The 115,343-nt window shown below is 42.2% G+C and carries 109 protein-coding genes and 1 pseudogene (1 of these 110 running past the window's edge); 63 read left to right on the forward strand and 47 right to left on the reverse strand.

Annotated features, from left to right (window positions below; translation table 11 throughout):
* Positions 1 to 155 precede the first annotated feature (155 nt).
* Positions 156 to 2,864, forward strand: a complete 2,709-nt coding sequence (locus V7K97_RS08545) for a CBS domain-containing protein (RefSeq protein WP_334800710.1) — start codon at positions 156 to 158, stop codon at positions 2,862 to 2,864.
* A gap of 12 nt (positions 2,865 to 2,876) precedes the next feature.
* Here the strand turns inward: V7K97_RS08545 and V7K97_RS08550 are convergent, their stop codons facing one another.
* The 4 genes from V7K97_RS08550 to V7K97_RS08565 form a co-directional block, all read right to left on the reverse strand.
* Entirely contained in the window at positions 2,877 to 3,746 is an 870-nt protein-coding gene (locus V7K97_RS08550) for a Uma2 family endonuclease (protein ID WP_334800439.1), read from the reverse strand.
* Positions 3,747 to 3,940: 194 nt separating this feature from the next.
* The gene (locus V7K97_RS08555) at positions 3,941 to 4,240 is read right to left on the reverse strand and encodes a hypothetical protein (RefSeq protein WP_334800440.1); all 300 of its coding nucleotides are present in this window, start codon (positions 4,238 to 4,240) and stop codon (positions 3,941 to 3,943) included.
* A gap of 329 nt (positions 4,241 to 4,569) precedes the next feature.
* On the reverse strand, positions 4,570 to 5,949 hold the full coding sequence (locus tag V7K97_RS08560) for a folate/biopterin family MFS transporter (protein ID WP_334800441.1): 1,380 nt from the start codon (positions 5,947 to 5,949) through the stop codon (positions 4,570 to 4,572).
* Between the two features lie 333 nt (positions 5,950 to 6,282).
* Positions 6,283 to 7,083: an Npun_F0296 family exosortase-dependent surface protein gene (locus V7K97_RS08565; protein WP_334800442.1), complete on the reverse strand. Its 801-nt coding sequence runs from the start codon at positions 7,081 to 7,083 to the stop codon at positions 6,283 to 6,285.
* A gap of 648 nt (positions 7,084 to 7,731) precedes the next feature.
* On the opposite strand from V7K97_RS08565, the gene V7K97_RS08570 reads away from it, so the two are divergent.
* The 4 genes from V7K97_RS08570 to V7K97_RS08585 all read left to right on the forward strand — a co-directional run bounded on the left by V7K97_RS08570 (position 7,732) and on the right by V7K97_RS08585 (position 13,842).
* Positions 7,732 to 8,979: an anhydro-N-acetylmuramic acid kinase gene (locus V7K97_RS08570; RefSeq protein WP_334800443.1), complete on the forward strand. Its 1,248-nt coding sequence runs from the start codon at positions 7,732 to 7,734 to the stop codon at positions 8,977 to 8,979.
* 237 nt (positions 8,980 to 9,216) lie between these two features.
* The gene (locus V7K97_RS08575) at positions 9,217 to 9,663 is read left to right on the forward strand and encodes a hypothetical protein (RefSeq protein WP_334800444.1); all 447 of its coding nucleotides are present in this window, start codon (positions 9,217 to 9,219) and stop codon (positions 9,661 to 9,663) included.
* Between the two features lie 561 nt (positions 9,664 to 10,224).
* The gene (locus tag V7K97_RS08580; RefSeq protein WP_334800445.1) at positions 10,225 to 11,238 is read left to right on the forward strand and encodes a glycosyltransferase family 2 protein; all 1,014 of its coding nucleotides are present in this window, start codon (positions 10,225 to 10,227) and stop codon (positions 11,236 to 11,238) included.
* Between the two features lie 1,050 nt (positions 11,239 to 12,288).
* A complete protein-coding gene (locus tag V7K97_RS08585) occupies positions 12,289 to 13,842 on the forward strand; it encodes a serine/threonine-protein kinase (protein WP_334800446.1) in 1,554 nt (517 codons plus the stop codon).
* 474 nt (positions 13,843 to 14,316) lie between these two features.
* Here the strand turns inward: V7K97_RS08585 and V7K97_RS08590 are convergent, their stop codons facing one another.
* The 8 genes from V7K97_RS08590 to kdpA form a co-directional block, all read right to left on the reverse strand.
* The gene (locus V7K97_RS08590; protein ID WP_094348015.1) at positions 14,317 to 14,514 is read right to left on the reverse strand and encodes an NblA/ycf18 family protein; all 198 of its coding nucleotides are present in this window, start codon (positions 14,512 to 14,514) and stop codon (positions 14,317 to 14,319) included.
* A 728-nt stretch (positions 14,515 to 15,242) separates the two neighbouring features.
* Positions 15,243 to 15,980, reverse strand: coding sequence for a Stp1/IreP family PP2C-type Ser/Thr phosphatase (locus V7K97_RS08595; protein WP_334800448.1), 738 nt, complete (start codon positions 15,978 to 15,980; stop codon positions 15,243 to 15,245).
* 16 nt (positions 15,981 to 15,996) lie between these two features.
* A complete protein-coding gene (locus tag V7K97_RS08600; RefSeq protein ID WP_334800711.1) occupies positions 15,997 to 17,682 on the reverse strand; it encodes an ABC1 kinase family protein in 1,686 nt (561 codons plus the stop codon).
* Between the two features lie 137 nt (positions 17,683 to 17,819).
* Positions 17,820 to 18,146 carry a DUF6825 family protein gene (locus V7K97_RS08605; RefSeq protein WP_334800449.1) on the reverse strand — a complete coding sequence of 109 codons (327 nt, stop codon included), beginning with the start codon at positions 18,144 to 18,146 and terminating at the stop codon, positions 17,820 to 17,822.
* A 115-nt stretch (positions 18,147 to 18,261) separates the two neighbouring features.
* On the reverse strand, positions 18,262 to 19,416 hold the full coding sequence (locus V7K97_RS08610) for a universal stress protein (protein WP_334800451.1): 1,155 nt from the start codon (positions 19,414 to 19,416) through the stop codon (positions 18,262 to 18,264).
* Positions 19,417 to 19,682: 266 nt separating this feature from the next.
* Complete coding sequence (kdpC, locus tag V7K97_RS08615; RefSeq protein WP_334800452.1) at positions 19,683 to 20,285, reverse strand: K(+)-transporting ATPase subunit C; 603 nt, start codon at positions 20,283 to 20,285, stop codon at positions 19,683 to 19,685.
* Positions 20,286 to 20,730: 445 nt separating this feature from the next.
* Positions 20,731 to 22,836, reverse strand: a complete 2,106-nt coding sequence (kdpB, locus tag V7K97_RS08620) for a potassium-transporting ATPase subunit KdpB (protein WP_334800454.1) — start codon at positions 22,834 to 22,836, stop codon at positions 20,731 to 20,733.
* Between the two features lie 410 nt (positions 22,837 to 23,246).
* Positions 23,247 to 24,932 (reverse strand): potassium-transporting ATPase subunit KdpA, encoded by a 1,686-nt coding sequence (gene kdpA / locus V7K97_RS08625; RefSeq protein WP_334800455.1) that lies wholly within the window; start codon positions 24,930 to 24,932, stop codon positions 23,247 to 23,249.
* 470 nt (positions 24,933 to 25,402) lie between these two features.
* Here kdpA and V7K97_RS08630 point away from each other — a divergent pair, with 470 nt between their 5' ends.
* From V7K97_RS08630 to V7K97_RS08680, 11 genes are all read left to right on the forward strand, one after another.
* Positions 25,403 to 26,500, forward strand: coding sequence for a sensor histidine kinase (locus tag V7K97_RS08630; protein ID WP_334800712.1), 1,098 nt, complete (start codon positions 25,403 to 25,405; stop codon positions 26,498 to 26,500).
* Between the two features lie 182 nt (positions 26,501 to 26,682).
* Positions 26,683 to 27,357 carry a response regulator transcription factor gene (locus tag V7K97_RS08635; RefSeq protein ID WP_334800456.1) on the forward strand — a complete coding sequence of 225 codons (675 nt, stop codon included), beginning with the start codon at positions 26,683 to 26,685 and terminating at the stop codon, positions 27,355 to 27,357.
* A 299-nt stretch (positions 27,358 to 27,656) separates the two neighbouring features.
* On the forward strand, positions 27,657 to 27,905 hold the full coding sequence (locus V7K97_RS08640) for a hypothetical protein (protein ID WP_334800457.1): 249 nt from the start codon (positions 27,657 to 27,659) through the stop codon (positions 27,903 to 27,905).
* On the forward strand, positions 27,902 to 28,213 hold the full coding sequence (locus V7K97_RS08645) for a hypothetical protein (RefSeq protein ID WP_334800458.1): 312 nt from the start codon (positions 27,902 to 27,904) through the stop codon (positions 28,211 to 28,213). Before V7K97_RS08640 ends, V7K97_RS08645 begins: the two co-directional genes overlap by 4 nt.
* The gene (locus V7K97_RS08650) at positions 28,210 to 28,524 is read left to right on the forward strand and encodes a transposase (protein ID WP_334800459.1); all 315 of its coding nucleotides are present in this window, start codon (positions 28,210 to 28,212) and stop codon (positions 28,522 to 28,524) included. The genes V7K97_RS08645 and V7K97_RS08650 overlap by 4 nt, the downstream gene beginning before the upstream one ends.
* Positions 28,525 to 28,821: 297 nt before the next feature.
* Positions 28,822 to 29,235, forward strand: coding sequence for a QcrA and Rieske domain-containing protein (locus V7K97_RS08655; protein ID WP_334800460.1), 414 nt, complete (start codon positions 28,822 to 28,824; stop codon positions 29,233 to 29,235).
* A 106-nt stretch (positions 29,236 to 29,341) separates the two neighbouring features.
* Positions 29,342 to 30,154, forward strand: coding sequence for a HEAT repeat domain-containing protein (locus tag V7K97_RS08660; protein WP_334800462.1), 813 nt, complete (start codon positions 29,342 to 29,344; stop codon positions 30,152 to 30,154).
* A gap of 855 nt (positions 30,155 to 31,009) precedes the next feature.
* Positions 31,010 to 31,828 (forward strand): hypothetical protein, encoded by an 819-nt coding sequence (locus tag V7K97_RS08665; protein WP_334800463.1) that lies wholly within the window; start codon positions 31,010 to 31,012, stop codon positions 31,826 to 31,828.
* A gap of 336 nt (positions 31,829 to 32,164) precedes the next feature.
* On the forward strand, positions 32,165 to 32,467 hold the full coding sequence (locus tag V7K97_RS08670; protein WP_334800464.1) for a type II toxin-antitoxin system Phd/YefM family antitoxin: 303 nt from the start codon (positions 32,165 to 32,167) through the stop codon (positions 32,465 to 32,467).
* A complete protein-coding gene (locus V7K97_RS08675; RefSeq protein WP_442936861.1) occupies positions 32,442 to 32,642 on the forward strand; it encodes a type II toxin-antitoxin system YoeB family toxin in 201 nt (66 codons plus the stop codon). The genes V7K97_RS08670 and V7K97_RS08675 overlap by 26 nt, the downstream gene beginning before the upstream one ends.
* Positions 32,643 to 32,871: 229 nt before the next feature.
* Entirely contained in the window at positions 32,872 to 33,093 is a 222-nt protein-coding gene (locus V7K97_RS08680) for a hypothetical protein (protein WP_334800725.1), read from the forward strand.
* A gap of 178 nt (positions 33,094 to 33,271) precedes the next feature.
* Here the strand turns inward: V7K97_RS08680 and V7K97_RS08685 are convergent, their stop codons facing one another.
* Together V7K97_RS08685 and V7K97_RS08690 are read right to left on the reverse strand one after the other, a co-directional pair.
* Positions 33,272 to 34,753 carry a site-2 protease family protein gene (locus tag V7K97_RS08685; protein ID WP_334800465.1) on the reverse strand — a complete coding sequence of 494 codons (1,482 nt, stop codon included), beginning with the start codon at positions 34,751 to 34,753 and terminating at the stop codon, positions 33,272 to 33,274.
* Between the two features lie 330 nt (positions 34,754 to 35,083).
* The gene (locus V7K97_RS08690) at positions 35,084 to 35,362 is read right to left on the reverse strand and encodes a hypothetical protein (protein ID WP_334800466.1); all 279 of its coding nucleotides are present in this window, start codon (positions 35,360 to 35,362) and stop codon (positions 35,084 to 35,086) included.
* A gap of 329 nt (positions 35,363 to 35,691) precedes the next feature.
* Here V7K97_RS08690 and V7K97_RS08695 point away from each other — a divergent pair, with 329 nt between their 5' ends.
* The 7 genes from V7K97_RS08695 (at position 35,692) to V7K97_RS08725 (ending at position 41,473) form a co-directional block, all read left to right on the forward strand.
* Complete coding sequence (locus V7K97_RS08695) at positions 35,692 to 36,672, forward strand: cation diffusion facilitator family transporter (RefSeq protein WP_334800467.1); 981 nt, start codon at positions 35,692 to 35,694, stop codon at positions 36,670 to 36,672.
* A 494-nt stretch (positions 36,673 to 37,166) separates the two neighbouring features.
* Positions 37,167 to 37,745: a Uma2 family endonuclease gene (locus V7K97_RS08700; protein ID WP_334800468.1), complete on the forward strand. Its 579-nt coding sequence runs from the start codon at positions 37,167 to 37,169 to the stop codon at positions 37,743 to 37,745.
* Positions 37,746 to 37,923: 178 nt separating this feature from the next.
* Positions 37,924 to 38,226, forward strand: coding sequence for a hypothetical protein (locus tag V7K97_RS08705; protein WP_334800469.1), 303 nt, complete (start codon positions 37,924 to 37,926; stop codon positions 38,224 to 38,226).
* Between the two features lie 148 nt (positions 38,227 to 38,374).
* Positions 38,375 to 38,980, forward strand: coding sequence for an alpha/beta hydrolase (locus V7K97_RS08710; RefSeq protein WP_442936862.1), 606 nt, complete (start codon positions 38,375 to 38,377; stop codon positions 38,978 to 38,980).
* A 155-nt stretch (positions 38,981 to 39,135) separates the two neighbouring features.
* Positions 39,136 to 39,348, forward strand: coding sequence for a protein IsiD (gene isiD, locus V7K97_RS08715; protein ID WP_179064795.1), 213 nt, complete (start codon positions 39,136 to 39,138; stop codon positions 39,346 to 39,348).
* A gap of 140 nt (positions 39,349 to 39,488) precedes the next feature.
* Positions 39,489 to 40,697 (forward strand): bifunctional phosphopantothenoylcysteine decarboxylase/phosphopantothenate--cysteine ligase CoaBC, encoded by a 1,209-nt coding sequence (gene coaBC, locus V7K97_RS08720; RefSeq protein ID WP_334800471.1) that lies wholly within the window; start codon positions 39,489 to 39,491, stop codon positions 40,695 to 40,697.
* 5 nt (positions 40,698 to 40,702) lie between these two features.
* Complete coding sequence (locus tag V7K97_RS08725) at positions 40,703 to 41,473, forward strand: lipoate--protein ligase family protein (RefSeq protein WP_334800473.1); 771 nt, start codon at positions 40,703 to 40,705, stop codon at positions 41,471 to 41,473.
* 1,081 nt (positions 41,474 to 42,554) lie between these two features.
* Here V7K97_RS08725 and dnaN read toward each other — a convergent pair.
* The 4 genes from dnaN to dnaA all read right to left on the reverse strand — a co-directional run bounded on the left by dnaN (position 42,555) and on the right by dnaA (position 45,802).
* Positions 42,555 to 43,718, reverse strand: a complete 1,164-nt coding sequence (gene dnaN / locus V7K97_RS08730; protein ID WP_334800474.1) for a DNA polymerase III subunit beta — start codon at positions 43,716 to 43,718, stop codon at positions 42,555 to 42,557.
* Positions 43,715 to 43,867, reverse strand: coding sequence for a hypothetical protein (locus tag V7K97_RS08735; RefSeq protein WP_334800475.1), 153 nt, complete (start codon positions 43,865 to 43,867; stop codon positions 43,715 to 43,717). Before V7K97_RS08735 ends, dnaN begins: the two co-directional genes overlap by 4 nt.
* A 72-nt stretch (positions 43,868 to 43,939) precedes the next feature.
* Positions 43,940 to 44,137: a hypothetical protein gene (locus V7K97_RS08740; protein ID WP_334800476.1), complete on the reverse strand. Its 198-nt coding sequence runs from the start codon at positions 44,135 to 44,137 to the stop codon at positions 43,940 to 43,942.
* A 282-nt stretch (positions 44,138 to 44,419) separates the two neighbouring features.
* The gene (gene dnaA, locus V7K97_RS08745; RefSeq protein ID WP_334800477.1) at positions 44,420 to 45,802 is read right to left on the reverse strand and encodes a chromosomal replication initiator protein DnaA; all 1,383 of its coding nucleotides are present in this window, start codon (positions 45,800 to 45,802) and stop codon (positions 44,420 to 44,422) included.
* Positions 45,803 to 46,146: 344 nt separating this feature from the next.
* Between dnaA and V7K97_RS08750 the strand changes: the two genes are divergently transcribed.
* Positions 46,147 to 47,406 (forward strand): HhoA/HhoB/HtrA family serine endopeptidase, encoded by a 1,260-nt coding sequence (locus tag V7K97_RS08750; protein WP_334800478.1) that lies wholly within the window; start codon positions 46,147 to 46,149, stop codon positions 47,404 to 47,406.
* A gap of 45 nt (positions 47,407 to 47,451) precedes the next feature.
* Positions 47,452 to 47,982, forward strand: a complete 531-nt coding sequence (def, locus tag V7K97_RS08755) for a peptide deformylase (RefSeq protein WP_334800479.1) — start codon at positions 47,452 to 47,454, stop codon at positions 47,980 to 47,982.
* A 267-nt stretch (positions 47,983 to 48,249) separates the two neighbouring features.
* Here the strand turns inward: def and petL are convergent, their stop codons facing one another.
* Entirely contained in the window at positions 48,250 to 48,345 is a 96-nt protein-coding gene (gene petL, locus V7K97_RS08760; RefSeq protein ID WP_094332720.1) for a cytochrome b6-f complex subunit PetL, read from the reverse strand.
* Between the two features lie 167 nt (positions 48,346 to 48,512).
* On the opposite strand from petL, the gene aroB reads away from it, so the two are divergent.
* Positions 48,513 to 49,646 carry a 3-dehydroquinate synthase gene (aroB, locus tag V7K97_RS08765; protein WP_334800480.1) on the forward strand — a complete coding sequence of 378 codons (1,134 nt, stop codon included), beginning with the start codon at positions 48,513 to 48,515 and terminating at the stop codon, positions 49,644 to 49,646.
* 101 nt (positions 49,647 to 49,747) lie between these two features.
* A complete protein-coding gene (locus tag V7K97_RS08770; protein ID WP_334800481.1) occupies positions 49,748 to 50,326 on the forward strand; it encodes a Uma2 family endonuclease in 579 nt (192 codons plus the stop codon).
* 159 nt (positions 50,327 to 50,485) lie between these two features.
* Here V7K97_RS08770 and V7K97_RS08775 read toward each other — a convergent pair whose 3' ends face one another.
* Positions 50,486 to 50,695 carry a hypothetical protein gene (locus V7K97_RS08775; protein ID WP_334800482.1) on the reverse strand — a complete coding sequence of 70 codons (210 nt, stop codon included), beginning with the start codon at positions 50,693 to 50,695 and terminating at the stop codon, positions 50,486 to 50,488.
* Between the two features lie 426 nt (positions 50,696 to 51,121).
* Here V7K97_RS08775 and trxA point away from each other — a divergent pair, with 426 nt between their 5' ends.
* Positions 51,122 to 51,460 (forward strand): thioredoxin, encoded by a 339-nt coding sequence (gene trxA / locus V7K97_RS08780; protein WP_334800483.1) that lies wholly within the window; start codon positions 51,122 to 51,124, stop codon positions 51,458 to 51,460.
* Between the two features lie 166 nt (positions 51,461 to 51,626).
* On the opposite strand, the gene V7K97_RS08785 is transcribed toward trxA, so the two are convergent.
* The gene (locus V7K97_RS08785; RefSeq protein WP_334800484.1) at positions 51,627 to 52,550 is read right to left on the reverse strand and encodes a nucleoside hydrolase; all 924 of its coding nucleotides are present in this window, start codon (positions 52,548 to 52,550) and stop codon (positions 51,627 to 51,629) included.
* A gap of 16 nt (positions 52,551 to 52,566) precedes the next feature.
* On the opposite strand from V7K97_RS08785, the gene V7K97_RS08790 reads away from it, so the two are divergent.
* Positions 52,567 to 53,019 carry a nucleoside deaminase gene (locus V7K97_RS08790; RefSeq protein WP_334800485.1) on the forward strand — a complete coding sequence of 151 codons (453 nt, stop codon included), beginning with the start codon at positions 52,567 to 52,569 and terminating at the stop codon, positions 53,017 to 53,019.
* Between the two features lie 36 nt (positions 53,020 to 53,055).
* Here V7K97_RS08790 and rbsK read toward each other — a convergent pair whose 3' ends face one another.
* Positions 53,056 to 53,991: a ribokinase gene (gene rbsK / locus V7K97_RS08795; protein WP_334800486.1), complete on the reverse strand. Its 936-nt coding sequence runs from the start codon at positions 53,989 to 53,991 to the stop codon at positions 53,056 to 53,058.
* Positions 53,992 to 54,233: 242 nt separating this feature from the next.
* On the opposite strand from rbsK, the gene V7K97_RS08800 reads away from it, so the two are divergent.
* Positions 54,234 to 54,497 carry a helix-turn-helix domain-containing protein gene (locus V7K97_RS08800; protein ID WP_334800487.1) on the forward strand — a complete coding sequence of 88 codons (264 nt, stop codon included), beginning with the start codon at positions 54,234 to 54,236 and terminating at the stop codon, positions 54,495 to 54,497.
* A 294-nt stretch (positions 54,498 to 54,791) separates the two neighbouring features.
* On the forward strand, positions 54,792 to 55,061 hold the full coding sequence (locus V7K97_RS08805) for a hypothetical protein (protein ID WP_334800488.1): 270 nt from the start codon (positions 54,792 to 54,794) through the stop codon (positions 55,059 to 55,061).
* Positions 55,062 to 55,104: 43 nt separating this feature from the next.
* On the opposite strand, the gene V7K97_RS08810 is transcribed toward V7K97_RS08805, so the two are convergent.
* The 3 genes from V7K97_RS08810 to V7K97_RS08820 form a co-directional block, all read right to left on the reverse strand.
* Positions 55,105 to 55,752, reverse strand: coding sequence for a hypothetical protein (locus tag V7K97_RS08810; RefSeq protein ID WP_334800489.1), 648 nt, complete (start codon positions 55,750 to 55,752; stop codon positions 55,105 to 55,107).
* Positions 55,753 to 55,988: 236 nt separating this feature from the next.
* On the reverse strand, positions 55,989 to 57,077 hold the full coding sequence (locus V7K97_RS08815) for a DNA-methyltransferase (protein ID WP_334800490.1): 1,089 nt from the start codon (positions 57,075 to 57,077) through the stop codon (positions 55,989 to 55,991).
* 4 nt (positions 57,078 to 57,081) lie between these two features.
* Positions 57,082 to 58,269 (reverse strand): cysteine desulfurase family protein, encoded by a 1,188-nt coding sequence (locus V7K97_RS08820; protein WP_334800714.1) that lies wholly within the window; start codon positions 58,267 to 58,269, stop codon positions 57,082 to 57,084.
* Between the two features lie 349 nt (positions 58,270 to 58,618).
* Between V7K97_RS08820 and V7K97_RS08825 the strand changes: the two genes are divergently transcribed.
* Complete coding sequence (locus V7K97_RS08825; RefSeq protein ID WP_334800491.1) at positions 58,619 to 60,250, forward strand: DUF655 domain-containing protein; 1,632 nt, start codon at positions 58,619 to 58,621, stop codon at positions 60,248 to 60,250.
* A gap of 392 nt (positions 60,251 to 60,642) precedes the next feature.
* Here the strand turns inward: V7K97_RS08825 and V7K97_RS08830 are convergent, their stop codons facing one another.
* Both V7K97_RS08830 and V7K97_RS08835 read right to left on the reverse strand, forming a co-directional pair.
* Positions 60,643 to 61,719, reverse strand: coding sequence for a glycosyltransferase family 4 protein (locus tag V7K97_RS08830; RefSeq protein WP_334800492.1), 1,077 nt, complete (start codon positions 61,717 to 61,719; stop codon positions 60,643 to 60,645).
* Between the two features lie 804 nt (positions 61,720 to 62,523).
* Positions 62,524 to 63,159: a restriction endonuclease subunit R gene (locus V7K97_RS08835; RefSeq protein ID WP_334800493.1), complete on the reverse strand. Its 636-nt coding sequence runs from the start codon at positions 63,157 to 63,159 to the stop codon at positions 62,524 to 62,526.
* Positions 63,160 to 63,360: 201 nt separating this feature from the next.
* Here V7K97_RS08835 and V7K97_RS08840 point away from each other — a divergent pair, with 201 nt between their 5' ends.
* The 4 genes and pseudogenes from V7K97_RS08840 to V7K97_RS31975 all read left to right on the forward strand — a co-directional run.
* Positions 63,361 to 64,170 (forward strand): ABC transporter permease, encoded by an 810-nt coding sequence (locus V7K97_RS08840; protein WP_334800494.1) that lies wholly within the window; start codon positions 63,361 to 63,363, stop codon positions 64,168 to 64,170.
* Between the two features lie 314 nt (positions 64,171 to 64,484).
* A complete protein-coding gene (locus V7K97_RS08845; protein ID WP_334800495.1) occupies positions 64,485 to 66,323 on the forward strand; it encodes a bifunctional serine/threonine-protein kinase/formylglycine-generating enzyme family protein in 1,839 nt (612 codons plus the stop codon).
* Positions 66,324 to 66,350: 27 nt separating this feature from the next.
* Positions 66,351 to 66,812, forward strand: a complete 462-nt coding sequence (locus V7K97_RS08850) for a hypothetical protein (RefSeq protein WP_334800496.1) — start codon at positions 66,351 to 66,353, stop codon at positions 66,810 to 66,812.
* A 29-nt stretch (positions 66,813 to 66,841) separates the two neighbouring features.
* Positions 66,842 to 67,156 (forward strand): annotated as a pseudogene (locus V7K97_RS31975) (zinc ribbon domain-containing protein); the annotation flags it as partial.
* A gap of 97 nt (positions 67,157 to 67,253) precedes the next feature.
* Here the strand turns inward: V7K97_RS31975 and V7K97_RS08860 are convergent.
* The 3 genes from V7K97_RS08860 to V7K97_RS08870 form a co-directional block, all read right to left on the reverse strand.
* The gene (locus V7K97_RS08860) at positions 67,254 to 67,550 is read right to left on the reverse strand and encodes a hypothetical protein (protein WP_334800499.1); all 297 of its coding nucleotides are present in this window, start codon (positions 67,548 to 67,550) and stop codon (positions 67,254 to 67,256) included.
* A gap of 243 nt (positions 67,551 to 67,793) precedes the next feature.
* Positions 67,794 to 69,533: a PAS domain-containing sensor histidine kinase gene (locus V7K97_RS08865; protein WP_334800716.1), complete on the reverse strand. Its 1,740-nt coding sequence runs from the start codon at positions 69,531 to 69,533 to the stop codon at positions 67,794 to 67,796.
* A 272-nt stretch (positions 69,534 to 69,805) separates the two neighbouring features.
* Positions 69,806 to 72,511, reverse strand: a complete 2,706-nt coding sequence (locus V7K97_RS08870) for a sensor histidine kinase (RefSeq protein WP_442938902.1) — start codon at positions 72,509 to 72,511, stop codon at positions 69,806 to 69,808.
* Positions 72,512 to 72,836: 325 nt separating this feature from the next.
* On the opposite strand from V7K97_RS08870, the gene V7K97_RS08875 reads away from it, so the two are divergent.
* From V7K97_RS08875 to V7K97_RS08885, 3 genes are all read left to right on the forward strand, one after another.
* Entirely contained in the window at positions 72,837 to 73,424 is a 588-nt protein-coding gene (locus V7K97_RS08875; RefSeq protein ID WP_334800501.1) for a Uma2 family endonuclease, read from the forward strand.
* A 340-nt stretch (positions 73,425 to 73,764) separates the two neighbouring features.
* Positions 73,765 to 74,850, forward strand: coding sequence for a bifunctional DNA-binding transcriptional regulator/O6-methylguanine-DNA methyltransferase Ada (ada, locus tag V7K97_RS08880; protein WP_334800502.1), 1,086 nt, complete (start codon positions 73,765 to 73,767; stop codon positions 74,848 to 74,850).
* Entirely contained in the window at positions 74,834 to 75,496 is a 663-nt protein-coding gene (locus V7K97_RS08885; RefSeq protein WP_334800503.1) for a DNA-3-methyladenine glycosylase family protein, read from the forward strand. Before ada ends, V7K97_RS08885 begins: the two co-directional genes overlap by 17 nt.
* Here the strand turns inward: V7K97_RS08885 and dapF are convergent.
* Complete coding sequence (gene dapF / locus V7K97_RS08890; RefSeq protein WP_334800504.1) at positions 75,480 to 76,319, reverse strand: diaminopimelate epimerase; 840 nt, start codon at positions 76,317 to 76,319, stop codon at positions 75,480 to 75,482. The two genes, V7K97_RS08885 and dapF, sit on opposite strands and share 17 nt — an antisense overlap.
* Positions 76,320 to 76,388: 69 nt before the next feature.
* Here dapF and V7K97_RS08895 point away from each other — a divergent pair, with 69 nt between their 5' ends.
* The 4 genes from V7K97_RS08895 (at position 76,389) to V7K97_RS08910 (ending at position 79,873) form a co-directional block, all read left to right on the forward strand.
* Entirely contained in the window at positions 76,389 to 76,607 is a 219-nt protein-coding gene (locus V7K97_RS08895; protein WP_334800505.1) for an Hfq-related RNA-binding protein, read from the forward strand.
* Between the two features lie 163 nt (positions 76,608 to 76,770).
* Positions 76,771 to 76,899, forward strand: coding sequence for a hypothetical protein (locus tag V7K97_RS08900; RefSeq protein ID WP_334800506.1), 129 nt, complete (start codon positions 76,771 to 76,773; stop codon positions 76,897 to 76,899).
* A gap of 205 nt (positions 76,900 to 77,104) precedes the next feature.
* Positions 77,105 to 78,085 carry an ABC transporter substrate-binding protein gene (locus V7K97_RS08905; RefSeq protein ID WP_334800507.1) on the forward strand — a complete coding sequence of 327 codons (981 nt, stop codon included), beginning with the start codon at positions 77,105 to 77,107 and terminating at the stop codon, positions 78,083 to 78,085.
* Positions 78,086 to 78,094: 9 nt separating this feature from the next.
* Entirely contained in the window at positions 78,095 to 79,873 is a 1,779-nt protein-coding gene (locus V7K97_RS08910; RefSeq protein ID WP_334800509.1) for a diguanylate cyclase domain-containing protein, read from the forward strand.
* A gap of 464 nt (positions 79,874 to 80,337) precedes the next feature.
* On the opposite strand, the gene V7K97_RS08915 is transcribed toward V7K97_RS08910, so the two are convergent.
* Positions 80,338 to 82,650 (reverse strand): cation:proton antiporter domain-containing protein, encoded by a 2,313-nt coding sequence (locus V7K97_RS08915; RefSeq protein WP_334800510.1) that lies wholly within the window; start codon positions 82,648 to 82,650, stop codon positions 80,338 to 80,340.
* A 93-nt stretch (positions 82,651 to 82,743) separates the two neighbouring features.
* Complete coding sequence (locus tag V7K97_RS08920) at positions 82,744 to 83,721, reverse strand: SDR family NAD(P)-dependent oxidoreductase (RefSeq protein ID WP_334800511.1); 978 nt, start codon at positions 83,719 to 83,721, stop codon at positions 82,744 to 82,746.
* A gap of 253 nt (positions 83,722 to 83,974) precedes the next feature.
* On the opposite strand from V7K97_RS08920, the gene V7K97_RS08925 reads away from it, so the two are divergent.
* Complete coding sequence (locus tag V7K97_RS08925; protein ID WP_334800512.1) at positions 83,975 to 86,560, forward strand: GAF domain-containing protein; 2,586 nt, start codon at positions 83,975 to 83,977, stop codon at positions 86,558 to 86,560.
* A gap of 377 nt (positions 86,561 to 86,937) precedes the next feature.
* On the opposite strand, the gene V7K97_RS08930 is transcribed toward V7K97_RS08925, so the two are convergent.
* Positions 86,938 to 87,246 carry a DUF3067 family protein gene (locus tag V7K97_RS08930; RefSeq protein ID WP_334800513.1) on the reverse strand — a complete coding sequence of 103 codons (309 nt, stop codon included), beginning with the start codon at positions 87,244 to 87,246 and terminating at the stop codon, positions 86,938 to 86,940.
* 229 nt (positions 87,247 to 87,475) lie between these two features.
* Here V7K97_RS08930 and petC point away from each other — a divergent pair, with 229 nt between their 5' ends.
* From petC to V7K97_RS08965, 7 genes are all read left to right on the forward strand, one after another.
* Positions 87,476 to 88,015 (forward strand): cytochrome b6-f complex iron-sulfur subunit, encoded by a 540-nt coding sequence (petC, locus tag V7K97_RS08935; protein WP_334800514.1) that lies wholly within the window; start codon positions 87,476 to 87,478, stop codon positions 88,013 to 88,015.
* A gap of 305 nt (positions 88,016 to 88,320) precedes the next feature.
* Positions 88,321 to 89,322, forward strand: coding sequence for a cytochrome f (gene petA, locus V7K97_RS08940; RefSeq protein WP_334800718.1), 1,002 nt, complete (start codon positions 88,321 to 88,323; stop codon positions 89,320 to 89,322).
* Between the two features lie 125 nt (positions 89,323 to 89,447).
* Complete coding sequence (locus tag V7K97_RS08945) at positions 89,448 to 90,515, forward strand: SDR family oxidoreductase (RefSeq protein WP_334800515.1); 1,068 nt, start codon at positions 89,448 to 89,450, stop codon at positions 90,513 to 90,515.
* 309 nt (positions 90,516 to 90,824) lie between these two features.
* Positions 90,825 to 91,181 carry a DUF6717 family protein gene (locus tag V7K97_RS08950; RefSeq protein WP_334800516.1) on the forward strand — a complete coding sequence of 119 codons (357 nt, stop codon included), beginning with the start codon at positions 90,825 to 90,827 and terminating at the stop codon, positions 91,179 to 91,181.
* Between the two features lie 426 nt (positions 91,182 to 91,607).
* Positions 91,608 to 91,778, forward strand: coding sequence for a hypothetical protein (locus V7K97_RS08955; protein ID WP_334800517.1), 171 nt, complete (start codon positions 91,608 to 91,610; stop codon positions 91,776 to 91,778).
* Between the two features lie 46 nt (positions 91,779 to 91,824).
* The gene (locus tag V7K97_RS08960; RefSeq protein WP_334800518.1) at positions 91,825 to 92,511 is read left to right on the forward strand and encodes an SAM-dependent methyltransferase; all 687 of its coding nucleotides are present in this window, start codon (positions 91,825 to 91,827) and stop codon (positions 92,509 to 92,511) included.
* Positions 92,512 to 92,698: 187 nt separating this feature from the next.
* A complete protein-coding gene (locus V7K97_RS08965) occupies positions 92,699 to 93,385 on the forward strand; it encodes a Uma2 family endonuclease (protein WP_334800519.1) in 687 nt (228 codons plus the stop codon).
* Positions 93,386 to 93,422: 37 nt separating this feature from the next.
* On the opposite strand, the gene V7K97_RS08970 is transcribed toward V7K97_RS08965, so the two are convergent.
* Genes V7K97_RS08970 through V7K97_RS08980 form a run of 3 tightly spaced genes read right to left on the reverse strand, consistent with a single transcriptional unit; the run spans position 93,423 to position 98,570 of the window.
* Positions 93,423 to 94,862: a hybrid sensor histidine kinase/response regulator gene (locus tag V7K97_RS08970; RefSeq protein WP_334800520.1), complete on the reverse strand. Its 1,440-nt coding sequence runs from the start codon at positions 94,860 to 94,862 to the stop codon at positions 93,423 to 93,425.
* A complete protein-coding gene (locus V7K97_RS08975) occupies positions 94,859 to 97,588 on the reverse strand; it encodes a response regulator (protein WP_334800521.1) in 2,730 nt (909 codons plus the stop codon). Before V7K97_RS08975 ends, V7K97_RS08970 begins: the two co-directional genes overlap by 4 nt.
* Positions 97,589 to 97,595: 7 nt before the next feature.
* Positions 97,596 to 98,570, reverse strand: a complete 975-nt coding sequence (locus tag V7K97_RS08980) for a phosphate/phosphite/phosphonate ABC transporter substrate-binding protein (RefSeq protein WP_334800522.1) — start codon at positions 98,568 to 98,570, stop codon at positions 97,596 to 97,598.
* A 585-nt stretch (positions 98,571 to 99,155) separates the two neighbouring features.
* Between V7K97_RS08980 and V7K97_RS08985 the strand changes: the two genes are divergently transcribed.
* The gene (locus tag V7K97_RS08985; protein WP_334800523.1) at positions 99,156 to 99,794 is read left to right on the forward strand and encodes a histidine phosphatase family protein; all 639 of its coding nucleotides are present in this window, start codon (positions 99,156 to 99,158) and stop codon (positions 99,792 to 99,794) included.
* A 175-nt stretch (positions 99,795 to 99,969) separates the two neighbouring features.
* Here the strand turns inward: V7K97_RS08985 and V7K97_RS08990 are convergent, their stop codons facing one another.
* The gene (locus tag V7K97_RS08990) at positions 99,970 to 100,137 is read right to left on the reverse strand and encodes a hypothetical protein (protein WP_334800525.1); all 168 of its coding nucleotides are present in this window, start codon (positions 100,135 to 100,137) and stop codon (positions 99,970 to 99,972) included.
* A 340-nt stretch (positions 100,138 to 100,477) separates the two neighbouring features.
* On the opposite strand from V7K97_RS08990, the gene V7K97_RS08995 reads away from it, so the two are divergent.
* On the forward strand, positions 100,478 to 101,029 hold the full coding sequence (locus tag V7K97_RS08995) for a cytochrome b (protein ID WP_334800526.1): 552 nt from the start codon (positions 100,478 to 100,480) through the stop codon (positions 101,027 to 101,029).
* 285 nt (positions 101,030 to 101,314) lie between these two features.
* On the opposite strand, the gene V7K97_RS09000 is transcribed toward V7K97_RS08995, so the two are convergent.
* A complete protein-coding gene (locus V7K97_RS09000; RefSeq protein ID WP_334800527.1) occupies positions 101,315 to 102,079 on the reverse strand; it encodes a DeoR/GlpR family DNA-binding transcription regulator in 765 nt (254 codons plus the stop codon).
* A 277-nt stretch (positions 102,080 to 102,356) separates the two neighbouring features.
* Here V7K97_RS09000 and V7K97_RS09005 point away from each other — a divergent pair, with 277 nt between their 5' ends.
* The 3 genes from V7K97_RS09005 to V7K97_RS09015 all read left to right on the forward strand — a co-directional run bounded on the left by V7K97_RS09005 (position 102,357) and on the right by V7K97_RS09015 (position 105,645).
* Positions 102,357 to 104,270 carry a transketolase C-terminal domain-containing protein gene (locus tag V7K97_RS09005; RefSeq protein WP_334800529.1) on the forward strand — a complete coding sequence of 638 codons (1,914 nt, stop codon included), beginning with the start codon at positions 102,357 to 102,359 and terminating at the stop codon, positions 104,268 to 104,270.
* Between the two features lie 340 nt (positions 104,271 to 104,610).
* Complete coding sequence (locus tag V7K97_RS09010) at positions 104,611 to 104,799, forward strand: hypothetical protein (RefSeq protein WP_334800531.1); 189 nt, start codon at positions 104,611 to 104,613, stop codon at positions 104,797 to 104,799.
* Between the two features lie 456 nt (positions 104,800 to 105,255).
* The gene (locus V7K97_RS09015) at positions 105,256 to 105,645 is read left to right on the forward strand and encodes a hypothetical protein (RefSeq protein ID WP_334800532.1); all 390 of its coding nucleotides are present in this window, start codon (positions 105,256 to 105,258) and stop codon (positions 105,643 to 105,645) included.
* Positions 105,646 to 105,920: 275 nt separating this feature from the next.
* On the opposite strand, the gene V7K97_RS09020 is transcribed toward V7K97_RS09015, so the two are convergent.
* A complete protein-coding gene (locus V7K97_RS09020; RefSeq protein ID WP_334800533.1) occupies positions 105,921 to 106,637 on the reverse strand; it encodes a PEP-CTERM sorting domain-containing protein in 717 nt (238 codons plus the stop codon).
* 454 nt (positions 106,638 to 107,091) lie between these two features.
* Between V7K97_RS09020 and V7K97_RS09025 the strand changes: the two genes are divergently transcribed.
* Together V7K97_RS09025 and V7K97_RS09030 are read left to right on the forward strand one after the other, a co-directional pair.
* Positions 107,092 to 107,235: a hypothetical protein gene (locus tag V7K97_RS09025; protein WP_334800534.1), complete on the forward strand. Its 144-nt coding sequence runs from the start codon at positions 107,092 to 107,094 to the stop codon at positions 107,233 to 107,235.
* A gap of 245 nt (positions 107,236 to 107,480) precedes the next feature.
* Entirely contained in the window at positions 107,481 to 108,185 is a 705-nt protein-coding gene (locus V7K97_RS09030) for a mobilization protein (protein ID WP_334800535.1), read from the forward strand.
* Positions 108,186 to 108,232: 47 nt separating this feature from the next.
* Here the strand turns inward: V7K97_RS09030 and V7K97_RS09035 are convergent, their stop codons facing one another.
* Complete coding sequence (locus V7K97_RS09035) at positions 108,233 to 108,367, reverse strand: hypothetical protein (RefSeq protein WP_334800537.1); 135 nt, start codon at positions 108,365 to 108,367, stop codon at positions 108,233 to 108,235.
* Between the two features lie 119 nt (positions 108,368 to 108,486).
* Here V7K97_RS09035 and V7K97_RS09040 point away from each other — a divergent pair, with 119 nt between their 5' ends.
* Positions 108,487 to 109,596 carry a DNA-methyltransferase gene (locus V7K97_RS09040; protein ID WP_334800538.1) on the forward strand — a complete coding sequence of 370 codons (1,110 nt, stop codon included), beginning with the start codon at positions 108,487 to 108,489 and terminating at the stop codon, positions 109,594 to 109,596.
* 11 nt (positions 109,597 to 109,607) lie between these two features.
* Here the strand turns inward: V7K97_RS09040 and V7K97_RS09045 are convergent, their stop codons facing one another.
* From V7K97_RS09045 to V7K97_RS09055, 3 genes are all read right to left on the reverse strand, one after another.
* Positions 109,608 to 109,865 carry a hypothetical protein gene (locus V7K97_RS09045; protein WP_334800539.1) on the reverse strand — a complete coding sequence of 86 codons (258 nt, stop codon included), beginning with the start codon at positions 109,863 to 109,865 and terminating at the stop codon, positions 109,608 to 109,610.
* Entirely contained in the window at positions 109,849 to 110,181 is a 333-nt protein-coding gene (locus tag V7K97_RS09050; RefSeq protein ID WP_334800540.1) for a hypothetical protein, read from the reverse strand. Before V7K97_RS09050 ends, V7K97_RS09045 begins: the two co-directional genes overlap by 17 nt.
* A gap of 98 nt (positions 110,182 to 110,279) precedes the next feature.
* Entirely contained in the window at positions 110,280 to 110,528 is a 249-nt protein-coding gene (locus V7K97_RS09055; RefSeq protein WP_334800541.1) for a helix-turn-helix domain-containing protein, read from the reverse strand.
* 262 nt (positions 110,529 to 110,790) lie between these two features.
* Between V7K97_RS09055 and V7K97_RS09060 the strand changes: the two genes are divergently transcribed.
* The 4 genes from V7K97_RS09060 (at position 110,791) to cobJ (ending at position 114,059) form a co-directional block, all read left to right on the forward strand.
* Positions 110,791 to 110,922: a type II toxin-antitoxin system HicB family antitoxin gene (locus V7K97_RS09060; RefSeq protein WP_334800542.1), complete on the forward strand. Its 132-nt coding sequence runs from the start codon at positions 110,791 to 110,793 to the stop codon at positions 110,920 to 110,922.
* Positions 110,923 to 111,056: 134 nt separating this feature from the next.
* Complete coding sequence (locus V7K97_RS09065; RefSeq protein WP_334800543.1) at positions 111,057 to 111,797, forward strand: DNA methyltransferase; 741 nt, start codon at positions 111,057 to 111,059, stop codon at positions 111,795 to 111,797.
* Positions 111,775 to 112,266, forward strand: coding sequence for a hypothetical protein (locus V7K97_RS09070; protein ID WP_334800544.1), 492 nt, complete (start codon positions 111,775 to 111,777; stop codon positions 112,264 to 112,266). The genes V7K97_RS09065 and V7K97_RS09070 overlap by 23 nt, the downstream gene beginning before the upstream one ends.
* Before the next feature lie 62 nt (positions 112,267 to 112,328).
* Positions 112,329 to 114,059, forward strand: coding sequence for a precorrin-3B C(17)-methyltransferase (cobJ, locus tag V7K97_RS09075; protein WP_334800720.1), 1,731 nt, complete (start codon positions 112,329 to 112,331; stop codon positions 114,057 to 114,059).
* Positions 114,060 to 114,226: 167 nt separating this feature from the next.
* On the opposite strand, the gene V7K97_RS09080 is transcribed toward cobJ, so the two are convergent.
* The 3 genes from V7K97_RS09080 to V7K97_RS09090 all read right to left on the reverse strand — a co-directional run.
* Complete coding sequence (locus tag V7K97_RS09080; RefSeq protein WP_334800545.1) at positions 114,227 to 114,568, reverse strand: cupin domain-containing protein; 342 nt, start codon at positions 114,566 to 114,568, stop codon at positions 114,227 to 114,229.
* Between the two features lie 106 nt (positions 114,569 to 114,674).
* Positions 114,675 to 115,055, reverse strand: a complete 381-nt coding sequence (locus V7K97_RS09085) for a hypothetical protein (protein WP_334800546.1) — start codon at positions 115,053 to 115,055, stop codon at positions 114,675 to 114,677.
* 147 nt (positions 115,056 to 115,202) lie between these two features.
* Positions 115,203 to 115,343: the final stretch of a DJ-1/PfpI/YhbO family deglycase/protease gene (locus tag V7K97_RS09090; protein WP_334800547.1), read on the reverse strand. It continues 957 nt past the right edge of the window; only the last 141 of its 1,098 coding nucleotides appear in the window; its start codon lies off the right edge, out of view — the gene reads right to left on this strand; the stop codon is at positions 115,203 to 115,205.

Here is a 115,343-nt window from a genome sequence, read left to right on the forward strand (position 1 = left end):
CGCCTCTGGACTGTTGTAGCCGACTACCTTGGATGAAGGAGGAAGAAATCTCTATTCTCAGCTTTGGCTAAGTTTAGGTAAGTATTTTGAAGCAGCGCTAAGTACCGATGACCAATGACCAATGACTAATGACTAATGACTAATGACTAATGACTATGGATTTAATTCTTTGCCACACAACAGCAGATTTTGATGCATTAGGAGCTGCGGTAGGATTAACGCGCCTACTACCGGGAAGCAAGATTGTCCTAACTGGCGGCTCTCATCCTGCTGTCCGGGATTTTTTAGCATTGCATCGGGATGAATATTCGTTGATTGAACGCCGTTCGGTGAATTCAGAAACAATTCGTTCTCTAACGGTTGTGGATACGCAACAGCGCGATCGCTTGGGTAAAGCTGCCCAGTGGTTAGATTTGCCCAATCTAAGAGAGATTATAGTTTACGATCATCACTTAGGACAAGAATCAGATATTTCTGCCACGCGATCGCATATTTCCTCAGTAGGAGCCACCACAACTTTAATCGTCGAGCAATTGCAACAACAGCAAATTTCTCTCACTCCTGCCGAAGCAACAGTGATGGCTTTGGGTATCCACGTTGACACTGGCTCCTTGACCTTTGACCAATCTACACCACGGGATGCCCTGGCTTTGGCTTGGTTGATGCAACAAGGTACCAGTTTATCAGTAATTTCTAACTACCGTGACCCTGGCTTGTCTTTGCAATTGCAGCAGCTATTAACTGAGGCGCTGGAAAATTTAGAATATCTCTGTCTACATGGATATACAGTTGCTTGGGTAACTCTGAAAACTGAGGCTTTTGTGCCGGGGTTATCGAGTTTGGCTTCAGAACTTGTGGAATTAACCGAAATTGATGCCCTAATTTTAGCTAATGAGTATCTAGGTAAAGGGGATTCACGCTTAACTGTCATTGGGCGATCGCAAATTCCCAAAACAAATCTTAACCGATTATTCCAACTTCTAGGTGGTGGCGGTCATTCACAAGCTGCATCGCTGAACCTACGCAAAGTAAATTCACAAGCTATATTAAAACAACTTATTGACGGGATAAAAGCACAAATTCCCCATCCTCCCACTGCTAGGAATTTGATGTCTTCTCCTGTCCGCACAATTCTACCTGAAACCACAATTGCCGAAGCCCAGCGCATCTTACTACGCTATGGACAATCTGGTTTATCTGTAGTTAATACCCAAGGGCAACTAGTAGGTATTATTTCGCGGCGGGATATTGATATCGCCTTGCACCACGGCTTTAGTCATGCGCCAGTTAAGGGCTACATGACGACGAATCTCAAAACGATTACACCGAATACGACACTGCCACAAATTGAGTCGTTGATGGTAACTTATGATATCGGACGCTTACCAGTATTGGAGAATGAGCAGTTAGTGGGCATTGTCAGCCGTACTGATGTCTTGCGGGAATTACATCAAAACAGTGCTGAATTGGTAGTGCTGAGTTCTGAGTCTCAATCATTACTCATAAATCAGCATTTAGGACTCAGTACGGAGTTGCAAAATAAACTTGCTCCTCGATTGTGGCAATTACTCACCACAGCATCCCAAGAGGCAGAAAAACGGGGTTGGCATCTTTATCTAGTGGGCGGTGCGGTGCGGGATTTGCTATTAGCGAAAGAAGCATCGGCCACTTTAATGATTAAAGATATTGACCTCGTAGTTGATGGCTTTCATAAATCAGCAGATGTCGGTGCTGGTGTAGAATTAGCAAAGGCACTCCAACAAATTTACCCGACGGCTCGCTTAGAAATTCACGGGGCTTTTCAAACTGCGGCTTTGTTGTGGCACAAAGACCCAGAATTAGATTCTCTATGGGTAGATATTGCCACCGCTAGAACAGAATTCTATCCTTATCCAGCAGCAAATCCAGAAGTTGAGGCGAGTTCTATTCGGCAAGACTTATATCGCCGAGATTTTACTATTAATGCCCTCGCCTTACGCCTCACTAATGCCCGTGCTGGTGAATTACTCGATTTCTTTGGTGGATTACTAGATTTACAAGCTAAACAAATTCGGGTTTTACACGCCAACAGCTTTATCGAAGATCCCACCCGCATTTATCGCGGTGTGCGCTTTGCCGTGCGCTTCGGATTTCACATTGAACCGCAAACTGAAGAGTTTATCCGCTATGCCATCAACAGTGGTGTTTACGATCGCACTGCTCAAGAGAATAGTAGAACTCCAGCCCTGCAAACTCGACTGAAAACAGAATTAAAACACATCCTAGAAGCCCCCTACTGGAAATCAGCTTTACAGTTACTCGATAACTTAGGGGCATTGCAATGCATTCATGCTACCCTCAAGCTAGATGTGGAACTATTGCGACAATTACATTTGCTAGAACGCTGTTTGCGACGATTTGACCTGCAATCAACCCTCATCCATTGGGAAATACGTTTAGAAACGTTAATCGCCCACCTAGCACCACAATATCGGGCGAAAGTAGCAAAAAATCTGCAACTGCCAGAGGATAGTATTGAACGCTTGCAAAACTTTGCTTCTGCCCAAACCGATGTGATGGAATCTTTGCCTAAGTCTCAGCGTCCCAGTCAAGTAGTGCAGTTGTTGCGAGAGTATGATTTACCAATGCTGATTTTAATCGCTGTCCAAAGTCCGCGAGAGATTAGGCATCAGATTTGGGAATATTTTACTGTTTGGGCGAATGTGCAGCCACTATTGAATGGCAATGATTTAAAGAAACTTGCTTACAAACCGGGGCCCCAGTATCGACAAATATTAGATAATGTACTTGCTGCTAGCTTGGATGGAGTGATTAAAGATAGAACTGAGGCTGAGGAGTTTTTAGCACAACACTATCCTAAATGAATTAGCCCTAGTCTAAATTGTATCTGGATCGATGTTTAACTCGCGCAGTTTGACTGCTAAACGTTCTGCTTTTTGTTCTGCTTGTTCTGCTTTTTGTTCTGCTTGTTCTGCTTTTTGTGCTGCTTGTTCTGCTTTTTGTGCTGCTTGTTCTGCTGCTTGTGCTGCTTGTTCTGCCTTTTGTTCTGCTTGTTCTGCCTTTTGTGCTGCTTGTTCTGCCTTTTGTGCTGCTTGTTCTGCCTGTTGTTCTGCTTGTTCTGCCTGTTGTTCTGCTTGTTCTGCCGTTTCTTCAGGTGTTGGTACTAGTTGCCCATCTCGTGTAAAAAACCGCAATAATCCCTGATAAATTCCTAGATATAACCCTAGCTGATGACTCCACAAATGTCCTTGTTCACTTGCTTGTAGAGGTTGATATTCTCCATCTACTAAATGAAATCCCGCAAATTCTAAAGTGTAAGGGTCAAACCAAAAATAATCCGGTGTGCGGAAGGTATCTTGATAAATTTCTTTTTTTAAACCTCTGTCAGTATTCGCTGTTGAGCCAGACAGAATTTCTAGAATTACATTTGGATATTTGCCATCTTCTTCCCAGACTACCCAACTTTTACGGGTTTTGCGTTCCGTTCCCAGCACTACAAAAAAGTCTGGCCCCCGGAAGTTTTCTGATTTGCGTTGGCGTGGACTGTAATAGATAGTCAGGTTTCCCGCCGCATAGAAATCATTTCTATCTCGCCACAGCCATTTTAGGCATTTGAGTAAGAGCATGATTTGCTCTAGATGTAGTTCGCTTTCCAAAGGAGGCTCATCACTATATAGATCACCTGGGGGAAATATAACATCTTGACAGATGCCTTTTTCAGAATCTAATTCTTGAGCTATGGTCATAGAATGGATACGGCATCAAGTAGTTATGGATTTATTTTAGCAGTTTTGTAATTAGCGATCGCACTACATTAACGCTTTGTAAAAACAGGCGATCGCAATCTTAAGTTAGGCAGAAAAAAAGAGAGTGCGATCTTCTCTTTGTCACAAACAAGACTAGATCCCCGACTTCTTAAAGAAGTCGGGGATCTGTTTCATTACGGTTTGATTAAAGATTCTTCAGACTGGCGATATTTAGTGATTAACTTACGTGTTTTTAGAGGTGAATAAAGCAGCATGGAAAGTGTGGGTAAACTGGTTCCTGTTAGTGATAACAAAATAAATGGATTTAGAAAGCCTGCTATTATCCCAGTTCCGGGGCTAGCTCCAAATAATAATGTTAGTAGTATTATTACAGATGTAAATGAGTCTTCAGCGGAATTCATAGCGTCACCCATAGCCCCAACAACAGGGCTACCCACAATAATATACACAGCCCCACCCACAATAATACCCATAGCCCCACCCACAGCCTTACCCGCAAAGAAACTTTCAAAGTCCCTCTCCCATATCTGGGAGAGGGATTTAGGGTGAGGGCGAAAACTACGGTTCTCAACTTAGATGAGGTTTAATCAATATTTTTAAGACATAATCGCAGAACTTCTGCATAAATTTGGTTATTGGTCAGCGATCAATAACAAAGGACAAAGTTTTTAGCACAATACTAAGTAAGTCGGCGTTAAAAAATCAACCTATGTAACGAAGTGTAAAATCAGAAAAGAGCTTATAAATGAATCGTTTTTAAATCAGATAATTGCCCTAAAAGCAACCCCATATCACCCGGATTTCATTCAGTCATCAAATCTGGCAAAAATGGTTGTTCCCCATCTTTGGGTGTCTCAGCTTGCTCATCAGCAGCAGGTAGCCAGTTGATAAATGGTAGAGGTAACAACGTGCTGAGGTTAGTAATTACCACCAATAGCCAAAGTGACTCAAAGTTCGTTGCGGTGATTCCCAGCCAATAGGTGATTAATGCCCCGAATGCATGGGAAACCGTTCCTGCTGAATTAAATATTGACATTAACAAAGCAAATAATGTTGCTTCCACACCAGAGGGACAAAGCCTTGCTGCTAGCACCATCACTTGCATAAAGGCAATCTTCCCCATCACAGTCAGAATCAGGCTATCACCCAAACTAAACCAGTGGTCATCTATACCCAACCGCCGGTTTGTGTGAGTCACTAACAACAGCATCGTCATTCCCAAAATTGACGAAAGCACAGTACTCCAAGCAAAAATCACGCGAAAAGGGATGCTTTTGAGGAAACGTTGGAAAATCCAAACACCTGCTAAAGAAGCGAAACTTGTCACCAAATGCACCCGCCCCAAAAATTCTGGTTCAAAGTGTAGTTCGTTGGTAGAGAAGTAGAAAAAGGCTGATTCAGCATTTGGGGTAGCTTGCCAGATGAAAATAAACGCCGTTGGTAGCCAAATTGTTTTTTGGGTAATGGCTTGGCGTAGCTGCTTCAGTTGATGTTTGATTGGTAAGGGGTTGGTGTGATTACTATCTTCAGCATCTTTGCTAACGGGAGACTCAGCAATTAACCAAGCTACTCCTGAGACAATGAGAGGGAATAAGGCGGTAATTCCAAAGACAGTACGGGTAGTAAAGTATTGGAGCAGCAGACCGCTAAAGTATGCTGTTATTAAACCTCCAATCGCAGAAGCACCCCAACACAGAGATTGTAGTGAACCTGCTTTTGCTTGGGATTCGCCTCTGGCGCGTTCCACAACTAGCGAGTCAACTATGACATCACTCATGGCAACGGAGAGAGAACCAAAGGCGATCGCTAAGGTAGCTGCCCAGCTAGTATGAACTATTGTGGCCAGACTCACCCAAGAAGCACATCCCAGTATCCCGGATAAAATCAAGTAAGGACGCCGACGATAGCCAAATATAGGCAAGCCATCAGAGATAAAACCAAACACCGGCTTAATCATCCAAGGTAGGAAGACAATTCCCAACAGCGCCGATACCTGGACAGGACTCAACAACAGTTCATCTTTGAGGAAAAAGCTCACCGCTAGACGCGATAACCCTAAAATTCCTTGAACAAAGTAAACGGTGAGAATTGCAATCAACTCCGCATTGGGTTCATTACCCAAGAAGAGTTTTTGTGTTAATGAGTCTTTGATCTTGGACAAGCCAGATGATAGAAGCACCATTCGATAAATATTTTTTAAGTTTTATCTACTTTTCTATCATATCGATTCTTAAAACCTGGGCTTTGTTTGTGTGCCCGTAAACTCCGCAAATTCCATTCGTCATTGCTCAAGTTGATACCGATAAGCATTGCTGTACCCCTACCAACGTCTTTGTATAACAATCCTAAATCAAAGGATTAGGGCGAACCTACCGGAAGTAAGCTCGCCCTAACTTGTATTTAATATTGAGTTGTCGTCGGAAGTTTTGAAATCCTGCTTACAGCAGGCTGCGCGAACGCGGAGTCTAGTTTTGTAGCCGAGTCAGAAGGGAGACTTCCTGGCTTAGGCATCTACTTATGACAATTGCAAAACTGAATTTTTCTTGACTCGACGAGTCAGAACTGAAGTAGCACCTACAAAACCAATCACCAAAACTCCTAATACAGAAGAAGACTCAGGAACTGCTTTAATAACTACATTACCAGTGATACTATTGTAGCCGGTGGCGACTGTGTGATTATCTGATTCAAAACCACTTCCGCCAACATTAGTGAATTGAACCTGATCAAAAGTTCCGCCAACATCGTAGAAGTTGATGAATGCAAAGGCTTCTCCAGAATCCTGGTTTTGGAATGTTGAATTAGGATTACCGTAGTAGCCAGAATTATTTGATAACCCCGCGATATAGCTAACCACTTGAGCTGTGGTCATGGTTTCTACAACTTTACCTTGTGAAAGAAATGTCAGTTCGTTGTTAGAATCTCCAGCAGACCACCAAAGTCCAAAGTAACTTTGTGGGGTTGTTAAATCGAGGGTGGAAACCGTTTGTTGACTACCGTTGTTCGTATCTACATCAAAATATTTACCCGATCCACCAGCACCACCATATAGGTTTGCATTGTTGATTAGACCGTTATTATAAGAACCAACATTTGTTGTTCCATCCTTCCATTGAAAGCCTGTTGCACTGTAACCTGTTGTTTGTGAATCAAAAGTGTCTACATGGGCATTAACAAGATTGGATAATTGTGCATTTTGTACGCCTGCGTTTTCTATTGATATCGCAAAAGACGCAGCCATTACAGGACGGGTAAAAGTAGCTAAGGACAAAACAACACCAGAAGCGATCGCAGACTTAATTAGAAGATTTTTCATTTGACAATCCCTTTTCGTTTTTTAAGCTCTTGTATTCATAGCCTCATTGTGCGATGTGCTTCTAGATTCCAACATCAGAGGGATTACTACTTTTTTAATTTGACTATACCCAGATGAAAATACAGGTTCTTGGACTTTATTTACAGGGTAATCACTGATATTTTGTTCTGTAATATCTATAGCTTTATGTAGAAGATACAAAGTTGTCAGTGCTAAATTGTAAACAAGCTTCATTTATAAAAAGTGCCATTTTGTGATTCGCAAGCAGTTTATATTCTTAGGGTTCTAGATCAAGAAGGCATGAGGCATTGTGCGATGCCAAACCATTGAAAATCAGTACTTATCCCTTGGCTGAATAGTTTTTCAAGCTCAATGATCGAGATTACCTTGGTTCTTCTTTCAGGTAATTACATAACCTGCATTTTGCTGTGTGATTAACTTCACAATCTGTTTATGGCAACCGATTGCATCAATTTTCACAATATATCCAGATATAGCAGTTCCCAGTTGAGTGAGGTACAACAACCCCACCCCCAACCCCCTCCCCGCTCTTCGAGAGGGGGCTTAAGATGTACCTCATCTGATTAGGAAGCGCTATAGTAACATGAATTAAACTACCTCTTGCAATCAACAAAAGAATCTTTATCAATGCATCCGACTGAAGAAGTTGCTGTTCCTACTCGCGTTATTGGTTTAATTAGTGGCACATCCGTAGATGGTATAGACGCTGCGTTGGTAGAGATTTCCGGTACAGAATTGGATCTCAAAGTTGAGTTGCTAGCTGGGGCAACATATCCTTATCCAGCTGAACTCAGAGAAAAAATATTGGCAGTTGGTGCAGGTGTTGCCATCTCAATGGCAGAATTGGCAGAAATAGATGATGCGATCGCCATTGTCTTTGCTCAAGCCGCCCAAAATATTCAAATTGGTCATCAGCCGGCCACTCTCATTGGCTCCCACGGTCAGACAGTTTATCATCGACCACCTGCGGATAGGGGAATGGGGAAGAAAACCACTCCCCACTCCCCACTCCCTAATACAGACGCGATTAATCGCGTCTCTCCTCACTCCCCACTTGGTTACAGCCTGCAACTAGGGCACGGTGCATTAATTGCCCATCTTACGGGCATTACAACTGTGAGTAACTTCCGCGTTGCTGATATCGCTATTGGTGGTCATGGTGCGCCTCTGGTGCCCAGAGTAGATGCCTATTTACTCAGTCATCCCCAAGAGGGGCGTTGTATTCAAAATATTGGTGGTATTGGCAATGTTGCTTATATTCCGCCTCGGACTGACAACTGGCTCTCAAAAATTCGCGCTTGGGATACTGGCCCAGGAAATAGTCTGTTGGATCTGGCGGTGGAGCATTTAAGCGATGGTGCGAAAACTTACGATGAAGATGGCAATTGGGCAGCCAGTGGTACTCCTTGCTATCCATTGGTGGAACAATGGCTCAAGCAAGACTACTTTCATCTACCGCCACCCAAATCCACTGGACGAGAGTTATTTGGTGTGACTTACCTGCATGAGTGTTTAAAAGATGCCCAAGTATACCAACTCAATGCTGCCGACGTACTGGCAACTCTTACAGAACTTACAGTTGCTTCAATTGTTCATAGTTACCGCGCTTTTTTGCCGGAAATGCCACAGAGGGTACTATTATGTGGCGGTGGTAGTCGCAATCTCTATTTGAAACAAAGATTACAGATGTTGTTGGCATCAATACCAATTTGGACTACAGATGAAGTCGGCTTGAGTGCAGATTTTAAAGAAGCGATCGCCTTTGCGGTTTTAGCCTACTGGCGAAATTTGGACATTCCTGGCAACCTACCTACTGCCACTGGGGCACCTCAAGAAGTGCTTTTGGGAGAAATTTACCAAGGTCATTTTCATTGAAAGCGACGGGAAACTCCATCCCAAGAGTGTCTGTAGAGGGATAGTCGCCCCGTCACTTGGGGCATTGGCCAAACAGGTAACTTTTTCCCCATGCCCAAAAATTCCATCCCGCAAGTGGCGTGGAGTTTTTTATTCTTCACTCAGCACTGGCTCAACGCCCCGCTATCGCTAACGCAACTCAAGCCCTGCTATAACTGTAGTCTTCGCAGTACTCGATCAAGGTAGGGTATATAAAAGGTGGCTCATACTTTTTTATTGGAACCAGGACGCTGGATAATACAAGGAAATTGGCTGGAACGCAATGGTATGCCAATCAGCGTCAAGGGTATGACCTTGGTAGCTTGGAATCGAGATAACTGGTTCACTATGGCTACAAAACTCATATTCCCAGGTAGCGATCGCTCCGAAATCTCTCTACAATATAAAGGGCGGCTGCATGAGGGAGAGCGACAGTATACTTTTTTACTACAACATAATCTTTTAGGACAGGTTGAAGGTGAAGGCTGGATTGGTCTAGATACTATTGTGCAGCGTTACTGGGTACTAAGCGATCGTCAGCGTCGTAGTGGCTTTGAAACCCTGCATCGGATTTCGGAAGACACATACTACCTCAGTAGTGGCATCTTGGCTGGTCATTTTTTAACTAACACAATGGAAGCTAGCCTAGAACGTCAGTCAACCTAAGGGCAGTAATTCAGGAGGCAGGAGGAACCCACGTTTTTAAACGTGGGATTGAAGTAAGGACGCTTTATACCTCGCGCTGCGCGTCTCGGTATAATTCTTTTTATGAACTGGGCAAAAGATGAAAGAAACTTTAGTTTCAATTGATACTCCTAACCTCCTGCCCTCTGCCTTTTTTGTAACTAGTACATCACGGCAAAGATAGAGCAACCATCGCTGCCTAACAAAAAGTATTGCAGACTACAAAAGCTGACAGCATCAGTTTGTGATATTATGTAATGTCTCATACCCGACCTTAACGAGTAATTGTTTATTTGACCTAACTACGAAGTTGTAAGTAAGTAGACAAGAATACATCAAACTATGTTGCACAATGTAAATTTCTTTAAATAGGCTTTTAGTAAGGGATTCAGCCCTATTTTTAAGGCTAAATCCCTGACTACAAACCTTGATTTATTCGCATCTATACTAAATGTATAGTAATGTATAGTAAAAAGGGAATTCTTAAATTCTCAGCATGATTTTAGCCTTTTTACCTAACCGTGTAGTCAGGAGTTCAGTTTTGTGAATCCTAAAGTCTCAGTCATTATCCCTGCTTACAATACTGAAGCTTATATTGCCAAAGCAATAGAGTCAGTCTTAGAGCAAACCCTCACTGATATTGAAGTTATCATAGTCGATGATGGTTCAAGTGATAAAACTGTAGAAGTCGCTAAAAGTTTTACTGACCAACGTCTCAAAGTGATAGTTAATCAACAAAACCTTGGGGTTTCTGCTGCGCGTAATCGTGCCCTCAAAGCAGCCCAAGGAGAATGGATTGCTGTTCTTGATTCAGATGACTGGTATGCTCCTGAAAGATTAGAAAAGCTGGTGTTGCTGGCAGAAGAGAAAAATGCAGATATGATTGCTGACGATCTTCATTTAATTCAAGATGGTGCAACATCTCCTTGGAGTACATTGATTCAAGAAAGTGGAGAAAATATAGATAAAACTTTCCAAATTGATATCATTCATTTTGTAGAAACTGATGTCTATGGACAAGTAGGGTTACATCTTGGTTTAAGCAAGCCTATATTCAAACGAGAATTTCTGGTGAAGCACGGAATTGAGTACGATGAAACCGTAAGGACAGGTGAAGACTTTTGGCTTGATCTGAAATGCTTAATTAATGGCGCTCGCTTTTTTCTTGTGCCAGAACCCTATTATTTCTACCGCTCACGTACCACTTCTATTCTACATCAAAGCAAATTGTTAATTCTAAATCAATACTGCATAGCTACTAATTCTTTCATGCAACAAGAAGTTGTCAAAAAAAATCCAGCTTTAATGCATGCTTTGTCTTACAATCTTGCAGCCTTTAAGAAGAATCTAGCTTACTTTCAAGTTGTAGTGCCTATAAAGCAAGGAAAATGGTTCATAGCATTAACAGAAGCAAGGAAGAACCCGCACTTTTTTCCTTATTTTATTTCCCGATTTAACAAAATTATCGAACGTCGAATCCAATACTATATAATGGGTAATAAATCAGCTTTTGATATGTCTTATAACCTACAGATCAACCGAAAAACTACCAATTAGTATTATAGGAATCAGATTTGAATAACGATCTGCATAGTGAGACTAAAATCTTTGTTCAGCAAGGCTTTTATCTTAAAATTTTTCGTTGATAAAGTCCGATTGCTAGAAAATATATTTATCAATAAATAATAGATTCGTTATGAGTCAGGAGGAGGCAGAAGGTTAAACAACTGGAAGCATCCCAATTTTGCAAGAACATATTTGTCATTGCGTACTCCTTCGGAGAACCAATTGGCGTAGCCTCTCCAAAAGTTGGGTACGAAGCGACAGCGTAGTGTTCGCAATGACAATTTATAACCTGAGTTTGATATAACTTGCACATTTGGGATGCTCCCAAACAACTGGCCAGTTAAAGGGTATCTGTCATTATCCCTACTTACAAAACAAAGGCAGAGGACAGCCTTGCTGGAGGTACGAGGAAAGTACTAATTTAAAAAAGCTTTAGTTAGGGGTCATTGACCACTAAAATAACAGTTATAAATCCTAATAAGTTAGAGCATTATTTACGAGACATAAGGGCTTGGATCTGATAAAACCTGCCCAGCACCGCTTCATGTCGCCGCATCAGGCTTGATTGATATTCAAAATTCTGCACTCATTACTCAGTTATCAGAACTTTGTAGTGAGTGTGGTACTACCTGATTAAGGTTTTTGCCAGATCCTAGAGTTATCTATTTAGTCAAAATTGGGCAAACTAAAATTACACCATAATTAAAGTGCAAAATGGTACAAAGCGTCATTATAAATATACCCTTTCTACTTGTTTGATTTAGGATGTTGCACCAGTTGTAATAACCGTCTCGGTTCCAAACTGGCAGATAATGGTTTCAATCCTCTTTTAGAAGACTGAAAAAAGCTAGTACAGCACCACCTAAATAGAGCAACGATTGGAAATCGCACAAAAGCCTACTCTGTAAGCTTCTTGCCCTCCAACTTCTGCCTTGCGGTACAAGCCGAGAAAGTTATTTATGGGCGCAATAATTCAGATATCAGTTTGAATGCACTTTTCCTCCCAAACACTTACAACCTGCTTTTGGAGTTGAATTTTCTATGTCAGACCCAAACATTGGTCGCTTACTCAGCAAACGCTACCAACTCCAGGAGTTAATCGGTACTGGAGCAATGGGTCGGGTTTATCGTGCTAAAGATACTTTATTGGGGGGTGTACCTGTTGCGGTTAAGTTTCTCGCTCTATCAATCCAAAATGAAAAGATGCAATTGCAAGACCGCTTTGAGCGAGAAGCAAAAACCTGTGCTTTACTAGGGCAAAAAAGCATTCACATTGTCCGAGTTATGGACTATGGCGTAGATGACAATAACACCCCGTTCTACGTCATGGAATACCTACAAGGAGAAAGCCTGAACAATATTATTCGCAAGCAACGACTGCCTTTACCAAGATTCCTGAGTATGGCGCGTCAACTCAGTCTGGGGTTACAGTGCGCTCATAATGGCATTCCAGTTGAGGGCACTATTTGCCCAATTATCCATCGTGATGTCAAGCCAAGCAATATGCTGGTAATTCAAGATCCCAGTTTCGGAGAATTGGTCAAGGTTCTAGATTTTGGGATTGCTAAGTTATTACAGTCAGATGGCGACCATACAAAATTCTATTTGGGGACATTGGCTTATTCTTCTCCCGAACAGATGGAGGGTAAAGAATTAGACAATCGTGCTGATATTTATAGTTTGGGTGTCATGATGTTTGAGATGCTCACAGGCAAAATGCCACTGGTGGCACCAACTCATTCTTTTGGAGCGTGGTATAAAACACATCACTATCAAAAACCACGCTCTTTTGCTGAGGTTGCGCCCGGATTAGAACTACCAAAAGAAATCGAAAATTTGGTGATGAGTTGTCTAGCTAAATTACCACGCGATCGCCCCCAAAGTATCACTGAAATCCTCAGAGTTTTAGGATCTCTAGAAAAACCTGAGCATACACGTAAAATTCAGCAAGACAGCCATGCCCTAGTTCCTACTAATATAGTGAGCAATGAGCTTGAACAAAAGACTAAAGCCGATTTGCGGGTATCATGGTCTAACGATGAAATCGCTCGTGCCATTTCCTGGCCTAAAAATAAACCAATTGCTGATATTGTTTTTCCCCAGCCCATTCATACCAATGGGGAGGTTTTACCAGCTCTGTGGGTGATGCTACCCCAAGAAGAAATTCAAAAGCGCTTACTCTGTACCCGCTATAACCAATTTTTGTTCATCTCTATTCCCCATCCCATGCTGCTATGGATTACTGTCATCTACAACCGTAAGTATGGCGCGAAATGGTTGCCTTATTACCTTGACCTAAAAACTAGTCCTGGTCAGGAAATTGCCCGGTTACTACAGCACACAGGTTACTACCGCCTGTTATTCTTTGCCCGAGAAACACCAAATCGCTGTACCCATATCTTACTTTCTAGCGTCGCTTCTGCCCAACGCCAACGACTACAAGAGTGGGTCGCAATGAGCAACACCTTAATGTCCTCTGCCGACCCACAAATCAGTAAAAGTTTACTCAAAAACGAGTACGAAAAGATTAAGCCCCAAATTATCACAAAACTGAAAAGTATTGATACAGATTCTCCTTATGATCTTTCCAACTAACAATAATTTCTTAATGTTACGTATTTTTAGATGTAAGTAAGGGGTAGTCACTCCCAGAATGTAAACTTTTATAAACAAAATATATATAAATATGTAAGTTCTAGTTATATGTATAAAGAGTGGAATCACTAAGCAGTCAAAGCAATCTGATCTAAATTATCTCTGAATCTTCCTGTGTATATGTTCCAGGAGATGATGAAATTACGCAGGTGTGATTCTCGGACTAGACGAAACAAAAAGAAGTTTGGCCAAAGCTAAACAAGGAATTTAGCTTACCATGCTAAAGTTATGTCTAGACTCAAACAAGTATGCCCTAGACAATGTTTACTTATTCTTAGTTAATTTCGTGAATTGAACTTTTGTACCGATATTGTGGAATTAGTTATCGAAGTTGACGCCCCTGCATCCCCAGCTCTTTTCCTCCTTGGAACCAAGCAAGAGAAGGAGGTCGCCCACTGCGACATCAGAAAGACTCTATGCCATAGTGGAACCGGAATCTAAGCCCCACTGGTGCTTAAGAAGTTCTTGATAAGTTGCCTCGCGCACGACCATTTGCTCATAAAGCTTCACTAAAAAATCTTTAGCTTGCTCGTGGCTCATGTTTTGCACCTGAGTAGAGAATGAGCAGATGCTGAATTGCTGTTCCAAGGATAGTTTCATGGGTTGATTCATAAGTTAACTCCGAAAAAACAACGTGTAAAGGTGATATCGCTCACAGAAGTCCAAATGGGATAATATTTTGGACAGATATCAGTCCAACATTTGTTCCTCCGTATTAAGAAAGATAACAATTGTTTGACAGATTTGCCCACATCCAAAGTGTGGAATTTTTCTGCTTTGATATCTTGCACCTAATTCTACTGATATACCACCCAAGTCAGCCGAACCATATTCGGGAAAATAGGCTCTGTTTGGCCTCAGATAGATATAACTACCTCTCTGACTCCTTCCTACTTTGCCCAACTCTCCTTTGAGGAGAAGAGCAGGTGCTATCCTAAACCGTCTTAGGTTTTTCTGTTTAAGAAAAACTAAGATGCTCTCTCCCCCAGTATGGGGGAAGCTTCAGAGGGTAGGGATTTTAAGGAGTTTGGGGAATGAATGGTAATAAGCGTGAATTATAGCCGCTTTATCTTATTACGTGCAAGATGTCAATTTACCAATTGATGCAAATTTAGCCTCTTAATGTCACTTTGGAGGATAAAAGTATTTGTATCAAATTGTAAAAAGGAAAAATGCTCACACTGAACAAATTACTGAGTATATTTACCGGATTAGTCATTTGTCCGTTGTCCTTTCTCCTTGGACAATAACCAATAACCAATAACCAATGACTAATAACTTTTGTCCGTTGTCCTTTCTCCTTGGACAATAACCAATAACCAATAACCAATGACTAATAACTAATGACTATTTTCTTCGAGTGAAACGATGACAACTGTGATATTATCGTGCCCTCCGTGTTCTTTGGCAGCCTCAACTAGTGAGATGGCGGCTTTATCAACCCAAGGAGTATCTTGGAGACAGCTAGCAATCTTCTGTTCGACAAGTTCTTCTGTAAGACCATCGCTACATAAAAGTAGGCGATCGCCTACTTTTACATCCATTGGTTGCACATCAATCTGATGCAAGTCTTCACGCCCCAAACAGCGCGATAATACATGACGAAAAGGATGCGATCGCGCTTCATCTAAGGTGATGTCACCGATTTTGATTGCCCGTGCTACCCAAGTGTGGTCTTCTGTTACCTGTTCTAAGTGGGACTCCCGGAAGCGATACAACCGGGAATCGCCAACATGAGCGCACCAGGGCGACTCTGGGGCGCGAAAAATTACCGCTACAACTGTTGTACCCATATCAGCGCGTTCGGGATGACTTTGCTGATCCTGCAAAATCGCTTCATTGGCACCCCACAAAGCTTGCTCTAGCAATTCTTGGGAAGATTTAGGAGATTCCCAATTTGCTACCAAATACGCCTGAATTTCTCCAGTGGCAATCCGACTCGCCTCCTCACCTCCCGCATGACCACCCATCCCATCGGCGACAACAAAAAACCGCCCCTCTGGGTCAATATAGTAAGCATCCTGATTATTAGAACGAATAAGTCCCGGATCGCTAAAACCCGTGAAATTAAGTTTCATATTTTTTTTGCAACAATTAATACATACGATCGTAACGGTCAAGGCGTAAAATTAGTCTGATCAGGATCACTGAAAGCCCTGCTGCAATTAAACCAGGCATTAGTGCCCACCATAGATGGTTGCTAACCACTAAGATCGTAGCTGAAAGTGTGAAACCACTGATTAACAGAGCATAACTTATTGAAAGCTGAATACTGCTCTGTCGCCGTAGCAAGCGTTCAGTTTCTATGGATCGAACGCGCAAGCGCATATCTCCCCGTTCTAGCTTTTCTAGCGTATCCTCTAATCTACGTGGTAGGCCAAAGGCAGTAGTACTTACCTGAGCTGCTTGGCGACTTAATTCGTTAAGAAAGCTATTCCCCTCAGAACCATTCATATCGGTCATAAGCTGCATTGCATACGGTTTGGCAACTTCCATAAAGTTAAACTCTGGATCTAAGCCTTTGCCTACCCCCTCTAGGGTAGAAAAGGCTCGCATCACAAAAGTAAAAGTTGCTGGAAATCTAAATGGCTGATTATAAGCTATTTCATAAAGGTCGTCACTGATTGCGGCAACTGATTGGTTTTCAAAGGGCTTATCCATGAAATTGTCCAGCATATACTGGACGGAACGCCGTACTGGTCCCATGTCATCCGTTGGGGCGATCGCACCTAAATCGATGAGAGACTGGACAACGCGATCGCCATCTTTTTGGGCAATCCCAAACAGTGTTTGCATCAATCCTTCGCGGACGTTGGCTTTAATCCGCCCCATCATCCCGAAATCGTAGAATATTAAAGCGCCACTGGCACTAACGGCAATATTGCCGGGGTGGGGATCGGCGTGGAAAAAGCCGCTATTGAGTAATTGGAGTAAGTAGGCTTGAGCGCCTTGACGAGCGATCGCCTTTCGATCCAAACCTGCTGCTTCTAAAGCTTCGTATTGGCTAATTTTAATTCCAGGGAGATATTCTAAAGTCAGCACTCTAGAAGTAGCGTAACGCCAGTATATTCTCGGTACATTTACCCAATCGTAGCCACGAAAATTCCGGCGAAAAGTATCAGCATTACGACCTTCGTTAAGATAATCAATTTCTTCCCAAAGAATGCGACAACACTCTTCGTAAATACCCAGCCAATCTCGCCCCCTTCCCCATTTGGGATGGTTTTGAAAGTAGCGGGTAATTCCCTTAAGAATCTGTAAATCTATTTCAAATAACTTTTTTAGTCCAGGACGTTGCACCTTGACAACAACTGATTCTCCAGTATGCAGCACAGCTTTGTGTACTTGCCCCAAACTAGCAGCAGCTAAGGGAATCGGTTCAAAATTATGGAATAGTTCAGGAATTTTCTTGCCTAATTCTTTCTCAATGGTCGCTTCTACTAGCTCATAGCTAAATGCCGGTACTTTGTCTTGTAATTTGGCTAGTTCTTCTACATATTCACCAGGGAATATATCAGCACGGGTAGAAAATAGTTGCCCAACTTTGATGAAGGTTGGGCCTAAATCCAGTAAGGTAGTGCGAATCCACACCGCTTGGGTTTTGCGTCTTGCAGCTTGCTTTACCTCAGTCACACCACCCGGATAACTCCAAGATTTGTTGTATAGCCAAAGTTTGAATAATAAGGTCAAGACGAAAGACCAAATATCCACAAAACGCCGTCTGCTAGAGTATTTTTCCCGATTCCAACGGTATGCTTTCTCTGAATAACCTTGTTCCATATACTTTGTGTACCGTTGGTTTGCAACCGAATCACTTGGAAGAAAAGACACTCTGATTCCTAAACTATTTTTTCTTAAGTGTCCTTTGTCATTTGTGCATGATTTTTAACCAATGACTAATGACCAATGACTAAAATTTATGCAGAAGTTCGGCGATAATGTTGCAATTCTGTTCGTAACAGGGCAATTTCGGCTCGTAATTCATCAATATCTGCTTGCAAGTCACCGGAATCAGAACTAGCTTGCCCACTACCTGTGGTAGCTTGACCAGAATTAGCTGATTCTGTTGCTCGATTTGCCCGTTCTATGACTTCTTCTGTAAACTGACGCAACTGCTCTCTAGCTTCGGCATCAAATTTGCCCAAATCACTCAAAGCATCGGTCAAGGCGACCTCTAAACGCTCATTAACTACTTCAGCTACCGCTCTGCCTACGAAAAAGGCTTGCACAAGGGGATTACTCATAAATTTTTGTTACGTTGCACCGCAAGAGAATTATAACTTGCCTGTATGCTTTGCGGCTCCCATCTAGTCTGCATGGAAACTTAAGTTTTGAGGTTTTTGGGGAAAATTTGATCTCTTATTTGGGTGAAACCATTTTTTCGCTAGAAATGATGTGCAAATCGATGTTTTTGAGCAAGCGTACCAATTTTTGCGTCAAAGAGCCTTTGAGGAACATTTGCCAGCGCGATCGCTGACTTTCACCAATGACAATTTGAGTGATCCGATATTTCTCGGCGACTTCTGCGATCGCATCGGCTACGTTACCGTTGGTAGAACGAAGAAAAGTACCTTCAAATTCTTTACAAAGTTTCTCACAAGTGTAGATGTGTAAGCTTTCCTCCTTGGTGAGGAAGCGCTCTGGATTGGCAACGAATAAGCTATAAAGGGGTGCATTCATATAGTTAGCTAGCCTCGCACCCCGGCGTAACAGCTGCACTGAGTTGGGATAGGTGGATACACACACTAAAACCCGCTCGTGAATATTACAGGAATGCCCGTTGGGGATAGTGGCGATCGCATTTCCTTCTACGTTGTCTGCTACTTCCCGCAAAGCTAATTCCCGCAAAGCAATCAGGTTGCGGCGTTGGAAAAAATTATCGAGGGATTCTTGGATTTTTTGTGGTGCGTAAATCTTGCCTTCTAATAACCGTTCTTGCAATGTCTCCGGCGTGACATCTATTACTAGTATTTCGCTAGCTTCATCCAGAATCCTGTCAGGAACACGCTCACGCACTACCACCCCTGTAATTCTAGCTACCAAGTCATTGAGACTTTCCAAATGTTGGACATTCATTGTGGAGTGGACATCAATACCTGCGGCTAAAACTATTTCTACATCTTCATAGCGTTTTTCGCGTGGAGAACCAGGGACATTAGTATGGGCAAGTTCATCGATTAAGACTAATTGGGGCGATCGCTTTAAAATAGCATCTGTATCCATATCCGTTAGCGTCAGCTCACCCCGATAAAATTGTTTACGGGGTAGAATCTCCAGTCCCTCTGCCTTCTCAACTGTCTCCTTGCGTCCGTGGGTTTCCAAAAGCCCAACGACGACATCAATGCCTAGATGTTTGAGTGCGTGTCCCTCTTCCAGCATCCGGTAAGTTTTGCCTACTCCAGGAGCCATGCCAATAAATATTTTATGCTTGCCCCGCCGTCGTGGTGGATAAAGGGAGTAACTTGGAGAATTTAAAGGAGTGCCAGCCGAACTAGTATTACTATTATCTGACATTTTATTCTTGGTTCTTATAGCAATCCTATTTTATCGGAAAGCAAAACGACCCAATGCCCAATACTTCTCTTCTTAGGCTGCGCCAACGGCAACTCTTGGAGACGCTACGCGTAGCAAGATCCCCGAAGGGGTACGCTCAGTACGAGTGCCCAATGCCCAATACTTCTCTTCTTAGGCTGCGCCAACGGCAACTCTTGGAGACGCTACGCGTAGCAAGATCCCCGAAGGGGTACGCTCAGTACAAGTGCCCAATACCCAATGCCCAATTATTGATTCTGCTGACGATTAATATCTTGCAAGTCAAGAGCATAATTCAATCGGAGAACATTGACTCCTGGCTCGCCGAAAATCAATAGAAATCTGCTATCAGTATACTTATTAATCAAACGTAGGATCTCATCTTCATTTACTTTCCGCGCACCAGCAACCCGCGACAATTGCTGCCGTGCTGCTTTAAAGGAAATATGCGGATCTAAGCCAGAAGCAGAGGTATAAATCATATCAGCTATTGGTTGAAGATTTTCGTCTCGCAATTGATTTGCCTCTTCTAGAATCCGCTTTAGTAGTTCTGGATTGCTAGCAGCGAGATTGCTAGCTCCAGATATGCCAGTTGGCTTGGCTTTTTTCCCTTGGCTATATCTAACGGTGCTAGGACGAGGATGGAAATATCGATCAGATGTGAACACCTGACCAATCAAAGCTGAACCAATTGGTTCATTATTTAGATTCAGCATGATGCTGCCGTTAGCTTGATAAGGTAAAAAAACTTGACCCACTACCAGAATTATTAGAGGATAGATGATTGCAGTCAACAACCAAAGCATCAAAGTTATGAAAATTGCTCTGATAGTTTCTCGAATAATAGCCATAATAAGTTTTCTAATTGCTCCTAAGAATTTAATTTTTAATTTTAATTTTTTTGCCCACCAGCCGGACGTTTCAGGGTGCTGTTAGCAACAGCATAAACAACTGGGGCAGTAACCACATTCAAGCACAGCACGATCAAAATAGCGAGTGGTAGGTGTTGTTTACGCCATTGCAACTAAATAAAGGACATCGCCAAAACACTGCTCAGTGAAAACGATATTTATTCATATTCTTGTTGTTTTGCCTCTCAACAGGTAAAAGTAAAAATGTTTATTATTTTACTTTGGTTAAGATGCGATCGCTTCCCTAGGTGTCTACTTTTGCTGTGATTAGGGACTGACAAGAAATAAATTATCCAAATAAACGAACCACAGAGACACAGAGAACACAGAGAAATAGAGAGGGTTTTTGGGTCAGTTTTGGGACATTCTATTTTCTGGAAGTCCCTTAAGCCAAGCCGACAACTGTAATCAGCATATCGATCAATTTAATGGCAATAAACGGCGCAATCAACCCACCTAAGCCATAAATTAAGATATTACGTTGGAGTAGCTGATTAGCTGTCAGAGGTCGAAACCGCACACCCTTTAATGCCAAGGGAATCAAAGCGGGAATAATCAAAGCATTATAAATCAGTGCTGATAGTACAGCAGACTTCGGGCTAGTCAAATTCATAATATTCAGAGTTTGCAGGTTAGCAGCGACAAATATCACTGGGATAATTGCCAAGTATTTAGCAATATCATTAGCGATAGAAAATGTCATCAATGCCCCGCGAGTAATTAACAATTGTTTGCCAATGCTAATGATATCGATCAGCTTTGTGGGATCGGAGTCTAAATCGACTATGTTGGCGGCTTCTTTTGCCGCTTGCGTCCCTGTATTCATGGCAACGCCGACGTTAGCTTGGGCTAATGCTGGAGCATCGTTAGTCCCGTCTCCCGTCATGGCAACTAGTCTACCTGCTGCTTGTTCCTTTTTGATGACGTTGATTTTTTCTTCTGGTGTGGCTTCAGCAATAAAGTCATCCACCCCAGTTTCTTTGGCAATGACCGAAGCTGTAATTCGGTTGTCTCCAGTTACCATGATGGTACTCACTCCCATCCGTCGCAGTTGCTCAAAGCGATCGCGGATACCAGATTTAACTACATCTTTGAGATAAATAACACCGTAAATTTCGTTATCTAGGCTGACTGCTAGGGGTGTACCTCCCAAGCGAGAAACTCGTTCGTAGGTGGCATCTAATTCTGGTGTATCATATCCATTGCGGGAACGGACAAATCCTCTAATGGCTTCTACTGCTCCCTTTCTGGCCTCATACCCACCAGGGAAGTTTGTCCCACTCATCCGGGTTTTGGCGGAAAAACTAACTCCTTCTGCCTGAGTGGAGTCAAAATCAAACCGTGCGACTAACTTTTCTGCCAGTCGGACAATTGACTTACCTTCTGGTGTATTGTCAAAAATACTAGCAGCCCAGGCAACATTAGCAATTTCCGACATTGAATGACCGTTGATGGGAATAAACTCTTCTGCCAAACGGTTGCCAATGGTAATTGTGCCTGTTTTGTCAAGAACTAAAGTGTTGACATCACCACAGGCTTCAACTGCTCGTCCAGAGGTGGCAATGACGTTAAATTGGGCAACTCGATCCATACCACCAATGCCGATGGTACTTAGTAAACCGCCAATGGTGGTAGGAATTAACGCTACTAATAGGGCAATTAAAATTGGCACACCAATGGGACTGTTGACATAGTAGGCAAGTGCGGGGAGAGTTACCACGACTAATAAAAACAATAAGCTGAGAACTGCCAAGAATACTGTCAGGGCAATTTCATTGGTTGTTTTGCTGCGTTCTGCCCCTTCTAACAAGGCAATCATCCGGTCAATAAAGCCTTTGCCGGGATCAGATGTGATCCGAATAATCAGTTCATCTGAAATAATCCGCGTCCCACCAGTGACGGAACTGGCAACATCGGAGCCTGATTCTTTTAAGATTGGTGCGGATTCCCCAGTAATTGCCGATTCATCCACTGAGGCGACACCCATGATTACTTCGCCATCGGCGGGGATGATATCGCCAGCAACGACGTAGATGGTATCGCCTTCCTTGAGGTTGGTGGATGAAGTTTCGCTAATTGTGCCATCAGGAGCAAGTTTTTTCGCGATCGTCTCTGATTTCGTTAACCGCAAGATATCGGCTTGGGCTTTACCTTGCCCTTCTGCTACTGCTTCGGCAAAATTGGCAAACCAAACTGTCGAGAATAAAATCCCCGACAATAAGCCGTTGAATAGTTGCGGGTTCTTTTGGAGGGCTGGGCCAAATAGGTTGGGATCAATTGTTAGCAATAGGATGATGATTGTCCCCACCCAAACCATAAATATCACTGGATTTTTGATTGCATACTTAGGGTTTAGCTTGAAAAAAGCATCTCTAATTGCCCTTAAGTACAGCCACTTATTACTTGCCCTGGGCTTTTTACGTCCTTGGCGGCGATCGCCAGAACGAGCATTTGGGCGTCTAGCTTTGGAGTTAGTTGCCACTTGATTCATAAGTAAGGTTAGGAGTTAGGAGAGACGCGATTAATCGCGTCTGTACAGGAGTTATACCAATTCTGTATGAAGATGCGCTAAACCATATTTAAGTACAAGAAAGAAAAACGAACCGCATTCGCGCAGCGTCTCGTAAGAGTTGGACACAAAGAAAGAAAGAAAGAAAGAAAGAAAGAAAGAAAGAAAGAAGTTAAAAGGGTTTGGCGCAGCCTCACAAAGAAATGGTATTAGGAGTAGAGACGCGATTCATCGCGTCTGTACAGGAGTGAGGATTCGGAGCTTCTAATAGAAAAATATCCGAACTGTAGGGTGGGTTAGTAACGCAACCTACGAAACCGGATAATTTACTTATTTTTTAGTATTCTCTTAATTCCAAACTTATAACTCATAACTCATAACTTATAACTTTCCTAACTGCCAGATGCTAGCTTTAAACCCTCAGCTATGGGGCCTAAAGCCAGAACGGGAAAGAAAGTCAAGACTCCCAAAACCAGTGTCACTCCAGCCGTGATACTAGTAAATACTAGAGAATCGGTTCTCAGGGTACCAGGGGTTTCTTGTACTTGTTGTTTGCGAGACATCCCATCAGCTAAGAGCAGGATGGCAATCATCGGAATGTAGCGTCCTCCGATTAAGCTAACTAAAGTACTCAAGTTCCACCACAGGGTGTTATTCCCCAACCCCTCTAAGCCGGAGCCATTATTTGCTGCTGCTGAGGCGTATTCATAAACTACTTGGGAAATACCGTGATAGCCAGGGTTGCTAATTCCAGACAGGGAGATGGGATAAGCTAATGCGATCGCACTGGGAATCAAAACTAGAATTGGATGAATCAACAGCACGACGCTGGCGAGGACGATTTCTCGCTTTTCAATTTTGCGTCCTAAAAACTCTGGGTTGCGTCCCGCCATTAGTCCAGTTAGGAATACTGTGAGAATTAAGTAAATAAATAGGTAAGCTGTTCCAGTTCCCTGTCCACCCCAGATAACTCGGATAAATAAGTTGAAGAGAGTGGAAAATATTCCTTGGGGCATCAAAGAATCGTGCATCCCATTGACAGCGCCAGACATAGTAGCAGTAGTCATTACTGCCCAAAATCCCGTCTGTGCCCAGCCAAATCGAACTTCTTTACCCTCCAAATTGGGCTGTTCTAATCCAAAGGCGGTATTAACCAGGGGATTACCTTGCAGTTCTCCCACTGCTGTCACTCCCACCAAAACTACAAAAATCACAAACACCATCCAAAAAAGTAGCCAAGCTTGTTTGATGTTGTTGGCAAATATGCCGTAGGTGTAAATTAAGGCGGCGGGGATAGAAATCATGGCAATCATTTCTATCAAGTTAGAAGCGCCATTGGGATTTTCAAAGGGATGTGCTGAGTTGACGCCAAAAAAGCCACCGCCGTTGTCACCCAAAAGTTTGATCATTTCAAAGGATGCCACGGGGCCTCTGGCCAGATATTGCGTCCCACCTTCTAAGGTTGTCAGATCGAGAGTTTTAGCTAATGTTTGTGGTACACCTGTTACAAGCAAAGCGATCGCGCCAATAATCGAAATCGGCAGCAATATTCGTGTAATTCCCCGGACGAGATCGACGTAAAAGTTGCCCAGTCTTCTACCTGTCAACCCGCGAATAAAGGCAATTCCCACGGCTAAACCTGTGGCTGCGGAGGTAAACATCAAAAAGCCTAAAGCCGCTACCTGGCTAAAATAACTTAAGATTGTCTCACCAGCATAGTGTTGCTGGTCGGTATTGGTAACAAAGGAAATGGTTGTGTGCAGCAATACATCCCACTTCATAGCACCCAAGCCGTTAGGATTCCAGGGTAAGTGTCTCTGGAAATATATTAGCAAGTACACTGAAACACCCATGATAAAGTTGCTGCACAATACAGCCCGGATATACTGCGAACCCGTCATATCATCCTTTCTCCGAACACCCGCTAGGATGAACATACTTCGCTCTATGGGGTTCATTAAAAAATCAAGTAGTGTTCTTTCTCCCAAGAAGACACGGGCTATGTATTTTCCGAATAGTGGTGTGATTGCTATGACAATACACAACGTTAAGCCAATTTGCAAAAAACCTTGTCCCATATAATTTGCGCTAAATTAAATTTAAGTGCTAGCAAGCCAATTCTTAGAAATAAAAAATTAACTGTTGGAGTATTTAATATCGAGGGATTTACTATTTTCAGTTATGACTATTTTCCAGATACTTGTTAAAGTTCTTGTGAAGAATATTTATTTTTTACTCTTAATTCATCTATCTCACTAGTTAGGATTATTTGTTTATACAATAGATTCTGCAAGTTTGCTACTTTCAAAGAATATAAATATCCCAGATTATTTGATTAATGGGATTAAGGATTGGCAAGATTGTGCTAAATAGCCCGCTCCTTGTGGGCAAATACCCAGTTACCACAGACGCGATTAATCGCGTCTCTACTGGATAATCGTAATTTTCGGGTTAACTCTCAAGTTGGCATTTGCAGATATAGATGGCAAATAGATCATAATTGGTGAATTAAATAGTTATACAGATTTTTAGTAAATCATAAATGACAATGTTAACTCGATTATTGACTATGAAAGAAACTATAAATGAGCGTAGGGAGACTTATGGGCTAATAGCGATCGCCTTTGCCATCGTGATAGCGTTGGAATATTTGACACCACCTGAATACGTATTTGGCTACCTCTACACAGGGACGATTTTGTTAGCAGATTCTCGATTGAATCGGGGATCGGTATTGGGGATCACTGTTGCAGCTACAGGATTAACATTGTTAAATTTATTTGTCCCTGGAGGAGAAGCGATTCATCTCCCAGCGTTGGCAAATAGGTTGATTGCAGTATTGGCGTTGGTGGTAACGGGTTGGTTGAGCGATCGCAACCACCGCAATGAAGAAGCGATCGCTTATACCCAAGCACAATTACGTTCCCAAGAACAACTAGCTATCATGCGTGAAGATTTTGTTTCTACCCTAACGCATGATTTGAAAACACCCCTACTAGGAGCAATTGAAACACTGAAATATTTTCAAAATGAGCAATTTGGTGAAGTTACGCCAATGCAAGCAAAAGTTTTACAAACAATGGCTCGTAGTCATCGGAGTACACTGAAATTAGTCCAAACACTTTTAGATGTGTACCGCAATGATGCCGAAGGGTTGAAACTACAGATATCACCTGTTAACTTGGTGACAGTGGCGGAGGAGAGCATCGCTACTCTGAATGAACTAGCGAGAACACGTCAGGTTTATATTTCTCTACACTATGGCGAATCAGATTTTCGGAGCTTTATCTGGGTAAATGGTGATTCTTTGCAACTTGGGCGAGTGTTCACCAATCTCCTGATTAATGGTATTAATCATACCCCTCGTGGCGGTAAAGTGGAAGTAGTACTTGAAGGTTATTCTAGCGATCAAGTGGTAAAAATACTCGATACTGGCTCCGGCATTACTGAAGAAGAGTTACCCCACTTGTTTGAAAGGTTTTATCAAGGACATAGCGATCGCCACGTCTCCGGCTCTGGACTAGGGCTTTATTTGACCAGGCAAATTATTGCTGCTCATAGGGGTACAATTTGGGCAGAGAATCGCTCACCACGAGGCGCACTATTTGGTTTTCGACTCCCTGCTTGTCCACCACCGGGGAATTGAGGAGTGGGGAGTGAGGGAGCAGGGAGCAGGGAGCAGGGAGATGAGTTTTCCCCTCTGCAAGAGCAGCACCCCGCCCCTCTGCCTCTTTTCAATCCCCAATCCCCAGTCCCCAATCCCCAGTCCCCAATCCCCAATCCCCAATCCCTAATCCCCAATCCCCAATGCCCAATGCCCAATTACTAATGACAAAAATCTTACTTGTTGAAGATGATGAATTGTTTCGGCTTGGTTTGCGGATGCGGTTGCAACAAGAAACCACTTTGGAAATTGTCGCAGAAGCGGAAGATGGGGAACAAGCTGTAGAATTAGCAAATCGCTATCCTTTGGATTTGGTGTTGCTGGATATAGGTTTACCAGGAATTGGGGGCATTGAGGCTTGTCGCCAAATCAAGCAGAAGCACCCAACTTTACCAGTTCTCGTTTTAACGTCTCGTTCTGAAAAACCCCTGGTTTCGCGGTTAATTGCCGCCGGTGCCCAAGGTTACTGCCTTAAAGGTATTCCTGCTGAGTCTTTAATATTGGCGGTGCGATCGGTTGCAGCAGGGGCTTCTTGGTGGGATCAAACGGCAACAACAGAAATTAGAGCCGCTTTTGAGGGTAATTCTACTGTAGTGCAGCCCACAAAAACTGACGGAACTGTAGAAAATCCCCTAACGAAGCGGGAGCAAGAAATTTTGGCACTGGTAGCAACTGGCAAAAGCAATCAAGAAATTGCTGAGATTCTCTACATCGCCCCTGGTACAGTGCGGGTTCATGTCCATGCTATTTTACAGAAACTAGAAGTACGCGATCGCACTCAAGCCGCAGTCTTAGCTATCCAAAAAGGATTGGTAGCTCCAGAATTGTTGATTAATTAGATTTCTTGGGGATTGGGGATTGGGGACTAGGGAAACATTTATTTTCAAAATATTTTTGGGGTTAGAGCTTGATTTTTGAACAACACGTAGGGTGTGTTATCGCCGAGAGTACGGCACCATTTTCAAGGGTTTGGTGCGTGAGACTAAAGTCATAACGCACCCTACAAAGACTTAATTTTTTTCAGAAATCAAACCGGATTCCTATAGTCCAAAAACTATCAGCTAAAGCAAACTTCTCAAAAATGTAGCGATCGCCTGTTTTTCCAGTTGATTATTCTTCGGTTAAGAAGATACTATATATGGTTCAAAAAAGAGAAATAGAGCCTACTTTTGATGAAAAAGTAGCTCAGGTATTGAATACAATGGGATTTCCTTTTTTGGTAAGGCATCTAGACGAAAATTTAATCAATACCCAGTGGAACGGTAAAGAAAAGCTTAGAGGAGAAATAAGTTTCTTTCCTCCTATGTCGCTTCACTGGTATCAACTTACCCCAACAGAAGCAGCGATTGAATTAGTCGAATTGCATGAAAACTGGGAACACGTATGAAACGTACCGTCTCGATCCCAGTTAATTTACCAGGTGACAGATTTTTAAATCTAATGAATCAATGTGCATCAATATTTAATGCACATATTGACTGGGCTATAGAGAACAAAACATTTAATAAAAATAAGGCACACAAAGACTTGTACGCCCTACTACGGCTACAGTATCCTTGTGTGCCAACTGCATTGTTACAAACAGTTCGGGATAACGCGCTAGAGGCAATTAAAGCCACTAAATTCAAGCGTGTTCCCAGAAAAAAACCAACATCAGGATTGAGATATGACAAGCGCACTATGACACTGCAATGAATAAATGGTTGGGTAGTTGGGCATTTTACCAGCAAGAGCAGTTCCTTGCTTACAAAGCAGAAGCGCTGGGGAAACGAGTCGTGCATCAAGACCCTCGGTACACTTCCCAAAAGTGCAATGTTTGTAAGCATATTAAAAGAACAAATCGGCATAAGTCTAAGTTCCAGTGTAAAAACTGTGGACACCAAACTCACGCGGATCTCAATGCTTCTAGAAATGTTCGTGATGACTATATTCTCTCCTCTACCCAAGGGACCCAGGAGCAGGGGTCAGTCAATGCCCCATGCGTTTCGGGAAATTATATTTCCTAGTTACAAGCCCCATCCCAAGAGTGGGTGGGGCAGTTGACGTAACAATCTCGATACTTATAACTTAAGGTGAGATTTTTGTGAGAATCGTATAAATTGTTACGGTTTTTTGTTATTAATGCTAAAATCACATCAATACTATGCATTTTTTGCATCAAAAGCACCAATAAGTCAAACGATGTAACGCGATGTAAAATTAATTAAAATGGTTCTTAGTCAGGGCTGGAGCCGCTTACTACAAACCTTTAATATTCAGAACCACTTAAACTTAGCTAAAACTTAGATATTATTTCAGCCGCTATGAAACGTCGTGATTTTATAAATTGGGTAGGTTTGGGTTGGATAGCAAGTTCTCTACCTATAGCGATCGCAGCTTGTTCTTCTCAAACAACTTCAGCATCTGGGGATTGGCAAACAGTAGGTACATCAACAGAATTAGATAAAACAGGTCAATTGCTGGTGAAAAACTCACCTGCTGGACCCGTGCTGGTAGTTGGTACATCTAAAGCTGGAAGTCTGACTGCTGTCAACCCTACCTGTACTCACGCAGGTTGCACTGTAGTATGGGAAGCTGAGGCAAAAAAATTCGCCTGTCCCTGTCATCATTCCGAATTTGGGGTTGATGGTAAAGTGCAAAAAGGCCCAGCAAAAGACCCTCTGAAAACTTACGCCGTCAAAATTGAGGGTAATTCAGTTGTAGTCAAGCCAACCTAGCCCCGCAAGGCGGAATTCACGCATTAAAAATTCATAAGTTTAAATTGATGGATGAGCAAGTTCGTAGTAAGGACTAAAGTCCTTCTTTTCTAACAGGTTGTTTCATGTGAGTAACATCAACCAACTTTTGGTGCAAGCCGAGGCAGCTGATTGGTCATCACTAATTCAATGTTTGCAACAATTAATCTTAGGGGCGAACTCTGAACATCCAGAGATAGTTAAAAACCGAGAATATCTGCTGACATTAGCACTTTCAATCTTAGGGATGGGGGGTTTTCAACAACGCTGGGAAATTAGCAAAGTATTGACTCACTTAGATAATATTGCCATCCCACCACTCATTGAGATATTAGAAGATGAAGACGCAGAAGAAGAATTACACTGGTATGCAGCAAGAACTTTGGGTGAATTTCAGCACCCAGAAGCCATCGCGCCCATAGTTGAATTGTTGAAAACTGAGGAGGATGAAGAACTCAAAGCGATCGCAGCTACAGCACTAGGGCAAATGGGTACTGTTGCGATTACTTCACTCACTGAACTTCTAGTAGATAATAACTACACCAGCCGCATAAATCTTACTGCAAGTGCTGCGATGCCTTCTCTACGAGAGGCTTCTCTTTCAGAGACGCTAACGCGAACGCCAACGGCGAGCTTCTTAACGCAACATCCAGCCACAGACATTGCTAACATCAAAAGTGCGATCGCCTTGTCTTTAGGGCAGTTAGGCAAAATGCAAGCAATTGAACCATTGATTTCGCTGCTAGCTGATTCTAATACATCGGTGAGACTACATGCGATCGCTGCACTAAAAAATCTGGATGGGGAAGCTATATATCAACAATTGCAGCAGTTAGCAAATAATGACGCAACCACGCCAGATTTGCAACAAGGAATAGCGATCGCTTTAGCCGAATGGTAAATTTCAGGACTTACCCATTGACAAGAAATTAAAAATATATATTCCTTAAGTCTAAAGTAAGACACACCTGGAGTATGAAGTTATAAGTTCTCAGGTGAAATAGGATTATGGAGTCTCAACCACTGGTATCATCTGGATACTTACAATTTCTACTTCATTTATATCCAAATAACTAAAATCTAATGTCAATAGAGTCTTTAGATTTATTGAGGGTAAAATCTTGCTTAACTTAGCGATAAATTGTACTTATTAAGGAGGTTGGAGTGAAGAATTAAAGGTTGGTATTATACACCTGTTTTTTGGTCAATTAAGCTATATTTCAGATGTCTTTGAGTCCGATTTAGCTGTTTTCACGAGGAAATTTAGTTCTAAATTATTATTGTGTAACGCTCCAAAATATTTGATTATCTTCACGCTCCCATGCTAAATTTAATGCCAAATTAACTCCTGCGATGTATATTGGTTTTATTCTTATGGTAGAAGTCAAGCAAAAAACTAGCAGTTATCCTAAATAACAAGAACACAATGATTCGTAATAAGTAATTAAAAATGAGGACTAAGGGAGTTTAATTTTATCAAAATTATTATTCCCTGTATATTGTGAACAAATGACTTTGGTCGTCGGTTCATAATCCTGAATTAGGAATTACTGATTATGAATTAATTTAGTCTGGCGACTAGTAAGTTTTTGTGGGAGCTTCAAGTGCTTTCAATTTTCCCAGAATAAACTAGGTTAAAGAATCCTCAATGTGCCTTGTAAAAATTTACCTAATTTAGCAGTGGATTGAGCAGGCAATATCGGTTTTGAAAATCAATCAAGTACCAAAAAATCTAGAACATAAAAGGAACCTAAGCATGAAGCCTTTTGATTTATCTAAAGCTGTTTTAGCTACTGTCTTTGCCATCAGTTTTGCTTCTGTGTCCTTACCTCCTTCTGTTTTTGCCCAAAGTGGAGGCTCCGGTAGCGGAGGCTCTAGTGGTGGTAGTAGCTCAGGTACTGGTACAGGTAGTAGCTCAGGTACTGGTACAGGTAGTAGCTCAGGTACTGGTACAGGCACTAGCTCAGGTACTGGTACAGGCACTAGCTCAGGTACTGGAACTACAGGTACTAGCCCAGGTACTGGTACAGGTAGTAGCTCAGGTACTGGTACAGGTAGTAGCTCAGGTACTGGAACTACAGGTAGTAGCTCAGGTACTGGAACTACAGGTACTAGCCCAGGTACTGGAACTACAGGTACTAGCCCAGGTAATGGAACTACAGGCAGTAGCTCTACTGGTACAGGCACTGGAACTATGGGCACTGGTACAAGCACTGGAAGTGGCACTGGCAATGATACAGGCAGTGGCAGCACTACAGGTAATGGCACTACAGGTAATGGAACTACAGGCGGTGGCAGCACTACAGGTACTGATACTACAGGCGGTGGCGGCACTACAGGTGCTGATACTACAGGCAGTGGAACTACAGGTACTGATACTACAAACGGTAGTACCACAACAGATACTAACAGGAATGCAGGCATCACAGCTTCCCAAAGAACCAGCGATCGCGGTTTCGATTGGGGTTGGCTAGGTTTGCTTGGTCTCGCCGGTTTAGGAGGTCTGGTTCGTAATCGCGAAAAAGTCCGGGTTTATAGCGATCCTGATGAAGTAACAGGTTCTCGCTCTAGATAGTATTGACCACATTCTACACCTGGTAGAATCGTCGTCTGTGCCAACTTCAATTTCTACTGACAAAAAGGCTCTTGAGGTTGGCCTATATTTGGGTTCGTAATTCGTAATTTGTAAATGCAAATCTGACGCGATCGCAGCCGTATACACAAGTTGTACGGCTATTTGTTTAAGTCTGCACAACAACTTGTGTTGCTGTGACCTGATAATCCGTCGCATAAAATGTAGTCATTATTCAGCAGCGCCTTGGCTTATTGGCTATCTCTTTAATTTCTGATGGGACTTTTGCCAGATCATAAATAGTTTATAATATATGTATATAAGTATGTACATTATGTAATGTTGCCTTACAAAATCATATCTCCAACCGATGCCAGAAATGACTTTTTTAAGTTGTTAGAACTCGTAGTCGAAAATCATCAGGTATATATGATCAATCGTCATGATGGTGAAAATGTAGCCTTGATTGCTGAATCAGATTTGGTAAGTTTGCTGGAGACGGTGTATCTTTTGCGTTCCCCTGCTAATGCGCGTCGTTTACTAGATGCAATAGAGGAGTCGAAAACTGGTAATATCCAATCTCAAACCCTCGCAGAACTTCAGCAGGAGTTGGGAATTGAGCAAGAAAAAAAAGAAAGCTGAACCTAGTGAAATTAAGCCAGTCGTTGTTAATAGAAGTCCTGGTTTTAGTTCTAAATTCAAAGAAGATTTAGCATGGTGGTTCAAGCAAGATTTTCAGAAAGCATCGAAAATATTGGATTTGGTGACGGCTATAATGCAAGACCCATTTGAGGGTATTGGTAAACCAGAAGCCTAATCGGTCTAAGTACATTTGCTAACCTCAAAGGGGTAAAAGACAAAGAACGGAGCTTGCGTTCACGAATACTGACTCTGCCAGTAATGGCAGCAATAGTGTTGAGTTTAGTGCAATACAGTTCAGTTAAGCATTTCCTCCTTCTCTCTGCGTTCTCTGTGCCTCTGCGGTTCGTTAAAAAAATTAACCTTCCCAAAGAGTTTTAGCCTTAACTGAACCGTATTGGAGTTTAGTGTATCGACAAGTACAACATCTCACGGATGTATTGCGATCGCTAGAAATAGAAGGATTAATGTGGGTGGAAGCAACGAAAGTCAGTAAACAAGCGTTGTCTCAAACACTCAATAGTTTGCCGGCTCATCTATTTGCACTGGTTTTTGAGCAAGTGATAGAGCGTCTGTCAGCTTGGATTTTCTACGCTGTTCTGAATGACTTGTGTGCTGATGTAGCTTAGTTTACCGCCGTAGGCATCGCTCTCCGACAGCCTATTGAACGCATTTCCGTAGAAATGGTGTTTCGCAGTTTATATTTTTTTCACCGCGCACTTTTACTTAACCCTGAGTTAAAACTATACGCTGTAGTGGCAATTCATGAATTGCCACTACATGAAAATCCTAACTTCCAACTCAGCACTATCCTATTCCCAAACGCCCAGCCAAGCCGGGAGTGAGGGGTAGAAGGGTGGTAATCATCAAGAATAGAGCTAAAAGCCCCAAAGCGGCTCTAGCATCATCAGGTTCAGTGACTTCATTCAAGCTCGGGCGTTCTTGATCGCGTTGCAAGAAGAAAATCACGATCGCCCAGTACATGGCAATCATATTACCGAGAGATACTAGCGCTAGTAAAATTAAAGTTGCGATCGTTGCTCGTCCTGCGGTTTTGCGTCCATAAATCGCCTGAACAATGCGCCCACCATCTAGTTGTCCTGCGGGCATTAAGTTCAAAGCGGTAATTACTAACCCCAGCCAACCAATCACCACTAGGGGATGAACACCTACCAGGGGCGACTGCAAAGCTGAACCAAGGACAACTCGCGCCAAGCTTCCCACCAAAATCGACCCTTGGAAAAACTGATTGGGCAATTGAAATAAACTACCTGGCCCAGAAAGCAGCAAACCAGTCACCAGCATTAATAAAGAGACAATACCACCTGCGGCTGGTCCTGCCAAGGCGATATCAAATAATACCTTGCGGTTAGGCAACAGAGACTCAAAGCGAGTAATTGCACCAAAAGAGCCAATTTGCACTGCGGGTAGAAAGAAAGGCCAGCTAAGGCGAATTTGGTGGCGCTGGGCAAGTAACCAATGACCAATTTCGTGAGCTACTAAAATCGTAAATATCCCAGCGCCTATGGGCAAAGCTTCTTGAAACCGTCCTGGATTGCCAAAGAAATCAAAATTTAGCAATAAGCCGGCCGCTTCTAGATTTGTGGCAATAGTTGCTATCAACAGAATACCTGCAAAGACTTTTTGCGATCGCAACATCGGACGCGGATCATTGCGGCTCGGTAGCACAATCACCACAGGTCTATCGTCTGTGTTTTCCACTAAGAACAGGCGATATTGATCGCCAAGGCGTTGTCGTAAACTTGTAGTTAGACGGTTATGAGCCTCTTCTGGTTCTCCCCGCAAATTGCCTTTGAAAATGGCTCCATCTTGGTAAGCGATGGTTTCTGTGGCAAAAAATGTATCGATACCGAAAATACCTTTAATTGCATTCAAGTCATCTTCCGGTATTGGCGGGATCTGTGCTTTCAGTTCAGCTACTGCTGATTGGGTGGAATTTGCTGCAAGTGACGAAGCAGCAGCGAGTCTATCTGTGGCGCGTTGCTTGAGGATAGCATCTTGTCCAGATGCGCGTAACTGTCTGCCCAAGAAGACGTACAAGCCGGCGGAAGTCACCACTAAGAACAATATACCCGCTATATTAATGTAAATCCCTGCGGCAAACAATCCAAAAAACAGGAGCCAGGGAGTCATCAACACCACCGACTGTAACCAGGCTAAGATTCCCAGCTTACCAAAAGGTCTGGCGCGATAAAAGCCCCAGCCCAAAATGCCTAAAGCTACCACTAGGATTGCCGCCAGGATAGAAGTTTCTGATAAAGTAAACATCTCCAAACCTTTGCTATTGAGACTGAGCCAGAACAAGTCCGGTATTGCGGATACACTATTAATTTATAACGTCGCCTGTCCTCTGCCCAAATTATCCGGCTTGGCGTCGGCTAGGAAAAACCGCAGGTATTGCACTTTTGGTAGATAATTAATCTAGCTCTGCTTCAGTTTCATCGTCTGCGATCGCACTAGATCAGGACTTACGCACAGGTAACGGAAAATTGAACCGCAGAGAAGCCAGTGCGTTGGGCGGGTTCCCCGACTGGAAGCAACTGGCGCGACGCAGAGGGCACGGAGAAATAAGAGTTTCAGAGAGTTCTTGCGTAAGTCCTATAGATATAAAATATCCCCTACTTTATACTCAGGATGATTACTGATGGTGACTACATACCGATCCAGTCCTCTATCGCCAATCTTGGGGTCAAAAAATGCGATCGCACTATCCAATTTAGATAATTTATCATGGCTGGTGTCTGAACTATAGGAATCATATTTGATTTCTGAAAATATCTCAGTATATGTAGGGTGTGTTAGCGTTTCGCGTAACGCACCATTCTTAAGGATTTGGTGCGTTACGCTATCGCTAACGCACCCTACATATTTTTTCAAAAATCAAATACTAGTCCTATAGTTTTTCAAGATGTTGCCCACGTTGAACTGTTGCAATGGAATTTTGTGTTTTCAGTATAAATACTATGCCTGACAGTAAGCTGCTAGATTTAAACTCGTCTCGTGGCGCTGGCAACTCTGTTAAAGTAGCGTTAACTGCCTCAAATTAATATTTAAATATTTTTCTTGCACTTTTAGGAGGAGTTAACCAAGCTATCAAGGTACTGTCCAACAGCAAGGTATTTTTTATATTAACGTTTATGTATTAATATACTAAAAGATGTAGTTTTTAGTTTGGATTACTTTGAAAACATGAAGATTTTTTCCTAATGCTATCACTTAAATGGTGTGAATGTTCTTGTGAAGATGATTCTCTTAAACTAATTTCGCGTCAGCAAAAGTCTAAATTTTTGCAGATCGGAGTATATGTACTGGCGTGTTTTTTGGTTGTAGAATGGAGTGTAGGTTTGTGGAGTGGAAGTTTATCCTTACAAGCCGATGCTGGACATATTCTTGCTGATGTAGTAGCTTTATTGATATCGCTGCTTGCTAGTTTTTTGGCACAAAAACCTGCTAAAAATCAGGCCACATTTGGCAACCAGCGTTTAGAAGTGCTTGCAGCCTTAATTAATGGACTTAGTTTAATAGCGATCGCGAGTTTTATAATCTGGGAAGCTATTCATCGTTGGCAAAATCCAGAACCAATTTTGGGTTTACCAATGTTATTGATTGGTGTTTTGGGTTTAATCATAAATATATTCAGCATTAAATTACTTCATCCCCACACCCATAACGATTTAAATCTACAGGGAGTGTTTTTACACGTGATTGCTGATACTTTAAGTTCTCTAAGTGTAATGATTGCTGCCTTATTAGTTCATATTTGCCACTGGTTTTGGGCGGATTCTGTTATTAGTTTGGTAGTTGCTGTTTTTATTGGTTTAAGCGCTTTACCTTTAGTGAAAGAAAGCCTTAACATATTTTTGGAGTATGCGCCAGAATCCATTGATCCAAATGAAGTAGATATTTCTATCAAATCTTTTCCAAATGTGTTGCAAGTAGAGAAATTACATATTTGGAAAATTAGTTCAAATAGCGTGATGCTCTGCGCTAATTTAACCGTGGAATGTGCAACTATTGATGAGCGCGATCGCTTGCTGAAAAAATTACGAACTCACCTACAAAAGACTTTTGGAATTACAGACATGACTTTGCAACTAACTAGCTATAAATCCCTAGTTGAAGCTTCAATTAATCCTTTATTAAATCAGGATTTAGCCTTAATGGTGTCTGCCAATAAATCGCGCTAAAACCTTTAGTCGGTCATAATTTTGAATTCGGCACAGATGAGGGGTGCGGACGACTACGGGCGGATCTGTGGCAGGCATTGTCGCAGGTCAACATCTATTCTTCATCTTCTTCTTGCTCTTGCATAATATCTAATTTACTCGTGTAATTCATATATTCTTCATGATATTAGCGCCGATCTAGTAGCCTTTCAATTCCATCAATATTAATCCTTTGTAAAATATCTCTTGCAGCTTTCATACCTTTTTTATTCATTATCAGTTTCTTTTTAGTTGATGAGAGTTCTAATAATCATTCTGCCTCTAAAGCATCAATTATCTTAAAATTAAATCCATTCCAACAGCCAATCTCCGTAAAGTTTTCTTTAGAGTTTTCACGATTATTGTTATTGTTGCATTTAATGTCTGATGATATCTTAGATGTCTTGCAAGAAGGCAAAGTTTTTATTGGTGATCGCCTAAACTAAAAGTAAGCATCTTTTACCCACATAACACCTATGGTTCAGTCTTCTAATCAACGCCTAACCCTAGAAGAATTTATCGCACTTCCCGAAGGAGACATTACATACGAGTTTGTTAATGGTGAAGCTGTACCCAAGTATAAAGATAATGAAATGTCACCAAAATTTTTTCATGGCTCGACTACTGGTGCTTTATTTATACTATTGTCTGCATGGGCACAAGCAAAGGGTCGAGTTGTGATTGAATGGGCAATTAAACTAACACGAAATCAACAAGATTGGATGCCTGTAGCGGATCTGAGCTATATTTCTCATAACCGTCTTCCTGCTGATTGGCTATTAGACGAAGCTTGTCCTGTCGCACCTGAATTAGTCATCGAAATCATTTCACCCGGTCAAACTTTTGGTGAGATTGCCGAAAAAGCGACTGATTATCTGAAAGCTGGTGTTTCTCGTGTTTGGGTGGTTGATACAAAAGCTAGAACTGTAACTGTATTTGCGCCATCTTCCTTACCGATTACTTATCGATCTGATCAAATAATTACTGATGATTTACTACCAGAATTGGAAATTACCCCTCACGCAATCTTTCAACGAGCTGGATTAAATCCCTAAAGTTTCATTAAGAATCAGAAGAATCTATGAGGTTATCAAACGTTAAATTAATACCAAAACAGGGAAATACTTAAACCTGTTCACCCCTTTTATCACTGTTTAGATCACATTGATGAACGATCGTCTGGGTATCTTCCTATTTCAGGAGTAATAGGCTGAACTGGTTGCGGAGGTTGATATGGAAAGCGGCTGGGAAGACGAACTTCGGGCGCTTCTGCTTAATGAACACTCAGAAGATGACATCCGCCAACAGGTATTAGAAGATCCGCAAGCTTGGAGAAGTGCGCTAGGACGTTCTCTAACTCCTCAAGGCTTAATTATACCCGTAGTACCTCAATATCGAACATTTCCTTGGGTAGCTGTGGCAGGTAGACGGATTTTTACACAATTAGAAACAGTTTTTAGCGATCGCTATTTTATGGCATCCAGTGAATTGAAATGGTATGTTTATTTACGCCGTGCTGTACTAGTAGCTCACTAAATTCGTCACGGATTTATGAAATGCTGTACTTAGCGATGTCTATGACGATCGCATTCTTTGAACAAGCATTAAATACTAAGTCTGCTTGAAGAGATAGGATTTATTAAAAGAGTAGAATTTTAGGAGTAAACCTCTGTCTTTACAAGCTATCACCGTTCCCACAGCCACTTCTCAACCCCCCGCAGGCTTAATTGTCACTTTGCATGGTTGGGGTGCTAATGCTGAAGATGTAGCATCTTTGTTACCCTTGCTCAACTTACCTAATTACCAGTTTGTATTGCCCAATGCACCTTATCCTTATGCCTATTCCCCGATCGGGAAGGCGTGGTATGACCTGCGGGTGGAAAATATGTATGAAGGGTTGCCAGAAAGTCGGCAACTGCTAACAGATTTTTTGGAATCTCTAGAAAGTACCACTGGCGTACCTTTGTCACGCACCATTCTCAGTGGATTTTCTCAAGGCGGAGCAATGACTTTAGATGTCGGCTCAAAATTACCCCTAGCAGGTTTAGTTGTCATGAGTGGGTATTTACATCCTGATGCACTAACACCAGCTAAAAGCGGGATTCCGCCAACTTTAATCACCCACGGGAAATATGATGAAGTTGTGCCCCTGCAAGCTGCTTTGAAGGCACGAGAAACTCTAAAGTCTCTAGGAGTGGCGGTGGAATACCACGAATTTGACATGGGGCATGAAATCAATCCACAAACGTTAAAAGTGCTACGGAATTTCGTTGTCAATACAATTGGCTAGTCAGCATTACGAATTTTTTATAAATTCTGGTACAAATTCTGACAATTTTCACAAAATTAATGGTCTCTAATGAGTAATATATATTGGGTGGCTGCGTTTGGCGCAACTTAACCCATGCTGAAGGCGATGTGCTGCATAAGGGAGGGGCAAGCATTATGACAACTCTAAGCATTTCCCAAAAAGAAATTGCTGCCATGAGTGCGGCAGAAGTAGAAGAACTAGCTACACGTCTGGAACTGGATAATTATAGCAATGCTTTTGAGGGTTTAAATGATTGGCATCTATTGCGAGCGATCGCATTTCAGCGTCCAGAGTTAGTTGAACCCTATATCTATCTCTTAGACTTGGAACCCTACGATGAAGCGTAGTTAAGAGTTAGGAGAGACGCGATTAATCGCGTCTGTACAGGAGAGACGCGATTAATCGCGTCTGTACAGGAGTTAGGAGTTGGAAATTAATATTCGTAACTACTTGCTCTTAAGTTACTACTTACTCCTAACTTTTTACCATGACTAATCCAAAATTGAACAGGGTTCTAATTGGTGTAGGTGGCGGTATCGCCGCCTACAAAATCTGTGAACTGGTTTCGACGCTGTTTAAAACTGGGGTGGAAGTCCGAGTCATCCTCACCCCTTCGGCGCAAAAATTTATCACGCCTCTGACTTTAGCCACCCTATCTCGTCATCTGGCCTACACAGATGATGATTTTTGGCAACCAACTCACTCTCGTCCTTTGCACATTGAGTTGGGTGAATGGGCAGATGTCATGGTAGTTGCCCCCTTAACAGCTAATACATTAGCCAAGTTAACCTACGGAATGGCGGATAATTTACTCACAAATACCGTGCTGGCTTCTACTTGTCCTGTGCTGTTAGCGCCTGCAATGAATACAGATATGTGGGAACAGCAATCGGTACAACGCAATTGGCAACTGTTATTGACAGATAGCCGGTATCATGGGATGAATACAGCATCGGGTTTATTAGCGTGCGATCGCATCGGTGCTGGTAGATTAGCAGAACCTCCAGAAATTTTGGCTCACATCCAATCGTTATTACACACTCAAGGTAAACGAGATTTATCAGGTAAACGAGTGTTAATTAGCGCTGGAGGAACACGAGAGTTTCTTGACCCAGTGAGGTTTATTGGCAATCCTTCCACAGGTAAAATGGGATTAGCTTTAGCGCAAGCGGCACTTCATAGAGGGGCAAACGTCACCTTGGTATATTGCCCAGCTAATTGGGATGTACCATTGGGAGTGCAAGGAATTCCCGTTGTTAGTGCCGAGCAAATGTATCACGTCATGGTGGAATCTTTACCCAACGCTGATATTATTGTTATGTCATCAGCCGTGGCAGATGTGAAGCCGCGAGATTATAGTACAGAGAAATTGCCCAAGCGATCGCTTCCCCAAGCTTTACCCCTAGTACCAGTACCGGATATAGTCGCCCAGCTAGCACAACAGAAACAGCCACATCAAATATTAATTGGTTTTGCAGCACAAACTGGTGATATTGTCAAGCCTGCGTTAGAAAAATTACAGAATAAAAAATTGGATGTCATTGTTGCCAATCCCATCGATCAACCTGATAGTGGTTTTGGGAGTGATAATAATCAAGCAATATTTTTAGATAGCCAAGGACATCAGGTAGAAATTGCACCTTGTTCTAAATTAGAAATGGCGCATCAGTTATTTGATTTTCTTTCCATAGTCTGAAACAGATGAGAGAATTAGCAACCGAATCACCATCTACCTGGCGTTTCATCCCAATGCTTCAGACATCAGGAGAAGTGCAAATGGCGATCGATGCTTGGTTGTTCAACCAATATGAAAAGGGACAGCATCCATCTACCCTGCGTTTTTATACCTGGTATCCTTATGCGCTCTCCTTGGGACATCTGCAAAAACAATGGCCTGCCGAGTGGCATAATCTGATTTACCAGGGACAGGCACTCGATCTAGTTCGTCGTCCAACGGGAGGTAGAGCTGTTCTCCACCAAGGAAACTTAACCTACGCTCTGATTACCTCAGCTAGTACTGGAAGAAGTTGGGGTACTTATGAAAAAATCTGTAACTTTTTGATCCAAGGCTGGCAAACCTTGGGTATTGAGTTAAATTATGGTTCTGCCGAACGAGGTTACATTCATAATCCCAGTTGCTTCAACACAGCAACAGCAGCTGATTTAGTTACTGCCGATGGAAGTAAATTTATTGGCAGTGCCCAACGCAAAGGAAGAAATACCATTCTTCAACACGGCTCAATGATTTTGTCTACAGACAAAGGTTTATTTCAGGAAATCTTTGAACAATCGGCTCCGTGGAATACCTCATTTTGCAACACACAGGAAGAGGATAGCTGGATTGTCAAGATTGTGGATACACTGACAGAGACGGCAAAACAGTACTTTGGCATAGAACTAGTTACCCAACCATTCACTGATCTTGAATGGCAAGATATCCTCAAATTGCGATCGCTGTATGAAGTGCGTTAACGTAGCTCACCGTAGGTATCGCCGATTCCAAAACTTGAGATTATGTAGTAAATACGTAGAATGCCAAAGTGGGCAAGACTTTTAGTTTAACAAGCTGACTTTGCATATCATGGTCAATGTGTAAAGTGCGTAAGTCCTAGTAAAATCGCTGTACAGCATATTTTTACAGTGTGAGAAACTGCTAGGTGGCAAACATATCCAGGGAAAGCTGATGAGCAAGGTAGTTAACTTACTGTTCAAGGAATTGTGTAAAATGACTTACGTAAGGTGATGGGATTAACCCCTCATGTAAATGAAGGGTTTTTAAATCTCTCAAACTTTCAGTTACCCTGAACTTAAATATGAGTTAGAAGTCTATAATACAGACCATCTAAAAAAGTAAGGTCGGCTCGATCTTAACTTATACGCCTGTGGACAAGAAGTAGCCGTCTACCTTGGTAGAAGCAGGAAGAAAACACTAACTTAATTAACTAGTTTGATTAGGTTTAGATAAGTTTTTCGGAGCAGCAAGTCCCAGATAACTGAGAAGTGTTAAAAAGGCTTGGTTAATTCCCTCCTTTTTAAGGCTACGGTGTACATACAAGTCATCGAATTACCCAAAACAAAAAAACCTCACCCTGTCCTGACGAACATCCTTCTCCTTACCAAGGAGAGGGACAGGTTTTGCGTAGCAGAACCAGGTTAAGAAGTAAAAAGTAAAAAGATAATCCCCATAAATAAATTGAGGGGATTTAATAATGACACCTTATTTCTCTCTACGAGACGCGATCATGCGAACGCGCTGCGCCACGACGCTCGATGACTCGCTTGCCGCCGGCGCTATCGTTATAAATGTTTTTATTTGATTCCATAAATAAATTTAGTTGCTCTCAAACCATTTTTCTTTTTCTTGATGAGTGCCTTTTTACTTTTTACTTTTGCCTTGTTCGGTGAGGTTTCTTTGGGCTATTCGATAAACCGTAAATTCTGTTAAGAGAGACTTATGTGTACACAGTAGCTTTTTAAGGAGGGTTAGGGAAGATAAAATCTTAACCCAAGCGTATTGGGTAATAAATCATTTGTTGGGTTTATGTCATTCTTTTTAACTTCTAAGTTGCACGGGCATAGCTAAATAGGTCATTTTCAAACCGCCCAATGGTGTAAAAATCACTGGAGTTAGGCTTTGATTTAAATGCATTTGAATTTCGGAAGATGGTAATTCTTTCAAGCCTTCCATCAAATATTTAATGTTGAAAGCAATTTCAATATTTTCACCAGAAATCTGTGCCGGCATTGACTCTCTACCACTGCCCACATCTTGAGCTTCACATGATAAGGTAATTTCTTGGGCTTCACTATCAATACTTACCTTGACAATATTATTTTTCTGATCGGCTAATACAGCAATCCGTTCTAAAGTACTCACAAATTGTCGCCGTTCAATTGTTACTTGTCGCTCAAATTGGCGTGGGATTAATTGTCGATAAGCAGGATATTGCCCTTCTAATGTGCGACTAGTCAAGCGTTGATTTTGCCATGCAAATACAACTTGACCTTGATCGAAATATAAAGCTACAGGTTCATCTGATGAGGCGCTATGAGCTAGCATTCGTTGGAGTTCGCGTAATGCTCTAGCTGGTACTGTCACTTCTAGTTGACTAGTTCCACCTAAAGGACGTTCGTTACTAGTTTCTACCACTGCGAGGCGATGTCCGTCGGTAGCTGCAAATTCTAAAGTATCTTGTTTAACTGTTAAATGTACTCCAGTGAGTACTTGCTTAGTTTCATCACTACTTGTAGCAAATAATGAACCGCGTAATCCCTCAATTAATGCGGTGGTGGTGAGATTAATGACTTCTGTATTTTCAATTACAGGTAGTTCGGGAAATTCTTCCGGCCCCATTGCTCGGACTTGGTAATATCCACTCTTGGGTGTGAGTGTAACAATTAAACCTTCTCCACCGGCTGTTGCACCTGTGAGGGCTGATTCATCGTCTAGAGTGATTTCGCCCTCTGGAAGACGAGAGGTGATGTCTACAAGTAACTTAGCAGGAAGTGCGATCGCACCACTTTGCCATACCTCTGCGTTAAAGCTGGTGCGGATTCCCAAGCTGAGATCGAAGGCTGTTAAGCTTACTTGGTTAGTTTGGGCATCGGCTTGTAACAGCACATTGGCAAGTACGGGATGAGTTGGTCGTGAGGGTACTGCACGACTAACGAGTGAGAGATTTGTACTGAGATCGCTTTGGGAGCAAACTAATTTCATAAGTCAGATGCAGCTAGTGAAAGATATCCTAACATCCTTATGTTTATAGGCGATCGCCCACAAACTTGCTTAAGGGTAAAAAACTCGTTTAAACGGTTGGTTACGATAGCGCCGATAAATATAGCGGTTCTCGCTTGGATGTAATACATTTTGACCTCTCTCCTCTTAGGAGAGAGGCTTTGATCTTACTCCCCTTCCCTTGTAGGAAAGGGGGCTGGGGGTTAGGTCTGTGTTGCATGGGGTATTCCTCCCATGCGCTCTAGAATGCTTTGCTCTGATGGCTGGCTTTTCTCACTATCAGATGTGGAATTCTTCTGATCCTGTCTACCTTTTATAAATAGCAAGAAGTCTAACACTTCTTCAACTAGAGAATCTGAAACTTGCCCAATTTCTTCAATAAGTTGCTCTCTAGCTGTCATAAATTATTTGCCTCAATACCAAGCCTTCCATAGGGTGTCTTGTTACAAATAACATAAACTACTTTACATCTGTGGAAAACTTGTGGAAAAACTCACCTACTTCTCCACAAGGTAATTATACTTAATTAAGTTTTGTTAGTAAAATATCAAGTTTTCCACAGTTTTTTGCCAAATCTAAGTTAAATTTAATCAATTTTTATACGTTACTTAATATTATCGACTAAATATTCAGCCGTAAATGCTAATTACCAAACTACTGGTTGTGGAAAACTTAATCTATCTTCAGGATGGTTTTTGAGAACGGCTAGTCATATTGATGCGATCGCTCAGTTGGCGGATAGTTTGTGATAAGGTGCGATCGCTCTGGTGAAGTTGAGTAATTTTATCGCAACTGTAAATCACCGTTGTATGGTCTTTACCACCAAACTCCTCGCCAATTCTTGGCAAACTTAGAGCTGTGTGTTGGCGCATAAGATACATCCCTATTTGACGCGCCCAGCTAATTTCTCTTCGTCGTGAGTTACTTTTAAGGTCGTCTATGGAAATATCAAAATTATCCGCCACCACCTTTAAAATTGCTTCGGGGGTAGCTGCCATTTTTTCGTTTGGCGGTTCTAAAACTGGTGTGATATTTTCTACCGTCATCGGTAAGCCCCAAATAGAAATATAAGCCACCGCCCGAATTAAAGCTCCTTCTAATTCTCGAATATTAGAAGTATAGTTAGAAGCAATATACTCAATTACATCGCGGGGAAGACTAATATTTTCATCCTCGGCCTTTTTTTGCAAAATTGCCATTCTCGTTTCTAAATCTGGCTTTTGGATATCTGCAATTAACCCCATAGAAAACCGAGAACAAAGACGTTCCTGCAAACTAGAAATCTGGTTAGGAGGACGATCAGAAGCAATGACAACTTGTTTACCAGCTTCGTGTAAAGTATTAAAAGTATAAAAAAATTCTTCTTGGGTGTATTCCTTCCCTTCCAGAAACTGAATATCATCAACTAATAAAAGATCAGCAGCTCGATAATGATCTCGGAAACTCTGCATACTATCCTTACGAATCGCTGTAATTAAATCATTAGTAAACTTCTCAGTAGAAACATAAAATATTTTACAATCAGGAGAAATTTCCCAGCGATAATGACCAATAGCTTGCATCAGATGAGTTTTACCCAAACCTACGCCACCGCATAAAAACAAAGGATTAAACTCTTTACCTGGAGATTCTGCAACTGCCAAAGAAGCAGCGTGAGCCATCCGATTGTTGGCACCAACTACAAATCGGGAAAAGACATATTTAGAATTTAATTCAGTCGTTTTATGATTGTGATGCAGAACAGCTTCAGAAATACTACTGGGGTTTGGTGATTGCCAAGAAATCTCTCGCTCATTAAAATGAGAAGCTTCATCACCTTGAGCAACAGTAATGTAAATTCCCACAGGATGACCGAGAATATCTTGGACTACATGAGCAATGGTATTGATGTAATACTTCTGTAACCAATTACGAGCAAACGGGTTAGGAGTGCGGATTACCAAGCAATTATTTTCTAATCGCTCTGCACTAGCAGTTTTAATCCAAGTTTCAAAGGTGGGGCGAGATAGTTCAAGCTTTAGACGCTCTAGTACCTGACTCCACAGACTTTCTATGGGAATTTCCATTATCCACCACCTTTGCTGCTAATTGTCACAATAGAAGAGAAAGCATAAATTTAAGGCGATGTACAACTTATCCTTATAAGCCCGCTTCCATTCCTCTCTCCCACAGACAAAGGCTTTGATTCTTGCTCTCCTGACAGCAACAAAAGTTTTTCGGCTTCCCTCTCCTCGTAGGAGAGGCTTAGGGAGAGGTAAGAGGTTGGGTTTGAGAGAAATTTGCAGAGGGCATGAATTTAGCATTGAGACACGCTAGACCTAAAATAAGCTTTTAAGTTGTAATCATTTTGGGACATACCCAGTTGGCAAGATCCTAACACCCACTGACTGACACGGAGAAGCAACGACACATGAAGACAAGAAACCATCACTCAGCCCCCAAAAAGATTAATACCAGGCGTTTGCCCCACAGATGGGGAGCAGATAATATTCTGGGGATGCTCTCAGGGGTAGCAGTGGTGTTCCTGGCGAGCTGCTCTCTTCTACCAGCGAAGACCTTTGAGACTCAACAAAGCGAGCCTCAAACCCAAAAGATCATAGAACCCAATTCGGTAATTGTCCCTCCGCCAATGATCTCTTCCTCTGGAGACCCTAATTTTATTGTGAAAGTAGTGCAACAGGTGGGGCCTGCGGTAGTTCGCATTGATTCTTCCCGAACAATCACTTCTCGCATACCAGACGAATTTAACAACGATCCATTTTTCCGGGGGTTTTTTGGAGATGCAGCGCCACAGACTAGACAACGTATAGAGCGGGGTAGTGGCTCTGGATTTATCATTAATTCTTCAGGTCAAATTGTGACGAATTCCCATGTGGTAGATGGTGCTGATAGAGTGACTGTCACACTTAAAGATGGCCGGACTTTTGATGGTAAAGTTTTGGGTGAAGATCCAGTAACCGATGTGGCTGCGATCAAAATTGATGCTAATAATCTGCCAACTCTATCTGTGGGTAATTCCGATGCTTTGCAACCAGGAGAGACTGTAATTGCCATTGGTAATCCATTAGGGTTGAATAATACCGTCACTGCTGGAATTGTTAGTGCTACAGGTCGTTCTAGTAGCGACATCGGTGCTAGTGACAAGCGGGTTGATTACATCCAAACTGATGCAGCGATTAATCCTGGTAATTCCGGTGGGCCATTGCTAAATACTCGTGGCCAAGTAATTGCCATGAACACAGCGATTATCCGAGGCGCTCAAGGTTTGGGATTTGCTATACCCATTAACACCGTGCAAAAAATTGCCCAAGAATTAATTGCTACAGGTAAGGTGGATCATCCTTATTTGGGTGTTCAGATGGTGACATTGACACCAGAAAATAAAGAAAGAATCAAAAAGGCAGCTGGCGATCGCTTAAATCTGACAGCAGAAAACGGCGTTTTGCTGGTTGAGATTGTGCCGCGATCGCCTGCATCTGAGGCTGGACTACGAGTTGGTGATGTGATTAAAAGCATTAATAGCCAACCTGTTACTAAAATCGAACAAGTACAAAAGTTAGTAGAAAATAGCAAAATCGGTACTAAGTTACCAATAGAAGTAGAACGTAATGGGCAAATTGTCCAACTAGGAGTACAACCTGCTCCTTTGCCCGTGAGACGTGAAGGATGATCTTAGTCATTAGCCCAATTCCCAATTCCCAAAAGGATTTTTATCATGACCGAATTAGCGCCAATCATTCAATTAGGCAATCCAACATTGCGCCAAAAAGCTGCTTGGGTTGAGAATATTCAAGATGAGCATATCCAAAAATTAATTCAAGACTTAATCGCCACTGTTGTCAAAGCTAACGGGGTGGGAATTGCTGCGCCTCAAGTAGCACAATCCTATCGTTTATTTATTGTGGCTTCCCATCCTAATGCCAGGTATCCCAACGCCCCGGAAATGGAACCTACTGCCATGATTAATCCCAAAATAATTGCTCATTCAACCGAAGTTGTTAAAGATTGGGAAGGTTGTTTAAGTGTTCCCGGAATTAGGGGTTTAGTTCCTCGTTATCAAGCTATTGAAGTTGAATACACTGACTTTCAAGGCAACTTACAAAAGCAAGAATTAACCGATTTTATCGCTCGGATTTTTCAACACGAATACGATCATCTCGACGGTATCGTATTTGTAGATCGTCTAGAAAACACTCTCGATATGATTACTGAACAGGAATATCAACAACAAGTTGTTAAAAGTTAATAAATTTGCTCACTGCTCCCTTGCCTCTTTTTCAACGACATTAACGCAATGCCGACAGGTAGCTTGACATTTGGGCTGAGGCTTTATAGCGCTTCCTAATCAGATGAGGTACATCTTAAGCCCCCTCTCGAAGAGCGGGGAGGGGGTTGGGGGTGGAGTTCTTGTGCCTCACTCAACCGAGAACCGCTATAACTTGACACCAATGGCAAGATGCCCGTCATTAGTAAATTGAGGGCAGGCATCTTGCCTACCCCACAAGAGTCTTGGCTAAATTATTTTGGCAGTCCGCAGACCAAACAGCAGACCAACAGACAAACCAAAGAACAAAGCTAAAAAGCCGATATAAGCTGCAATTGCAAACATTTATTTTTCTCCACAATACTTCTTCCTAAATCTATTGAATCATTAGTTGTTGGGCATTGGGTATGGGTTATTATCCTTATCCCCCAATCCCTAGTCGCCAATCCCCAGTCCTCACTGCCCAGATTGCGATACAATACAGCCCACGGGCGCTTGTTTGGGGTTGGGCAATGACTTCTGTAATTAATGTAAATTTACCAGAGCAGTCTTATGAGATTGCGATACCTTCTCTACCAGACGCTACGGCAACGGTGAGCGACGCTAACGCACCTTCGGGTTTAGATCAGCTGGGTCAAAAGATGGCCAGTCTCAAGCTAGGCAAAAAGGTATTGCTAGTTTCTAATCCGACGATTTTTAAGCATTTTGGCGAAAGAGTAATTACATCTCTGATATCTGCTGGATTTGAAGTTGCTAGTTGTACCCTACCACCTGGAGAACGCTACAAAACCCCCAATTCTATCCAAAAACTCTACGATATCGCCTTAGAAAACCGCCTAGAACGTTCTTCTACGATGGTGGCTTTGGGCGGAGGTGTGATTGGCGATATGACTGGCTTTGCCGCCGCAACTTGGCTGCGCGGTATTAATGTTGTTCAAGTGCCTACCTCTCTCTTGGCGATGGTAGATTCGGCAATTGGTGGCAAAACTGGCGTAAATCATCCCCACGGCAAAAACTTGATTGGGGCATTCCATCAACCGCGTTTGGTTTGGATTGACCCAGATGTGTTAAAAACCCTACCTATGCGTGAGTTTCGGGCAGGAATGGCAGAAGTTATTAAGTACGGTGTGATTTGGGATGCCGAATTGTTTGCCCAGTTAGAAGCAAGTAAACGTCTCGACCAACTCCGCTATGTCAAACCTGAACTGATAAATTACATATTAATACGCTCTTGTCAAGCTAAAGCTGACGTTGTTAGCAAAGATGAAAAAGAAGGCGGATTACGGGCAATTCTCAACTATGGACATACCATCGGGCATGCAGTAGAAAGTTTGACTGGTTATCGTTTAGTAAATCACGGTGAAGCGGTAGCCATTGGCATGGTAGCAGCCGGTCAAATTGCTGTGGATTTGGGACTGTGGCAAAAGGAAGACACGGAACGTCAAAATGCTTTAATTCAAAAAACGGGTTTACCGACTCAGTTACCAGATGGGGTAGATATTGAAGCAATTATTGAGGCGTTGCAGTTAGATAAAAAAGTCAAAGCAGGGAAAGTGCGGTTTGTTTTACCAAGGTCGATTGGTGTAGTAACAGTTACTGATGAAGTGCCATCGGATATTATTCGGCAAGTGTTACGAGGAATGTGAATAATTTGAAGAACAATTCAGGAGTCAGAATTCAGGAGTCAGAATAAAAATTAGTTGCTCTGTTCTTCAATTACGAATTAGGAATTACGAATTAATGAGCCATGATACTCCAAGCCAAAAATAAATTAACTTTGCAAGAGTTCTTGAATCTTACACCCAGCAAGGAAGATATCACCTACGAACTAGTTGATGGTCAAGCAATTCCGAAGATGTCACCAAAAAAATTCCACTCTAAACTTACCCGCGCCCTTCTCAATTTGATTGAGCAATGCTGCCAGGGTAAAGGAGAAGTTTGCCCTGAATTAGCTGTGGCATTAACCCGTCGAGGGCGAGATTGGATGCCAATACCGGATATTTTGTATATTTCTAATGAACGTTTACCCCCTGATTGGGATCAAGAAGGAGCATGTTCTGTTCCTCCTGATTTGGTGATTGAGATTATTTCACCCGGACAAACTTTTGGACAAATGGCGGCTAAAGCCAAAGACTATTTAGATGCTAAAGTCCTGCGGGTGTGGGTATTAGATAGTCAGGCGAGAAGTATCACTGTTTTTTATCCAGATGCAGCGCCACAAACTTATATGGGAGAAGAATTACTGACAGATTCTTTATTTCCGGGATTGGAATTCACTGTTGAGCAGGTGTTTCAAAAGGCAAAAATACCATTAGATACCGAATAGCACACTTTTTGACTTTTTGCATCTAGCGATCGCTGGACAGTCACAGCCCAAGACGAAAGCACCGTCATTTACCATCTAGAAGCTCTCAAGCAAGAAGCATCACAGCAATGGCAAAAAGTCAATATTTTGGCGCTGCCTACCACGGGAGAATTTACAATCTTAATCGTCTAGCAAACTCATCAACGCCTGAATTTCAACGTCTTGCGGCTCTGACAATTGACGCTGTAAGTTTAATAATTGATTCTGTAATGCTTCTGCCACATGGATCATATGAGATTCTTGGGCAATTTTTAGCTGATTTTCTTTAATTTTGATTTGTTTAAGGAAGTTGTTATCAACATGAATTGAATTGTAATGTTGAGCAATCATAGCTTTACATTTGTTATCAATCTATGGAGTGCAATTAAATTTATCACCTATGCATTATTCCACACTTTTTTGATTTTTTAAATATCTGGTAATTTAATCTTGATCGCTCGTAGTCTTTACGGGTATAATGTTCCTTTGATCAAGAGAATGACTATTGACGTTTCTATGCCTTGAAAGTGTGAGATTTTTCAATTATATAGGTTTGTGGGGCGCGATCGCGATCGCATAACGTAACGCCAGTTACTACAAAGCACTGCCTCACCTACGTAGAAAAGTTGTCGGTTATTAAATTTAGGCTAGTCAGCAAAAGTCAGTTGCGGGGGTTTCCCAATCTAGGTGAGTGGTGAATCTAACAGGCAGAAGGGAGTATAGTTTGTATAGTTAGCTTGTTACTGAAATTTTAGTTTGACACTAAGGAATTAAAAAATGTCTACTGATACTCATATAGTTGCTTACGTTGAAGAAAGTGAATTTGATGTTGTTTTAAATGGAAGTGAAGAGAAAGTCGTTGTTGTTGATTTTACTGCTACTTGGTGTGGTCCCTGTCGCCTGATCAGTCCTTTAATGGAGCAACTTGCCCAGGAATATAAAGGTCGCGCCAAAGTAGTTAAGGTAGACGTTGACAGCAACAAGCCGATTTTCAAAAAATTCGGTCTTCGCAGTATTCCGGCGGTTTTAATTTTCAAAGATGGTATTTTAGCAGAGACCATCGTGGGAGTTTCTCCTTACGAAGACTTTAGCAGCGCTGTTCAGAAGCTTCTTTAGCAATTCGTAATGTTCCCAGTCTGGAGGCAGCGATATTGCAGATGTGGCTGCCTTCCTCGCTTCATCTGAAAGCCGTTGGTTGACCGATCAATACCTTGATCTTACTGGCCAGTCGCATCTTTAGCGGCTAGCGATCTGTAAACGGATTGCTGCCTCCTTCACTTATTTACCTTGCCCATTGCTGCAAAATGTAAGCATAAAAAGCCTCTTTATCTACTTTATCCATCGCCGAAATTTTCCGACCACTAGGAACTACTTTAGTACGCCCCTGACTAAGGCCAGTAGTGATAATTTCTGTTTCCCATTGGCGCAATTCATAGAATTCTGGATGTCCCAGATAAGCCGTTGCCAAGACATCCCAAAAATAATAATCTTGGGGAATAACTAGTGCATAACATTGTCCAGCTAAATCCGAGATGGAATAGTGGCGTTGTCGTCCCATTTTTTGCACTAATTCTGATGTGACTGGGACATTGTTAGTCAAATCCAAAGAACACATAATAATTTCAATTTGGGTTTGCCATACCCGCGCTGCTGAAACTGCGTCCCAATAAACATTCCATTCGGCGGAACCGTCTTGTCCTGCTTCCAGACTTTTTTCCACATTCCCACCAACATTCAACGCCCCCCCCATCCACACAATCTTGTGAATCTTTGCTTCAATGTCTGGTGCTTTATCCAAAGCTACTGCAACGGTGGTCAACGGGCCAGTTACCATCAACGTTACGGGTTCTAATGCGTCACGTAACACCTGGATCATAAAATCTTGACCTGTTTCGGCAACCAGAGGGGTAACGATGGTTTCCCTTTGATTGAGAATGGGGAGATGGTCAACGATAAACGAATCACGGCGATAGAGAGTAGGAAATGGATTGATCCCGCGCACAGTGCTTTCTGCAACCGAGATATGAGAAAATCCCATCAAATCTATAATTTTACGTGTGGCGCTAACAGCCGGTTGAACGTAGCAATCTGCTGGAGTGACGACAACACCAAGGAGTTCAATATGATCCATCGTCAACAGCAGCATAGTTGCTAGATAATCATCTACACCGCCATCGTGATCCATTAATACAAGTTGTTTTGTCATAAAAGGAGATATTAATATGGATGAGTTTATGGAAGCTGCAATTCAAGAAGCAAAACAAGGCAGACAAGAAGGTGGGATTCCCATTGGTTCGGTTCTCGTCAAGGATGGCAAAATTCTCGGCAGAGGACACAATAAACGTGTGCAAGACGCCGATCCTGTTACCCACGCGGAAATCGATTGTCTCCGCAATGCTGGAAGAGTCGGCAGTTATAGAGGTACAACACTCTATTCAACTTTAATGCCGTGTTACCTGTGCGCTGGGGCAGTAGTACAATTTGGCATTAAAAAAGTCATCGCTGGAGAATCGAGAACTTTTCCTGGTGCTAAAGAATTTATGGTATCTCACGGTGTGGAAGTAATTGATCTTAATCTTGACGATTGCGAACAAATGATGAGTGAGTTTATTGAAACTAACCCTGAACTTTGGAATGAAGATATTGGGTATTGGGGACTGGGTATTGGGTATTAAGGTAAGAGTTGTTTTCCAGTCCCCAGTCCCTAGTCCCTACTCCCTACTCCCTACTCCCCTTTCCCTAAGAAATGCATCAAACGTAAACCTATCCGGTAGCGAAGTTTGTGCGCCTGATTTTGTCGCCGCTAAAGCACCGACTGCTGCACCCCAAACCACTGCTTGATGTAAAGAAAGTCCTTCAAAAAGTGCCGCCGCTAAACCGCCATTGAAAGCATCACCTGCGGCTACTGTGTCAAGCACATTAACCCGAAACGCGGGTACAAAAAACTTTTCCTCAGCCGTGGCACAAAAAACACCCTTAGCACCCAGTTTGACGATCGCACATTTCACACCCCGTTGTAACAAAACCGCAGCTGCTTTGGCTGCAAGTTCTTCTCCATCCACAGGAAAACCCACCAACTGCGCTGCTTCAACTTCATTCGGTGTCATAATATCTACTAATGTGTACAGTTCATCTGGTAAATTAGATTGTGCGGGTGCGGGGTCGAGAATTACTTTGATGTTTGCACCTTGTGCGGCTTTAGCAGCAGCAACCACGGCAGTAATCGGAATTTCTAGTTGTAAAAGTAGTGCTGTAGCTTGTGGTAACAAGTGGGATAATCGCTCTACATCTTCTTGATTGACGCGCCCATTAGCACCAGGAATGACGACGATTTGATTTTCACCAGTATGACTCACGGTGATGATGGCGACTCCAGAACTAACAGTTTCATCTACAAAAATGTTATGAGTCTGCACACCAGATGTTTGCAAATTGTTCACAAGTTCCGTACCAAAATCGTCTGCACCTACACGCCCAACTATCTGGGTAGGAATTCCCAATTTTGCTAATGCTACGGCTTGATTGGCTCCTTTACCTCCCGAAACTTTAAAAAATTCTTCTCCTAGCAACGTTTCTCCTGCAACTGGCAACCGGGGTGCTGTTGCCACCAAGTCTATATTGATGCTGCCGAAGACGATAATACTCATGATGCTGATTTCTATTGAGCTTAAAGTTATTTTGATTGATATTACAGGATGCGATCGCAAACTGCATAAATATCGCCCTTACTCAAGAACTTGCACGAGAAGTGCGATGTCTACGACGGGCTACGCCTACGCACTTCTTCGTTATGAGGCTAGGATATGTCACAATATCCTGTTTTGGGATTATCCGAAAACAGGTTTATTGTGTTCAACGTATATATATATAGTGCTAAAGCCAAGGCACAATGAAATTTGTTTTCAGTCAGGACTATCAAATATTCCGTCGCTGTATGATTGCGGCTCGTAAAGAAGCAAAACTAACTCAACAGACGCTTGCTAAATCCTTGAAAAAGCCACAATCTTTCGTAGCCAAATATGAAAATGGTGAACGGCGGTTAGATGTAATTGAGTTTCTGTTAGTTACTCGCGTAATCGGCGTAGATCCTTGCGATCTTCTCAGAAAAGTTGAACAAGGAATATCTGAAGCGTCTTGTGAGGAGGAGGTATGAATACACAGGATGTAATCAGGCAGCCAAAATCACTTTCAGTATGATCAAACCTATGTTGCTATGCTGGCATGGTTGCCTGAAAAAATTATCTATGGTAAGCCTCGTATTCTTGATGTATGTGTTGTCTCTGGTTTGTCGGTAGCTTTAGCTAGAGATATAGCGGTTCTCGGTTGAGTGAGGTACAAGAACCCCACCCCCAACCCCCTAAGAGCAAGCGAGGAGGGGGCTTAAGATGTACCTCACTAGATTGAGAAACGCTATACTCATTATCATAATCCGCCAGATTATCTGGTTTTGGAGCCAGAAGATACAACTCAAAGAACAGCAAATTTACAGCAGACAAACACTAGCGGTTATAAATTTAAAGGATCTATTCAAGAGTTTTTAGAAGCTCAAAAAATAGTTGATTCATGGGGGGTTGAAGGAAAAATATATAAACCAACTAGAGAATATCAGCACCTTTTACGTGAAATATTGATCCGGTACAAATACAGACTAGATACTAATTTTGCCAAGATGGATAGAATTGTGCATCCAGGTATGTTCACACATAACGTTAGGTAGTTTCTCGCTGATAGCTCTGCAAGCAACTGCTATTTGGAAATTTTTAGCTGTCATCAGTAACATCTTCATGTGTGGAAACGGGTAATGGCTGTCCAACAAACAATAAGCTGCTTTGTTGTAACTTCTCCTCAATTTGCCTTAACATTACTTCTAGCTCCACTCTTGGGCTGGTTTGTAGACCAAGACACTGTGCAATTCCATTCCCATCTGTACTCCAACGCTTTGTAAGTTGAATACGATAACCTGAAGCTTCAGCAAGCAACTCGTAGGAGTGAAAATGCATAGGATTTCCAAGACGAGCATCTTGAATATGTTCAAAGGAAAATTCTCGTTGCATATAATCAATAAGGCAATCTTGAACTACCAAAACAAGATGTTTGCTGAGATGTTCAAACGTGTGAATTTTGTGATGGAGTTGCATCAAGATTGTCTTTGCAGTCATTTTCCAGTTCATACCAAAACTTTTGCCCGATGCGACATCCACATCTCTCACTGAAACACCATGACGCTGGAGAAAACGTTGTCGTTCTGGCCAGACTGTTCCAGTAGTATCAAGAGTTTGCAGTTCAATGCCAATAAAATCGATGACTTTTCCTGAACGTACAGAAGCAAGACAGTAATCTATGCTGCCTCCTGGTACTGCAATTTCAGGAACAATCCGAAGTTCGTTACCAGGCTCATGAAGTGTCAATAAATGAATACAATCTGTAAAGATTTGACTACGCTCAAGAAGTCGAAACGGGCAGATAATAATATTCCGGGCTTCTCTACCGTAAGAAACTGTGCATGAGCCGATAGTAAGATCAGGCTCACTTTTCCTATTCTTGAGACATTTGCGAGATAGGAAAGGACAGTTTTGACTAGATGCAATATCACTCCAGATAAGTGATTGGTTTGTAGGATTCCCGTACAATTCGACAACTTTAGTCATGACAGTAGTCCACACCTTTCATGAGCAGCAGTAATGTATTCACCTGAAATATCAATTCCAATCGAGCTTCGTCCCAGTTGAAATGCAACCAAATTCGTTGTGCCTGTTCCTGTAAATGGGTCTAGTACAACACCAGATTGTGGACAGGTAGCAAGAATCGGAAGTTTACAGATATCTTCAGGGTAGGGTGCAAAATGAAGTTTCCGTTTTTGAGTATCTTCTGGCAAAATATCCCAGACATCGCTAGGTTTACTACCATTTGGGTGATATTTGAGAAAATAGAAGCCGCGTTCAGTAAGTTCACGCGCTCGTCCAGAAACCTTTGTTGAATCGGAGTGCGTAGTTCGTTGCTGACCGCGAATAATCATGCGAAAGTCAGATAATTTACCTAGTCGCACTTCCTGTAATATTTCACCAAGAGCCTTCAGAGCATTTGTACGTTCCAAATCACTAAGTGCTGTAGATAATTCAATTTGCCGACGATAGCGTACACCAGAAACGCCTGTTGCAGAAACTACGGAACCATTGACAATTTTGGCTTGTCTTGGCTTCGAGCGAATTGCATCAACATCGTAAAAATAGCGGTCTGTCTTTACAAAATGGAAAACAGGTTCATACACATTTCGGAGTTTGTCTTTTGCATTATCAGGTGCGCCTTTTACTTTATTCCAAATGACGCTATTGCGAAGAATCCAACCTTGTTTATCGCTCATTGCTAGTGCAACTCTCCAGGGTATACCAATCAGAGATTTACGCTGATATGTATCTCCGAGATTTAACCAAAAAGAGCCACTGGGTTTAAGAATTCGCTTTACTTCACAGAAGATTCCAAGCAAGTTATTGATATAGTCTTCCCACTTGTCTTCAAGACCAATTCCTCCATTAATGTAAGCTCTTTGTCCCCAATAGGGAGGAGATGTGATTACACAATCGATACAATCAGCAGGAAATAACTTTAGTAGGGCATAACTGTCAGCCTGTAAGAACAGTGGTGTGCTGTTTGATGAAGTGAGGTAATCCTTAACAGAACCTATATTCTTCAGAAGCTCGTTCTCCTCAATCATCGGAACACCTAGCGAATTCATCCTATTACTTTACTCGAGTTTGAAGGAGTTGTTGCTTTAATGATTCATTTGTCAGCCTTTGTAAAACTTGCTTCAACACCATCACCGTCCAATCTATATCAGCTTCAGTGGTATCACGCCCCAATGTGATGCGAATTCCGCCGAAAGCAGCTTTTTCAGAATAACCCATCGCTAACAATATCGGACTAGGGCTAAGTTTACCACTGTGACAGGCAGCACCAGCACTGATGCCGATGCCAGCAAGGTTTAGTTGTCGTACCAAGGTTTTACCGCTAAGTTTTTTCCCGTCGGCGTTTTCTAGGCACATACTTACATGGTGAGGTAAACGATCGCAGCCATCACCTGTAGCAATTAAACCGGGAATCTCAGCTAATTGGGCAAAAGCGCGATCGCGTAACTCAATTAAACGTGGTGTTTCTGTAGCCAATTCTTGCGCTGCTAATTCTGCTGCTACACCAAATCCGGCAATTATTGGTACTGCTTGTGTACCAGAACGTAGTCCCATTTCTTGTCCACCGCCACTAATTAAGGGCAATAATTCTACACCAGGACGCACATATAACGCCCCTGCACCTTGTGGTCCATATATTTTATGACTAGAAAGACTAAGTAAGTCTACAGGAAGTTGTTGCACATCTATAGGTAAGCGTCCCGCAGCTTGTACCGCATCTGTATGGAACAAAGCATCATGCGATCGCACAATTTTACCCAGTTCTGCGATCGGTTGCACTGTCCCAACTTCACTTTGACCGTAAATCACGGAAACCAACACTGTATTATGTCGCAACGCCGCCTTTAAATCTAGGGGATTGACTCTGCCTTTAACATCTACAGACAAGCGCGTAACTTCCCAACCCCACATTTCTAGCAACCTTACTGTCTCAGAAATTGCGGAATGCTCAACGCTGGAGATAATTAGATGTTGAGGAACAGCATACAACCGAGCCACACCCATAATTGCTAAATTATTTGCCTCAGTACCACCAGAGGTAAAAATGATCGATTCAGCAGTGGCGGCGTTAATTAAACCAGCAACTTGGACTCTAGCTTCTTCTACAACCGTTGCTGCCCGTTGTCCCCACTCATGTAAGCTGGAAGGATTGCCCCACTGTTGAGTGAGGACTGTTTGCATAACTGCGATCGCTTCTTTTCGAGTTGGTGTAGTGGCGCTGTAATCTAGATAAATTTGCATAAAACCGATAATAGTGAGAACACACGCTAGTAATAAACTGCTGAACTTGTTAGCATCTACAGCTTTAGTAGACAAACCCTGAAAAAATCTCTGTAATTCTGTGTGGATTTTTCCCTTTACTTGAAAAGTTATTTCTCTACTTAATTCAGAACCCAAAATTTTGGGAATTATAAATCTAGCGGTTCTCAATCGGGTTCAGTAGAGTTTTAACCTCACTTCTATTGAAGGGTAGAGGCTTTGAGTCTTACTCCCCTTCCCTTGTAGGGAAGGGGTTGGGGGTTAGGTTTTGTATTTAACTTAAGTGAAAACCGCCTTATATCCACTCCCAATCTACTTTTAACAGATTACAGTGCAACTTATCTCTAGACAAAGATATTTTTTATATATCTTTTTACTCATATTCTCCCTCGCTGGTTGTCAACGAGTCCAGTCCTTCAATCAGCGTCTAGCACCCTTACCACAAGATCCGTTAGTTCAAGTTTACTTTAACCATTCTGAGTCTTCAGAATACCAAGAAGCTTACCGTCAGCAAACTCGCCTTGGGGATGATTTAGAAAAACAGATTGTTGATGCTATTACCCACGCTAAATCTACAGTAGATGTGGCGGTGCAAGAATTACGTTTACCCAGACTTGCCCAAACATTGGTTGATAGACAAAAAGCTGGGGTAAAAGTCAGGATCATTTTAGAAAATACCTATAGCCGACCTTGGAGTAGCTTAACATCCACTGAAGTAGATAAGTTAGATAAAAGAGAACGGGAACGCTATAACGAATCTCGCCAATTTATCGATATTAACCAAGATAATCAACTTAGTCTAGCAGAAATCAATCAAAGAGATGCTTTGATGATTTTGCAGAATGCCAAAATTCCCTGGCTGGACGATCGAGCAGATGGTTCAGCAGGTAGCAGTTTGATGCATCACAAATTTGTGATTGTGGACAATCGGGTTGTAATTATCACTTCGGCTAATTTTACATTAAGTGATACTTCTGGTGATTTTACAAATTCCAGTAGTTTAGGAAATGCCAATAACTTATTGCAGATTGACAGTCCAGAATTAGCATCTTTATTTACCGAAGAGTTTAATATTATGTGGGGAGATGGGCTAGGAGGTCAACCAGATAGTCGATTTGGTTTGCAAAAGCCGATACGTTTACCTAAACAAATAACTTTAGGAACAAGCCAAATTACTGTGCAATTTTCGCCTACTTCTCCAACTCAACCTTGGAGTAACAGTAGCAATGGTTTAATTGGCAAAACTTTAGATTCAGCAACCAAATCTACTGATTTGGCGTTATTTGTGTTTTCCGAACAGCGTCTTGCCAATATTTTAGAAAAACGCCATCAACAAAGTGTGCAAATTCGGGCTTTAATTGAACCACAATTCGCTTATAGACCCTACAGCGAAGCATTGGATATGATGGGGGTTGCTCTCAGTAACAAATGTAAATATGAAATTGACAACCATCCTTGGCAAAATCCAATTACTACCGTAGGTGTACCTGTTTTACCCAAAGGCGATTTATTGCATCACAAATTTGGGGTTATTGATAGTCAAACAGTAATTACAGGTTCTCATAATTGGTCTGATGCGGCTAATAATGGTAATGATGAAACTCTTGTAGTGATTGAAAATCCTCTAGTTGCTGCCCATTATGTGCGAGAATTCGCTCGTCTTTATGCCAAAGTTAAACCCGGTTTACCACCAGCAATTCAAGAAAAAATTAAATTAGAACAAACACGGTGTCCCCAGATAAAAACTTCTTCATCAACTGAACTTAAAGAAATTCAAAAAGTAAATATCAACATCGCAAGTTTAGAAGAATTAGCAACTCTCCCTGGCGTGGGTAAGAAGTTAGCACAGCGAATAATATTTAGCCGTGAAAAGCAAAAATTTACATCTTTACAAGACTTAGAACGAGTTCCAGGAGTGAGTGCTAAGATGTTGGCAAAATGGAGCGATCGCGTAACTTGGTAGGGTAGCACAGCATTTTTCCTTAGCCCACGGAGGTGGGCTTTGTTTGTGTAGCCGCGAATTCTATTCGCCAGGGCTACGAGTTATATCATGTCCGCTTGATTGCTTATTAAACCCGAAGAACCCCACCCCCGCCAAAGCTATGCTTTGTCTCCCCTCCCCGCAAGCTCTTAGGGGCTGGGGGTGGGGTGTATTGACTGTGGTTAGCATAACTAATTATGCGGACATGATATTACGGAATAACGAACCGCAGAGGCAATAGAGTTGCCAGTGCGCCCTTGCGGTTAAGAGACTTGTTCGCGCAGCGTCTCCCCCTGGGAGAAGCAACTGGCGCGACACGGAGAAATCAGAGTTTGAGAGATATTTTGCGTAAGTCCTAGCGATATTTAAGATCGCTAGCTAGCTAAATCAACCAAACTGCGAAAATGCCCATTCTGAGAAAATCGTTCTGCGATTACTTGTTGATAAACCGCCTCATAGCCATCAGTCATGTGCCCAACGCTGAAAAGCTTTTCGACATACTGACGACAGGCGTACCGATCTAACTCTGTGACGCGATCGATAGCACTAATGCACTCTTGAATATTATTGCAGAGGAAACCCGTCTGACCGTGGGAAATTACCTCTTCAGTAGACCCCAATTTCATCGCAATCACTGGCGTACCCGAAGCCATTGACTCAATCATCACCAAACCAAAGGGTTCCCGCCAAGTGATGGGGAACAGAGTTGCTACTGCACCACCCATCAGAGCATTTTTTTGAGCATGGTTGGCTTCACCCAGATATTCAATTTGCTCCCCGTCAATATGCGGTTTAATTTCCTTCTCAAAATATTCCACATCAACGACATCGATCTTACCTGCCATTTTTAAATGCCAGCCAGCTTTTTTGGCAATTTCTATCGCTAAGTGCGCTCCCTTCTCTGGAGACATCCGACCTAAAAAAGCTAAGTAAGGAGGATCTTCTGGTTGGGAATGAAACTCATAACTGCTGACATCAATCCCGTTGTAAACCGTCGCTATCGAGTTCAAGCCTAACCTTGGTTCTCGTTGTGAATTGGAAATATTGATGTAGGGTTGTTTTTTACCAAAACTAAACATCTTTTCGTTGTCAGGGGTAAAAATACCGTGCAACGTATGAACTGTAGGGGTTTTGACAAGATTTGCGTAAGCCAGTGCCCCATGCCCGATATGAGAGTGAATAATATCAAACTCTTCTGCGCGTTCATACACCGAAGCGATATTCAACATCTCGTAAATGCCGTAATCTTTGATAGTCGGATCGAGTCTGAGGGCACGGGGATGAACAGATGTTAGTTTTGCCAGACTAATAGAATCTCCCGATGCAAATAAAGTTACTTCGTGTCCGCGCCGGACTAATTCATCAGTCAGTAACCCTACTACTAACTCGATACCACCATAAGCTGGGGGCGGAACTCTCTCCCACAATGGAGCTATTTGAGCAATTCTCATCACAATCTCCTAAAAAATAAAACTTGAATTAGAAGTTTTTTATTTCTGTTGTTTTAGTGCTTGTAATTGATTCACTTTGCATCAGAAAATAACTTCAGATACTAAGCTGATTAACAATTTCCTTCAAATCTTATGCTGTTACTTCTATATTTTTTATCTATCTTAGTACGGAAATCACCCACTACTAAAGAGGTAACTATACTCTAAACTATTAATTTTTGTTTGATTTTATGTAATTTTAAATAGAGATTTTTGGATAAACAGCAAGTTTATAGAATGGTCAAAAACTACGTTTAAATGGTGATAATGGGCGAAAAACCTCTATTACTACCTGTCACTCATCTGGTTTTAAAATATTAATTAAAGAATAAAGTGCGTAGACACTCTTTGGGCGGCTTTCCCTACTCTAAAGGATAGGATGGGGAGCATCTCACTTTCGTAAAAATATATCTAGCGAATAGAATTCGCGGCTATACGAGACTTTACCCACCGACCTGGGTTGACAATTTCTTGAGTCCGCGCAGGCGGACGAGAGTTTGTGTAGCCGCGATTTCTAATCGCCAGGTATATTTGCACTTAAAAGCTCTTTTTTCCAGTAAGTAAGTGGGCGTGAATAATTAAAGGTTTGTAGTAAGCGGCTAGAGCCGCTTACTACAAGCTAATTTAATTAATTTTACATTACGTAACATAGTTTTATTTATTGTTGCCCACTTACTTAGGGACGCGATTTTTATCTCTACGAGACACTGCGCGTAGCTTGCTAAAGTGAAATATAAACATCACCCAACTTGTCTACCCACTCTCCTAACTGCCATTTCTCGCTAATTGACCCAGACGCTTCAACACACTCAAAACTGTGTACAATTCATTCCCTGGATTGAAAATGTAAAACAAGCGAGAGAATATATATTTTGCTGTTTCTTGTTTAATCAATTTTACAAAAATAAAACTACTGCCATTACATATTAGTCCATATATTGGTTTATCCGAGTTAGAAATTGCCAGCATATAAGCTAGCAACTGGGGTTTGCCAATTTCCACAGAAAAAGCTGCTTGTTTTGACTCTATAACTACTACTACTAGCTGTTCAAACAAAACTAAGATATCAATCTGCCCTTTGACTCTTACACCTTCATCAACAGCCGAAACTTCTACAGATTTTTCAGATTTGACATGAAACGGAGATAGATAAAAATCTGCTAAATCCAACAGGGGAGACAACACCACCATTTTGACAGTGTTTTCCAGCAGGGGAGGGTACTTGAGCAAATTGGCATAACTTGCCTTAACTCGGTCAAGCTGTTGTTTTTGGGAATTGGTGATTTCTGGTAAGTTATCTTGCCACTCTCTAAAAAATTGCTCATCCTCAACCAACTGGAGTCCAAAGCTAGTCTCTAAGTCAAGGAGGGTAATTTCTTTAGCCTGTATTGTTTGAATCATAATCCCAAAATATTTTTCGTAAATGATACTGAAAGTAAATGCGCTTTTGAGCTTATGACTGCAAATATTTAGCTTTCATAGTTTTAAACGTTTTCTCTTGCCCTACCATCAACCTATTTACCCTAGGAGGAGAGTTAAATGATTGACTTATTACATTAAATATGATATTTTATATTTCTATCAATAAAATCACATATAAACGTGAATATCTCTCCATCTCTCAAAAAACCGCGTGTCTCATGGCAGGCGGTTTTCTCCGTGCTGATGTTTGTGTTCATGTACCTGCCTATACTGGTACTTGGCTTTTATAGCTTCAATCAGTCGCCCTACAGTGCAACTTGGCAAGGATTCACTCTCGATTGGTATCGCAAGTTATTCAGTGACGATCGCATCTTATCAGCTTTGCAAAACAGTATGATCGTTGCTGGTTGTGCTGTGGGGATTTCAGCAGTGCTGGGAACCTTGATGGCGGTTGGGTTAGCGCGTTACGATTTTTTTGGTAAGAAATTGTATCGGGGTGTTGCTTACCTACCATTGATTATTCCTGATATTGCGATCGCAGTGGCTACCCTAGTATGTCTAGCGGCCTTTGCAATCCCTTTAAGTTTGTGGACGATAGTTGCAGCCCATATCGTGTTTTGTCTCGCCTACGTCGGACTTGTGGTTGCTTCCCGACTGACTAATTTAGATCCCCACTTAGAAGAAGCAGCCCTAGATTTAGGCGCTACACCAACGCAAGCCTTCATCAAAGTATTGCTACCTCAATTAATGCCTGGGATTATAGCTGGTTGTCTCTTGGCTTTTGTTCTTAGCTTAGATGACTTTCTCATTGCCAGTTTTACGGCTGGTAGCGGTTATAACACCCTGCCAATGGAGATTTTTAGTCGGATTAGAGCTGGAGTTAAGCCTGATATTAATGCACTCAGTGTAATGTTAATTTCAGTATCGGCGATCGTTGCTCTTGTCGCTGAATTAATTCGTGCTTCTGGAGAGAATAAAAGTTTCAAATAATAGTCGCAATTGGCAATAAAAGTGATTTGGTTATCCGTGAACTTTTTTGGATAGTGAATAACAGCTATATTAAAATCTAGGGTGCATTAGGCTTGCCATAACTCACCAATATCATGGCAATATGCCGTGCTTTCCGCTAACATAACGTCCTAATATAGATAAGTAAATAAATATAATTTATTCATCCTTATGCCCTCGTGTGAAAGATAGTTTTAAGCACATGAATAAAATTCCGTGTTCACTTCTCTACATCACGGTTTTCAATTAGATAATATTGGGGCTAACTTTGGAGAAGATGCTATTTCCCCCTCATTATGCAAATCTGCCAAAATCCCAATTGCTCAAATCCATTCAACTCTGATAGCAATAGGTTTTGCGTGAGTTGCGGACAAAGCAACTTTGGCAAACTTCTCAGAAACCGTTACCGCGTATTAAGACTATTAGGTGAAGGTGGATTTAGTAGAACTTATGCTACAGAAGATGTCGATAGACTAAATGCCCCTTGCGTCATCAAGCAATTTTTCCCACAATTTCAGGGAACAGGACAACGCACGAAAGCAGCAGAATTTTTTAAAGAAGAAGCTTTTCGGTTGTATGAATTGGGAGAAAATCATACCCAAATTCCCAGATTACTAGCTTATTTTGAACAAGGTACTAGTTTGTATCTCGTCCAAGAATTTATTCAAGGAAAAACCCTCTTACAAGAAGTTCAGCAACAAATCTATGGCGAACAACAAATTTGGGAACTTTTAGCTGATTTATTACCAGTTCTGGAATTCATTCACACCCATAACGTCATTCATCGTGATATAAAACCAGAAAATATTATCCGCCGTGCAAGTGACGAAAAACCCGTCTTAATTGACTTTGGCGGTGCTAAACAGGTAACACAAACCAGTTTAGGAAGACAAGCGACAGTAATTTATACCCTTGGTTATGCCCCAACGGAACAAATGGCTGGATTTGCTTGTCATGGCAGTGATTTATATGCTTTGGGTGTAACTTGTGTGCGTCTTTTAACTCAATGTTTGCCTTTACAAGATGCTTCTGGCCAAATTAACGATCCTATTTATGATGCCATGAATGCTAAATGGTTGTGGCGCGAACATTTACAGAAAAAAGGTATTACTATCAGCGACGACTTAGGGAAAATTTTAGATAAATTATTAAAACATTTACCAAGTGAAAGGTATCAAACAGCAGTAGAAGTTATCAACGATTTAAAGTTTGTAACATCGAACATTGAACCTATTGCCCTAAAAATTGTTTCGATGTCTCAACCCAGATTACCGCCGTTACCACAAAAAGTAATTCTACCATTACCCCCCTTAGAAACTTTTGAGTTTGACATAGTGACTGTAGACACAGGTGGTAGAGAAGTCAACCGCATGAGTGGTAATGCAAACTTTTTTGCCGAAGAATTGGGTAAATCTGTCACCTTAGAAATGGTATCGATTCCTAGTGGTACTTACATGATGGGTTCACCGGAGTTTGAAGGGGATGCTGACGAACGTCCTCGACATCAAGTTACCGTCGAACCATTTTTTATGGGGAAATTTCCTGTAACTCAAGCACAGTGGAGAGTAGTTGCAGCTTTACCCAAAGTCAAACAAGCTTTAAATCCCCATCCGTCGAAATTCCAAGGTCTAGATAGACCAGTGGAAAATGTATCTTGGTATGAGGCTGTAGAATTCTGTCTGAGGCTATCAGAAAAAACTGGACGCGACTATCGTTTACCAAGTGAAGCTGAATGGGAATATGCTTGTCGGGCTGGAACTACAACTTCATTCCACTTTGGCGAAACCATTACCCCTGAATTAGTCAGTTGCACTATGGAACCAAAAAGCAAATTTCGTAAAGAAACAACAAACGTCGGTAGTTTTGAAGTTGCCAACGCCTTTGGATTGTATGATATGCACGGGCTAGTTTGGGAATGGTGTGCTGATTCGTGGCACAACAATTACAGCGACGCACCCTTAGATGGAACAGCTTGGGAAGTTGGCGGTGATATTCATCGCCGGGTACTACGCGGTGGTTCTTGGAGTTTCAATGCAGAACTTTGTCGCAGCGCTAGTCGTAGCTGGAACGAGTCAGACGGTGGACTAAGGGTTTGTGGCTTTAGAGTAGTATTTTCTGTAGAGGAGATTATTTAGCAATTTAATTCAGAGGTTGTATAAATTATGGACGATAGAATTGAGAAAGGTGACATAGTACTGATAAATCAAAGTGGAAAATATCATCAACAAGTTGGTGAAGTAAGTGAGATTGATTACAATATTTTCTTCGTCAAAATAGTGATAGTAAACTTAGGGAATCAAGAAGCAAACTTTGAAGAAAAAGACTTACAATTACAAACTAAAAAGCCGAACCTACAAGAAGTCATTGCATCAGTAGACAAAATTCTAGAACAAGTTGAGCAGATTAGTGGTTTGCCGACCAGCGAGAAAGTAGAGTTACCCAACCGGCTGAAATATCTGAAATTAGATATTCCTAAACTAGATAAGCAGTTGATTCAAAAAAACTTCGACAGCATAGATAAAATATTCGCAGCAACAAGAGAAGCAGACTCTTCAGCAAGCTTTTGGCAGGAAATCGATCCTAATTTGGAGAAAATAAGCTGGTGGATTAGAACAAGTTTGTGAACTAAAAAGTAACTCGGTGAGAAGAAATGCTTAATCCGCAATACACAACCCAAGAATGCTCTAGCTGTGGTGAAGTTGTTAAAAAAACTCTATCTACCAGAACACACGCTTGTAAGTGTGGTTGGGTGATGGATAGGGACGAAAATGCAGCCTTAATTATCCTTAGTCGGGGATTGGAATAGGGCATACCGGAACCTTTGCGCTAGACGCTCTTCCCCGCTTTAGGAGATGCGGCCACTACTCATGCTGGAGTAATCCTGGATGAGCAAGTCATGTCTTTGATTAAAGAATCCCCGTCTCTTGAGAGCGGGGAGTGTCAAATGAGCCATCGAACTCACGTTTAATTAACATTATTTTGGCATTAATTTGAGCAGATTTATACAAACAAAAAAAGGAGAGTAACAATACTCTCCTAAGGTAATATGAGGTAAAATTTTCAGTTTAGTGATTATAACGAGTTTGACGTTCACGTAATTCACGAGCGCGTCGTTCACGCGCTTGACGTTCACGTAATTCACGAGCGCGTCGTTCACGTACTTGACGTTCACGTAATTCACGAGCGCGTTGTTCACGTACTTGACGTTCGCGTTGGGCTTTACTGTTATTAAAAGCTACAGTATCACGATTAAAATGATCATGCTCAGATTTAAATTCAGCAGCATTAGCATTTTGAGAAAGAGCAGCAATTGAAGCAGCTGCTAATAAGCCTCCAAGAAGAATAGATTTAATGCGGTTCATATATCCTTTAATCTCCGTTGCGTTACTTGATTTGTATATTCACAATGTAATCGGAATAATCAGGTACACGCCTGTATCGAAAGTCATGTTTGAATAGTTACTTTTGTCACTAGTACTAGGATTTATATAACGCCCCTTAAAAAGGCTTGCTCATATATCTTTTAGCCCCTTTTTAACGGAGTCGCCGGAAGCGGGGGGATCTTCTTAACTAAACTGTATTGGCTTATATCCCAGTATGTCTAGTCAGCTAATAGGTAATGTAAACCAGAAGGTTGCGCCTGCATTCAATGCACTATTGACACCAATTTCGCCGCCGTGAGCATGAATGATTTGCTTACATAGATACAAGCCCAATCCCAAACCTACAGAATTGCGGATACTTGCACCCCGAAAGTAAAGGTCAAAAAGCCGATCGCTTTGTTGTTGACTAATTCCCACACCGTTATCACTAACAGTACAATAAATTTTGTCATCCTTACGAGTAGCATTGATTATTAAAAGCAATTCCGGGGGATTATGTTTCAGAGCGTTGACGATTAAGTTAGAAAAAACTCGCCATAGTTGCGTAGGATCAGCATTCACTAATGGCAAGTCTGCGGATACTAGATTTGTCAGCTTGGCTTGATTTTGTGCTAGCAATGGCTCTAAATCAGCGATCGCAGCTTCGACAACTGCCAGTAATTTTACGGGTTGACGTTGTAAAATAACACCCTGCATTTCATTGAGATGAGCTGACATCAACGAATTAATTAAGTTCAGTTGGCGATCGCTACTTTGAATCATCCGCTCTAAAATTGAGCGTGAAATCGAAATATTTTCCTCTGGATGTGCAAGCAAATTCTTCAACACCATTAAACTACCCAACACTGGATTGCGTAAGTCGTGGGAAACTGCATGGAAAAATACTCGTAGTTCTTCTTCAGTTTGCTTGCGCTGGGTAATGTCTTCAATCAAACCTTCGTAATAAAGCAGTTTAAGATGTTCGTCACGAACTGCATAGGCTTTTTCGGAAATCCAGATAATACTCCCATCTCGGCGATAAATTTGGGACTCGAACTCGGAAACGCTGCCATACTTTTCCATCAAGCGCACAAATTCTGCCCGACGGTTTGGATCTACGTATAATTGCTCAATATCAGTGAAATTCGCTGTCACATCTTCTACTAAAGAGTAACCATAAATACGTGCTAAAGCCGGATTTGCCGTAATGTAACGTCCATTGGGACTGCTTTGAAAAATCCCTTCAACGGCGTTTTCAAAAATGCTCCGATATTTAGCTTCTGCAACCTTGAGTTTTTGGTAGGCAGATTCCAGTTCTTGACGGGCGTAAAACTCAGAACGTTGCAAGCGATCGTATAGATAAACTCCGATGTCACATATAGTACAAAACCAAAAAATGTATAAAATGAACGTTACATTATATATTTCCGGGTGATCCGCTATTGGTGTTTTTAGCCCAAGTGCCGTATTCACACCAAAATAGTAAATCAGCACACTCACTTGAGTCAGCAAGTGAAGAATCCAGCAGACTGGCATTAATATAGCTTGACTCAAGAACAGCAGCGACCAACCGATGGTATCAGGTACTGCAAAACCTCTAACAGTTGCAAACAACTGCGTAGCTAAACTAATTGACCAAGAAGACCCCAAAAATAATAAATCTGGATGATGACGACCTAACTTAGTTTTATGTAAGGCAAAGCAGATCAGTATACTCAGGAGCATTGTAATATTGATTACAAGATGTTCCGTTGTAAGTACTTCTGGTAGCTTCTCGAACTCTTGAGAAGGGAAAAACAAGTCGTAAATGTCTCGCAAAGTGAAAGACAACAGACAGATTAGCGCCAGCCATAACCATAAATGCAATCTCTGCCACAAAAAATGGTTACGCCAAGCTTTGTAAGGAGTACTGATTTCATCTGTTGTTGGTGCAGAAAAGGTTTTTCTCCACCAGCTTTGCACTTTTGTAACTAGAGTAGCCATTAGCATCCGAGCAACTTTGCCCATACCGTCGAGAGTGTTTCCCTTACTCAATATTGCTATATAGCGCTTCTCTGTTGAGTGCAATACAGACCTAACCCCCAGCCCCTTCCCTACAAGGGAAGGGGAGCAAGATTCAAAGCCTCTCTCCTTTTAGGAGAGAGGTGAAAGTGTATTGCATCCATTCGAGAACCGCTATAAATAACACCCTGCCTTGTTGTATAGGGTTGTCTATTATTCTATATGCTTAGGACACCCCCTCATTTTTTGGTGATTTATGGGCGATTTGTTGCGGATGAAGTGAAGAGAGGTAGTGTAAACCAGAATGTTAACCCGCGCTTGCGGTTACTAATAACACCGATTTTGCCGCCATGTGCCTTAATAACTTTCCGACAAAGATACATTTTTAAGCCAATGCTTGTGGAACAACAGTCTTGAGGATCGCGGACATGGAGATCGAAAAGGCGATCGCACTCGAGTTTACTCATTACCACACCGTCATCTTGAATCTGAGTGCGAATCATTCCGCCCTCAACGGTGGCATTCAGAATAAAATTTAATCCTGGTGGATTATTTTGCAAGCTATATGTTAATAAATATGCCAAAACTTTCTGCAACCGAGTTCCATCTGCCATTACTAACGGTAAATCTGCGGGAACCAAGTTCTTCAGAGTCGCTTGATTTTGTGCCAGCATGGGTGACAACTGGGCGAATATTCCTCCCAGGAGGGTGCTAAAATGCACAGGTTCGGGTTTGATATCAATACCGTATTTTTCACCGGAATTGATTTCTAGCAATGAGTTAATCATCGTCAGTTGGCGATCGTTACCTTGAATCATCCGCTCGATAATTGAGCGAGATATTGGAATTGGGGAAGGTGGGGCCCCCTCTGGGGATAAGGGGGAAGGTGGGGCCCCCTCTGGGGATAAGGGGGAAGGTGGGGCCCCCTCTGGGGATAAGGGGTAATGGGCATGGGGCATCCCTTCTCTACGAGACGCTACGCGAACGACTCCGCTCAGGGCAAGTGGGCATTGGGCATTGGTTATTAATTCTTCTCCCCCACTCCCTATTCCCTGATTTAACAAATTCTTTAACACCATCAAGTTACCCATTACTGAAGTTTGCAAATCGTGGGTAACTGTGTGCAAAACAACATCTTTGACGCGATGCAATTTTTCCACTTCTTGCATTTTCTGCTGCAACTCTGCTGTCCGTTCTTGTACTTGGTGTTCTAAATTAGTGTTGAGTTCTGCTAGTTTTTGGTATATCTGGCTTTGGTGAATGGCGATCGCTACCTGTTCTGACATCTGCTGTAACAAATCAATTTCCATTGGCTGCCAATGACGCGAACCTGAGCATTGATGAGCAATCAACGCACCAAATAATTCGTTATTTAGCATAATTGGTACAGCCAAGCTAGCTTTCGTTTGGAATTTTTGACAGTGGGCTTTGACTTTGGGGGATACTTCTACTTGTGTTATGTCTTCAATGACACGCACAATATTATCTTTTAGTAACTTTCTTAATTCTTGTAGATAAGCTTCATCATTAGTAGACCAACCTGTGATTGATGGATACTGGGAATCTACTGATTCGGCAAGAGTTTTGACGCCTAAATTGGCATTACTTAAACCAATCAAAACTCGATCTGCTTGCAGAAATTGCCTGACTTCCGTCACGGTGGTTTGGAGAATTTGCTCTAAGTTGAGTGAAGATCGAATTCGCACTAGGGTTTCTGCCAATAAGCGATCGCGTTGGGCCGAAAGGCGGAATTGCGCTTCTACCTGTTTACGTTCTGTAATGTCGTGATGCACTGCTAGGATGGAACGCATACCATCCAAATCAATGACTTCGGCTGAAAGTATTGCTGTGATTATCTCGCCAGACTTTTTCCGAAATTGAACTTCCAAGTTGCGAACAACTCCCGTGGCTTGCAACTCTTGTACCAAGTTTAGGCGATCGCGATCGTCTACCCAAAGATTTAACTCAAAAGCAGTTTGACCAATGGCCTGATCTCGCTCATAACCTGAAAGTTTCACAAAACTGTCGTTAACTTCGATGAAGCGTCCTTCTTGCAGCGTACTAATAGTAATTGAATCGGGGCTGCAACTAAAAGCTTTCGCAAATTTTTGGGCAAGATTTTGTAACCTGACTTCTGCTTGTTTGCGTTCTGTGATATCTCGGACAATTGCTAGAATCTCATCTTGACCACTCACTACCAACCGCGCTTCATAATCTCTGATTCCCAAAGGCGTTGGTAGCTGATATTCGCAAGTTTGTAAAGTTCCAGAATCTAAAGTTTTAGCGATGGCTACTTGGCTAATAGCCGCCACATCACTAGGCAATAACTCTTGCAAATGTTTGCCAACAATTTCTTCTCTCGCAAGAGTGACATTTGCTCCCTCACTTTTCAAATCTAAATACTCACCATCGCGGCTGATGCGAAACATCAAATCGGGGATAGCATCTAAAATTGCTTGATACCGCGCCTCACTTTCTTGCAATTTTTCTTGGGCTTGTTTGCGGTCTGTAATATCCACCATCAAGCCATTCCAAAGCAAATTGCCTGCTGCTTGTAATTCGGGTTGCGAAGTACCTTGAATCCACTTAAGTTTGCCACTAGGCGTAATCATCCGACCTTCCCAATACCAAGGTGCAAGAGTGGTGCTACAGACAGCAATAGATTCTGTAAAAGCTTTTATATCCTCTGGATGAATCAGTTTGTATAGCACCTGGAAGTCTGCCTGTATCGCTTCTGGTTCTAATTCATACAAATATTTACAACCAGAACTAATATAAAGGATAGATACAGAACCATCCTGCCGTTGCAGAATTTGGAAAATCATCCCCGGTAAATTGGCAGCAATTGTTTCCAACAGAGTCATATTCTCTGGTTTCTGCGGTGATTTGACAATTTCATCCACTCTTAGACCCTTTAATATATAAGCAATTGGCATAATATTCAAGGCAATCATAGCCATTGTGAGAGTTTTTTGACTGTCGGCGTGATCACTAACAGCAGAAAAAGTGGCTCTCCTTTCAGAGTAGTTCTGGATGCTGCGATCGCATACACCCAATCGGGTGAACCAGTTGTCCAAAAATGAATCAGTTCAAGAGTGCTGAGTCAAACCGCAGATCCCCGACAACTTTTACGAAGTCGGGGATCTTGTTGCTCGCGAATGATTCAGTAGGGCTATGAAGTGCTTAATACAAGGACTAAAGTCCTGACTACAAACTTATTTATCCGGCATAGCTGACTTGACAGACTACTAGAATAGATATATTGCTTCCACCTAAACTGATAATATGAATATTACCACCGTCAGTTTACCTCCTACCCTCGAATTAAATATCGACTTGACTGACGAGCAATTTTTTCAACTTTGTCAAAATAATCGAGACTTAAAGTTTGAGCGGACAGCTTCAGGGGAATTAATTATTATGCCACCTACGGGCAGTAGTACTAGTGACCGTAATGCTGATTTAACTTATCAATTAAGAGCTTGGAGTCGTCAAAATCAGCTAGGAAAATCCTTTGACTCTTCTGGCGGTTTCAAACTTCCCAATGGTGCAGAACGTTCCCCAGATGCGTCTTGGGTGAAAATAGAACGCTGGAATGCTTTAAGCGAAGCAGAAAAAGAAAGATTTGCTCCTTTGTGTCCCGATTTTGTGGTTGAATTAATGTCTCCAAGTGATTCCTTAGAAAAAACCCGAACCAAAATGAGGGAATATATGGAGAATGGCGCAAGATTGGGCTGGTTAATTAATAGAGGACAGCAGCAGGTAGAAATTTATCGTCATAATCGAGAAGTTGAGATTTTACAAAGTCCTAAAACTCTATCGGGAGAAGATGTTTTGCCAGGATTTATTTTAGATTTGGCGGAAATTTGGTGAGTAATTTGCCTACTGTAGAACGCTGGCATAATTATCATAAATTATTCTGGTAAATGAAATGCGATTGCAACGAGAACATCGCCCGTAATATCCTTTAGCCGTAGTTGCAGTAAACACAGCCGACTTTGATCGCAACAATCAGATAGAAATTAGTTTCTCCATACACTTAATCTAGTGTTATATAAAGCTGAGTATGTGGCGATGTATCTGGAAAACCTCTCTCTAAATCTCTCTCCTAAAAGGAGAGAGACTTTGAATTCTCCCCCTTCCTTAGTAGGGAAGGGGGCTGGGGGGTTAGGTTTCGCCCGGTCATTTACCAGAAAGGGCAGAGGAGACATCAATGCTATTACAACAAAGACAACTTTTAGAAGAAACTCTTTGGCAAGCCGTTCTCAATCGAGATCCCACAATTGACGGTAAGTTTTTCTATGGTGTTCGCTCTACAGGCATTTATTGCCGACCGATTTGCCCTAGTCGCAGACCAAATCGCCATCAAGTTTGTTTCTTCCAGTCGGTAGAAGAGGCTGAAATTGCAGGTTTTCGACCTTGTAAGCGCTGTCAGCCACAATCTGAAACAGTTCCAAATCCCGCCAAAGCGAAAGTTTTAGCAGTCTGTCGATACATTGAAGCACAAGGCGATCGCGTTCCAACCCTCTCAGAATTATGTTCTGAAGTTGAAATGAGTCCCAGTTATCTGCAAAGAATATTTAAGCAAATAATTGGCGTATCCCCCTTTCAATATGCAGATGCACTGCGTAGTCAACGATTGAAACAGCGTTTACAGTCAGGGGAAGAAATTGCTCATGCAGTTTACGAGACGGGATATGGTTCAAGTAGCCAACTCTATGAGAAAGCACCTAAGCAACTGGGAATGACACCAAAAACTTACCAACAAGCTGGAAAGACAATCAGCATTGTTTATGCGATCGCTCCATGTCCACTAGGATATTTACTGGTGGCAACAACAGAGAAGGGTATCTGCGCGGTAAAATTAGGTGATGAAGCAGACAAACTCGAACACATCTTGAACCAAGAATTTCACCAAGCGCACATCATCCGGGATGACCACACACACAAGGAATGGATACAAGCAATCCTCGATTTTATTGTGGGAAGTGAAACACATCTCGATTTACCACTTGATGTCCGGGGGACAGCATTTCAGAAACAGGTTTGGCAAGCATTACAAAAAATTCCTTATGGCGAAACCCGTACATACACGGATATCGCCTGTGATATTGCTAAACCCCAGGCAGTCCGTGCGGTGGGTAATGCTTGTGGAGCTAATGCGATCGCGCTGATTGTACCATGTCATCGTGTCCTGCGGAGTGATGGCAGTCTTGGTGGTTATCACTGGGGAATTGAGCGCAAACAAAAACTGCTGATACAAGAATCGAAATTTCTCAAAGATGACTCAAACACCTGAACTAGAATCGCTGACTGAAGAAAGTTTTACCCGTAGTTTAATGGTGCTTGCCAATCTTGACAGCGATTTGGCTCGGATTTTAGAAACACTGGGGACTCCACCGATATGGTCAAGAAAACCGGGTTTTGCAACGCTTCTGTGCATAATTCTGGAACAACAAGTTTCCCTAGCGGCTGCCAGGGCTGTATTTACCCGACTATGTGGGGTGGTTGTAACTCTGACACCAGAAAACTTTCTGACATTGGATGATCCTCACTTAAAAGGGATTGGATTCAGTCGCCAAAAGATTTTATACTGTCGTGGATTGGCGAATGCAATTGCAACTGGTCAGCTTGACTTAACTAAGCTGGAAACAATGGACGAAACTACGATCAGAACTGAGTTAAAGCGTCTCAAAGGTATTGGAGATTGGACAGTTGATATTTATTTGCTCATGGCGCTGCAACGTCCTGATGTCTTTCCTAAAGGGGATTTAGCGATCGCCATCGCTTTCCAAAAACTCAAAAACTTGGCGACACGTCCAACACCTCCACAACTAGAAGAAATGACACAGCATTGGCGACCGTGGCGGGCAGTTGCAGCCAGACTTCTATGGCATTACTACCTGAGTAATGCCAATGTTAAATCCGTTACAGTTTCCCAGTGAATACCCGCTCGGCTGGGCCTGTCATGTAAACCCGTTGGTCTACTTCTGACCATTCAATTTGTAAGGGTCCACCAGGTAATTCTATCGTGGCGGTGCGATCGCATTTCCCCGTTAACACACCAGCCACTAAGGAAGCACAAGCACCAGTTCCGCAAGCTAATGTAATCCCAGCGCCCCGTTCCCACACCCGCATTTTCAAATAGTCACGGCTTACCACTTGTATAAATTCAGTATTTATGCGTTGGGGAAAAACTGGATGATGCTCAAATTTAGGTCCGATGGTTTCTAGCTCAATTGCTGCTACATCTTCCACAAAGGTAATGCAGTGAGGATTTCCCATACTTACACAAGTGACATCCCAAATTTGCCCCGCCACCTCCAACGGTTGATTAATTACTTTTTCTTCAGCCGGTGCAAGGGTGGTAGGAATTTCGCCAGCAAGTAACCTGGATAAACCCATATCCACCTTCACTTGACCATTAGGCAAGATTTGGGGAATCATCACACCAGCTAGGGTATGAATGCGATATAAGTCTTGATTCCGGGATTCGCCTTCTAAGTCTGCTAAAAAGCCAGCTAAACAGCGAATGCCATTACCACACATTTCCGGTTCTGAACCATCGGAATTAAAAATCCGCATAGTGTAGTCCGTGCCATTTTCGGCGGGTAATGCAAAAATTACACCATCAGCACCGATACCAAAATGGCGATCGCATAACTTGATGGCTTGCTCTGGAGTCAATACAGGCAATGATGACGAGCGATTGTCAATCAGAATAAAGTCGTTGCCTAGACCATGATACTTAGTAAATTCGATTGCCATTTCTTCAATGATGAATTATCAAGGATTAGTTACTCTTTATTTTGCCTTGTAGGTTCATCTTTACTAAAAATGCTTACCGAATTTGACACCACTTTGCCTAGTATTAGACAAGTCCAAAACCTGATTAAACAAACAACGCCAGTAGAGTTAAAGCTGCTGACTCAGGATGTTCTGACAGGAAAGGTTGTATGGCAAGATCCACACTGTATCTGTATTGCTGATGAAAACAGTCAGCAAACCACTATTTGGAAACACGCGATCGCATACATCAAGCCGAAAACCAGTTAGGAGATGGAATTAGTCTTTGGCATTAGTTGCCTTTTATTGCTGGGTAGCGCTAATATCGCTCTCAGCAATCGACCCCTATCCCAGCCTCTTATATCATATCCGCCAAATTAGCCATAACCCCACCCCCAACTCCTCCCCGCTTGCGGGGAGGGGAGCTAAAAGGATGTTTGAAAAATTTTCGGCGATTAGAAATCGCTACTACACAAGCAAACTCCGCCTGCACGGACTAACAGAAAATCAAGGTTTTCAAACCCACGCAGGTGGGTTTTGTCTGTGTAGCCGCGATTTCTAATCGCCCAGGCAGTATGAATTTAGACTTTTCAAACACCCTCTAAAGGTTAAAATCCCCATTGTAAAACTTAATTACTGTCTTCTCTACGAGATGGTACGCGCAGTGTCTCGTAGAGAGAGTCATTACGAATTACGAATTATTTTAAACAGATAGTTTATTTAGTTGAATATTTGATCAGCAATAATTAAAAAATATCAAATATTCTATGTTTCAACTACTCAGATACATTAGTATTTTTCTCATTACTGCCTGTTTGCTATTTGCTTGTCATGCTTGGGCACCAACCGAATTCAAACGCCCTCCCTTGAAAGTGGAATTCGCATCTTTTGTTGGGGAGTATCCAGGCGTCATTGCTCAGGAAAAAGGATTCTTCAAAGCCCAAGGGGTAGATGTAGAACTAATTTATAAACGATACACCCAATTGGAAAGAGCAAATTTCAGTGCGGGTAAATATGATGGTATTACATCGTCCTTGGGAAGCTTTATAATCTTGAGTGCCACAAATCCAGATATACAAGGCGTGATCGTTATAGATGAATCAACAGGAGCAGATGTGGTAGTCGCCCAATCACAAATTAAAACCGTCGCTGACTTGAAAGGGAAAAAGCTGGGTGCAAATCTAGGCGGTTTTAGCGAAGTTTTCGTGACTGAGATGTTGAAAACTGCCAACTTAACCAGCGATGATGTGAACTTGGTTAAATCAGAGGCTTTAGAAATTCCTCAACGCCTGAAAAATCATGCTATTCAAGCTGGACACACTTGGGAACCCCATCTTTCTAAAGCTATTAAATTAGGGGGACATATCCTATTTACCAGCAAACAAACCCCTGGTTTAATTTTAGATATGATTGTCTTTCGCAGTGAGATAATCCGCGATCGCCCCGAAGACGTTCGTGCATTTGTGCGAGGATGGCTGCAAGCTGTGAGCTACTGGAAAGCAAATGTTCAGGAAGGAAAAGCTATCATCAGCAAAGCTTTAGAAATTCCTAGCAATACAATCTCTCTGGAGGGAGTAAACCTAACTGATTTAGGTGAAAATCAAAAATTATTTCAATCTAGCAACCCTAATTCCATCTACAAAACTGCCAAGATATATGCAGACTTTTTTATTCGCTCTGGAAATGTGACGCGCATTCCTGAGCTAAAAAGTTTGTTCAATTCTTCCTTTTTGAACTCTCCCTCCTAGTTTAAAGCCATGCAGCACATTCTTTTGAGCGGAATCCGTACAAGGTTGATCGCCTCATTTCTCATTGTTGCTTTGATTCCGTTGCTGTTATTGGCATTTATCAACACACAGACAACTGAAAAAGCACTAACTGACAACGCGAAACAAGCCCTATCTGCGGCGGCTAACGAAACTGCTAATAGAATAGATACCTTTATTGATAGTAATCTCGATGCCGTGCGCGTAGAGGCAGTTTTACCAGGCTTAGAACGCTACCTCAGCCTAACGCCAAAACAGCGAGATGACAGCCCCGAAATGCAATTGGCGACAGAAACATTAAACCGTCTTAGTCGCAAAGATATGCTCAATATTCTCTCTTATGCTTTGCTCGACTTAAACGGGAAAAATGTATTGGATACATATACACCGAACATTGGCAAAGATGAATCAGTTCAAGATTATTTTAAAAAACCAGTGCAAACTGAATTCCCCTTTGTTTCTAGCATGAAGCAGTCGCCGACAATTCCTAACGTTGTTACCCTCTTTTTTAGCAGTCCGGTTCGCAATGCCAAGGGAGATATGTTGGGTGTATTGCGTGTTTCATACAATGCGACTGTTGTTCAGCAGTTAGTAACTCGACAAACTGAACGGGCTGGGGCAAAATCTTTTGCGATTCTTTTAGATGAAAATAATATTTATCTGGCACATAGCACTGCACCAAAACTACTTTTAAAATCAATTGTACCTCTGCCTGCTGATGTTGTAACTCAACTGCAAAAAGAAGGGCGTTTGCCTAATCCTCCTGTCAAAAAATTAGCAACTAATGAGTCAAAACTTAAGCAAGCATTGGATAATAAACAGTCGTATTTAATTACATCTTTGTCAGTAACAGGTAATCAGGTCAATCTGATTGCGATCGCTCATTTAAAACTTTGGACTGTGTTGTTCGCACAGCCCCTTGCTGTTGCCCTAGCACCTGTACAAAAGCAAATTCATGACGCAATGTTTCTATTTGCATTTATTGCTGGGGTAGTGACAATCATTGCTTTTGCCATTGGGGAACTGCTAACAAAGCCAATAATTTATCTTACCAATGTAGTTTTCCAGTTTACCGCAGGTAACTTAGATATCCGCGCCAAAACTAGCTCAAAAGACGAAATAGGTCAACTGGCAAAATCGTTTAACAACATGGCACTTCAGTTACAAACATCTTTTGAAACTTTGGAGCAACGGGTACAGGAGAGAACAGCAGAGTTACTAATTGCTAAAGAAAAAGTAGAAGATGCAAATCACAAACTAGAACAACTGGCAAATCTAGATGGTTTGACTCAGGTGGCTAACCGTCGCTGCTTCGATGAACGACTGCAAGCAGAATGGAAACGCCTTGCACGAGAACAGCAACCCCTGTCAGTGATTTTTTTCGATGTTGATAAATTCAAACTTTACAACGACTACTATGGTCATCTTGGAGGCGATGATTGCCTAGTTAGGATAGCCCAAACAGTGCAACAGATGGTTTATCGTCCTGCTGATCTAGTAGCGCGTTACGGAGGAGAAGAATTTTCGGTACTCCTCCCCAATACTGACTTAGTAGGAGCAATCAAGATTGCACAAAGTATTCAGCAAGCAATTCACGATCAGGCTATTCCCCATGCAAAGTCTGATATCAAGGATATCGTCACACTTAGTTTGGGTATTACTTCTGTCATACCCACTGGCGACATTAAGCCAGATACACTCATCGCTTCAGCTGATAAAGCAATGTACAATGCCAAAGAAAAGGGGCGCGATCGCTATTGTACTTTTTAGATATATAAGATTCCTATTTGATTTTTGAAAAAATCTAAGTAGTCTTGTAGGGTGTGTTATAGCGGTTCTCGTTTACGTGAGGTACACCCGTAGGGGCACGGCACTGCCGTGCCCCTACACCTTGTGATGTAATGTTGTACCGCATCTGAATGGAAACCGCTATAGCAGAGCGTAACGCACCGTCTAAGCTTGTGGTGCGTTACGCTGTCGCTAACACACCCTACGTATATTTCAAAAATCAAATACTAGTACAGTTCGGCGGAAATAGAGCAACCATTTAAAATTCCTAAAGAGCTTATTCCATAATACTTTTGACTTTTGACTTTTGACTTCCGCCTTGCGGCACTAGTCCTATAGCAATCCTAAATCATTCGTGAAAAATTAGATCCCCGACTTCTTCGATAAGTCGGGGATCTGGACATCGCGCATTTTCACAAACTCGACATTTCTGAATTACGAATTAGTTAATCTTTAAGCGCTTCTACCTCAGTAGCTTGCACCACTGGTATAGAAAGGGGTACTTTATTAGCGATCGCAAATAACTGTTCTAATTGACTTAAACCTGTCAAGTTACCACATAACAAAACTTGGTCGCTAATTCGCAAATCCATACCACCATCAGGATAGCGGATAAACTTCCCATCTCGTCGGATCGCCTGCACCTGTACTCCATATTGCTTACTGATATCTAAATCTGCAAGGGTTTTACCGAGTATTGGCGCATTTGCATTAACTGTAACCCACTGACAAGCACTATTTTCTCCGGGAACAGCCGCCTGTCCCTTGGCAAATTCTGCCAAAGCTGCTAATTCTTCATCTGCTCCCACAATCAGCAAGCGATCGCCATCTGACAATTTGGTTTGATTATTGGGATAATCAATTTCATCGCCGTTAACGCGGCGAATTGCCATTAAACTTGCTCCTGTTAAATAGCGCATATCGGCTTCTTCTAAAGTCATGCCAATTAAAGGCGAATCAGATGGGAGAGGATACCAACGCTGATTTAAATCGCGGGTTGCTTGGCGCAAATCGTGGGCGACTTCAGTTGCAGAACGCTCTGGCCGCAAATCTAAATAATGATCGTTGCGGATTTGCTGCATTTCTCGTTGGACATCAACTGACGACAACAAGCCTAAGCCGGTTAATAAATAAGTTGCCATTTCTAAGCTGGCTTCAAACTCTGGTTGCACCACCTCCCTAGCTCCCAATTGATACAACACCTCAATATTTTTATCCTGGGTAGCACGGACAACCAAATCTAATTCTGGGCGCAATTCCAAAGCGCGTTTCAAGCAAAGACGGGTACTCATGGGGTCAGGGAGGGCGATCGCCATTCCTTTGGCATGATTCACCCCGGCAGTTTCCAAAACGTGTAAACTCACGCAATTGCCATATACATAAGACACCCCAGCCTCACGTAATTGCTGAATTCTACTCTCTGATTGGTCGATTACTACCACAGGTAGGTGATGTTGCTGCAACAATTTCACCAAATTCTTGCCCACTCGTCCATAACCACAAACTACCACATGGTCATTGAAGGGCAAATCTTCCGATACATCCCGCGCCTCATCTTCTTCTAAATACGGTTTCAACCAAGGCATTGATTCGGCAAAGTTAAATAAAAATGGCACTAACCGCAGTACAAATGGGGTAAGCATGAGAGTAACTGCGGTGGTTCCCAAAATTAATAAATATATTTGTCGGGATACTAGCCCCAAAGATTGCCCTTCACTAGCGAGAACAAAGGAAAATTCCCCAATTTGCGCCAGTCCCAAACCGGCGATGATGGCTGTTTTCAAAGGGTAGTGGAATAGTTTTACTAGGGGCGTGATAATCAAAAACTTACCGACAAAAACTATTGCCACCAACCCCAAAATTAATTCTAGGTTGTTCCACAAAAACACTGGGTCAATTAACATCCCAATGGCGGCAAAAAATAAACTAGCAAAGATATCTCGCAATGGTTCCACATAAGTCAGGGTTTGATCGGCGTACTCCACCTCAGAAATCATCAAACCCGCCACAAATGCCCCCATCTCAATGGACAGCCCTAAATGCTCTGTTAATAGAGCAATGCCCAAACACAAAGCCACAACCCCTAATAAAAATAGTTCTCGGCTTTCGGTACGGGCTAACAGTCGCAACAAAGGCGGTATCAGCCAAATCCCCGCAACTACTGCACCAGCAGCAAATAAACCAATTAACAACAGCGCTGTCAGCACGGCCATGCCAATGGTTTCTGCTGGTTGGTTGAGGGCTGGTAAGACTGCTAACATCAGTCCTAGTGCCAAGTCCTGTACTACCAAAATCCCTAACATCACTTGTCCGTGGGGTGTTTCTGTTTCGTTGCTTTCCATCAAGCATTTGAGAACAACGGCTGTAGAAGACAAGGAGAGAATACACCCCAAAAACATCCCCTTCGCAGGTAAAGTTCCCCAGGCTCCAGTTAACCCACATACTACAACTGTGACCAAAATCGTCAAAGCAATCTGGAGTCCACCGCCGCCAAGAGCGATCGCTTTTACCTTCTTGAGTTCCGCCAAGGAAAATTCCACACCCAAGGCAAATAATAAAAAGGCGACTCCGAACTGTGCCAGAGTCTCTACTTGAATAACTTCTTTAATCAATCCCAGTCCGGCTGGACCAATGATCATCCCGCCAATGAGATAGCCCAGCAGCACGGGTTGTCGCAATAGTGCCGCCAACAGCCCGCCACAAGCTGCAACGCCTAGAACTAAAACTAAATCAACAATTAACCTAAAATCTTCTTCCACCAGTTTTAAAAAAACTATTAAGACCTATTAATTCAGCATACAAAGTTTTACGATCTCAAACAGCTTGTTTTATAAAGGGGCATTGGGCACCCATTAAATTTTAGGCGAACTGAGGGCATTCAATAATAGTAGTGACCACGGCACTTTAATATCGGGTATGAGCCATGAGTACTTTCTCAGTACGGGCAATGCAGCCGGTAGTACAAAACGCAGAGAGCGTAATGATGCAGGTTGATGGCCATTTTCATCGACAAGATTATATTTATGAGCCAGTTCAGCAACAATCTGTACACGTCCTGTACGGCGCATAATATTTGGCTCACAAGCAAGTGCAGCGATCGCTCGTCCGGTTAATAAGGGAGTTTCCCAGTTGTAGCGATCGCTGATAAATGAGTTTTTCTTTTCACTAGCATTGGTTTGATTCATTTGGGCAGCAAAACTGGAAAAAAGCTCAGTACCAACAATACCCGGCCAAATTGAGACAGAAGCGATGTTATGTGGCTTTAACTCAACAGCCATATTCGCGGCTAGGCGATCGCACCCTGCTTTCCCAACACCATAAGCTGTATTAAAGATATAAGACATCCCACCCCACGAGGAAATGGTGCAAATTAGTCCAGAGTTCCGCTTAGTCATCATTCGGGCTGCAAAAATACTGGCAACATAGTGGCTACGAAGACCAACATTGTTGCTAGCATCCCAAAGACTTGGTTCACAATCCCAAAAAGGCTGTCCATAAGCGTCTTTTAATGCCTGAACTCCTGAGTAAGCATTGTTTACCAGAAGGTCGAGTTGTCCATTTTGTTCATCTTGAATGCGATGGAACAGCAAACGCACCTGCTCATCGTCGCTGTGGTCTACTTGGACGGGAATACATACACCACCGACTTCTTCAATGGCTGATTGGGTTTCACTAAGACTCCCTGAAACCGCATCACTAGAAGAGTTATTAAGGCTGCGACCAGTCACGTATACAGTTGCACCTGCTTCACCGAGACCAATAGCAATTCCCCTACCAATTCCCCGTGTAGCACCTGTGACTAATATCACTTTCCCTTCAAGGTGTTTCATGATAGCTCATTTATACCTAATGTTTTAAATGAGGGGTCAAACCCTCTATTCATCATCTGTATCCGCCAGTGGGAAGGGGTTCTAGTCAAGCCATGCTTGTTGGTAATCCGCCTCCGCCTTGATTCACAGGATGACGCTGGCTGAACAAGGGATTAAACTATGGATAATGTTAAGCAATTGTTGCTTTTAACACCACCTACATAAATTTAATTGTTAAACCTAACATCTCATCCTGCTATATAAAATACCAGTTATGTCAGCGTATCAAGGAAGTTGTGGGGAGACCACCGATTTGATTATTGGTGTTCACAACCAAGAAAACCTCGAATTACCAGCAAATTCTGCTCCTGTGGGTGCTCTTGCCACAAGACAAGGAACTTTTTCTACGTTTCTTGCTCCCCTGACTCAGGATACTTTTAAACAGGTCGTTCAGGATGTCGAGCAAAAATTACAGATTGTCCATCAAACCCTGTCAATGCTGGATTCTCATGGGTTTGAAACCATTCTGCAAGAAATGTTGCATTCCATTACCTTAAAAACCGGGGAATTACTGGGGGCGGATCGAACGACGATATTTTTATTGGATGAAGAAAAACAAGAACTCTGGTCAATTCTAGCTGAGGGTGAGGGCGGTCGCTCTTTAGAAATTCGCATCCCCGCCAATAAAGGTATTGGTGGTGAAGTCGCTACCTTCAAGGAAGTTATCAATATTCCCTTTGATTTTTATAACGATCCGCGATCGCATTTTGCTCAAGAACAAGAAAAAAGAACTGGCTACCGTACTTACACCATGTTGGCTTTGCCACTCTTAAATGAACATGGGCAATTAGTTGCAGTAGTACAATTACTGAATAAATTAAAATCTGGAAATAATCACGACGCTCTACTTGCACAACGAATTGATACCAAAGGTTTTACCTGTGCTGACGAACAATTATTTCAAGAATTTGCTCCTTCAATTCGCCTAATTTTAGAATCCTCGCGCTCTTTTTACGTAGCTACCCAAAAGCAAAGAGCAGTGGCGGCGCTAATGAAGGCGATTAAGTCCCTCTCTCAAAGCAGTCTCGACTTAGAAGACACCCTGAAGCGGGTGATGGATGAAGCCAAAGAACTGATGAATGCCGATCGCAGTACACTATGGTTAATAGACCGCGATCGCCATGAATTGTGGACGAAAATCACTCAGGATGATGGTTCAACGAAAGAGTTGCGAGTCCCTGTAGGTAAAGGCTTTGCTGGGATAGTTGCCGCTTCTGGCAAAAAGCTGAATATTGGCTTTGACTTGCACAACCATCCTGACTCGGAGACATCCCGAAAATTCGACGAGGAAAATGGCTATCGCACCTGTAGCTTGCTTTGTATGCCAGTATTTAACGGCGATGAACAACTAATTGGCGTTACCCAGCTTGTAAATAAAAAGAAATCTGGTGATTTTCCCCCTTATAATCCAGCTGATTGGCCCAAAGCTCCCGACTGCTTCCAAGCTAGCTTTGACCGCAACGATGAAGAGTTCATGGAAGCTTTTAATATTCAAGCGGGAGTAGCACTACATAATGCCCAGTTGTTTGCCACAGTCAAGCAACAAGAACAAATGCAACGCGATATTCTGCGTAGCCTTTCCAATGGAGTGGTTTCCACTGACAAAACTGGGTTAATTATCGCCGCCAATGAAAGCGCCCAACGTTTACTAGGACTGGGAGTAGATGACCGGTTAGAAGGGAAATTAGTTAATGATGTCATTGCCATCAAAGAAGGTGACTTTAGCAAGTGGTATCAGGATGCTTTACACGCAGTTGACTTAAAAGGCCGCCAGCAGTATTACCCCGATCGCACACTCATAACCACTGGTACACAACAGCACAGTATTAATTTATCAATTAACACAATTGCCGATGCTAGCGACCAAGAACAAGTCCGTGGGGCGCTGGTGGTGATGGAAGATATTAGTGATGAAAAGCGGCTCAAGAGTACGATGTACCGCTACATGACCCAGGAATTAGCCGAAGAATTGCTAAAATTAGATGACGCTAAACTAGGAGGCGATCGCAAAGAAGTTTCGATATTATTTTCGGATATTCGCGGTTACACCACTTTGACAGAAAACCTGGAAGCAGAAGAAGTGGTGAGTATGCTCAATGAATATTTTGAATCAATGGTGGAGGCAGTCTTTAAACATAAAGGCACCCTTGACAAATATATCGGCGATGCTATCATGGCTGTCTTTGGTTCTCCCCTAGCATTAGAAGAACACGCTTGGATGGCAGTACAAACAGCCTTAGAAATGCGCGTTCGCTTGCACGAATTTAATCAACGTCGCTATGTAGATGATAAGCCCAGAATTAAAATCGGCATTGGCATCAACTCCGATACCGTGATTAGTGGGAATATTGGTTCTAGTAAGCGAATGGAATTTACCGCCATTGGCGATGGCGTTAATCTTGGTTCTCGATTAGAAAGTGTTAGTAAACAGTATGGTTGCGACATTATTATTAGCCATAACACTTTTAAACCATGCCAAGATCATATTTGGGCTAGAGAACTAGATTACATTCGTGTCAAGGGCAGAAATGAGCCAGTAGCCATATATGAATTGCTGGGTTTGCGTTCCAATCCCATTGAAAGTGAAAAATTGCAAGTGATTGAGCATTATCATAAAGGGCGCGAGTATTATCTCAAGCGGCAGTTTTCTCGTGCCAGAGCTGAGTTTGCTAATGTTTTGGCAGCAGACAGCCAAGACAAAGCGGCGATGTTGCATCTGTTGCGTTGTCAGCATTGGTTACAATCACCCCCAACAGAATCAGATTGGGATGATGGAGTTTGGACATTTCTGGAAAAATAATTAAGGAGGCAGCAGGCAGGGGAGCATCCCATAATGTAATATGTAGTGCGAGCGTCTCGCTCGCGTAATGGGTTGGATCAAAGCGAGCAAGATGTTTGTCCTTCCCTGCGGGAGGCTGCGCCAACGGACATGCTCTCGCGTTCGCACTACAAAATAAAGTTGCCAAATCGGGATGCACCCGGAGGCAGAAAGAATCCGCATAAATAAATTTAGGAGATTTAAAAAGGACACGGTAGTTCTTGTGCTGCGCGTCTCTAGATAGATATTTTTTTGTCTTTCATAAATAAATTTACTGGCTCTAAAAGAAAGTGGCACAGGGCAAAAAATATTTTTTTTCCTCTAGCAATAACTGCCCTCTGCCTTGATTCGGTAACGTGTCATAATATCCATTCTGAAGAGCGATCGCCCAAATCTAGAGGAATACTCACAGCTTTGCCGAGGCGGGGGCGATCGCGTGTTTGGACAATAAAAGTTTGTACCTGTATTGACCCACCCAAGGCATGAAGATAATTGGCAATGCTGTCGAGATGCTCTTGGTACTCCGCCTCGCTCAAGGGAAAAGAAGCTTGCTCCAGATACTTCCACATTACTTGCAAAAATATCTTTCCCTGTGCCCGTCGCAACTGGACATCGTAAGAATATCCCCACTTATCAAGCAACATCTGGCGTAATTCCTGTCCTGTCATAGCTTTTCTCAGTCAGATTTTACATTTAGTTATGATGTTAAGTTCCGTGACTCCAGTATGATAAGGATATAAAGAAATGTAATGCTAACAGAAAAGATGCTTGATATATCTTGGAACAAAGAAGTATAGCATCGTTGTGAGCGCTAGCATTTCGACTTAGACAAGAGTTGCTCAAGTACTAGTACTTTTGTCAAAATGCTTAACAAAATACACAAAGAGCGCGTAGATTATGGCTCAATTTTCTGAATCAGCAGACGTGCCCGATATGGGGCGTCGTCAGTTCATGAATCTGCTCACTTTTGGGACTGTCACTGGAGTAGCTCTGGGTGCATTGTATCCCGTTGTCAACTACTTTATTCCACCTGCCAGTGGTGGTGCTGGTGGCGGTGCAACGGCAAAAGACGAGCTAGGTAACGATGTTAGCGTCAGTAAATTTCTAGAAAACCGCAATGAAGGCGATCGCAACCTAGTCCAAGGACTAAAGGGAGATCCCACCTATATTGTGGTGGACAGCAAAGAGGCGATCAAAGATTATGGCATTAACGCTATCTGCACCCACTTGGGTTGTGTCGTCCCCTGGAACATTGCTGAGAACAAATTCAAGTGTCCTTGTCATGGTTCCCAGTATGACGAAACTGGTAAAGTTATTCGGGGACCAGCACCATTGTCTTTGGCTTTAGCCCACACCAAAGTAAACGACGACAAAATCGTTTTGACCCCTTGGACTGAAACCGACTTCCGCACAGGTGATTCGCCTTGGTGGTCTTAATGAGTGCTGAGTAAGGGATGAGGGATGAGGGAGTGAGGGAGATGAGGAAGAAATAACCCATGCCCAATGCCCACTTGCCCTGAGCGTACCCCTCCGGGGAAGCAAGCTACGCGTAGCGTCTCCAAGAGTTGCCGTTCGCGTAGCGTCTCGTAGAGAAGGGATGCCCACTTGCCCTGAGCGTACCCCTCCGGGGAAGCAAGCTACGCGTAGCGTCTCCAAGAGTTGCCGTTCGCGTAGCGTCTCGTAGAGAAGGGATGCCCAATGACCAATGACCAATGACTAATTCAATCGTCGCCCTTATAGAGATGAGAAATGTTTTCTTAACAGCGAGGTTAACTCGCAGTGCTAGAGTAATTGTAAAAACATTGCTCATAGCGATCGCTACTGTGACATTTTACTTCACCAGCGATCTAGCCCTTCCCCAATCTGCTGCCGCCTACCCTTTTTGGGCACAGCAAACCTATCCCGAAACCCCCCGCGAACCAACAGGGCGAATTGTTTGTGCCAACTGTCACCTAGCCGCCAAGGTTACAGAAGTGGAAGTTCCCCAATCGGTGCTACCTGACACTGTATTCAAAGCCGTGGTGAAAATCCCTTACGATATCACCGCCCAGCAAGTTGGTGCCGATGGTTCTAAGGTTGGCTTGAACGTCGGTGCTGTACTGATGCTACCTGAAGGCTTTAAGATTGCTCCTGAAGACCGTCTTTCCGAGGAACTTAAAGAAGAAGTTGGCGACACTACCTTCCAACCCTACAGCGAAGACAAAGAAAACGTCGTCATCGTCGGTCCTTTACCTGGTGAACAGTATCAGGAAATCGTCTTCCCAATTCTTTCTCCCAACCCCGCAACCGACAAAAACATCCACTTCGGTAAATATTCAGTTCATGTAGGTGGTAATCGGGGACGCGGACAAGTTTATCCCACTGGCGAAAAGAGCAACAACACTGTTTACAACGCTTCTGCTACTGGCACAATTACCAAGATTGCCAAAGAGGAAGATGCAGATGGTAACGTCAAATATCTAGTAAACATCCAACCGGAGTCTGGTGATGTTGTCGTTGATACGATTCCTTTAGGGCCAGAACTGCTTGTTTCCGAAGGGCAAACAGTTAAAACTGGTGATGCTTTGACCACTAACCCGAACGTCGGTGGATTCGGTCAAAAAGATGCAGAAATCGTATTACAAGACGCTTCTAGAGTCAAATGGATGATTGCGTTCACCGCTCTTGTAATGTTGGCTCAAGTTATGCTGGTGCTGAAGAAGAAGCAGGTTGAGAAAGTTCAAGCTGCTGAGATGAATTTCTAAATTCTTTGCTAAATTATTACTTGTAGGACAGGCATCTTGCCTGTCTTTTTTAACGTTAGTTACACGAAGCCTGGAAATTTGGGGCTTAGGGTTGCTATAGAAAATTTCCCTAGTGGAGACACGACATGGATGGGACAGCCTTAGTTGTGGGCGCGAGCGGCATCATCGGCAGCAATCTTGCGAGAGAACTGATCGCGAATGGATGGACGACCTATGGGTTGGCCCGAAATCTTAAAAAAGGGGTGGAAGGGTTACGCCCTGTTGCTGCCGATCTGCTCGATCTAGCTAGCCTGAAAACTGCGCTGTCAGACATCGCCCCGACGCACATCTTCATCACGACGTGGATGCGTAATGCGACCGAGGCCGAGAATGTCAGGGTCAACGGCACGATGGTTCGCAATCTGCTGGATGTTCTGTCACCGAAGGACTCAGTGCAGCACGTCGCCCTCGTCACCGGCCTCAAGCACTATCTCGGGCCATTCGATGCATACGCCAGGGGCGGATCGCTGCCAGAAACTCCATTGCGCGAGGAGCATCCCCGGCTCGATGTCGAAAATTTCTATTATGCTCAGGAAGATGAGGTCTATGCCGCAGCAGCCCGTGACGGTTTCACCTGGAGCATTCATCGCCCTCACACTATCATTGGAAAGGCGGTCGGCAATTTGATGAACCTCGGCACGACGCTGGCCGTGTATGCCGCGATCTGCAAGGAAACCGGGCGCCCGTTTCGCTGGCCAGGTTCTGAAGCGCAGTGGAAAGGCATCTCCGACATGACCGACGCGCGGGTGCTGGCGAAGCACCTAGTCTGGGCGGCGAAGACCGAAGCGGCGCACAACGAGGCGTTTAACGTCGTCAATGGCGACATCTTCCGCTGGATATGGTTGTGGGGGCGGCTGGCTGACTGGTTCGGCATCGATCCCATCGGCTTCGACGGCACAACCCACCCGCTCGAAGCCGAAATTGCAAATGAAGGTGCTGTCTGGCGCGAGATCGCAAAGCAGCATGGCCTCGCCGAGCCGGATCTGAGCCGTCTATCGTCTGCATGGCACACTGATCTCGATCTTGGGCGTCCGATTGAAGTCATGACCGACATGTCGAAGAGCCGCAAACTCGGCTTCTCCATATACCAGAAAACGGACGAGTCGTTTTTTGACCTGTTCGAGCAACTACGCGCAGATCGGTTGATTCCGTAGAACCTCGGTGGATGGCACTGGTAGTAGAGACGTAGGTTGGGTGGAGCGGAGCGCAACCCAACATATATTAGTCTGTTGGGTTACGCAAAGCCTCCACCCAACCTACAATTTTTTTGCTAGCTTCCCTCTCCTTATAAAGGAGAGGGATTGAGGGTGAGGTAAACCAGGGACATAAATTGTATGTTATTTAATTCTTATTCCTTAGTTACACAAAGCCTGTAAATTTGGGACTTATACCAATTGCTGTACCTCTACCAACGTATTTGTATCATTATTAAAGTGAAACGGTATTAACCGCGAGTAAACTTTATGAACTCAATCATGGTTATTCATCCCTATAAATTCGGTGAGATGTGGGTGTTTGACGATGACAAAGTAGGTCTAGTTCAAGAGCCTTTCGTGGCAGGGGCAGACGAAATTATTGAAAGAATGGTGGCACAGATTCCAGATGCAGGGTCAGGGTTCAGTTTGGTCTTTTCTGCATTTCCTTTTCCTGGCTACCAGATCAAGTTTGACTGGCGTCGTGAAGAATATGGAGGTAACTGGTATTACAGCGCAGATTTAGATCGGGAAGGATGGCTCTGCCCTGCTCTATTTAAGTATTTTCATGAAGCTCCCAAAGAATTTTACGCTCAGTTCAAAGCGAAAATAAACCGAGAATGTTGATGAAGCTGATGAAGATGAGGGCATTATGATGAGCCTTTTCCTTGACTTAAATAAGGGACTTCCAAATAAAAAAATGTCCTAAAAACTGACCCAAAAGCCTCTCTATTTCTCCTCTCTCTGTGTTCTCTGTGTCTCTGTGGTTCGTTTCTTTGGATAATTTATTTCTTGGAAGTCCCTAAGCTCAACTCCATGACTAAACACCCTAGTACCGCAGGGCGGAATTAAAAATTACCTCTCGTTACTGGGCTGCTGCCTTGTAATGCTATTGTGGGAGGCAGCAGCCCAGGAACGAGGCAGGGTAAGACTTTTAGCTTAACAAGCTAACCATCGATATTATGCTCAATATGTAAAGTGCGTAAGTCCTAATTTATATCCAAATTCCCTTCGGCAATATATATACTTAGTCAAAAATATTTATATTAACTTATGGAAACCGAGAATGTTGATGAAGCTAATGAAGATGAAGGCATTATTATAAGCCTTTTTCTTGACTCGCTGATGAAGGATGCTGTGCAGAACCCTTCTAAACTTGTTCCTTATACTCAAGAAATGAACGATGAAATGGATGATTTACTAGCTGATGTAGTTATAGATTAATGGCTGCATTTACGTGTAATGGTTTGGCAATTTACGGTAATTATCTATGAAATTAAATGAGGTTGTCCCTTGGGGTAGAACTCTTGAAGAGTACAAGCTGATGTTTGCCTTATCAGATGCAGACCTGAACATGAAAATTCTTGGGTGTGGCGATGGACCTGCCAGCTTCAATGCTGAAATGACAGAACTCGGACATTCAGTTGTGTCTATTGACCCTATCTATCAGTTTTCTGCTGAACAAATCAAACAACGAGTTCTAGAAACTTACGAGCCAGTCATCAACCAGACTAAACAAAATTCAAACCGCTACATTTGGAAAAACTTTCGTGATGCAGATGAACTTGGTTATGCCCGTCTAGCAGCGATGGAGAAATTTTTGTTGGACTATGAAGCTGGTAGAACAGCAGGGCGCTACTTGCCGCTATCTGTACCAAATCTAGAACTAGCTAACAATCAATTTGGGTTGTGTGTGTGTTCCCATTTACTCTTTCTTTACTCTGAGCAGCTATCACTCGATTTTCACATCGCATCTATTCATGAACTCCTGAGAATCTCTCCAGAAGTGAGGATTTTTCCCTTGTTGAAACTTGATTGTGAAGTATCACCCTATATTGAGCCAGTCATCCAAACGTTTTTCAGTCACGGATTTGATGTAAAGGTTCAGCCTGTTGCTTACGAATTTCAAAAAGGCGGCAACCAGATGTTGAAGATTATGACCAGGGTTAGCGGATAAATATCAACGGCAGTCAAATCAATCAATGGACAACAATTGAGGTAAGAAACTATCAACAGCAATGTCTACGGCGGGCTACACTTACGCAATCTGGAATTTTTGGTGATTTCTCAGCTTCCCAGTTATGGCGATCGCATTTTGAGCGATATTATTGAATCTAGCCCTAGTTGAGTTGAGGTATCCGACCATGACAGCCTCAGTAGAGTATATCCCCCTTACCCCGATTGAGTACCCAGATGAGGATGGTAAGCCAATGGCTGAAGGTGATTTACAGCGCAAGTGTCTCGTATACGCTACCACTGTGCTGGAAATTTATTTTCAAAATCACCCAGATGTATACGTCGCTGGTAATCTATTTATTTATTACGAAAAAGGTTATCCAGAATCAGTTGTAGCCCCAGATGTATTTGTGGTCTTTGGAGTGGAAAACCGTGATAGACGCTCTTACAAAACCTGGGAAGAAAATAATCAAACCCCTAATTTTGTCCTAGAGATTACCTCAAAAACTACCCGCAGCAAAGACCAAGGTGCAAAGAAAGGAATTTACGCCTTTCTGGGAGTGCGTGAATATTTCCAATATGATCCCACAGGCGATTATCTCAATCCCCAACTCCAGGGTTTACACTTGGTCGATGGGAATTATTTCCCAGTGGCAACCAATACCCTGTCAGCTGGTACAGTGTCTTTAGCGAGTCAAGTTTTGGGGCTAGAGTTGCGTTTGGAGGCGGGAAAACTGCATTTTTACAATCCAGTTACGGGTCAAACACTCCTAACTCATGAAGAGGAAGCATCTGCACGACAAGCCGCAGAAGAGAAAGCGCAAAGATTAGCTGCTAAACTTCGAGAATTAAATATTGATCCAGATAGCCTTTAGGGTGGGTAAATAACTCCCACCCTACTGCTGTAGTTATTTATGCCTTTTTACTCAGTAAAGGAATTTCAATCGAAAATTCAGTGCCTTCCCCCGGCTCAGATACAAACCAGAGCCTCCCCCCATGTTTTTCCTCAATAATTTGCCGACTAATAGACAAACCTAACCCTGTTCCCTTTCCTACAGGTTTAGTAGTAAACATCGGTTGAGATAATCGCTGTTTGACTTCTTCTGTCATGCCAATGCCATTATCGCCAATTTGAATTACCACCACTGAGCGTTGTTCATGTACAGCAGTGCGAATAGTGATTTGTCCCTTGTCTTCTACAGATAACAAATTAACGCCACTTGATGCAATTTTGGGAAAGTTCGCAACGCAGCTGCTCCTAGTGACAAATGACTCCTCTATCGCATCAATTGCATTAGCCAGGAGATTCATGAAAACTTGATTTAGTGGACCTGGAAAACATTCTACATGTGGCACAGTTCCATAATCTTTAATAACTTGAATTTCACAACGTTCTGAGTTCGCTTTCAAGCGGTATTGCAAAATCAACAGGGTGCTATCAATACCTTCATGAATATCTATAGGTTGTACTACTGAATCATCTCGACGTGAAAAATGCCTAAGGGAATAAATCATCTCTGCTAGACGCTTTGTTCCTTTATGCATAGACGCGATGATTTTTGGAAAATCTTGCATTAAAAAATCAATATCGATTTCATCTATTTTTTGTTCAATTTCTACTTCTGGATTAGGATAATATTGCTGATAAAGTTGAAATAAATCAATAAGATTTCGGGTATATTCAGAAGCGTGACTAAGATTTCCTAAAATGAAGTTGACGGGGTTATTAATTTCATGGGCAATTCCAGCCACCAACTCCCCCAGGGTGGACATCTTTTCTTGTTGTACCAAAGTAACCTGAGCTTGCTGCAAATTCCGAAGCGCTTGAGATAGTTCAAAAGTACGTTCTTCTACCCTTTGCTCTAACTCCTGAGTCAGCTTTTGTAACTTAGTTTCGACTGTAAGACGGTGGGCTATTTCTTGTTGAAGTTGCTGATTATCAGTTTTGAGTTGCTTAGTGAGATTACGGATTTGTAGATGTGTCTTGATACGAGCCAGTACTTCTTCATGCTCAAATGGTTTAGTAATGTAATCTACCGCTCCCAAACTCAAACCCTTTACTTTATCGACAGTTTCCGAGAGAGCTGTCATAAAAATTATGGGGATATCAGAGGTTACAGGATTTAACTTTAAACGCTGACAAGCTGTAAATCCATCAATTCCAGGCATCATTACATCTAAAAGTATGATATCAGGACAGGCGTATTCAGCTTGAGCGATCGCGCCCTCGCCATTCACAGCAATCAATATCTCCCAACCTGTATCCATTAATGCTTCAGATAGTACTTCCAAGTTATTGGGATTATCATCCACAATCAAAATCACCCCTGTCTCTAGAACAGGTATATTCATTGTTCTTCTCCTCGATATGGCTGAATAAATTCCCTAATTTTTTCGATTTGGAAGCTTTTAGCAAGTTGCTGTAATTTTTCGGCAAATGGGATAAACTTTTCATCCAACAGTTTCAGTTTTTGGGCTTGCTCTCGAATGCCTTTGATGTTACCTCTCATCGCTAACTCAAATAGTTGCTCAATTTCTTCAGGTGGTGGAGCAATTAAGTAAGTGTCAAGTAATGGAGAATCAACAGAAGTAATTTTGAGAGTTTGGGTTTCCTTGACTCCTTCTTGATTCTGCGAACTATCATAAATCCATTCAATTTGCAAGTGTTTCTGTAACTTATGGAACAATTCATCTGCTTGCACTGGTTTCGGCAGAAAATCGTTGCCACCTACCTCTAAACTCTCATGCTGATCGGATTTAAATATACTGGCAGATGAAACAATTATTGGTAAATTCTGCAATGGCAATACTCGCAAGCGACGGATCATTTCTAAGCCATTCATGACTGGCATAGATAAGTCAGTGATAATCAAATCCGGTTTCAACTCGATTGCTTTATCAAAGCCCTCCTGACCATTACTTGCCTCTGCTATTTCAAAGCCGATATCACCTAATAAATTGACCACAACAGAACGGTTTTCCCAATTGTCATCTACAATCAAAATTTTCCGCTTATTACCAGTAATCCCTAGAATTTTTCTTTCAGCAGTGACAACAGAACTATTTTGGTTATCGGTAACATTCAGTGTCCCATTTACAGATTTTTCTGAAACAGTTTCATAAACCCATTCAATTTGTAAATATTTCTCTAACTTCTGGAGTAAATCATCAGCGTGTACAGGTTTAGGTAGAAAATCGTCTGCACCAACTCCTAAACTTTTGTGTTGGTCAGATTCAAACACACTGGCAGATGAAACTATGATGGTCAACCCCTGAAACTCTGCTTGCTGGCGGAGGCGACGTGTTAATTCAAAGCCATCCATTACGGGCATTGTCAGGTCTGTAATGATTAAGTCAGGCAGAAATTGCATAGCTTTTTCCAACCCTTCCTGACCGTCACTTGCCTCTGCCATTTCAAATCCAATTTCCTCTAGCAGATTGAGGACAACAGAACGGTTTTCCCACTTATCATCCACAATTAGGATTCTCCGCTTACCAGTGGCGATTCCGACAATTTTGCCAGCAGCCATGACTCTAGCTGATTGCATCCAATCCACTGATTCTGGTAAATCCAAATCAATCCAAAAAGTGCTGCCCTGACCTATCTCACTTTTGACTTGGATTGTACTATCCATTAATTGCACAATTTTCTGACTAATGGCTAAACCTAATCCAGTACCTTCTGATTGCTTTTTGATATCTCCGACTTGCTCAAATGGTAAAAATATTTTATCTACCTGTTCTTGGCTCATGCCAATTCCCGTATCGATGATTTGAAATCTAATTCTATGAGTCGGTTTTTGGTTAGTTTCATTGACTGAAAAATTTTCTCCAAAGCTAACAGTAAATCTCACTCCTCCTTTTTCGGTGAATTTAATGGCATTACCTAGCAGGTTAATTAAGACTTGCCGCAATCGTTTTTCGTCTGCAAAAATCCCAATAGGTAGTTCTGAAGTTGATTGGTAAATGAATGAAATGCTTTTTTGTTCTGCGCGAATCCGACAAATTTCCACCACACTTTGCAGAAATGCCGGCAAATGAAAGTCATTCTTGTAAAGTTCCATTTTCTGGGCTTCAATTTTAGATAAGTCCAGAATGTCGTTAATTAGTGTTAATAGGTGTGAACCGCACTGGTGAATAATTCTTAAGCCATCTTGCTGTTTATCAGTTAAACTTTGATCTCGTTGGAGAATTTGAGCATAACCCAGGATACCGTTGAGAGGAGTTCGTAATTCGTGGCTCATATTAGCTAAGAACTCACTTTTAGCACGGTTTGCTGTGTCGGCAAGTTCTTTTTTTAACTCTAGGGAGTGATAGGACTCGGCTAGGGTTGATGCCATTCGGTTAAACGCTTCTGCCAGTTGTTGAATTTCGTCTTTGGTTTGAATATTCAGGCGGTATTCTAGATTTCCATCCCCAATTTTGGCGGCTCCTTGTTGTAGCTTTTGAATCGAGCGAATTACTGGTAAAAGGATGAGCAATAACTGACCGACAAAAACCATGAGAATGGACAGGATGAGAATTTGTCTGGCAAGTTGAGTAGTCTGTTTAAAGTTATTAAATTCTTGCTTCGCTAAACTATCCTGTTTCTGGAGCTTCTCGGTTAATAATTTTAAGTAGAGTTCAATATCCCTTGAGAAAGCGTTGATTACTCGAAAATCCTGTTGGGATTCAGCTAATTCTAGGGGCTTATCTGTGTTAGATTGATTAGCTAATTCGATTACTAGATTGGCAAGTAGGCTATGGCGATCGCTAATCTTGACTAACTCTGAATTTATCTCTGGCTTTAAATTTTTTAACTCAGCCAAGTTTCTAGTGAATGCAGATAAAGCTTCCTGGTATTTCACCAGGTTAGAAGCATCTCGCCTGAGCAAGATCATATCTTTAAGGGCAGCTACTTGGTTATTTAAAGAGAGGTTTATTTGCAAGATAGTCGTCAGAGCCTGAGCGTTTTTTGCCTGGGTATCCTGTGCTTTTTCTTCTGCTTGCCTGATAAACAGGTCGCCTCCAATTTGGGTAGAGGCAATCAGTCCCAGAACGATCGCAGATGACCCAATACATTTGGTCGTTATCCGCATATTTTGGTTAGCCTCCTTTGCTGGAAACTCGCTTTTGCAACTCTCTAACGATGTCGTAATCTCCGTCTTGCACCAAAGTATAGCCAACTCCAATGCCGCCTGTGGGGTCTACAAGACCTGGGGGTGCGTCAATTAATGCCTTTTTCAAGTCATCTTTCAACTGGACGGAGACTTTACTAGAGGCAACAATGGGCACGCTAGGAAGCGGGATAGATTCCCAGATAATTGTGTATTTTTTGGGGTCAATCTTCTTTTCGTTGACTTGATCGGTATAAGAGCGGCGATCGTCTGCGATCGCATCTACTTCCCCATTGACTAAAGCTTGTTTTGCTTTATCATGGCTACCAGCAAAGATTACCGAGCGAAAGTCTCGTTCAGGATTAATCCCTATTTCTTGAAAATGAGCTGTCGGTACAACATATCCAGATGTCGATAACTTGGTGACAAAAGCAAATCGCTTACCCTTCAAATCCTTGAGGGTTTTGATACCACTTTCTTTGTTGGCAATAATTACAGCTGTGTACCAAGGTCGCTTTGTTTCTTTATTAATCTGAGCAACCAATGGCTCAACCTTGGGATCGCGGCGATGAGCTTCGATATAGCTTGTGGGTGCAAGGTAGGCAATGTCTACCTTTTTTTTGACCAATAAATCAATTGCTGTTTCATAGTCTTTAGTAATTTCAAATTTAAAGGGTCGTTTTAGGGCTTTGCTCAGGTAGTCAGACAAAGGTTGGAGTTTCTTTTCTTGTTCGGCTGAAACCTGCCAAGGAATCACCGCCATTGTAATGGTTGCTTGTTCTTCTCCACCTTGACTGTTAGTGTTAGTAGGCGACTGAGCAATGCTCGGTTGAGTTGCAGAGGAACTTTCACGAGTTGGAGTACAGGCCGTACCAAGTATGGCGATCGCTAATACTGAGGTAAAAAAAATAATCCTTCTACCAAGAATATTAGTTACAACTTTTTTATAAAGTTGCTGCTGCATGGTTTTTATCCTTTTGGAGCTTGTTCTCTTCACAGGGGTTTCACATTTATTAATCCCAAAATGGTATACATTCTCCCAACTTGAAAATAAATAGCCGTCATGAACTGCATACACCAGAACATCAAAAAGAGGGATTGGGAATTAGAGATTAGTATTGTTACTTAGTACTCAGCACTGGCTCAACTTTTTTTGGAATAATTTATTCTTTGGAAGTCCCTGACTTCTTGCGCCGTTTCACTTCTCCCATTATCTACTCCAATCAGGTAGCTACTGAGTGCTGAATATAGTTTAGCTGTTTCCGTATCCTGGCTCAAACTAGAGTACTATAGCTGTTCCCATTCAGATGAGGTACAACATTATATCGCAAGGTGTAGGGGCACGGCAGTGCCGTGCCCCTACGGGTGTACCTTACTAGCTTGGGAAATGCTATAGCTGAAATCGCTACTTTTGATCTCGTTGACAAAAGTTTGTGGGGGAACTGACTTTTTTGGTTGATTACTTTGTCCTGGTGTCACAGACTCGATTGCGAGATTGATGGTAGTTTATTTTTGCACAAACTCCTTGATCCCAATTGCCATACAAGCTATGACACTCAATTTATATTTACTGCGACATGGAGAAACTACTTTTAGTCAAAGTGGTAATTTCTGCGGTGAAACTGATGCGGAGTTGACAACAGAGGGGATGCAGATGGCATCCGGTTTTGCCGATGTTTATCAAAAATTGAAGTGGGAGGCTGTTTATGTTAGCCCGATGAAGCGCACAATTGCAACTGCCAAGCCATTTTGTGATGCTATCGGTATGGATATGCAGTTGCGTGACGGACTTAAAGAAGGTAGTTACGGCGAATGGGAAAGGAAGAGTAAATCATTTGCCCAAGAGAATTACGCAGAAAACTATGTAAAATGGTTGACAGAACCCGCTTGGAATGCACCACTAGGTGGAGAAACTGCGGTAGATATTGCTAACCGTTCTATGCCTGTAATTGCTGAAATCCAAGAAAAACATCCCCAAGGTAATGTTTTAGTAGTTTCCCATAAAGCCACGATTCGGATTATGCTTTGCAGCTTACTGGGAATTGATTTGGGACGCTATCGCTATCGGGTGAATATTTTGGTCGCGTCGGTAAGTATGGTTAAATTTGACGTTAATGGTCCTTTGCTCGAAATATTAGGAGATCGCTATCATATACCCGATCGTATTCGCTCTCGTCCGGGAACATAATAGGCATCACTCGATTTTCAAGACAAGAGGAGTGCGATAGCGGTCTATGTCCTTGGCTGGCGAAGGGGAAAGTTCAAGGACAACGGAAACCAGCAAGTTGTGCAGGTGCGCCCTGGTCTAGATTATGGCTGGCGTAGGCGTAACGCTCCGCGAACGGCATCGCCAATAGTCCAGATTAGCAGATGAGAGCGATCGCTTTTTTTTCCTCTAAGAATGGCAGGGGGCGATCGCTTGAATGGGGAGAGCGATGTCTACGACGGTCACTGAGCGCAGCCGTTCGCGCAGCGTCTCGTAGAGAAGTGCGGGCTGCGCCTAGTACAAGAAGGCAAAAGTAAAAAGGCAAAAGTAAAAAGAAAGAATGCTTATTTTGTAGGCTTTCTGGCTATTTAAAATGGTTGCTTTATTTACGCCGTGTCGTACTAGGCTTTTTTTGATTTTTCTCCGTCTCTAAGTCATAACTATAACCATGATTTTAGTCATGGTTATAGTTATGACTTTTTTCTCTGGTTACTAGCATATTTCGCCGATTATATTTGTTTCACATACCAAAAATACTCTCTTAATTTCTGACGAATTAGTAATTAGTTAAACCATCCTGAAAACTAGTAACTTGTACTGTATTTTATCAGATCAATACCTAAAAATAGTATTGATATACCATTATTTTTTTCGGAGTAAATAAAGTGACTGTCATTGCGATACCTAAAATAAAAAAGATTACACAACAGCGTTTATGGTTTCTACATTGGCTGATGGCAAGTTTCTACTTGCTTTTGTTTGCTGGTGGAATTGACATGACTCACTTAGGACGTGATGTTTTCTATCGACGACCGTTGTATGACTTCCACAAAACTCTTGGAGTTATAGTCATGAGTTTGTTACTAGCACGAATTACTTTCCTGTTACGTGTTCAGCTAAATAACAAGCGTTTATCACAGCAGAAAAAGAATTGGATGCAAACATTTGTTGTCCATACATCTCTGTACTTATTTATGATATTTGTCCCTTTAAGCGGTTACTTATTATCTAATGCTGGTGGTCATGATATCATTATCTTCGGTACTAATATTGCTTTACCACAGCTATTTGTTAAGAATAGGCAATTAGCCCTTTTGGGTACAAGCTTACATTTTTGGTTATCTTACACTTTTCTGGTTTTTATTATTTTACACACCCTACAACAGTGGAGATATTTACGGGGCATTTGGCGGAGATTGTATAAAATGTCAGTGTAGTTATTTAATTATTTGAGGGCGATGCCTGCGGCGGCAAGCAGGGCGGGTGCATCATATCAATAGACATCTCCGAAAAAGATTTAGATACCACAAATTTGCACCCAGACCTAACACCCCTTCCCCCCTTCCCTCGTAGGGAAGGGGGGTTTTAAAGCCTCTCGACCTTTCGGGGAGAGGTTTGGAGAGGGGTCTTTTTTCTTTTCTGAAGATGTCTAATAAGCAAGGTATATTCTCAATAGAGTTAAAAAATGTCATTAACTTTCCATAAAATATACTGACTCTAATTCAAGCTGATTCCTCACGGATGATCGTCAAACCTAAAGCTTTGTAAGAAGTTAGCATTCGCTCAGATACAGTCGGTGCTGTTACCAGGTAAGTTAGTGCATGAATCGACTGCACAACATAAGGAGCAGCAGTATCTAACTTCTCTTCTGTGACTAATCCCACTACCTCCGCAGCTCCAGCAATCATCGCTCGTTTGACATGGGCTTCATCCAAGTTCGGTACACTAATCCCAAATTCTGGATGTAGACTACACACGCCCAACATGCACAAATCTGCACGAATCATCCGTAATGCCTCAACTGTTGTAGTACCAACATTTACCAAGGCTTTTTTGTACAGTTGTCCGCCTAACATGACAACTTCAATATGGGGATGTTCTGCCAAGGCGATCGCAATGGGAGGGCTATTGGTCACAATTGTTGCTTGCAAATCCAAGGGCAAATGACGGGCTACTTGGAGCGTTGTTGTACCTCCATCTAAAATTACTACTTGCCCTGTACAGACCAATTTTGCAGCTGCACGAGCGATCGCTTCTTTTTCTTTCGGTGCTTGTTTTTGGCGATCGGCATAACTTGCAAGAGCTGGAGAAGCCAGAAGTGCCCCTCCATGAACGCGCTGTAAAAAACCGGATTCAGCTAATTCTCGCAGATCCCGACGAATCGTATCCTCAGAAACCTTGAGAACAACGCTGAGTTCCGACGACAGCACCTTTTTGTCACGACGCAGAATCTCCAAGATGAATTGTCGTCGCTCCGCAGTTAGCATAGTTGATTTTCCTGAAGTTGCATATTTAGTCTTGAAATTGCGCGTTTGTGAGTTTATACTCATAGCTATGCAGGTTTCTGCATATTTCTGAAAATTCCAGCACATTCACGCAAGCGGGATTTAACAATCTTAGCTGCATTTTCAATTACTTTTCACACCCTGCTTTGTTGAGAGAAAGGCGTTAGATTACTATTGCTCGAATTTCAGATATAGCTTTTTCCAGAGTTGGCAAATACCGTTGTTCTGTCTAAATCGGTTTAAATCCAAGGAATAATTTATGACTGTTACTAAGATTCAATTTCCCATTGATTTGAGTGCTTACAAGCCTCCGGTTCTGAATGCAGCCAATGCAACTCTTACCCCAGAGCAACGAGAGAGCCTAAAAGCAAATATTCAACTTTGCCGTGATGCGATCGTCTTTTTTACAGCCACCGGAGCGGCTAGAGGGGTGGGTGGTCATACTGGAGGACCTTATGACACAGTACCAGAGGTGGTGATACTTGATGCTTTATTTCGGTCAGCATCGGATCAATTTGTGCCGATTTTCTTTGATGAAGCCGGACATCGAGTTGCAACCCAGTATCTAATGGCAGCCTTGCATGGTGACTTACCAAGTGAGAAACTTTTACACTATCGAGAAGCCCACTCCGGCTTACCAGGACACCCGGAATTGGGGTTAACTCCTGGTGTAAAATTTAGTTCTGGACGACTAGGCCATCTGTGGCCTTATGTTAATGGTGTGGCGATCGCAAATCCAGGTAAAGTTGTTTTCTGTCTTGGTTCCGATGGTTCCCAGCAGGAAGGCGATGACGCTGAAGCTGCTCGTTTGGCTGTCGCTCAACATCTTAATGTCAAGCTAATCATTGATGATAATGATGTCACAATCGCCGGACATCCTTCAAAATACTTACCCGGTTTCACCGTCGCCAAAACCTTAGAAGGGCATGGGTTGAAGATACTCGCAGGAGATGGAGAAGACTTAGACGACTTATACCGTCGGATTTGCGAAGCTGTAACTACTCCTGGACCAATTGCGATTATTAATAAACGCCCCATGTGTCCTGGGATTAAAGGGTTAGAAGGTTCTACCCACGGTCATGATGTGATTTCTGTAGATTTAGCAATTCAATATCTTGAATCACGCCAACAAACTGCTGCGATCGAATACCTCAAGAGCATTGAAAAACCAAAACAAACCTACACTTTTCTTGGTTCCAGTAACAAATGGGATGCTAACCGCAATGTCTTCGGTGATGCGGTAGTTGCTGTCTTAAGTCGCATCAGTGAAGCAGAGCGTAAGGAAAAGGTCAGAGTCATCGATAGCGATCTTGAAGGCTCCTGCGGTCTGAAGAAGATTCACGATGCATACCCGGAAATTTTTATCTCCTCTGGCATTATGGAGCGGGGTAACTTTTCTGCGGCGGCTGGATTTGGCATGGAGGCAGGAAAGCAAGGTATTTTCGGAACCTTCAGCGCCTTCTTGGAAATGTGTATCTCCGAGATTACAATGGCGCGGCTGAACTACTCCAATGTACTTTGCCACTTTTCTCATTCAGGTATCGACGATATGGCAGATAACACCTGCCACTTCGGTTTAAATAATATGTTCGCTGACAATGGTTTAGATGATGGCTACGAAACACGTCTTTACTTTCCATCTGATGTTAATCAAATGAAAGCCTGTGTAGAATCTGTGTTTTTTGATCCGGGACTGCGGTTTATTTTCTCCACCCGTTCTAAAGTACCTAATATTCTTGACAAAAACGGGCAAGACTTTTTTGGTGGCGATTATAAATTTGTCCCAGGCAAAGATGAGGTGATTCGAGAAGGAACCCAAGGCTACATTATCAGCTTTGGTGAAGCTCTATATCGTTCCCTCGATGCTGTTGAGCGTCTCCAGCAAGAAGGGTTGGATGTAGGTTTGATAAATAAACCAACCCTGAATGTTATTGACGAAGAGATAATGGTGAAAATCGGGAATGCTCCTTTTGTACTTGTGGTGGAATCCTTCAACCGTAAAACTGGATTGGGCAGCCGTTTTGGTAGCTGGCTGTTAGAGCGTGGGTTGACTCCCAAATATGCTTATCTTGGTACTCATAAAGAAGGTTGCGGCGGTTTGTGGGAACAATTTCCGTATCAAGGCATTGATTCAGTGAGTATTATGAATAAGGTGAAAGATTTAGTTAAATAAATCCCTTTCTATGCCTTTCATCTCGGAGTTACAGCTTGAACTACATCTCTCGTAGGGGCAATTCATGAATTGCCCCTACCGCGAGGTCTATTTACCTGAAAATAGCTGTAAAAGAGGGAGCATCCCAAATGTGCAAAAACCTTGATAGCCCTCATCCCCTAACCCCTTCTCCCAAAGATGGGAGAAGGGTAACTAGAGTTAATGTCTCCCCTCTCCCAAAGATGGGAAAAGATTTAAGCTCTCATTGGGATGCTCCCGTAAAAGACGTTTAATCCTAAAAGGTTTTTGGGTTTTTAGGATTAAATTTCGGGGTTTTCAACCAACATTCTGATAAAGTGTAATGATCGAAACTTTCCTATTAAATTCTTTATTATTACTTTCTCAAGCATCGACCCATGACCGGAAATTTCTAGATTTAAAAAATAAATTAGAAAAATTTGGATTTCAGGTAGTAATTGAGCTACCACCAAGGCGAGGTGCTTATGGTTTATTACAAGAAGCCAAAAAAAAATTTGGATTAATCCAGTAGTTTTTGAGCTACACATCGGGACTCAAACCCTAATTCACGAAGCTGTTCATGCCGCACAAGTATGTGCAGGAAAGGGGAAAATAAAAACTTTAGGTTTAAATATTCAGCCGATCAATTATGCGCGACCATTTTTTATGCGCTATAACGATTTCCACAGGCAAGATTTAGAAAGAGAAGCTTATGCAGTCCAAACTCAACCGAATAGTTTTGATCTGGCTGTATCTCTTCTCCAGCAACACTGTAAATAATCTACAAATGATTCTCGAAAATGGCGCTAGCGCTTCGCATCTGACACAAATATATTGTTTGATAGGCTCTTATGGCTAAATAAGTCTTTGACCAATTTTTATCTAAAGTTGAATTTGTACAACTATTTATTTAACGAATTATAACAATATTATCTTTGGGAACTTGAAATCAGCGATACACTGAGAAAAATTCCTTGAGGAAGCGTTAATGGTGAAGTCAAACGGGATTACAAGTGAAACGTCTGTAGAGGAATTGCCTACAGTTTCAGACAAAGATACGGTAACAATTGAAAATTCCCCTGAGCCAGTGGAGGATGCCCAGGATATTGATGATATATTAAACTCACTAAAAACTTTATTGAGTACTCTAGAAAAGCTCCAAAAAGTCCGGCAGGAAGTGGGCGATATTAAACCGTTGATTGGGCGGATGCTTGATGGGGAACTGGTTGCTGGTGAAGAACTTGAGCAACTTAAGGCAGGTGTGAGCAGTCTTTCTCGCCTTGTTCGTGCTTATAATGACCATCAAGTAGCGTTGGCTAAAGCCCAACCTGCTAGAAACTTGTTAGATCAGGTGCTGAAAGAGCGGAAAGCGAATTGAGTTGGGATTGGGGATTGGGGAAGAAATTCTTTGAATATTTGGTTGGAGTCCCAATCCCCAATTTAAGAAGCGATCGCCTTTTTTGAGAGAATGCGATCGCCTCTCCATTACTTTCAATCATATTTTCTTTCTGTTGACAATTAAAAACCACCACGAAGCAAGCATCAGGCATCAGCTGTTAATGTAACTGACCCTCTGCATCAGACCGACTGAGGAATCTAGGACAATCACCCGTTATATGAAGCAAACGTGCAATAGCCTGATTACTCAATCTTCTAGCACTGAATGTCTTTCTTGAAAGTATTGCGCTTTTTCAAAGTAACTAATCCCAGACCAACTAAAGCGATTCCCACAATTGCATCGGGTTCTGGAACATCTTTTACCAGTTTCACATCATCAATATACGCCCCAAATGTATCTAAAGGCCCGTCATAGTTAAATTGTATTCGTGATAGCGCACTGTTAGCTGTGAAAGTTGTAGTAAAGATTGACCAAGCAGTATTTGCACCACCAGCACCATCAGAAATGACCTGGTTTAAAATGTTGCCAGTATTGGCGGAGTCACCAACCAAGGCACTAAAGACATTCTCATTTGCGGCTGTACCCGGACGAGCAGAGTAGGCAAAAGATAGAGTGTATGCTTGACCTACTACAGTTGCAACATCTTGGTATAAACCCAAGGGGTTAGTTGCAGAAAAATTACTGGGATTATAATTGTCACTATCTAACTCTACCAGGTTTGAACCATCATAAGGAGTGCCAGCTACACCACTTTGAACTTCAATTTTACCGTTTGGAGTTGCAGACCAACCGTTGATCTGAGAATAAGTTGCCCATGTATTAGGAGCTAAAATTGTATCGTCAAAGCTGCCATTAACAAGTAAGTTCACTGGGGAAACTGGGGTAGCAGAAGCAGGTGCTTGGCTGATACCTACAGCTGAAAAAATAGCAAAAATTGCGCTAATTGATAAGGTGCGGAGAGATAAGTTCATTATGTGAGATATCAGGTTGGAACTTGAACTCAAGAGATTAAATTAAAAATCTTAGATTGTGATTTTTTAATTGCACCCTTAAACTCTAAATTTTTGCCTAGAAATTAGCAACTCTCAAACAGATATGTTTAACGAACTTTCTTACAAAGATTGTTTTCATTAATTTGTTTATGAACTTTAATTTCAAATTCAAAATTTGCGTATAAATACTGTCGTCATTACATATAAAAGTTATCCAAATGATTATGGAAAATCAGGCACGATGACAGATAGGCATTTGGGTTTACCGATATCCGAGATTGGCTTGATCATGTGGAAAAATCAGTGCATTTACGGTGTTATATGACTTTTTTGGAGCAGTACATCCAGGTAAACACTTAAACATTTTTTGCTCATTTAAAATAATTTATCGGGAAGTAAACTGTTAAAGTCTAATTCGTATGAGATTACTACCTTGTCTGATGAAATTTTGCAACAAATGCGGGATGGAATTGCCTCTCGCCAATATTTAATGACGCTACACGCTGAAGAAGAGATGAGCGATGAGAATTTAACAATTTATGATCGCACAGCAACTTGTCGTCAGCGATCGCTGTAAACTGAAGGTGTAACTCCAACTTACTGCTATCCCCATAAAGTCTTGACAAGACGACACCACTGTTATCCATCCAGATAAAAATGCTACCTCAACAAGTGAGAACATTGACCATTGAATCTTGGGTGTAAACCCTACGTAGCTTTTGTACAGCGCAAGTCGCTTAGGCGGAAACCACCAAAAAGTTCTCAGTCGGGCAAAAATGTATCAAACTTGAATAAGTGAATAAGTATTTAGAGGTTGCTGTAATGCCGACGATTCATTTGGTAGATGGTGAAAAAGGCGGGGTAGGAAAATCTCTCTTTAGCAGGACAATAATTCAGTATTGTCTGGATAAGAAAATCCCGTTTGTAGCAGTGGACACAGATAGATCGAATCCAGATGTAGCAGAAGTGTATAAGGAGATATGTAAGTATGCTGTGTTTAGTGAGAATGAACGACAGGCAGATAAGGCAGATAGAATATTTGAGTGGGCGGTAGAAAAACCAGTAATTGTAAATTTAGCCGCACAATCCCATAGAGCAGTACAAGGGTGGATTGATTCTAATCAATTAATTGAACTAGGGAGTTCCCAGGGAGTGATGTTTTGCAAATGGTTTGTATCGACAGGAGGATACGACAGCATCAACCTGTTTGCTCAGTCAGTGAATACCTACGGTGAGAGAATCCCTCATATTCTGGTAAGGAATTTAGGGCTGTGTGATGACTGGGAGCATATAGAGTCAGACGCAAACTTTCAGAAAATAGTAAATAAATATAAGATAAAAGTCATAGATTTTCCGAAGTTAGCATATAGAGAAAGAAACATAATTGACCAAAATCGCCTGACGTTTGCACAGGCGAGAGAGTATAAAGAATTTGGGATAATTGGGAGACAGAGAGTAATGAATTTTCTGAAGCTTGCTTATGGTGCTTTTGAGAGAGTAGGAATCTGGTATGAAAAAGTTGAATAGCTTTGGAAAATTTTTAACCTCAAATTAAACCATTACAGAAGAAGATTTTAAACGGCTAAAGTAATTAGTGCGTAGGCGTTGGCGTAGCCTCTCCAAGAGTTGCCCGTCGTAGACATCGCACTCCTAATTCTCTCAGAAATGCGATCGCCTTTGGATCTGTCTACGCTATCAAGGTAGATCATTATAGTAAGTAGGATATTATACTCTACTTCTTATTGATATTTTTATTAATAATTGGCTCATAACCTAAAATAGGTTATAATTACCAGAGTCTAGTATTACTTGCAAGGTAGGTATCGTAATGAAGACTAATAGAGAGAATCTACCCTTAGACCAGATTCTCTTAGAGGATAGCTTACAACTGCTCAGTAATCTGCCAGATGAATGTGTTGACTTAGTTGTATCCTCTCCACCTTATAATCTAGGCAAAGAATACGAATCAAGACAGGCTCTTGAGATTTATTTGGCACAACAAACAGCCGTTCTGCTTGAATGTAGCCGAATCCTCAAAAATACAGGCTCGATATTTTGGCAAGTTGGTGCTTTTTCTGACCGAGGAATGTTGATTCCTCTGGATATTCGCTTTTTTCCGATTTTAGAGTCATGCAGATTAATTCCTCGCAACCGAATTATATGGGCTAGGCAACATGGTCTTCATGCCCAAAAAAAGTTTTCGTGTAGACATGAAACTATTCTTTGGTTTACTAAATCTGATAACTATAAATTTAATCTAGATCCTATTAGAGTTCCCCAAAAGTATCAAAACAAGAAACATTATCGGGGAAATCGCAAGGGGGAACTTTCATGCAATCCAGAAGGTAAAAATCCTGGTGATATTTGGCTATTTCGCAATGTGAAACACAACCATGAAGAACAAACTATACATCCCTGCCAATTTCCAGAAGACTTGGTAGCTAGAATTATCTTAGCTACAACTAACAAAAATGATATTGTTTTAGATCCATATATAGGATCTGGTACTACGGCGGTGGTTGCTAGAGATCATGAACGCCATTTTATCGGTTCAGAAATTGAACCAAAATATCATCAAGTTGCGTTGCGTCGTCTGAGTGGCAATCCAGATACAAATGGTTGTTTTCCGAATTTAAAAACATTGCGCGATTATGTTGAGAAAACTGGTCAGTCTATTGATAGATTTAAGTTTGATGTCCAAGTAGGAAATAAAGCTTCAGAACGCAGCAAAGCAAAATTTTATCCAGAAGAGTATCACTTACAAGAAATGGAAGATAGACTAATCTATGAAGAATCTGCTTTTGCAGCTAATCTAAGAGGTGAAGAGATTCCAGTAGATGCAAAACTTAATGGTAATGGGAAAAAGACCTCTTTGCCAAATGAAACAGTAAAACCAGTAGAAGAAGTAGAACAAATTGAACTGAGATTATGGAGTTAATAGATTGATTTTTACAATAAGTTAAGTAGACAACGACTACGGGCTGAACGTCCAGCAATAATTTGGCATTGGCGACTAACTCTAGTATTCACAGTTCTAGAATATCTTTTAGATAAATACTCAGTCCAGATGATGGGCACTATTGTATTTTGTTGTTCAAATAATCCAACCAGTCTGATTGGTATATCAAAAAATTGATATTTAGTCAAAGCCGTTAACTGATTAACAGCTTGCTCGTAATAAAGTGTGCTATTAGAAGCAGGAAACATTCAGAGCCTTTGTCACCAGAATTACCAGATTAGTCGGGTATCCAACAAATTCAGTTTTAGCTTTGAAGAATAATTCTGAGCGCAAAGTGTTATTGAGTAGGAAGGGATAGTTAGAAAACTGAATTTCAATGATAATGCCAGCTTTGGCAAAATCAACCTCTGTACCTAAAAATCTGTAAGGTGCTGGAATAGGTATATTTGATTGCCAACCATCATGAATAAACGCAGCTTTAATATATTCGTTCGTACCTACTGGATCGAATATTGCATTACCCTGAATTCCAGCTTGATCTGAAGCTTTGATATGCAAAGGCATTCTAGTGAGAATAGTACTAATCTCATGCCATTCGTTCTGATATTGGGTATTAATGATTGTATCTGCGGCGTTAAAGTCAACATATTGAATAATGATTATTATGTCTCCTTTTGATATTTCAACAGTTCTTCGATAAAAGCAAGCGGATCTATTTCAAGCATTTGGGCAACTTGTAAAAATTCAATAACGTCAAGACGACGCTCTCCACGTTCATACTTTGATACATAGGATTGCGGAAGCTCTAGCTTTGCCGACAACTCTGCTTGAGTGAGCTTCGCAGCTTTGCGGGCTTCGATAAGTAGCTGGCGAAACTGATTGTACTCTTCGCTGAAAACTGATTTAGGCACTTTAGTTTGCCTTTTTTCTGGCGATGGTTTATTCGATCTCAATGAGAGTTAGTACATATTACTGAACTCAGTTAAATTCTAAAACCTAATACAGGATAAACCCAAAATGGGTTTTCAAAAGCTACTATGAAGAAACCATGCGCGTAGGCGTAGCCCTTCGTAGACATCGCACCCCTAATTACCCAAATGCGTAGACACACAGCAACTTGTCGTGATATATCGCTGTAAACTGAAGGTGTAACTCAAACTTGCGGCTATCCCCATGAAGTCTTTAAAAGACTACACTACTGTTATCCGTCCCGATAACAATGGTACATTTGTCGCCTACATACCAGCGATTTCCGGTTGTCACCCTTGGGGACAAACGCCAGATGAGGCCCGTTGTATTTTATGAAATTCTAAAGCAGTTGGGTATTATAGAGGAACATTTTAACCAACTGCGATAAATACTGTGTACTAGTATTGCAAAGCCGCATTTTACCTATTTATTTTCCAGCGATCGCTTCCTAAACAATAATAACTATCCACATGAATCTACAATTAGAATTGCCATTTCAGGAATTTTCTTCTTGCACTCCCCAATCCTTGGATAGTTCATCTACATTCATTAATAACATGAAACTGCCAGTTCATCGCTGGTTTAGATTTAGTGCAGGTTTCTCTGCACAATGGGTTGAAACTATAATTACCCAAGCTAAAGAACGAGGAGAAACTACTGTCTTAGATCCATTCTCTGGTTCTGGTACAACCTTACTCGCATCTGAAAAGCTTGGAGTTGAATGTTTGGGAATTGAGGCTCATCCCTTTGTTGTGCGTATAGCAAGAGCTAAACTTTTATATCAAACTGACGCTGATACTTATCTTGAACATATAGAAAAAGTTATAAAATGTGCCGAAAATGTTCAGCCCTGTGTAGATACATACCCGAAACTGATTCATGAATGCTTTAGTATATCTTCACTTGAGTCTTTAGATAGATTGCGCCAATCTTGGGAAAAACTTGCTGATGATTCATCTGAATCTCAGTTAGTTTGGTTAACACTTGTATCAATTCTTCGTCATGTTTCTCATGCTGGAACTGCACCTTGGCAGTACATTTTACCAAATAAAAAGAAACAATATTCTTTAGATGCAATGTCTGCTTTTGGGCTAATGGCAGAGAGTATAGCTACAGACATGAGAATTGCCGGAAAAATGGCGGCTTCTATTGCTACACTTATTCAATCTGATGCTCGGACTAGCAGGTGTGTTTACTCAAGGAGCGCTTGATCAATTAGAATCTAAGGGCTTTAAAATTCTTTATCTTAAGTATGAAAACATCGTTAAATCATTTACATCTGTTGGTATAAATGCATCTTTCAATGAAAGTACGTTAGAAACAGACTTTCAAAATAAGATTGAGCAATGGAAAAAATTATCAGCGCCAGATATTACTAACATCAAGAATCAAATGTTAAGTCTTGAAAAATTCCAGACAGATAAATTTATCAATACCTTAGAGCAGTCATTTGCTAGACTAGTCCAACAGGTAAATGTCATTGTCCTACATGGGCTATCTCAACAAACTGCCACTGTCGAAAATGCTATTGAATATATTCATAACTATCCAGATAATCAACCTACATTAGCCCCACCATTAAAATACGAGATTGATATTCGTTATAATAATGGTGACTTAATTCACGCCATATTTAACAATAAAATTGAAGCACTCAAATTTCTAAGAACATTTATTTAAAGTGCTAATTAAATAATTCGTAATGGGCTACGCTAACGTAATTCGTAATTCGTAATTAAGTGATGATCAACGTTGCACCCGCCATTGTAATATTAGGTCAAAATAGCGTCACAGTAGCACGCAAAATAATCAGTGTCATACCAGGGGCAACACTATACGGTCTAGAGGGTCGTACATCGGGAGTTGATGTCAGCTTTACTAACTTTAGCGAGACGTTGCGCGAGTTATTTGTCGAGGGAAGGCCGCTGATTGGCATCTGTGCCGCCGGCATTTTAATTAGGACCTTAGCTCCCCTCCTCTCGGATAAACGACAGGAACCACCAGTGCTAGCTGTGGCTGAAGATGGAAGCGCTGTTGTCCCCCTATTGGGCGGACTTGGTGGGGTCAATGATTTGGCACGCCGCATTGCTGAAGCCCTGGATGTCAAACCTGCAATTACCACCACAGGGGATTTACGTTGGGGCACAACCCTGTTATCTCCTCCGCCCGGATACCATTTAGCAAACCCAGACGATGGGAAGAAATTTATCTCCGATTTGCTAGCTGGGGCACAAGTCAAACTAGAAGGCATAGCACCTTGGTTGAGCGATCGCAAATTGCCCATAGATCCAATTGGAGATTTGACCATCAAAGTTACAGAACGCCTGGTAACTCCCACAGCCAACTGTCTTGTCTACCACCCAGCAACGATCGCGATCGCAATTAGTGACATGATTATTGATGATGCAGTAGCGTTATTACACCAACTACTAGCTGATGCGGCACTAGAAAAAGCATCAGTCGCCGGCATATTTGCACCCATCGCCGCCGCCACCAATCCAGCAATCAATGCCATAGCTAGCGCCTTGAGAGTACCCGCCCGCTTTTTCACCCCAAATCAGCTAGAAAGTCTACTTTCACAAGGTTATAGCCCCGCCCAAGCCGCAGCGATCGCCGCCACAGGGACATCTCCCTTATCCCCATCTCCTCACATTGCGATCGCCATTGCCCCCCAACCAATTGACCCCAACACCATTGGTCAGCCACGTGGACGGTTAGCAATTATTGGCACTGGACCCGGTGGATCGTTGTGGATGTCTCCAGAAGTTAAGGAGATACTCAAGTCGGCAACTGACCTCGTGGGTTATAAAACTTATTTAGATTTAGTTGGTTCTCTGGCTGATGGCAAAGAACGGCATGAGTCCGACAACCGCGAAGAAGAAGCACGGGCAACTTTTGCACTTGATTTGGCGGCATCTGGGCGATATGTAGCTGTAGTTTCATCTGGCGATCCTGGCATCTATGCAATGGCAACAGCAGTTTTCGAGGTGTGCGATCGCTATCCTCAACCCCAATGGGACAGTATCGACATTCATGTTGCACCCGGCATCTCTGCTATGCAAGCCGCCGCCGCCGCCATTGGTGCGCCCCTGGGACATGACTTTTGTGCAATTTCTCTCTCTGACATTTTGAAGCCTTGGTCTGCGATCGCCCAACGAATTACTGCTGCTGCTGAGGCTGATTTCGTCATTGCTTTCTACAATCCTGTTTCCAAAGAGCGTACCTGGCAACTGGCAGAAGCGAGAAATATTTTGTTGCAACATCGAAGACCCGATACACCAGTAGTATTGGCGCGGAATCTTGGTAGAGCAGGACAGACAGTGAAAGCGATCGCACTTGAGCAGTTAGCACCAGCAACCGCCGATATGCGGACAATTATTCTGGTTGGTTCCACAAAAACCCGAACCATCAAACGCAGCGATGGGAGTATCTGGGTTTATACGCCGCGTCGCTATACTGACACGAATTGTTGATATAAACTTATCATGTCCGCATAATTAGGGCTTGCTAACCACAGTCATTACACCCCACCCCCAACCCCTAAGAGCTTGCGGGGAGGGGAGACGAAGCGTAGCTTTGGCGGGGGTGGGGTTCTTCGCGTTTAATAAGTAATCAAGCGGACATGATATGAATCCCCATTTCAATTTTCATCCCGCCCGTGAACTTGAGCAGGCGGACTAGTGGCCTCAACAGCAGTGAATGATTCTAAGATTTTGTATGTGTGGCTGGCTCCTTTAGGTACAACCCAAGAACTTCCAGGCTCTAGCAAAATCGTTTGTCCTTCAATGTGCAACTCGGCACGACCATTAATTACATAACCAACTGTTTCATAGTCGCGCAAACTTGGCTCTTTATCTTCGCTTGGTTGTTCGTCTTCCCAAAGACGCATGGCAACATCTTTGCCAGAAGCAAGATATTTTTGACCGAGTTTACCTTTAGGGGAATGGGTAGAATCTATTTTCGTAACGGTAGTATCAGTCATATTAAACAAATGAAATTAGGGTTTGAGTACAACTTTGATGCAGTTATCTTTCTTGTCCTTGTTTTAGACTCAAAGTTTGGTAAAAATTCTAGCTTCTATTTCTCAGTTAATTGCTAGAAGGTTTGTGATAATAACCTTCTCTTTTTCCATTAGATGAGAAAGCTTTATCTTTGCCTGTGTTTTTCGCAGGATCAAAAAACTCTTTTGTAGCTTCAGGAGTTTTTTCATCCAAGTTTAACTTCTCGCGGATATTATCAACAGCACCTTTTAAGGGATTTGCGGTGTTTTTAATTTGGGTATCGTTTCTAATTTCACCTTGCTCATTTTGTGTTCTCTTGTAATAAGTGCCCTCTGGAATTTTAACATCAGCTTGGGCTACGTTAACGTAGCTAAAAGCCTGACCCAGTAAAAACATAAATCCGACCAGAAAAACTACAACGATTTGAGAAATGCGAATATTTTGCAGCCAGGAAATTACTCGATTCATAAAAAACCTCAATTGCATGCATGATGTTGGGTGGACAATTCAAAATACTGATTACAGTAGATTAACCACAGAGACACAAATACTTACTTGTTTCTCTGTCTGCGTTCTTCTCTAGGAGACACTACCCGAATACGCCTCTGTGGTTTGTTACATTGATATAGCTGCCCCTGTAGTCGGCTTAGGAGGCTGAATTTGAGCGGTGATTCGCTCTCGATACAACCCTACTAATTGCTGTTCGTATTTCAATAAATCCTCGTAAATTTCTTTGAAAATAGCAGTTGCTACCGG

The organism is Nostoc sp., assembly GCF_036917815.1.
Taxonomy (GTDB): Bacteria; Cyanobacteriota; Cyanobacteriia; order Cyanobacteriales; family Nostocaceae; genus Nostoc.

What these genes read in the sequence shown, in the direction of transcription:
- V7K97_RS08545 (WP_334800710.1), top strand. Translation starts at nt 156, where the DNA reads ATGGATTTAATTCTTTGCCACACAACAGCAGATTTTGATGCATTAGGA.
- V7K97_RS08550 (WP_334800439.1), bottom strand. Translation starts at nt 3,746, where the DNA reads ATGACCATAGCTCAAGAATTAGATTCTGAAAAAGGCATCTGTCAAGAT.
- V7K97_RS08555 (WP_334800440.1), bottom strand. Translation starts at nt 4,240, where the DNA reads ATGGGTATTATTGTGGGTGGGGCTGTGTATATTATTGTGGGTAGCCCT.
- V7K97_RS08560 (WP_334800441.1), bottom strand. Translation starts at nt 5,949, where the DNA reads ATGGTGCTTCTATCATCTGGCTTGTCCAAGATCAAAGACTCATTAACA.
- V7K97_RS08565 (WP_334800442.1), bottom strand. Translation starts at nt 7,083, where the DNA reads ATGAAAAATCTTCTAATTAAGTCTGCGATCGCTTCTGGTGTTGTTTTG.
- V7K97_RS08570 (WP_334800443.1), top strand. Translation starts at nt 7,732, where the DNA reads ATGCATCCGACTGAAGAAGTTGCTGTTCCTACTCGCGTTATTGGTTTA.
- V7K97_RS08585 (WP_334800446.1), top strand. Translation starts at nt 12,289, where the DNA reads ATGTCAGACCCAAACATTGGTCGCTTACTCAGCAAACGCTACCAACTC.
- V7K97_RS08590 (WP_094348015.1), bottom strand. Translation starts at nt 14,514, where the DNA reads ATGAATCAACCCATGAAACTATCCTTGGAACAGCAATTCAGCATCTGC.
- V7K97_RS08595 (WP_334800448.1), bottom strand. Translation starts at nt 15,980, where the DNA reads ATGAAACTTAATTTCACGGGTTTTAGCGATCCGGGACTTATTCGTTCT.
- V7K97_RS08600 (WP_334800711.1), bottom strand. Translation starts at nt 17,682, where the DNA reads ATGGAACAAGGTTATTCAGAGAAAGCATACCGTTGGAATCGGGAAAAA.
- V7K97_RS08605 (WP_334800449.1), bottom strand. Translation starts at nt 18,146, where the DNA reads ATGAGTAATCCCCTTGTGCAAGCCTTTTTCGTAGGCAGAGCGGTAGCT.
- V7K97_RS08610 (WP_334800451.1), bottom strand. Translation starts at nt 19,416, where the DNA reads ATGTCAGATAATAGTAATACTAGTTCGGCTGGCACTCCTTTAAATTCT.
- kdpC (WP_334800452.1), bottom strand. Translation starts at nt 20,285, where the DNA reads ATGGCTATTATTCGAGAAACTATCAGAGCAATTTTCATAACTTTGATG.
- kdpB (WP_334800454.1), bottom strand. Translation starts at nt 22,836, where the DNA reads ATGAATCAAGTGGCAACTAACTCCAAAGCTAGACGCCCAAATGCTCGT.
- kdpA (WP_334800455.1), bottom strand. Translation starts at nt 24,932, where the DNA reads ATGGGACAAGGTTTTTTGCAAATTGGCTTAACGTTGTGTATTGTCATA.
- V7K97_RS08630 (WP_334800712.1), top strand. Translation starts at nt 25,403, where the DNA reads ATGTTAACTCGATTATTGACTATGAAAGAAACTATAAATGAGCGTAGG.
- V7K97_RS08635 (WP_334800456.1), top strand. Translation starts at nt 26,683, where the DNA reads ATGACAAAAATCTTACTTGTTGAAGATGATGAATTGTTTCGGCTTGGT.
- V7K97_RS08640 (WP_334800457.1), top strand. Translation starts at nt 27,657, where the DNA reads ATGGTTCAAAAAAGAGAAATAGAGCCTACTTTTGATGAAAAAGTAGCT.
- V7K97_RS08645 (WP_334800458.1), top strand. Translation starts at nt 27,902, where the DNA reads ATGAAACGTACCGTCTCGATCCCAGTTAATTTACCAGGTGACAGATTT.
- V7K97_RS08650 (WP_334800459.1), top strand. Translation starts at nt 28,210, where the DNA reads ATGAATAAATGGTTGGGTAGTTGGGCATTTTACCAGCAAGAGCAGTTC.
- V7K97_RS08655 (WP_334800460.1), top strand. Translation starts at nt 28,822, where the DNA reads ATGAAACGTCGTGATTTTATAAATTGGGTAGGTTTGGGTTGGATAGCA.
- V7K97_RS08665 (WP_334800463.1), top strand. Translation starts at nt 31,010, where the DNA reads ATGAAGCCTTTTGATTTATCTAAAGCTGTTTTAGCTACTGTCTTTGCC.
- V7K97_RS08670 (WP_334800464.1), top strand. Translation starts at nt 32,165, where the DNA reads ATGTTGCCTTACAAAATCATATCTCCAACCGATGCCAGAAATGACTTT.
- V7K97_RS08685 (WP_334800465.1), bottom strand. Translation starts at nt 34,753, where the DNA reads ATGTTTACTTTATCAGAAACTTCTATCCTGGCGGCAATCCTAGTGGTA.
- V7K97_RS08695 (WP_334800467.1), top strand. Translation starts at nt 35,692, where the DNA reads ATGCTATCACTTAAATGGTGTGAATGTTCTTGTGAAGATGATTCTCTT.
- V7K97_RS08700 (WP_334800468.1), top strand. Translation starts at nt 37,167, where the DNA reads ATGGTTCAGTCTTCTAATCAACGCCTAACCCTAGAAGAATTTATCGCA.
- V7K97_RS08705 (WP_334800469.1), top strand. Translation starts at nt 37,924, where the DNA reads ATGGAAAGCGGCTGGGAAGACGAACTTCGGGCGCTTCTGCTTAATGAA.
- isiD (WP_179064795.1), top strand. Translation starts at nt 39,136, where the DNA reads ATGACAACTCTAAGCATTTCCCAAAAAGAAATTGCTGCCATGAGTGCG.
- coaBC (WP_334800471.1), top strand. Translation starts at nt 39,489, where the DNA reads ATGACTAATCCAAAATTGAACAGGGTTCTAATTGGTGTAGGTGGCGGT.
- V7K97_RS08725 (WP_334800473.1), top strand. Translation starts at nt 40,703, where the DNA reads ATGAGAGAATTAGCAACCGAATCACCATCTACCTGGCGTTTCATCCCA.
- dnaN (WP_334800474.1), bottom strand. Translation starts at nt 43,718, where the DNA reads ATGAAATTAGTTTGCTCCCAAAGCGATCTCAGTACAAATCTCTCACTC.
- V7K97_RS08735 (WP_334800475.1), bottom strand. Translation starts at nt 43,867, where the DNA reads ATGTATTACATCCAAGCGAGAACCGCTATATTTATCGGCGCTATCGTA.
- V7K97_RS08740 (WP_334800476.1), bottom strand. Translation starts at nt 44,137, where the DNA reads ATGACAGCTAGAGAGCAACTTATTGAAGAAATTGGGCAAGTTTCAGAT.
- dnaA (WP_334800477.1), bottom strand. Translation starts at nt 45,802, where the DNA reads ATGGAAATTCCCATAGAAAGTCTGTGGAGTCAGGTACTAGAGCGTCTA.
- V7K97_RS08750 (WP_334800478.1), top strand. Translation starts at nt 46,147, where the DNA reads ATGAAGACAAGAAACCATCACTCAGCCCCCAAAAAGATTAATACCAGG.
- def (WP_334800479.1), top strand. Translation starts at nt 47,452, where the DNA reads ATGACCGAATTAGCGCCAATCATTCAATTAGGCAATCCAACATTGCGC.
- petL (WP_094332720.1), bottom strand. Translation starts at nt 48,345, where the DNA reads ATGTTTGCAATTGCAGCTTATATCGGCTTTTTAGCTTTGTTCTTTGGT.
- aroB (WP_334800480.1), top strand. Translation starts at nt 48,513, where the DNA reads ATGACTTCTGTAATTAATGTAAATTTACCAGAGCAGTCTTATGAGATT.
- V7K97_RS08770 (WP_334800481.1), top strand. Translation starts at nt 49,748, where the DNA reads ATGATACTCCAAGCCAAAAATAAATTAACTTTGCAAGAGTTCTTGAAT.
- V7K97_RS08775 (WP_334800482.1), bottom strand. Translation starts at nt 50,695, where the DNA reads ATGATTGCTCAACATTACAATTCAATTCATGTTGATAACAACTTCCTT.
- trxA (WP_334800483.1), top strand. Translation starts at nt 51,122, where the DNA reads ATGTCTACTGATACTCATATAGTTGCTTACGTTGAAGAAAGTGAATTT.
- V7K97_RS08785 (WP_334800484.1), bottom strand. Translation starts at nt 52,550, where the DNA reads ATGACAAAACAACTTGTATTAATGGATCACGATGGCGGTGTAGATGAT.
- V7K97_RS08790 (WP_334800485.1), top strand. Translation starts at nt 52,567, where the DNA reads ATGGATGAGTTTATGGAAGCTGCAATTCAAGAAGCAAAACAAGGCAGA.
- rbsK (WP_334800486.1), bottom strand. Translation starts at nt 53,991, where the DNA reads ATGAGTATTATCGTCTTCGGCAGCATCAATATAGACTTGGTGGCAACA.
- V7K97_RS08800 (WP_334800487.1), top strand. Translation starts at nt 54,234, where the DNA reads ATGAAATTTGTTTTCAGTCAGGACTATCAAATATTCCGTCGCTGTATG.
- V7K97_RS08815 (WP_334800490.1), bottom strand. Translation starts at nt 57,077, where the DNA reads ATGAATTCGCTAGGTGTTCCGATGATTGAGGAGAACGAGCTTCTGAAG.
- V7K97_RS08820 (WP_334800714.1), bottom strand. Translation starts at nt 58,269, where the DNA reads ATGCAAATTTATCTAGATTACAGCGCCACTACACCAACTCGAAAAGAA.
- V7K97_RS08830 (WP_334800492.1), bottom strand. Translation starts at nt 61,719, where the DNA reads ATGAGAATTGCTCAAATAGCTCCATTGTGGGAGAGAGTTCCGCCCCCA.
- V7K97_RS08835 (WP_334800493.1), bottom strand. Translation starts at nt 63,159, where the DNA reads ATGATTCAAACAATACAGGCTAAAGAAATTACCCTCCTTGACTTAGAG.
- V7K97_RS08845 (WP_334800495.1), top strand. Translation starts at nt 64,485, where the DNA reads ATGCAAATCTGCCAAAATCCCAATTGCTCAAATCCATTCAACTCTGAT.
- V7K97_RS08850 (WP_334800496.1), top strand. Translation starts at nt 66,351, where the DNA reads ATGGACGATAGAATTGAGAAAGGTGACATAGTACTGATAAATCAAAGT.
- V7K97_RS08860 (WP_334800499.1), bottom strand. Translation starts at nt 67,550, where the DNA reads ATGAACCGCATTAAATCTATTCTTCTTGGAGGCTTATTAGCAGCTGCT.
- V7K97_RS08865 (WP_334800716.1), bottom strand. Translation starts at nt 69,533, where the DNA reads ATGGCTACTCTAGTTACAAAAGTGCAAAGCTGGTGGAGAAAAACCTTT.
- V7K97_RS08870 (WP_442938902.1), bottom strand. Translation starts at nt 72,511, where the DNA reads ATGGCTATGATTGCCTTGAATATTATGCCAATTGCTTATATATTAAAG.
- V7K97_RS08875 (WP_334800501.1), top strand. Translation starts at nt 72,837, where the DNA reads ATGAATATTACCACCGTCAGTTTACCTCCTACCCTCGAATTAAATATC.
- ada (WP_334800502.1), top strand. Translation starts at nt 73,765, where the DNA reads ATGCTATTACAACAAAGACAACTTTTAGAAGAAACTCTTTGGCAAGCC.
- V7K97_RS08885 (WP_334800503.1), top strand. Translation starts at nt 74,834, where the DNA reads ATGACTCAAACACCTGAACTAGAATCGCTGACTGAAGAAAGTTTTACC.
- dapF (WP_334800504.1), bottom strand. Translation starts at nt 76,319, where the DNA reads ATGGCAATCGAATTTACTAAGTATCATGGTCTAGGCAACGACTTTATT.
- V7K97_RS08895 (WP_334800505.1), top strand. Translation starts at nt 76,389, where the DNA reads ATGCTTACCGAATTTGACACCACTTTGCCTAGTATTAGACAAGTCCAA.
- V7K97_RS08900 (WP_334800506.1), top strand. Translation starts at nt 76,771, where the DNA reads ATGTTTGAAAAATTTTCGGCGATTAGAAATCGCTACTACACAAGCAAA.
- V7K97_RS08905 (WP_334800507.1), top strand. Translation starts at nt 77,105, where the DNA reads ATGTTTCAACTACTCAGATACATTAGTATTTTTCTCATTACTGCCTGT.
- V7K97_RS08910 (WP_334800509.1), top strand. Translation starts at nt 78,095, where the DNA reads ATGCAGCACATTCTTTTGAGCGGAATCCGTACAAGGTTGATCGCCTCA.
- V7K97_RS08920 (WP_334800511.1), bottom strand. Translation starts at nt 83,721, where the DNA reads ATGAAACACCTTGAAGGGAAAGTGATATTAGTCACAGGTGCTACACGG.
- V7K97_RS08925 (WP_334800512.1), top strand. Translation starts at nt 83,975, where the DNA reads ATGTCAGCGTATCAAGGAAGTTGTGGGGAGACCACCGATTTGATTATT.
- V7K97_RS08930 (WP_334800513.1), bottom strand. Translation starts at nt 87,246, where the DNA reads ATGACAGGACAGGAATTACGCCAGATGTTGCTTGATAAGTGGGGATAT.
- petC (WP_334800514.1), top strand. Translation starts at nt 87,476, where the DNA reads ATGGCTCAATTTTCTGAATCAGCAGACGTGCCCGATATGGGGCGTCGT.
- petA (WP_334800718.1), top strand. Translation starts at nt 88,321, where the DNA reads ATGAGAAATGTTTTCTTAACAGCGAGGTTAACTCGCAGTGCTAGAGTA.
- V7K97_RS08945 (WP_334800515.1), top strand. Translation starts at nt 89,448, where the DNA reads ATGGATGGGACAGCCTTAGTTGTGGGCGCGAGCGGCATCATCGGCAGC.
- V7K97_RS08950 (WP_334800516.1), top strand. Translation starts at nt 90,825, where the DNA reads ATGAACTCAATCATGGTTATTCATCCCTATAAATTCGGTGAGATGTGG.
- V7K97_RS08955 (WP_334800517.1), top strand. Translation starts at nt 91,608, where the DNA reads ATGGAAACCGAGAATGTTGATGAAGCTAATGAAGATGAAGGCATTATT.
- V7K97_RS08960 (WP_334800518.1), top strand. Translation starts at nt 91,825, where the DNA reads ATGAAATTAAATGAGGTTGTCCCTTGGGGTAGAACTCTTGAAGAGTAC.
- V7K97_RS08965 (WP_334800519.1), top strand. Translation starts at nt 92,699, where the DNA reads ATGACAGCCTCAGTAGAGTATATCCCCCTTACCCCGATTGAGTACCCA.
- V7K97_RS08970 (WP_334800520.1), bottom strand. Translation starts at nt 94,862, where the DNA reads ATGAATATACCTGTTCTAGAGACAGGGGTGATTTTGATTGTGGATGAT.
- V7K97_RS08975 (WP_334800521.1), bottom strand. Translation starts at nt 97,588, where the DNA reads ATGCGGATAACGACCAAATGTATTGGGTCATCTGCGATCGTTCTGGGA.
- V7K97_RS08980 (WP_334800522.1), bottom strand. Translation starts at nt 98,570, where the DNA reads ATGCAGCAGCAACTTTATAAAAAAGTTGTAACTAATATTCTTGGTAGA.
- V7K97_RS08985 (WP_334800523.1), top strand. Translation starts at nt 99,156, where the DNA reads ATGACACTCAATTTATATTTACTGCGACATGGAGAAACTACTTTTAGT.
- V7K97_RS09000 (WP_334800527.1), bottom strand. Translation starts at nt 102,079, where the DNA reads ATGCTAACTGCGGAGCGACGACAATTCATCTTGGAGATTCTGCGTCGT.
- V7K97_RS09005 (WP_334800529.1), top strand. Translation starts at nt 102,357, where the DNA reads ATGACTGTTACTAAGATTCAATTTCCCATTGATTTGAGTGCTTACAAG.
- V7K97_RS09010 (WP_334800531.1), top strand. Translation starts at nt 104,611, where the DNA reads ATGATCGAAACTTTCCTATTAAATTCTTTATTATTACTTTCTCAAGCA.
- V7K97_RS09015 (WP_334800532.1), top strand. Translation starts at nt 105,256, where the DNA reads ATGGTGAAGTCAAACGGGATTACAAGTGAAACGTCTGTAGAGGAATTG.
- V7K97_RS09020 (WP_334800533.1), bottom strand. Translation starts at nt 106,637, where the DNA reads ATGAACTTATCTCTCCGCACCTTATCAATTAGCGCAATTTTTGCTATT.
- V7K97_RS09030 (WP_334800535.1), top strand. Translation starts at nt 107,481, where the DNA reads ATGCCGACGATTCATTTGGTAGATGGTGAAAAAGGCGGGGTAGGAAAA.
- V7K97_RS09035 (WP_334800537.1), bottom strand. Translation starts at nt 108,367, where the DNA reads ATGATCTACCTTGATAGCGTAGACAGATCCAAAGGCGATCGCATTTCT.
- V7K97_RS09040 (WP_334800538.1), top strand. Translation starts at nt 108,487, where the DNA reads ATGAAGACTAATAGAGAGAATCTACCCTTAGACCAGATTCTCTTAGAG.
- V7K97_RS09045 (WP_334800539.1), bottom strand. Translation starts at nt 109,865, where the DNA reads ATGTTTCCTGCTTCTAATAGCACACTTTATTACGAGCAAGCTGTTAAT.
- V7K97_RS09050 (WP_334800540.1), bottom strand. Translation starts at nt 110,181, where the DNA reads ATGCCTTTGCATATCAAAGCTTCAGATCAAGCTGGAATTCAGGGTAAT.
- V7K97_RS09060 (WP_334800542.1), top strand. Translation starts at nt 110,791, where the DNA reads ATGAAGTCTTTAAAAGACTACACTACTGTTATCCGTCCCGATAACAAT.
- V7K97_RS09065 (WP_334800543.1), top strand. Translation starts at nt 111,057, where the DNA reads ATGAATCTACAATTAGAATTGCCATTTCAGGAATTTTCTTCTTGCACT.
- cobJ (WP_334800720.1), top strand. Translation starts at nt 112,329, where the DNA reads ATGATCAACGTTGCACCCGCCATTGTAATATTAGGTCAAAATAGCGTC.
- V7K97_RS09080 (WP_334800545.1), bottom strand. Translation starts at nt 114,568, where the DNA reads ATGACTGATACTACCGTTACGAAAATAGATTCTACCCATTCCCCTAAA.
- V7K97_RS09085 (WP_334800546.1), bottom strand. Translation starts at nt 115,055, where the DNA reads ATGAATCGAGTAATTTCCTGGCTGCAAAATATTCGCATTTCTCAAATC.